97 protein-coding genes and 1 pseudogene (2 of these 98 running past the window's edge) are annotated in these 115,343 nt (G+C 54.3%); 67 read left to right on the top strand and 31 right to left on the bottom strand.

Annotation, left to right across the window (positions count from 1 at the left end):
• A protein-coding gene (locus tag NNL35_RS11045) for an AI-2E family transporter (protein ID WP_254553364.1) crosses the window boundary here: on the bottom strand, positions 1-852 show its 5' portion. It extends 297 nt beyond the left edge of the window; the window shows 852 of its 1,149 coding nt (coding positions 1-852); it begins with the start codon at positions 850-852; its stop codon lies off the left edge, out of view.
• Between the two features lie 146 nt (positions 853-998).
• Between NNL35_RS11045 and NNL35_RS11050 the strand changes: the two genes are divergently transcribed.
• From NNL35_RS11050 to NNL35_RS11075, 6 genes are all read left to right on the top strand, one after another.
• Positions 999-2,363, top strand: coding sequence for a polysaccharide deacetylase family protein (locus tag NNL35_RS11050; RefSeq protein ID WP_254553365.1), 1,365 nt, complete (start codon positions 999-1,001; stop codon positions 2,361-2,363).
• Between the two features lie 547 nt (positions 2,364-2,910).
• Positions 2,911-4,665: an ABC transporter substrate-binding protein gene (locus tag NNL35_RS11055; RefSeq protein ID WP_254553366.1), complete on the top strand. Its 1,755-nt coding sequence runs from the start codon at positions 2,911-2,913 to the stop codon at positions 4,663-4,665.
• Between the two features lie 80 nt (positions 4,666-4,745).
• Positions 4,746-5,702, top strand: coding sequence for an ABC transporter permease (locus tag NNL35_RS11060; RefSeq protein WP_111154810.1), 957 nt, complete (start codon positions 4,746-4,748; stop codon positions 5,700-5,702).
• 15 nt (positions 5,703-5,717) lie between these two features.
• Positions 5,718-6,641: an oligopeptide ABC transporter permease gene (gene opp4C / locus NNL35_RS11065; protein WP_111154811.1), complete on the top strand. Its 924-nt coding sequence runs from the start codon at positions 5,718-5,720 to the stop codon at positions 6,639-6,641.
• 10 nt (positions 6,642-6,651) lie between these two features.
• Entirely contained in the window at positions 6,652-7,635 is a 984-nt protein-coding gene (locus tag NNL35_RS11070) for an ABC transporter ATP-binding protein (RefSeq protein WP_006676968.1), read from the top strand.
• Positions 7,632-8,603 (top strand): ABC transporter ATP-binding protein, encoded by a 972-nt coding sequence (locus NNL35_RS11075; RefSeq protein ID WP_006676969.1) that lies wholly within the window; start codon positions 7,632-7,634, stop codon positions 8,601-8,603. Before NNL35_RS11070 ends, NNL35_RS11075 begins: the two co-directional genes overlap by 4 nt.
• Positions 8,604-8,687: 84 nt before the next feature.
• Here NNL35_RS11075 and NNL35_RS11080 read toward each other — a convergent pair whose 3' ends face one another.
• From NNL35_RS11080 to NNL35_RS11105, 6 genes are all read right to left on the bottom strand, one after another.
• Complete coding sequence (locus NNL35_RS11080) at positions 8,688-10,589, bottom strand: serine hydrolase domain-containing protein (protein WP_254553367.1); 1,902 nt, start codon at positions 10,587-10,589, stop codon at positions 8,688-8,690.
• Between the two features lie 175 nt (positions 10,590-10,764).
• Positions 10,765-13,011, bottom strand: a complete 2,247-nt coding sequence (locus NNL35_RS11085) for a hypothetical protein (RefSeq protein ID WP_006676971.1) — start codon at positions 13,009-13,011, stop codon at positions 10,765-10,767.
• A gap of 220 nt (positions 13,012-13,231) precedes the next feature.
• Entirely contained in the window at positions 13,232-14,251 is a 1,020-nt protein-coding gene (locus tag NNL35_RS11090) for a ferrochelatase (protein WP_006676972.1), read from the bottom strand.
• Positions 14,244-15,236: an ABC transporter substrate-binding protein gene (locus tag NNL35_RS11095; RefSeq protein ID WP_006676973.1), complete on the bottom strand. Its 993-nt coding sequence runs from the start codon at positions 15,234-15,236 to the stop codon at positions 14,244-14,246. Before NNL35_RS11095 ends, NNL35_RS11090 begins: the two co-directional genes overlap by 8 nt.
• On the bottom strand, positions 15,233-16,111 hold the full coding sequence (locus tag NNL35_RS11100; protein WP_006676974.1) for an ABC transporter ATP-binding protein: 879 nt from the start codon (positions 16,109-16,111) through the stop codon (positions 15,233-15,235). The genes NNL35_RS11095 and NNL35_RS11100 overlap by 4 nt, the downstream gene beginning before the upstream one ends.
• Positions 16,108-17,202: a FecCD family ABC transporter permease gene (locus tag NNL35_RS11105; protein ID WP_006676975.1), complete on the bottom strand. Its 1,095-nt coding sequence runs from the start codon at positions 17,200-17,202 to the stop codon at positions 16,108-16,110. The genes NNL35_RS11100 and NNL35_RS11105 overlap by 4 nt, the downstream gene beginning before the upstream one ends.
• Before the next feature lie 286 nt (positions 17,203-17,488).
• On the opposite strand from NNL35_RS11105, the gene NNL35_RS11110 reads away from it, so the two are divergent.
• Positions 17,489-17,686 (top strand): hypothetical protein, encoded by a 198-nt coding sequence (locus NNL35_RS11110; protein ID WP_254553368.1) that lies wholly within the window; start codon positions 17,489-17,491, stop codon positions 17,684-17,686.
• Between the two features lie 464 nt (positions 17,687-18,150).
• On the opposite strand, the gene ilvD is transcribed toward NNL35_RS11110, so the two are convergent.
• Positions 18,151-19,839, bottom strand: coding sequence for a dihydroxy-acid dehydratase (ilvD, locus tag NNL35_RS11115; protein ID WP_040731293.1), 1,689 nt, complete (start codon positions 19,837-19,839; stop codon positions 18,151-18,153).
• 292 nt (positions 19,840-20,131) lie between these two features.
• Here ilvD and NNL35_RS11120 point away from each other — a divergent pair, with 292 nt between their 5' ends.
• Positions 20,132-21,349 carry an alanine racemase gene (locus tag NNL35_RS11120; protein WP_006676978.1) on the top strand — a complete coding sequence of 406 codons (1,218 nt, stop codon included), beginning with the start codon at positions 20,132-20,134 and terminating at the stop codon, positions 21,347-21,349.
• Entirely contained in the window at positions 21,346-22,656 is a 1,311-nt protein-coding gene (locus NNL35_RS11125) for a D-arabinono-1,4-lactone oxidase (protein ID WP_006676979.1), read from the top strand. The genes NNL35_RS11120 and NNL35_RS11125 overlap by 4 nt, the downstream gene beginning before the upstream one ends.
• A gap of 47 nt (positions 22,657-22,703) precedes the next feature.
• Here NNL35_RS11125 and NNL35_RS11130 read toward each other — a convergent pair whose 3' ends face one another.
• A complete protein-coding gene (locus tag NNL35_RS11130) occupies positions 22,704-23,798 on the bottom strand; it encodes an acyltransferase family protein (protein ID WP_006676980.1) in 1,095 nt (364 codons plus the stop codon).
• A 259-nt stretch (positions 23,799-24,057) separates the two neighbouring features.
• On the opposite strand from NNL35_RS11130, the gene NNL35_RS11135 reads away from it, so the two are divergent.
• The 8 genes from NNL35_RS11135 to NNL35_RS11170 all read left to right on the top strand — a co-directional run bounded on the left by NNL35_RS11135 (position 24,058) and on the right by NNL35_RS11170 (position 33,323).
• Positions 24,058-24,813 (top strand): YwiC-like family protein, encoded by a 756-nt coding sequence (locus tag NNL35_RS11135; RefSeq protein ID WP_006676981.1) that lies wholly within the window; start codon positions 24,058-24,060, stop codon positions 24,811-24,813.
• A gap of 124 nt (positions 24,814-24,937) precedes the next feature.
• Positions 24,938-25,903, top strand: coding sequence for a sugar kinase (locus tag NNL35_RS11140; RefSeq protein WP_006676982.1), 966 nt, complete (start codon positions 24,938-24,940; stop codon positions 25,901-25,903).
• Positions 25,904-25,998: 95 nt separating this feature from the next.
• On the top strand, positions 25,999-26,676 hold the full coding sequence (locus NNL35_RS11145) for a bifunctional 2-keto-4-hydroxyglutarate aldolase/2-keto-3-deoxy-6-phosphogluconate aldolase (protein ID WP_006676983.1): 678 nt from the start codon (positions 25,999-26,001) through the stop codon (positions 26,674-26,676).
• A gap of 700 nt (positions 26,677-27,376) precedes the next feature.
• Positions 27,377-28,393, top strand: a complete 1,017-nt coding sequence (locus tag NNL35_RS11150) for a 2-oxoacid:acceptor oxidoreductase family protein (protein WP_006676985.1) — start codon at positions 27,377-27,379, stop codon at positions 28,391-28,393.
• The gene (locus NNL35_RS11155) at positions 28,377-28,517 is read left to right on the top strand and encodes a hypothetical protein (RefSeq protein WP_254553369.1); all 141 of its coding nucleotides are present in this window, start codon (positions 28,377-28,379) and stop codon (positions 28,515-28,517) included. Before NNL35_RS11150 ends, NNL35_RS11155 begins: the two co-directional genes overlap by 17 nt.
• A gap of 22 nt (positions 28,518-28,539) precedes the next feature.
• Positions 28,540-30,846: a thiamine pyrophosphate-dependent enzyme gene (locus tag NNL35_RS11160; RefSeq protein ID WP_006676986.1), complete on the top strand. Its 2,307-nt coding sequence runs from the start codon at positions 28,540-28,542 to the stop codon at positions 30,844-30,846.
• A 191-nt stretch (positions 30,847-31,037) separates the two neighbouring features.
• A complete protein-coding gene (locus NNL35_RS11165) occupies positions 31,038-31,826 on the top strand; it encodes an NAD-dependent protein deacylase (RefSeq protein WP_006676987.1) in 789 nt (262 codons plus the stop codon).
• A 6-nt stretch (positions 31,827-31,832) separates the two neighbouring features.
• A complete protein-coding gene (locus NNL35_RS11170) occupies positions 31,833-33,323 on the top strand; it encodes an FGGY-family carbohydrate kinase (protein ID WP_006676988.1) in 1,491 nt (496 codons plus the stop codon).
• A gap of 345 nt (positions 33,324-33,668) precedes the next feature.
• On the opposite strand, the gene NNL35_RS11175 is transcribed toward NNL35_RS11170, so the two are convergent.
• Positions 33,669-34,619 carry an AraC family transcriptional regulator gene (locus tag NNL35_RS11175; RefSeq protein WP_006676989.1) on the bottom strand — a complete coding sequence of 317 codons (951 nt, stop codon included), beginning with the start codon at positions 34,617-34,619 and terminating at the stop codon, positions 33,669-33,671.
• Between the two features lie 242 nt (positions 34,620-34,861).
• Between NNL35_RS11175 and NNL35_RS11180 the strand changes: the two genes are divergently transcribed.
• The 11 genes from NNL35_RS11180 to NNL35_RS11230 all read left to right on the top strand — a co-directional run bounded on the left by NNL35_RS11180 (position 34,862) and on the right by NNL35_RS11230 (position 48,605).
• Positions 34,862-36,055, top strand: a complete 1,194-nt coding sequence (locus NNL35_RS11180; protein ID WP_006676990.1) for a galactokinase — start codon at positions 34,862-34,864, stop codon at positions 36,053-36,055.
• Positions 36,056-36,058: 3 nt separating this feature from the next.
• Positions 36,059-37,048, top strand: coding sequence for a UDP-glucose 4-epimerase GalE (gene galE, locus NNL35_RS11185; protein ID WP_006676991.1), 990 nt, complete (start codon positions 36,059-36,061; stop codon positions 37,046-37,048).
• A 14-nt stretch (positions 37,049-37,062) separates the two neighbouring features.
• A complete protein-coding gene (locus NNL35_RS11190; RefSeq protein WP_006676992.1) occupies positions 37,063-38,712 on the top strand; it encodes a UDP-glucose--hexose-1-phosphate uridylyltransferase in 1,650 nt (549 codons plus the stop codon).
• Positions 38,713-38,819: 107 nt separating this feature from the next.
• The gene (locus tag NNL35_RS11195) at positions 38,820-39,731 is read left to right on the top strand and encodes a hypothetical protein (protein WP_006676993.1); all 912 of its coding nucleotides are present in this window, start codon (positions 38,820-38,822) and stop codon (positions 39,729-39,731) included.
• Between the two features lie 364 nt (positions 39,732-40,095).
• The gene (locus tag NNL35_RS11200; RefSeq protein ID WP_006676994.1) at positions 40,096-41,529 is read left to right on the top strand and encodes an NAD-dependent malic enzyme; all 1,434 of its coding nucleotides are present in this window, start codon (positions 40,096-40,098) and stop codon (positions 41,527-41,529) included.
• A gap of 472 nt (positions 41,530-42,001) precedes the next feature.
• Entirely contained in the window at positions 42,002-43,204 is a 1,203-nt protein-coding gene (locus NNL35_RS11205) for an IS256 family transposase (RefSeq protein ID WP_254553370.1), read from the top strand.
• A 552-nt stretch (positions 43,205-43,756) separates the two neighbouring features.
• Positions 43,757-44,791, top strand: a complete 1,035-nt coding sequence (locus NNL35_RS11210; protein WP_006679187.1) for an ABC transporter substrate-binding protein — start codon at positions 43,757-43,759, stop codon at positions 44,789-44,791.
• A 38-nt stretch (positions 44,792-44,829) separates the two neighbouring features.
• Positions 44,830-45,753 carry an ABC transporter permease gene (locus NNL35_RS11215; protein ID WP_006679186.1) on the top strand — a complete coding sequence of 308 codons (924 nt, stop codon included), beginning with the start codon at positions 44,830-44,832 and terminating at the stop codon, positions 45,751-45,753.
• A complete protein-coding gene (locus NNL35_RS11220) occupies positions 45,740-46,537 on the top strand; it encodes an ABC transporter ATP-binding protein (RefSeq protein WP_006679185.1) in 798 nt (265 codons plus the stop codon). Before NNL35_RS11215 ends, NNL35_RS11220 begins: the two co-directional genes overlap by 14 nt.
• A 102-nt stretch (positions 46,538-46,639) precedes the next feature.
• Positions 46,640-48,409 carry a methyl-accepting chemotaxis protein gene (locus NNL35_RS11225; RefSeq protein ID WP_006679184.1) on the top strand — a complete coding sequence of 590 codons (1,770 nt, stop codon included), beginning with the start codon at positions 46,640-46,642 and terminating at the stop codon, positions 48,407-48,409.
• Between the two features lie 16 nt (positions 48,410-48,425).
• Positions 48,426-48,605 carry a hypothetical protein gene (locus tag NNL35_RS11230; RefSeq protein ID WP_040733913.1) on the top strand — a complete coding sequence of 60 codons (180 nt, stop codon included), beginning with the start codon at positions 48,426-48,428 and terminating at the stop codon, positions 48,603-48,605.
• 254 nt (positions 48,606-48,859) lie between these two features.
• On the opposite strand, the gene NNL35_RS11235 is transcribed toward NNL35_RS11230, so the two are convergent.
• The 3 genes from NNL35_RS11235 to NNL35_RS11245 form a co-directional block, all read right to left on the bottom strand.
• Positions 48,860-50,974, bottom strand: a complete 2,115-nt coding sequence (locus tag NNL35_RS11235; protein ID WP_006679183.1) for an ABC transporter ATP-binding protein — start codon at positions 50,972-50,974, stop codon at positions 48,860-48,862.
• A 55-nt stretch (positions 50,975-51,029) separates the two neighbouring features.
• Positions 51,030-52,766 (bottom strand): ABC transporter ATP-binding protein, encoded by a 1,737-nt coding sequence (locus NNL35_RS11240; protein WP_006679182.1) that lies wholly within the window; start codon positions 52,764-52,766, stop codon positions 51,030-51,032.
• 632 nt (positions 52,767-53,398) lie between these two features.
• Positions 53,399-53,851 (bottom strand): DUF441 domain-containing protein, encoded by a 453-nt coding sequence (locus tag NNL35_RS11245; RefSeq protein WP_006679181.1) that lies wholly within the window; start codon positions 53,849-53,851, stop codon positions 53,399-53,401.
• A gap of 120 nt (positions 53,852-53,971) precedes the next feature.
• Here NNL35_RS11245 and pcp point away from each other — a divergent pair, with 120 nt between their 5' ends.
• On the top strand, positions 53,972-54,625 hold the full coding sequence (pcp, locus tag NNL35_RS11250; protein ID WP_040733915.1) for a pyroglutamyl-peptidase I: 654 nt from the start codon (positions 53,972-53,974) through the stop codon (positions 54,623-54,625).
• A 115-nt stretch (positions 54,626-54,740) separates the two neighbouring features.
• Here the strand turns inward: pcp and NNL35_RS11255 are convergent, their stop codons facing one another.
• From NNL35_RS11255 to NNL35_RS11265, 3 genes are read right to left on the bottom strand one after another with little or no spacing between them, the layout of a single operon-like run.
• Entirely contained in the window at positions 54,741-55,670 is a 930-nt protein-coding gene (locus NNL35_RS11255) for a glycine betaine ABC transporter substrate-binding protein (protein WP_006679179.1), read from the bottom strand.
• Positions 55,671-55,675: 5 nt separating this feature from the next.
• Positions 55,676-56,515, bottom strand: a complete 840-nt coding sequence (locus tag NNL35_RS11260) for an ABC transporter permease (protein ID WP_006679178.1) — start codon at positions 56,513-56,515, stop codon at positions 55,676-55,678.
• Complete coding sequence (locus tag NNL35_RS11265) at positions 56,496-57,767, bottom strand: quaternary amine ABC transporter ATP-binding protein (RefSeq protein ID WP_006679177.1); 1,272 nt, start codon at positions 57,765-57,767, stop codon at positions 56,496-56,498. The genes NNL35_RS11260 and NNL35_RS11265 overlap by 20 nt, the downstream gene beginning before the upstream one ends.
• 357 nt (positions 57,768-58,124) lie before the next feature.
• Between NNL35_RS11265 and NNL35_RS11270 the strand changes: the two genes are divergently transcribed.
• From NNL35_RS11270 to NNL35_RS11280, 3 genes are all read left to right on the top strand, one after another.
• Positions 58,125-58,691 carry a GbsR/MarR family transcriptional regulator gene (locus tag NNL35_RS11270; RefSeq protein ID WP_006679176.1) on the top strand — a complete coding sequence of 189 codons (567 nt, stop codon included), beginning with the start codon at positions 58,125-58,127 and terminating at the stop codon, positions 58,689-58,691.
• 224 nt (positions 58,692-58,915) lie between these two features.
• The gene (locus NNL35_RS11275) at positions 58,916-59,551 is read left to right on the top strand and encodes a hypothetical protein (RefSeq protein ID WP_040733911.1); all 636 of its coding nucleotides are present in this window, start codon (positions 58,916-58,918) and stop codon (positions 59,549-59,551) included.
• Between the two features lie 568 nt (positions 59,552-60,119).
• On the top strand, positions 60,120-60,806 hold the full coding sequence (locus NNL35_RS11280; RefSeq protein ID WP_006678833.1) for a CerR family C-terminal domain-containing protein: 687 nt from the start codon (positions 60,120-60,122) through the stop codon (positions 60,804-60,806).
• 42 nt (positions 60,807-60,848) lie between these two features.
• Here the strand turns inward: NNL35_RS11280 and NNL35_RS11285 are convergent, their stop codons facing one another.
• On the bottom strand, positions 60,849-62,030 hold the full coding sequence (locus tag NNL35_RS11285; protein ID WP_254553371.1) for a M24 family metallopeptidase: 1,182 nt from the start codon (positions 62,028-62,030) through the stop codon (positions 60,849-60,851).
• Between the two features lie 298 nt (positions 62,031-62,328).
• Here NNL35_RS11285 and NNL35_RS11290 point away from each other — a divergent pair, with 298 nt between their 5' ends.
• The 7 genes from NNL35_RS11290 to NNL35_RS11320 all read left to right on the top strand — a co-directional run bounded on the left by NNL35_RS11290 (position 62,329) and on the right by NNL35_RS11320 (position 70,991).
• Positions 62,329-64,599 (top strand): helix-turn-helix domain-containing protein, encoded by a 2,271-nt coding sequence (locus tag NNL35_RS11290; protein WP_006678835.1) that lies wholly within the window; start codon positions 62,329-62,331, stop codon positions 64,597-64,599.
• Positions 64,600-64,788: 189 nt separating this feature from the next.
• On the top strand, positions 64,789-65,709 hold the full coding sequence (locus NNL35_RS11295; RefSeq protein WP_006678836.1) for an ABC transporter permease: 921 nt from the start codon (positions 64,789-64,791) through the stop codon (positions 65,707-65,709).
• Between the two features lie 13 nt (positions 65,710-65,722).
• Entirely contained in the window at positions 65,723-66,583 is an 861-nt protein-coding gene (locus tag NNL35_RS11300) for a carbohydrate ABC transporter permease (RefSeq protein ID WP_006678837.1), read from the top strand.
• 64 nt (positions 66,584-66,647) lie between these two features.
• A complete protein-coding gene (locus NNL35_RS11305; RefSeq protein WP_006678838.1) occupies positions 66,648-68,210 on the top strand; it encodes an extracellular solute-binding protein in 1,563 nt (520 codons plus the stop codon).
• A gap of 40 nt (positions 68,211-68,250) precedes the next feature.
• Positions 68,251-69,315: an amidohydrolase family protein gene (locus NNL35_RS11310; RefSeq protein WP_006678839.1), complete on the top strand. Its 1,065-nt coding sequence runs from the start codon at positions 68,251-68,253 to the stop codon at positions 69,313-69,315.
• A 16-nt stretch (positions 69,316-69,331) separates the two neighbouring features.
• Positions 69,332-69,688 (top strand): Rieske (2Fe-2S) protein, encoded by a 357-nt coding sequence (locus NNL35_RS11315; protein ID WP_006678840.1) that lies wholly within the window; start codon positions 69,332-69,334, stop codon positions 69,686-69,688.
• A gap of 112 nt (positions 69,689-69,800) precedes the next feature.
• A complete protein-coding gene (locus tag NNL35_RS11320) occupies positions 69,801-70,991 on the top strand; it encodes a GntR family transcriptional regulator (protein ID WP_006678841.1) in 1,191 nt (396 codons plus the stop codon).
• Between the two features lie 75 nt (positions 70,992-71,066).
• Here the strand turns inward: NNL35_RS11320 and trhA are convergent, their stop codons facing one another.
• Positions 71,067-71,708 (bottom strand): PAQR family membrane homeostasis protein TrhA, encoded by a 642-nt coding sequence (trhA, locus tag NNL35_RS11325; protein WP_006678842.1) that lies wholly within the window; start codon positions 71,706-71,708, stop codon positions 71,067-71,069.
• Between the two features lie 177 nt (positions 71,709-71,885).
• Between trhA and NNL35_RS11330 the strand changes: the two genes are divergently transcribed.
• The 3 genes from NNL35_RS11330 (at position 71,886) to NNL35_RS11340 (ending at position 74,489) form a co-directional block, all read left to right on the top strand.
• Positions 71,886-72,128: a hypothetical protein gene (locus NNL35_RS11330; protein ID WP_006678843.1), complete on the top strand. Its 243-nt coding sequence runs from the start codon at positions 71,886-71,888 to the stop codon at positions 72,126-72,128.
• Positions 72,129-72,422: 294 nt separating this feature from the next.
• Entirely contained in the window at positions 72,423-73,187 is a 765-nt protein-coding gene (locus NNL35_RS11335) for a DUF3891 family protein (protein ID WP_006678845.1), read from the top strand.
• Between the two features lie 414 nt (positions 73,188-73,601).
• On the top strand, positions 73,602-74,489 hold the full coding sequence (locus tag NNL35_RS11340) for a fructose bisphosphate aldolase (protein WP_006678846.1): 888 nt from the start codon (positions 73,602-73,604) through the stop codon (positions 74,487-74,489).
• A 67-nt stretch (positions 74,490-74,556) separates the two neighbouring features.
• Here NNL35_RS11340 and NNL35_RS30645 read toward each other — a convergent pair.
• Positions 74,557-74,682, bottom strand: a pseudogene (locus tag NNL35_RS30645) (Arm DNA-binding domain-containing protein); the annotation flags it as partial.
• Positions 74,683-74,854: 172 nt separating this feature from the next.
• On the opposite strand from NNL35_RS30645, the gene NNL35_RS11345 reads away from it, so the two are divergent.
• The 4 genes from NNL35_RS11345 to NNL35_RS11360 all read left to right on the top strand — a co-directional run bounded on the left by NNL35_RS11345 (position 74,855) and on the right by NNL35_RS11360 (position 77,670).
• On the top strand, positions 74,855-75,808 hold the full coding sequence (locus NNL35_RS11345) for an ABC transporter ATP-binding protein (RefSeq protein WP_006678847.1): 954 nt from the start codon (positions 74,855-74,857) through the stop codon (positions 75,806-75,808).
• Positions 75,792-76,547: an ABC transporter permease subunit gene (locus NNL35_RS11350; protein WP_006678848.1), complete on the top strand. Its 756-nt coding sequence runs from the start codon at positions 75,792-75,794 to the stop codon at positions 76,545-76,547. The genes NNL35_RS11345 and NNL35_RS11350 overlap by 17 nt, the downstream gene beginning before the upstream one ends.
• Positions 76,548-76,735: 188 nt before the next feature.
• A complete protein-coding gene (locus NNL35_RS11355) occupies positions 76,736-77,335 on the top strand; it encodes an acyl-CoA-like ligand-binding transcription factor (RefSeq protein WP_006678849.1) in 600 nt (199 codons plus the stop codon).
• A gap of 92 nt (positions 77,336-77,427) precedes the next feature.
• On the top strand, positions 77,428-77,670 hold the full coding sequence (locus NNL35_RS11360; protein ID WP_006678850.1) for a DUF4318 domain-containing protein: 243 nt from the start codon (positions 77,428-77,430) through the stop codon (positions 77,668-77,670).
• A gap of 575 nt (positions 77,671-78,245) precedes the next feature.
• Here NNL35_RS11360 and NNL35_RS11365 read toward each other — a convergent pair.
• The 3 genes from NNL35_RS11365 to NNL35_RS11375 all read right to left on the bottom strand — a co-directional run bounded on the left by NNL35_RS11365 (position 78,246) and on the right by NNL35_RS11375 (position 79,186).
• Positions 78,246-78,473 (bottom strand): hypothetical protein, encoded by a 228-nt coding sequence (locus NNL35_RS11365; RefSeq protein WP_254553372.1) that lies wholly within the window; start codon positions 78,471-78,473, stop codon positions 78,246-78,248.
• Positions 78,474-78,577: 104 nt separating this feature from the next.
• The gene (locus NNL35_RS11370; RefSeq protein ID WP_138985646.1) at positions 78,578-78,796 is read right to left on the bottom strand and encodes a hypothetical protein; all 219 of its coding nucleotides are present in this window, start codon (positions 78,794-78,796) and stop codon (positions 78,578-78,580) included.
• A gap of 72 nt (positions 78,797-78,868) precedes the next feature.
• Positions 78,869-79,186, bottom strand: coding sequence for an alpha/beta fold hydrolase (locus NNL35_RS11375; RefSeq protein ID WP_050979445.1), 318 nt, complete (start codon positions 79,184-79,186; stop codon positions 78,869-78,871).
• A gap of 118 nt (positions 79,187-79,304) precedes the next feature.
• Between NNL35_RS11375 and NNL35_RS11380 the strand changes: the two genes are divergently transcribed.
• Together NNL35_RS11380 and NNL35_RS11385 are read left to right on the top strand one after the other, a co-directional pair.
• Positions 79,305-79,727 carry a VOC family protein gene (locus NNL35_RS11380; protein ID WP_006677771.1) on the top strand — a complete coding sequence of 141 codons (423 nt, stop codon included), beginning with the start codon at positions 79,305-79,307 and terminating at the stop codon, positions 79,725-79,727.
• Positions 79,728-79,797: 70 nt separating this feature from the next.
• Complete coding sequence (locus tag NNL35_RS11385) at positions 79,798-80,076, top strand: hypothetical protein (protein ID WP_006677772.1); 279 nt, start codon at positions 79,798-79,800, stop codon at positions 80,074-80,076.
• On the opposite strand, the gene NNL35_RS11390 is transcribed toward NNL35_RS11385, so the two are convergent.
• Positions 80,022-80,867 carry a LysR family transcriptional regulator gene (locus NNL35_RS11390; RefSeq protein WP_006677773.1) on the bottom strand — a complete coding sequence of 282 codons (846 nt, stop codon included), beginning with the start codon at positions 80,865-80,867 and terminating at the stop codon, positions 80,022-80,024. The genes NNL35_RS11385 and NNL35_RS11390 overlap by 55 nt on opposite strands.
• A 158-nt stretch (positions 80,868-81,025) precedes the next feature.
• Between NNL35_RS11390 and NNL35_RS11395 the strand changes: the two genes are divergently transcribed.
• From NNL35_RS11395 to NNL35_RS11415, 5 genes are all read left to right on the top strand, one after another.
• Positions 81,026-82,138, top strand: a complete 1,113-nt coding sequence (locus NNL35_RS11395; protein ID WP_006677774.1) for a Gfo/Idh/MocA family protein — start codon at positions 81,026-81,028, stop codon at positions 82,136-82,138.
• 250 nt (positions 82,139-82,388) lie between these two features.
• A complete protein-coding gene (gene pckA / locus NNL35_RS11400) occupies positions 82,389-83,984 on the top strand; it encodes a phosphoenolpyruvate carboxykinase (ATP) (RefSeq protein ID WP_083835577.1) in 1,596 nt (531 codons plus the stop codon).
• Positions 83,985-84,200: 216 nt separating this feature from the next.
• Positions 84,201-85,745 (top strand): hypothetical protein, encoded by a 1,545-nt coding sequence (locus tag NNL35_RS11405; RefSeq protein WP_006677776.1) that lies wholly within the window; start codon positions 84,201-84,203, stop codon positions 85,743-85,745.
• Entirely contained in the window at positions 85,742-87,679 is a 1,938-nt protein-coding gene (locus NNL35_RS11410; RefSeq protein ID WP_006677777.1) for a TOMM precursor leader peptide-binding protein, read from the top strand. Before NNL35_RS11405 ends, NNL35_RS11410 begins: the two co-directional genes overlap by 4 nt.
• 140 nt (positions 87,680-87,819) lie before the next feature.
• The gene (locus NNL35_RS11415) at positions 87,820-87,942 is read left to right on the top strand and encodes a YjcZ family sporulation protein (RefSeq protein WP_238535373.1); all 123 of its coding nucleotides are present in this window, start codon (positions 87,820-87,822) and stop codon (positions 87,940-87,942) included.
• A gap of 193 nt (positions 87,943-88,135) precedes the next feature.
• On the opposite strand, the gene pdxR is transcribed toward NNL35_RS11415, so the two are convergent.
• The gene (pdxR, locus tag NNL35_RS11420; RefSeq protein ID WP_006677778.1) at positions 88,136-89,626 is read right to left on the bottom strand and encodes a MocR-like pyridoxine biosynthesis transcription factor PdxR; all 1,491 of its coding nucleotides are present in this window, start codon (positions 89,624-89,626) and stop codon (positions 88,136-88,138) included.
• Positions 89,627-89,753: 127 nt separating this feature from the next.
• Between pdxR and NNL35_RS11425 the strand changes: the two genes are divergently transcribed.
• The 10 genes from NNL35_RS11425 to NNL35_RS11470 all read left to right on the top strand — a co-directional run bounded on the left by NNL35_RS11425 (position 89,754) and on the right by NNL35_RS11470 (position 102,091).
• Positions 89,754-90,389: a pyridoxamine 5'-phosphate oxidase family protein gene (locus NNL35_RS11425; protein ID WP_006677779.1), complete on the top strand. Its 636-nt coding sequence runs from the start codon at positions 89,754-89,756 to the stop codon at positions 90,387-90,389.
• Positions 90,390-90,622: 233 nt separating this feature from the next.
• Positions 90,623-91,735: a HAMP domain-containing sensor histidine kinase gene (locus tag NNL35_RS11430; RefSeq protein ID WP_040731967.1), complete on the top strand. Its 1,113-nt coding sequence runs from the start codon at positions 90,623-90,625 to the stop codon at positions 91,733-91,735.
• 142 nt (positions 91,736-91,877) lie between these two features.
• Positions 91,878-92,543: a TetR/AcrR family transcriptional regulator gene (locus NNL35_RS11435; protein WP_006677781.1), complete on the top strand. Its 666-nt coding sequence runs from the start codon at positions 91,878-91,880 to the stop codon at positions 92,541-92,543.
• A 136-nt stretch (positions 92,544-92,679) separates the two neighbouring features.
• Positions 92,680-93,426, top strand: a complete 747-nt coding sequence (locus NNL35_RS11440) for an SDR family NAD(P)-dependent oxidoreductase (protein ID WP_006677782.1) — start codon at positions 92,680-92,682, stop codon at positions 93,424-93,426.
• Positions 93,427-93,674: 248 nt separating this feature from the next.
• A complete protein-coding gene (locus NNL35_RS11445) occupies positions 93,675-95,741 on the top strand; it encodes a HelD family protein (RefSeq protein WP_006677783.1) in 2,067 nt (688 codons plus the stop codon).
• Between the two features lie 116 nt (positions 95,742-95,857).
• Positions 95,858-96,382, top strand: a complete 525-nt coding sequence (locus NNL35_RS11450; protein WP_006677784.1) for a hypothetical protein — start codon at positions 95,858-95,860, stop codon at positions 96,380-96,382.
• 112 nt (positions 96,383-96,494) lie between these two features.
• Positions 96,495-96,935, top strand: coding sequence for an Rrf2 family transcriptional regulator (locus tag NNL35_RS11455; RefSeq protein WP_006677785.1), 441 nt, complete (start codon positions 96,495-96,497; stop codon positions 96,933-96,935).
• Positions 96,936-97,215: 280 nt separating this feature from the next.
• Positions 97,216-98,961 (top strand): methyl-accepting chemotaxis protein, encoded by a 1,746-nt coding sequence (locus NNL35_RS11460; protein WP_040731970.1) that lies wholly within the window; start codon positions 97,216-97,218, stop codon positions 98,959-98,961.
• Positions 98,962-99,163: 202 nt separating this feature from the next.
• Positions 99,164-99,952 carry an alpha/beta hydrolase gene (locus tag NNL35_RS11465; RefSeq protein ID WP_006677788.1) on the top strand — a complete coding sequence of 263 codons (789 nt, stop codon included), beginning with the start codon at positions 99,164-99,166 and terminating at the stop codon, positions 99,950-99,952.
• Between the two features lie 243 nt (positions 99,953-100,195).
• On the top strand, positions 100,196-102,091 hold the full coding sequence (locus NNL35_RS11470; RefSeq protein ID WP_083835578.1) for a putative bifunctional diguanylate cyclase/phosphodiesterase: 1,896 nt from the start codon (positions 100,196-100,198) through the stop codon (positions 102,089-102,091).
• Between the two features lie 96 nt (positions 102,092-102,187).
• On the opposite strand, the gene NNL35_RS11475 is transcribed toward NNL35_RS11470, so the two are convergent.
• Both NNL35_RS11475 and NNL35_RS11480 read right to left on the bottom strand, forming a co-directional pair.
• A complete protein-coding gene (locus NNL35_RS11475; RefSeq protein WP_040731975.1) occupies positions 102,188-103,435 on the bottom strand; it encodes a hypothetical protein in 1,248 nt (415 codons plus the stop codon).
• Entirely contained in the window at positions 103,384-105,099 is a 1,716-nt protein-coding gene (locus NNL35_RS11480) for a TPM domain-containing protein (protein WP_040731977.1), read from the bottom strand. The genes NNL35_RS11475 and NNL35_RS11480 overlap by 52 nt, the downstream gene beginning before the upstream one ends.
• 196 nt (positions 105,100-105,295) lie before the next feature.
• Between NNL35_RS11480 and NNL35_RS11485 the strand changes: the two genes are divergently transcribed.
• The 3 genes from NNL35_RS11485 (at position 105,296) to NNL35_RS11495 (ending at position 108,710) form a co-directional block, all read left to right on the top strand.
• Positions 105,296-106,399, top strand: a complete 1,104-nt coding sequence (locus NNL35_RS11485) for a C45 family autoproteolytic acyltransferase/hydrolase (protein WP_006677791.1) — start codon at positions 105,296-105,298, stop codon at positions 106,397-106,399.
• A 164-nt stretch (positions 106,400-106,563) separates the two neighbouring features.
• On the top strand, positions 106,564-107,460 hold the full coding sequence (locus NNL35_RS11490; RefSeq protein ID WP_006677792.1) for a helix-turn-helix domain-containing protein: 897 nt from the start codon (positions 106,564-106,566) through the stop codon (positions 107,458-107,460).
• Between the two features lie 293 nt (positions 107,461-107,753).
• Positions 107,754-108,710 carry a 3'-5' exoribonuclease YhaM family protein gene (locus tag NNL35_RS11495; protein WP_006677793.1) on the top strand — a complete coding sequence of 319 codons (957 nt, stop codon included), beginning with the start codon at positions 107,754-107,756 and terminating at the stop codon, positions 108,708-108,710.
• A gap of 258 nt (positions 108,711-108,968) precedes the next feature.
• On the opposite strand, the gene tnpB is transcribed toward NNL35_RS11495, so the two are convergent.
• The 5 genes from tnpB to NNL35_RS11515 form a co-directional block, all read right to left on the bottom strand.
• Positions 108,969-109,319: an IS66 family insertion sequence element accessory protein TnpB gene (gene tnpB / locus NNL35_RS30650; RefSeq protein WP_420798536.1), complete on the bottom strand. Its 351-nt coding sequence runs from the start codon at positions 109,317-109,319 to the stop codon at positions 108,969-108,971.
• Positions 109,320-110,104: 785 nt separating this feature from the next.
• The gene (locus NNL35_RS11500; RefSeq protein ID WP_006677794.1) at positions 110,105-110,809 is read right to left on the bottom strand and encodes an ABC transporter ATP-binding protein; all 705 of its coding nucleotides are present in this window, start codon (positions 110,807-110,809) and stop codon (positions 110,105-110,107) included.
• Between the two features lie 6 nt (positions 110,810-110,815).
• Positions 110,816-112,042 (bottom strand): ABC transporter ATP-binding protein, encoded by a 1,227-nt coding sequence (locus tag NNL35_RS11505; protein ID WP_254553374.1) that lies wholly within the window; start codon positions 112,040-112,042, stop codon positions 110,816-110,818.
• Between the two features lie 41 nt (positions 112,043-112,083).
• A complete protein-coding gene (locus NNL35_RS11510) occupies positions 112,084-113,028 on the bottom strand; it encodes a hypothetical protein (protein ID WP_100226378.1) in 945 nt (314 codons plus the stop codon).
• 56 nt (positions 113,029-113,084) lie between these two features.
• Positions 113,085-113,528: a hypothetical protein gene (locus NNL35_RS11515; protein ID WP_006677797.1), complete on the bottom strand. Its 444-nt coding sequence runs from the start codon at positions 113,526-113,528 to the stop codon at positions 113,085-113,087.
• A 579-nt stretch (positions 113,529-114,107) separates the two neighbouring features.
• On the opposite strand from NNL35_RS11515, the gene NNL35_RS11520 reads away from it, so the two are divergent.
• Positions 114,108-115,343, top strand: partial view of an NRAMP family divalent metal transporter gene (locus tag NNL35_RS11520; protein ID WP_420798535.1) — the 5' portion only. It continues 15 nt past the right edge of the window; only the first 1,236 of its 1,251 coding nucleotides appear in the window; its start codon is at positions 114,108-114,110; its stop codon lies beyond the right edge, outside the window.

Below are 115,343 nucleotides of genomic sequence, written 5' to 3' on the forward strand. Positions count from 1 at the left end.
GAGCCAAATGGCGAGCCAGCTATTCCCCGCGATGAACAGGTATACGATCCACGGAATAAAAATGACCGGAACGCCGAGCAGCGGCAGCAGATCGAACAAAGCGGACAAGAGGCCGATAAGAAACGCATTGCTCACGCCAAGGAGCAGCAGCGAGATGAAAATGATGCCGAACGTAATCGAGATCAGCTTCAGCTGCGCTTTCAAATAGGCGGCGATCCCTTTAATGACATTTTCCTTCAGGAACGTATATGCATGTCGAAATGTTTTGGGCGTATGAGTGCGCGCGGCTCTTCTCCACGTATCGATCTCGATGCTGAGGAAGTAAGCCAGTATAATCGCGATGCCAAAATTGACGGTGAACGCCGAGAAGGAGGAAATATTATTGATAATCCAGCTTAAAAAATCGAGCGCTATTTGCGAGCCTTTCTTCGCGATCGTTCCGACATACTCATTCAGGCGCGTGGTCACGTCTTCAGGGAGCGTCTCATATTTCTGATGAAGGAACGCGGTAATGTTCGCAAATTCCTTCTGAAGTACTTCAATATATTTGGGCATTCTCTGTTGAAGCTCTATGGCCTGCTTCATCACAATGAAGCCAAGACCAAAAATAGCGCCCAGAATAAGCAGAATAAACAGCCCTACCGACAGGGCGGAAGCGATCGCCTTGTTGACGCCGCGTCGATGGAGAAATCCGGCTAGCGGTTCAATGAGCATGAACACAATGAAGGCAAGGAAAATAGGCTTGGCGATGGAGTACAGATAACTGAAGCTATACATGATAAGGTAGATCGTCAGTATGAGTAGTCCAATGTCAAAAGCCGTTCTCCAATATTTGCGGTAAAACGCGATCATGAAAAATAACTCCTTTGCTCCCTATTCTATTCTTGGATCCCATTGTACACGAAAATGAATTCCAGTGCCTATTCTTTCATGATATGTTACAATAAACTTATCGCCTCGCAGGGGTATAGATATAAGAATGAAACGGGGAAATTAGGATGGAAATCATTTTATTATGGTGCTTTTACATCCTGACGTTTTATGCGTTTCTACCAGGTATCATCAGCCGATTATTCGGTTTCCGCGTGTTCCAAAAAGGCAGATCGGATTCGAAGCTGGCGCTGACGTTCGATGACGGGCCAGATCCGGAATATACGCCGCAGCTGCTGGATCTATTGAAGAAATACAACGCCAAGGCAACCTTCTTTGTCGTTGGCATCCATGCGGAGAAGCACCCCGAATTGCTGAAGCGAATGAGCGATGAGGGGCATTTGATCGGCATCCACAACTACGTCCATAAATCCAACTGGCTGATGCGTCCGAAAACGGTGAAACAACAAATTCGCAAAACGTCGGATATTATTATGTCCGCTACCGGACAACGCTCACACTATTATCGTCCTCCGTGGGGGATTGTTAATTTATTTGATTATGGCAATCTCGGTCATCTTCAAATTATTCTCTGGTCCGGCATGTTCAACGATTGGCGGAAGAAGGTCGGCGAGGAACGGCTGTTCCGGCGCATGATGAAGCGGTGCCGGGGCGGAGAGGTTCTGCTCCTGCATGACTGTGGCCATACGCTTGGCGCCGACGAGGAAGCTCCGGGCATCATGCTGAGGGCATTGGAACGGTTTTTGAAGGAAGCGGCGGAGCGCGAGCTGTCCTGCGTTCGCGTAGATGAGCTGATCAAGGAGACCGAGAAGGAGAAGATCAGCAAACCTTCCTGGTTGAAGCGCAGCATTATTAGCGGCTGGCTTCTATATGAGAAGGCGTTCCATGTGCTCTATGGCCTCCAGACGACCAATCGGCAAGATCCCGTGTTTCATTTCCGGGTCCGCCCGTATCATGGGCAGACGCTTCAATTGGATGACGGCATCGAATTGAAGCGGGACGATGAGATACTGGAGCTTCATTTCGATAACAAGCGGCTGTACGAGATTGGCCGGCGTTCGCGGTCGCCCGTCCAGCTTGCAATACAGATGATACGCGCCGTAGAGAAATCGCTGCCGGAGCTTGCGGATTATATTATGGATCATCCGGAGCTGAAGGCGAACGTGAAGGCGTTGTACGGCGTAAGCATGATCCATCGGGGGCCGGAGCAATTCGGGTTCACCGTGCGGGAATTGCCGCGAGGCCTATTTTCCTGGTGTACGCGCCGATATTTGCGCCTGCTGATGAGCGTCATTCATCCTCAAGGGAAGATGAGACTGAGAGAACACTCGGAACAGATGGTTCCCAAAGTGATGGTCATGTCCGTCCAGACACTGCTTACCCGCTATGGCAAATCACGCAAGCCGGTGATGGAGCCGCAGCCGATGATCATCTTAGATAAAGGAATGGAAAAAGCGACGCACTATTTGTAAATTTTTTTAAAAATAAGATAGCAACAATGCCGCCCCAGTTTATTGGAATTACATAACAATAATGGGGCTGCTTTTTTTATTTCTTTTTTTGCCCCGGGGAATGCGAGGTTTATGCAAAAAAGTGAAAGAACATGCAAATGCACACCAGTGGTGGATTTTCGGAAATTTTGTCTCTTATATCATGGACATTTTGACGAAAAATGCGACTATCCTCCGTATTCGCCATTCAGAAAACCGTGCTTTTCCCGGACTTTTCTACTACAGTTGATAAAAAAAAGTTATCGTCATAAAACCACAAACTTTCAAATTAAAAAGCATAAAGGGATTTACAAAACCGAAATTATAAAGTAGTATTATGAAAAAATATTCGTTTCCTGCTTATGAAATGGGGGTTTTTCGCAAACTTATTTGACCAATGTTCTATAAAGCGTTAACGAACGTTTTTTACTCATCGCGATGATTTTTTTATCCTATACAACTTTATAACTACTTCAAGTTACAAAGGTTACAAAAAACATCAGAAATTGAACATCAGGGGGAGAATGTTGTGAAGAAAAGATTCAGCATCATCATGTGCCTGCTCCTGTCCTTGACGCTCGTGCTGTCCGCTTGCGGCGGAAGCGATAGCGGCAACGGCGATTCCGCAGGACAAGCTAATCAAGAGTCATCCAACAATGGCGGCGCAGATAACGGTACAGACGGCGAGTTGGTCTCTGACGGCTTGATTCCGGCAACGGACAAGAGCAATTCTCCAGCAACGGCTACAAACCGGACAGATACGGCTATCATTGGTATCACGGCACCTAGCGGTATCTTCAATCCGATCTTTGCTGAATCTGCATACGATGTATTCGTGACAGAATCTTTGTTCAACGGCTTGCTTCAAATTAACAAAGACGGTACTTATTCCACAGACTTGGCGGAGGATTACACCATCTCCGACGATAAGCTTACTTACACATTCAAGCTGAAGGACGGCTTGAAGTTCAGCGACGGTTCCGCATTGACGGCGGAAGACGTGGCATTTACATTGACCCTGCTGCATGACAAGTCTTACGACGGACCAAGCGACATCATCAAAGACGCAGCGATCAAGGGCGGCCAAGAATACAAAGACGGCAAAGCGACTTCCATCGAGGGCATCAAGGTCATCGATCCGAAAACAATCGAAGTCACTACGCTGAAGCCGCGCGCGCTCGCGCTGGGCGCTATCGGTGACACACGCATCATGTCCAAGGCATATTATGGCAAGGACTACAAGCAAGGCGACCTGTCTTATATGAAAGACTTGTTCACGAAGCCGCTCGGCAACGGCGCTTACAAGCTGGACAAGTTCGTTCCGGGACAGGAAGCGGTATTGTCCGCGAACGAGAACTTCCATCTCGGCGCGCCGAAGATTCCGCACCTGATCTACAAATTTACTACGGATGAGACGAACGTGCAGTTGCTGCAAACCGGTGAAACCGATATGGACATGGTTACCGTATCGAAAGACCAAGTAGAACAGCTGCAGGAGCTGGGCTTCCTGGACATCAACCTGTTCCGCACGAACGGTTACGGCTATATCGCCTTCAACCATAACAAAGAAATGTTCAAAGACAAGCGCGTTCGCCAGGCATTGGCTTACGGCCTGGATCGCCAGCAAATCGTAGACGCGGTATACCAAGGCTATGCGGAGGTTATCGACATTCCGCAATCGAAGGACTCCTGGTCTTACACGGATGAAGTAACGAAGTACGATTTCAATCTGGAAAAAGCGAAGCAGCTTCTCGATGAAGCGGGCTGGACGGTAGGAGCCGACGGTATCCGCGAGAAGGACGGACAGAAGTTCAAGATTACGTTCACCGCTTCTTCTCCGAATCCGGTCAACGACGCGATCATTCCGGTCGCTCAAGCGAACTGGAAAGAGCTCGGCATCGAGCTTACCGCCGAGCAAATGGACTTCAATGCCGTTGTCGAAAAACGTAAAAAAGGCGACTTCGACATGATGTTCCTGGCTTGGTCCTTGACTCCGGATCCGCAATCGAGCGAGAATGTGTTCAAGACGGGCGGTTCCCAGAACGACATCGGATATTCGAATCCGAAGCTGGACGAGCTGTTCGAAAAGTCCGGCAGCGAAGTCGACGTAGAGAAGCGCAAGCCAATCTTCAAAGAAATCTACCAAGAGCTGAATGAAGACTTGCCTTACATCTACCTGTATCAACGCCGCGACATGTGGGCAACGAACGCGCGGATTCAAGGCTTCGATATGTCGCCATACCGCAAGTTTACGACAGATTTGAGCACTATCCAAATTCAATAACGACTTCAAAAGTGCTGCATACCGAATGCTCAGCCATCAGGCTGGGCATTCGGGTTTATTTCATGCTAGGAGGAATAATTATGAAACAATACGCCTTGCGGCGGCTGTTGCAGCTGATTCCGACCATTATCGGCGTGTCGATTCTGCTGTTCGCGGTCTTCGCGATGGCGCCGGGGAACTTCATCGATTCCAACCCGACGCTGTCGAAGGAGCGCGCAGCCGAGCTCAAAGCGATCCATGGCTTGGATAAGCCGCTCGTTGAACGTTATTTCACTTGGGCTGAAAATACGCTCAAAGGTGATCTCGGATTGTCATTGCAGCACAAACAGCCAGTCACCACGGTCCTTAACCGTTATATGTGGAACTCCTTTTTGATTGCCGCTATCGTGCTTGTGCTCAGTTGGGCCATTGCGATTGTAGTCGGCGTTTTTGCCGCGATCAAGCAGCATTCTTTCTTTGACGGCATGGTTACGCTGGTCGTCTTTGCGCTGATGTCGCTTCCGTCGTTCTTTGTCGGGTTATATGCCATCAAAGTGTTTGCCGTCGATTTGGCATGGGCGCCGGTCGGCGGGATGTACACGTCAGGCAGCAATGCGACAGGATTCGCGCGCTTCTGGGATCTGCTGCAGCACTTAGCGTTGCCTGTTGCCGTGCTGACGGCATTGAGCGTCGGCAGCTTGACCCGTTATTTCCGGACGAGCATGCTGGACGTTATCCGTCAGGACTTCATTCGGACAGCCCGCGCCAAAGGGCTGAAAGAACGCACCGTCATCTTCAAGCACGCGCTGCGGAACGCTCTGCTTCCTGCAATTACGCTGCTTGGGATCGAATTGCCAGGATTGTTCTCCGGCGCCATTATTACGGAGAAAATCTTCAACTGGCCTGGTATCGGCCGCATTAACTTGGACGCAATCAGTGCCCGTGACTACTTCCTGTTGATGGGCTTCACGATGTTCCTGGCTCTGCTGACGATGCTGGGGAATTTCTTAGCAGATTTACTTTACAGAGTCGCCGACCCTCGTGTCCGGATGAAGTAGAAAGGGGAGTTATTTGTGTCTCAAACGGTAGCTGAATCCGTTAAAGGAGCTAATGTGCGCCAGGCCAAACCGGCTTCCCCGTGGAAGCTGGCTTTTAAACAACTGCTGAAAAACAAATTCGCGGTCACGGGAGCAATCGTCGTTATACTTATGTTTATCATCTGCTTCCTTGGACCGGTTGTGTCTCCTTATTCGCTGGAGACGATGAATATCAAGAACGGCAACAAGCCGCCCAATGCCGCGCATTGGCTCGGCACGGACAATCTGGGCCGCGACATTCTGCTGCGCGTCATGCTGGCGGGCCGGGTCTCTCTGCTCGTAGGCCTCGTCGCCATGGCTATCTCCGTGACGCTGGGCAGCTTGATGGGCGCGCTTGCCGGTTACTATCGCGGATGGGTAGATACAGTTATTATGCGTCTTGCCGACATTATGATGTCGATTCCAAGCTTGCCATTGCTGATTATTCTCGGCGCGATCTTGTCCGATATGAAGGTTCCGCCGGACCAGCGGATTTATCTCGTCATGTTTTTGCTCGGATTTATGGCGTGGCCGAACTTATCGCGTCTCGTACGCGGGCAAATCTTGATGCTGCGCGAGCAAGAGTTTATGCAGGCGGCCGAAGTGCTTGGCCTGCGCGACCGACGTAAAATATTCCGCCACTTGCTGCCAAATACGGTGCCAATCATTATCGTCGTGGCGACCTTGCTGGTAGGCAGCTCCATCTTGTATGAATCGGTATTGAGTTATTTGGGTCTCGGGGTTGTTCCGCCGACACCTTCATGGGGAAATATGATTTCGGCAGCGAACAATATGATAGAATTTAAGAAGCGGCCGTGGTTGTGGATACCGCCAGGGGTATGTATTTTCTTGACGGTTATTGCCATCAACATCATCGGGGATGCCCTGCGTGACGTGCTCGATCCGAAAATGAAGAGGTAGGAGATACGATATGGCAAACAATTTGATCGAATTTCGCAATCTGCGGACGAATTTCTATACCAGTGGTGGGGTCGTGAAAGCGGTCAATGATGTCAGCTTCTCGATCAGAGAAGGCGAGACGCTGTGCGTTGTAGGCGAATCCGGCTGCGGCAAGAGCGTCACAGCCATGTCATTGATGCGTCTCGTCGCGCCTCCGGGGAAAATCGAAGGCGGAGAGATTATTTATAAAGGGCAAGACCTGTTGAAGCTTAAAGAGCGTGAAATGCGTCAGATTCGGGGAAATGAAATCTCGATGATTTTCCAGGAACCGATGACGTCGCTCAATCCGGTATTGAAAATCGGGGAACAGCTGGTTGAGCCGATTTTGCTGCACCGGGGCGGAACGAAGAAGGAAGCGCGCAAGCGGGCGATCGATCTGATCGAGCTCGTGGGCATTCCGCGCGCAGAGCAAATTTTCGATGCGTATCCGCATGAGCTGAGCGGCGGCATGCGGCAGCGGATTATGATCGCGATGGCCTTGACCTGCGATCCGAAGCTGCTCATCGCCGACGAACCGACGACGGCGCTGGACGTTACGATCCAGGCGCAGATTCTCGACCTGATGCGCAACATTAAGAGCGAGTTCAAGACGGCGATTATGCTGATTACCCACGATCTCGGCGTCGTGGCCGAGATGGCCGATCATGTTGTCGTCATGTATGCCGGCAAAGTCATTGAAGAAGCGCCGGTCATCGAATTGTTCCAAAATCCGAAGCATCCGTATACCCAAGGGTTGCTGAAGGCGAAGCCGATTATCAATGAGCGCCGGGAACGGCTCTATACGATTCCTGGACAAGTTCCGAACCCGGTTGAACTGGGCGAAAATTGCTATTTCAATGACCGTTGCGAGCATTGCATGGCGGTGTGCACGGAGAAGCAGCCGACGCTGAAGACCTATGAGAAAGGACATAAGGCATCATGCTGGCTGTATGAGAAGGAGGGGAAAGCACAATGAGCCAACAAGCGTTACTTGAAGTTGAAGATCTAAAAAAATATTTCCCCATCCAGGGCGGTCTCTTCTCGCGGACGGTCGGACATGTGCGTGCGGTTGACGGAGTCAGCTTCACCCTGCAAAAAGGGGAAGCGCTCGGCTTGGTAGGCGAGTCCGGCTGCGGCAAGTCGACCACGGGACGGACGATTCTTCGCCTGCTGGACAAGACGGAAGGGAAAGTCATTTTCAAAGGCACTGATATTCATTCATTAAATAAAAAGCAACTGCGCGGCATGAGACCGCAAATGCAGCTTGTATTCCAGGACCCATACAGTTCCTTGAATCCCCGCATCAAGATCGGGGATGCGATTGGCGAACCGCTGCTCGATCACGGTCTCGCAAGCAAGAGCGATATTCGCGACCGCGTCAAAGAAATTTTGACGATTTGCGGCTTGGCTCCTTACCATATCGATCGCTATCCGCATGAATTTTCCGGCGGTCAGCGCCAGCGCATCGGAATTGCGCGCGCGCTTATCATGAATCCGGATTTCATCGTGGCGGACGAACCGGTATCTGCCCTCGACGTATCGATTCAGGCGCAAATCATTAACCTGCTGAGCGATTTGCAGGAACAAAAAGACTTGACTTATTTATTCATTTCGCATGATTTGTCCGTTGTCGAACATTTGTGCAACCGAATTGGCGTTATGTACTTGGGCTCGCTTGTTGAATTGGCTCCGCGTGACGAGCTGTTCAAGCGCCCGCTGCATCCGTACACGCAAGCGCTGCTGTCGGCCATCCCGATTCCGGATCCGACGCGCAAGTCGGAGCGGATCGTGCTGCAGGGCGACATTCCAAGCCCGGCGAACCCGCCAGCCGGATGCAAGTTCCATACCCGCTGTCCGTTTGCAAAGGATATTTGCAAGCAAGCCATACCGGAATTCCGGGAAGTTGCCAGCGGACACCATGTGGCATGTCATCTGGTAGAGTAGTCAAGTTCCAGTCATCATGGCATACACCCAACTTGGAAAGCAAAAGCGCGGAAGCAACCTCCGCGCTTTTATTGCGTTATTCGGTTATGGAACGAGGCTCCATTTCGACGCTAAATAAAGCAGTGCGGCAGCCTCTTGGCGGGTCATCGCTTGCCTGGATTTATAATCTGCCGCTCCTTCGGCCAATAGTGTTACCTCCGGGCCGTAAAGTTTCATGCCCACAATAAATTTGACCGCCTCATCCGCCCAGGCATCTGTCTTCCCGGTTGTTGTGCCTTCGACCGACTTGGCCCCCATGGACAGCATCACCCTGAAGAGGATGGCCGCTGCCTCCTGCCGGGTTATCTTCTCCTTCGGCCTGAATAATTGATCCGCAGGCGCTGCAATAAAGCCGTATTCCACAGCGCTTTGAATCCATCCCGCTTCCGGGAGCGCGTCGATATCTTTGAACAGCGCGGCATTTTTGGAAGCAGGAATCCCGATCCATCTCATCACCTGCTCCACAAATTCCGCTCTGGTCAACGGCTCTTCCGGGCCGAAGGCTCCATCCGCTTTGCTCTTGACGATGCCGAGCTGATGCAAGCCATGTATATATTCTATATAAGGGTGCGCATCACCGATATCGTTAAAGCGTTCAGGCGTGCCGAGCTTTTCTGCCCAGGCGGTCGGGTCGGCATTGGAGTACATATACGCAATCGACCCGTCCGGATTTGCTTTGAAGGCAATCTTACTGCCATGCTCATCTTCGAATAAGAGAGGATCGATGGGTTTGGCCGTTTGCTTGCCCATTATATTTTCAAGGACAAGCTGCCCATCCGGGGCCGCATGAATGCGGGTAATCAGGTAGCTTATCCGCACATCGCGATAGACCCCTTCGAACCGTCTCAATTGGTCTCGAGTTAGCGCAAGATAGGCTTGTTTCTCGTTCTCTTGCTTTGGATAATACCGATCCATAAAAGCCTTGAATATCATGTCACGCAAATTTTCAGACTTGTTGTACACGATAAATGCGCCCGCGTTTTGCTCCGGCAGCAGCCACATCCATGAGGTGAAGCCGCCAGGCGCCGCACCGCCCTTGCCAATCACGTATTGTCCGTTGTAGTGGTCCTGAAGCGCATATTCAAAACCGTATGCCATATTCGGCATCTTCGGATGAATCGCAAGATGGGTCTTGCCCATCTCGTTGACGGTGTCTTCCTGCAGAATGCGGCGGTCGCCCAATTTCCCCTTATTCAAATAAGCCAGCATAAATTTGGCCATATCGCTTCCGGTCGTTAACATGCCGCCATGTGGCATATCATTCGGGACAAAATTATAAAGCGGCGTTGCTTTGTTGTCAGGCCCGTAACCGACAGCCAGCCGCGGGACAAGATCCTGCGTCAACAGAAAATGGCTGTCGTTCATGCCGAGCGGCTTGAAAATATGTTCCTTCATATACTGATTGAACGGCACTCCCGCCACCTGTTGAACGATGTAGCCTTGGAGCATGGACGCCATATTATCGTATTTATACACTTCCCCCGGTGTTCGGGTAACGGCAGGCATCCACTTTTTCACATAATCTTCGAGCTTCACTTCTGCAGCCAGATCATACGATATCGAATCTCCGACAGGGGGATCGACGATATCGAATCCGGTCGTATGCGTCAATAAATGCTCCATCGTGACGGGGGAACTCGTATTGTTCTTCATTTTGATATCTCCCAAATAATGCTGAACATCACGGTTTAACTCGATTTTCCCCTGTTCGACAAGCTGCATTACCGCCGCTGCCGTAAATACTTTGGACACCGATGCGATGCGGAACAAGGTTTTCTCGGGATCGACAGGAATTTTTTTCTCTACGTTCGCATACCCATACCCTTTCTGCAGCAGTACCTTTCCGTCTTTTACCACCACAAATACCGCTCCCGGCACACCTAGTGCCTTGACATCCTGTCTCGCAAAAAATTCGTCCGCGAATGCCTCCACGTCTTGGGCGTTCATCGAGCCCTGTGACTTGCTCGTTGGGCTTGCTGCTGAGGACGATGCTTGAACCGAGGCAACGCTTGGCGAAACCGAGGAAACCATTAACAGCCCGGCCAATAGGGCTATTATTTTTTTCCGATAACATACACTTTTCAAGATAACTCTCCTCCTTTACTTCATTAGCTGTTCCCGCTTACTTTCTGATGCCGATGTCCGTAATGAGAACCGCGCCGGCTTCGGTTTTATCGAATTCAAAGCTTACCTTGCTTAAGAGCTGCGGGTTAAACTGAGCGTTAACCTGTGTAAAGTCGCTTAATGGAAAGCCGTAATTTTGAAAGACAGGCTCTTTGATATCACCGGAATTGGCAAAGGGCGCTTTCAGCAGCTTGCCTTCAATCATCGGCACCAGCTTTGCAATATGGCTTAACGGAAGGCTGGCTTGGTTCCCGTTCATATCTTCCACTTTGATCGTGAAATCAAGTAAGCCTTCCTGATAGGAGGCGTTGTTTCTTTCGCTCTTGTCAGCGATCGAGAATACGAAGGAATCATGTTCTGCCAGGTCTAACCCCTTCTCGGGCAGGACGAGCGAATAGGAAGCGGCCTTTGAATTGTTGCTTCGATCCCACCTTACCTGGACAGCGCTGTACAAATCCTCGCCGAACTTCATTTTGACTCTTTCTTCCTTCCACTCCTGCAAATTATCGCCAATGAGCTTGCCTCCGGGAAGCGTCGTGCTCCGTACATCGATATCTTCATCGAACGAAGCAATCAGCGTGGTCCGGGAATCGTTATAGTCGCTAATATACATCGTATCGGGAAGCCATTGTTTGGCATAGCCGAGATCCTGGAACACGGCTTGATATTCCTTCTTATTTTTCAAGGTGGCGTCCAAAAAAGAAGAAATCAGCACTTTGGCTGCCGTTTCCTGCTCTTCCCTCGGCATCAACTGCTTCAAATTGAAGAGTTGGTTCCCCAATCCAACGCCATCGCCTCGGCTCCAGACGCGATTGAACTGGCCATGATTGGCCCCGTAGATGTATACGGCTGCCTTCATGAAATCGTCCTGGCCGCTAAAATGGGTCCGATGATACTGGCTCGCTCCGCGGAAGCTGTTCACATCCATATCATGCGATCCCTGCAAGGCCAGGTAATTGACATCGTCTACCGGCATCGGCTTGCCGGAAGGCCGATATTGCAAATCGGTGCCTGCGATCGAGATAATGGACCGAATATGAAAGTTATAATCGAATGTGATGTTGCCGTTATCCGGATGCGCGCCTAATTTGTTATAAGCTGCGGCAATCGTAATCGCTTCTCCGCCTCTGGAGTGGCCAATCAGCGCAATATGATCCATATCGACCTTTTGATAAAAAGGATGGGTCCTGTCCTGATTCCATGCCTTCCACGTCTTGAGATGTTCCAGCATCAGCATACCTCGCGCAGGATTCTCCTTCTCCAAAGCACTGAACATGAACATGTCATCCCACGGCGAGGCGTTCAAAAAATTCTCGTCAATCGATACGAAGATGTAGCCGCGGCTGGCCAGCAGTTGGCCAAGATAGTCGTAGCCGGGATCGGAATATTCTGTCATGAGATGATTGCCGTGCACGATCACCACGAGCGGAAACGGCCCATCCCCTTCGGGATACCATACCAGCCCGTTTAACGGCATCGCATCCGGGCCGAAGCCTACGGTTTTCGTTCTCAGGGACGACCACTTCTCGACGAAAGCAGACCCGTCCACCGGTTGCGTCACAAGCGAATCGGGTTGATTAAATTGTGTACGGTAGCTGTTTTTACTGCCATAAGTTAATGTTTTAACTTTGTAGGTTCCTTCCTCCGCCGGATTGGCCAACAGCTTGTTCTGATAACGGGCTGCCGTCTTAAGTTCTTTCAAATGGACCCCGCGAACCTGCGCTTCACCGTCATGGAGAGTCCAATATCCGGCTAATCCGATCACGGCGGTTGTCGACATCAACAGGACCAGTGCCGAAATCATTTTTGTCCTGGTTGCATATTTGTACCCGCCCTTGAGCAGCTTGTACAGAGTCGCGCCCCACAGCGAGAGCAGAACGATTAACCCGAGAATAAAAACGAGCGTCATTTGCATCGGTCCTATAAAACAGATAAATAGCAGCATAAAGGCACTGAAGAACAACCATAAATAACGGGTTGGGATTTTCTTGACCAGATGCAGCATCAATGCAATGATGCCGCCCACGAGCGCGACAAAAATCAAGGATATGGCCGTGCCTGCAGCCAGATCGAAAAAACCGCGCGCCCCCAACATATAATTGGCTTGTAAAAGCACGAAAAACAACGTGATGGCTCCCAGAGCGATCGATGCTCCCATCCATCCGGCCGATAAGGGCTTTACTTTCATTCGATGCCCTTTCACTCTGCCGGCCCACTGCCTGGCTCTCTCTATCATCCGCTCCATACCAAGAATCCTCCTAATGACATGTATAGTTATCCAACCACTATCGTTCATGTTACAAGGGTATTCTTTCTCGGCGCTTTCATCATTCTTTCAGTAATCTTACAAATGATATTGCAAACGAAAACACTTGACTTGAAAAGAAAAAGCGCGGAATGAATCCGCGCTTGAATGGTGTTATGGGGTTCCTGCAGGCAAGGAAGAGTCCGGCAGGAACGGCGTGTCAGGCCGAATATTGCCCGGCGAGCAGATGGCGGGAGACAATGTCTGATATGAATTCGATGAAGTCCCAGGCATCATTGACAGGCTCCGTCCGGACGAACTGTATGCCGCATGCTTCGGCCTGCCGCTTCGCGTCCTCGCCGAGATCATGATAGACCTCAACATTGTCGGTCAGCGAGGTCAGCTCGCACAGCACGACCGCTTGGCAGCCATGGCCGGCCGCTTGCCGGATGACGTCCTTCACATCCGGGCCGAGCCAGCGCTGGGGCGCGGGCATGCCGCTCCGGTAGGCGATGTCCCAGCGTCCGATCTCCGCTTCCTCCGCGATGAGACGGGCGAGGCGGCAATATTGGGCGATAAACGCAGTATGCGCCGAAGGCAGGCCGGGCTTGCTATGCACGGTGAAGATGACCCGTGCCGAAGGCAAGCTGGCGGCAGGGAGCCAGCGGTAAGCATCGCGCAGGCGGCGGGCTAGCAGCCGGATGAAGGCGGGATGCTCCTGCCAGTTCGCCACGGCGGTTACCCGGATAGGCGCGTCCGCTCCATCTGCCGCCCGCGCGGCTTCGTGCATATACATTCCGGTTCCGGCGCTGAAGGGGGACAGATGCAGCAGCGCCAGCCGGGAGATGCCGTCGGCTGCCGCTTGCCGCACCGCTTCGGAGACGAAGGAAGGCGAGTGCTTATAGCCGATATAGACGGGGACCGGAGCGCTGCATAGCTGCCCGAGCCGCTGCGACATCGCTTCCGCCTGTCTCGCGGTAACCGCATAGAGCGGATCGCATGCCGCCGTCTGCCGGTAACGGCTCACGCCTTGGGCCAAGGCGTCCGGGGAACAGCGGCCCCGCATAATATGCTCGTACAGCTGCGGCACATCATCGATCGAGCGGCAGGCGCCATAGGCGGCCAACAGGACGGCCTGCGCCGGCTCGCCCGCATCCGGTGCTGTTGGCGCTGCAACCTTCGCCCCCGCCAATGCCGCCTGGGGCGAATCTGCCTGACGGCCGGGCTCCAGTTCACTCATGATCGGCCTCACCGTCCTTCCACAAGTCCGGGTGAAGCCATGCCGACATATGCAGCATGCCGTCGACGGTATAACGATTCGGCGCGAGCAAATCCTTCGCCTTCATCGTCGTGATGCGCCCTTGCTGTACCGCGGTCAGTGTATTCCACTGCGGATCGGACTTCAAGCCGGACAGCCATTCTTCTCCGGTACCGTCCCAGTCGCCGAGAACGATATAATCGGGATCGATCTTGATCAGATCTTCGATCGACGCTTTGATCGATTTGGCGATGCCGAGCGCATCCGCCGCAGGCTCCGCTCCGGCAAGGCGTATCATATCGTAAGCGATGTTGCCCGGCCCGATGACATAAGGGCCCGTGTTCGGGCCGACGGGGGAGAGCACCAGCACGGTCGGCTTGGCCGTCAGCTTCGCGGTGCGCGCCGCGGCCTGCTGCAATTTTGCCTCGATTTCCTCTGCGATAAGCACTCCCTTGTCGGCATCTCCCACCGCTTCGCCAATTTTCCGATAGTTGCCCATCACCGCTTCAAATGTCCCCCACTGATCAAAGGTAATGACGTTGACGCCGGCTTGGCTGAGCAATTCTTCGGCATCGCTCTCGGTATGATGAACCTTCGTCAGCAGCACGAGATCCGGCTGGAAGGACAGGATCGCCTCGGGATCCAATCCGGTCGCCCCGCTAATCGGGTTGGCGACCTGCTTCCCCATCTCTGCGTTGACAGCAAGATAGGGGTTGGAGATGCTCTTCGGAATCGCGACCACCTGTGCCGGAACGATAAATTCCAAGACCGCGTCCGCCGTATCCAGCGATACGGGCGCGACCTTCAGCTTGTCATTCGCTTCTGGAGCAGAAGCGGGGACGGATTCCGGCACCGTGGTCGAAGCGCCGGACATTCGGTTGGCCAGGATCGCCGCCAAGCCGATGACGACAATGACCGCCGCCAGCCCGATGATCATGTTCCGCTTCGCTTTGTCATGTTGTCTCATCTAATGAATTCCTCCTGGTTAGCTAATGATGTGTACATCGATGGTTCGAACTCGGCGTCCGCCTGATCGAAGGCGAGAATCGATAAGCCTCTCGCAGCGTGTTCGCGGCGGATGACGGCACGAATGCCGTATACCGCATAAAGATGCTCCGCGGTCAGTACTTCCTCCGGCGGGCCGAACGCCCGGATGCGCCCCTCGTGAAGCATCAGCAGCCGGTCGCAATAGCGGGAAGCCAGCGATAGATCGTGCAGGGAGGCAGCTACCGCCAAGCCTTCGCGGGCCAATCCGCGCAGCAGCGACAGCGTGCGAAGCTGATGGCGGATATCGAGCGCGGAGATCGGCTCATCCAGCAGCAGCAGCTGCGGCTCCTGTGCCAGCGCCTTGGCGATGAAGGCGAGCTGGCGCTGGCCGCCGGAGCAGGCATGGATATAACGATCGCGCAGCGGCTCGATCCCGCATTGGCGCATTGCCTGCTCGGCGCAGCCGATATCCGCAGCGGACAGGCTGCGGAAGAGCGAACGATGGGGATGGCGCCCCATCGCGACAATCTGTCCGACGGTGAAGTCGGCGTCAAGCGAGCAATCCTGCGGAACATAGCCGATGAGCCGGGCCCGCGCCGAGGCGGAGTAGGCGGCATGCGGCCGGCCGTCGAGCAGCAGGCGCCCCCGCGCCGGGCGCAGCAGTCCGCACACCATGCGGAGCAGAGTGGATTTCCCGCTGCCGTTGGGGCCGATAATGCCGACAAATGAACCGCGCCGAAGCTCGAACGAGATATCATTGATAATGGCTCTGCCCTCAATGGAGCAGGACAGCCGCTCTGCTTGCAGCAGCTTGTCCGTGCCGGAATCCGTATCCGTTGATCGCTTTTCCTTCATGCGAGATTCCCCTTTCTTCTGCGCAGCAGCATCATGATGAACAGAGGGGCGCCGATGCAGGCGCAGACGACGCCGACCTGAAGCGTAACCGGCTGCAGGATCATTCGCGAGGCGAGATCCGCCAGCACGAGGAAGGACGCCCCGAACAGCGCGCTGAGCGGAAGCAGGTGCCTGTGGTCCGCTCCGGCCAGCAGCCGGATCAGATGCGGAATCACCAATCCGACGAAGCCGATGATGCCGCTGACGGAGACGGCGGTTCCCGTCAGGAAGGAGGCGAGCAGAAGGATGGTGTAACGCGTGCCTTGCACGGGAACGCCGGATGCCTGCGCATGCTCGTCTCCCAACAGCAGCAGATTCAGCGTGCGGCTGAACAACGCGATCAGGATAGCCGCAATGGTAACCGGAAGCGCGATCAATTGCACATGCTCCCACGTTCTCGCCTCCAGCCCGCCCTGGAGCCAGAAGACAATGCTTCGCAGCTGCTGCTCATGGGGCGCGCTCGCAATCACGACATTGATGACCGCAGACAGGAGCGCATTGATGCCGATGCCAAGCAGCAGCAGTGTCGTCACATTCGGCTTGCCGCTGGCGCGCCAGATGGCGAGGATAAGGATGACGGCAGCCAAGGCGCCGGCGAAGGCCGCCAGCGGCAGCGCGTAGGAAGCGTGCTGCGCGAAGCCGGAAGCAATCACGATGACGGCCCCGGCCGCCGCTCCCGAGGAGACGCCGAGATAGCCCGGCTCAACCAGCGGGTTGCGGAACACGCCCTGCATGGCGGTGCCCGCTACGGAGAGAGCGGCGCCGACAAAGACGCCGACCAAGACGCGGGGAAGGCGGATCGCCGTGACAATCATCAGATCGCGCTCCGGAATGCCGGCATGGTCCAGCCATCCGATGGCGTGCAGGATAGCCTGCAGCGTATCCGCGAACCGGATGGAGACGGGGCCGATGGAGCAGCCGGCGATGACGGACAAGAGCAATGCCGCCAAGCCTGCGGCGCCGAGCAGCGCGACGCGCGCATGTCCGCGGGCCGGATGGCGGCGAAGGACGGGGGGATGGCTTGGGCTGCTTGCTTCAGTCTTGGAGTACATAGTTACCACCTTTCCCGTTCACAACAAAAATAGTCCAATACAAATAAGTTGGGTTAGGTAAACATTTATTACTATAGCGCATGCCTGGAAAGCCGTCAATGGAGGAATAGAATCGGGCCGAGGGGAGATAGAAAGGGCGAAAGCGCCAAAGGTCGAGAGTGCTAAAGGTCGAGAGCGGAGAAGTAAGCATAGAAATAGGGCGGATACGGCAAAAAGGGGCGTTCTCATAAGTCTCATAGGCATTGCAAAAGGATTGGGGTCGGCGGTTGGGGGCGACGGGCCGACAGTGAATGTGGAAGTGAGAAAAGGAGAGAAAAGGCGAGGAAAGTCGGAGAAATACAGGGCATACGGCGAGAAAAACGGGAAAAGGCGAGGAGAGGAAAGGAGAGGAAAGGAGAGAAAAGGCGAGGAAAGTCGGAGAAATACAGGGCATACGGCGAGAAAAACGGGAAAAGGCGAGGAGAGGAAAGGAGAGGAAAGGTGAGAAAAGGCGAGGAAAGTCGGAGAAAGACGGGAAATACGGCGAGAAAAGCAGGAAAAGGCGAGAAAAGCGAGAAAAGCGGGCAAAGCGGGAAAATGCGAGGAAAGGAGAGGGAAGTCGGAGAAAGACGGGAAGTACGGCGAGGAAAAAATGGCGGCGGGCAAAGCGGGGGATGATGGCTGAGGCAGCGAAATCCTGCCTGAATGCAGCAATTTTCGCTATTTGAGCTACTATTTGATGAAATTCCTGCAAAAGTACATTAATTCCATCGATTTGTGTCTTTGATCTATTGGATAGTCTGAAATTAATGCAGCTGTGCAGCAATTCCTATTACGGAATACATGTCATCAAAGAAAACTGTATTTTTACAGTTTTTCAGCAGGCTGAGGCGTGATGAGAAGCAGGGAAGGGGCTGTCTCGCTGCAGCTAGAAAACTGCTTATCGGACAGCCCCTCGATTTCTGTGGATTAAATTTTGAGAATGCCGCCTTGGCTGGCATTCGTCACGAGCTTGGAATAGCGGGCCAGATAGCCGGTCTTGACCTTCGGCTCGAACGGCTTCCACGCCGCGCGCCGCTGCTCAAGAACCTCGTCCGGCACCTGCAGCTCGATTTTGCGGTTCGTCAGATCGAGCTCAATGATATCGCCGTCTTCCACGAACGCAATCGGTCCGCCTTCGGCCGCTTCCGGCGAGATATGGCCGATGCTGATTCCGCGGGACGCTCCGGAGAAGCGCCCGTCGGTAATGAGGCCCACCTTGGCGCCGAGACCCATGCCGACGATCTGCGACGTCGGGGCGAGCATCTCCGGCATGCCGGGACCGCCCTTCGGCCCTTCGTAGCGGATGACGACGACATGGCCTTCCTTCACCTTGCCGTTCGCGATTCCGGCCAAGGCCTCGTCCTGGGAATCGAAGCAGATCGCCGGGCCGACATGGCGTCCGCCGACCGACGGATCGACGGCGCCGACCTTGACGATAGCGCCTTCCGGCGCCAGGTTGCCGAACAATACGGCCAATCCGCCTTGTTCGCTGTGAGGATTGGACAAGGTGTGGATGACATCGGTATCCACGATGTCGCAGCCGGCGACATTCTCGCGCAGCGTCTGACCGGTCACGGTGATGCACTCGCCGTGAAGGGCCCCTTCCTTCTTGAACAGTTCATTCAAAACGGCGCTGACGCCGCCTGCATTGTGCACATCTTCAATATGATAATCGGAAGCCGGCGCTACCTTGGCCAGATGAGGCACGCGGGCCGCCACTTCGTTAATCCGCTCGATCGGGTATTCGAATCCGGCTTCGCGCGCGATAGCGAGCGTATGCAGGACCGTATTGGTCGATCCGCCCATCGCCATGTCGAGCGCAAAGGCGTTATCGATAGCTTCCATCGTGACGATATCACGCGGCTTGATGTCCTGCTCGATTATGCTCATGAGCTGGCGGGCCGACTGACGGACGAATTCCCGGCGTTCCGGAGATACGGCAAGAATGGTGCCGTTGCCCGGCAAGGCGATGCCAAGCGCTTCCGCCAGGCAGTTCATCGAGTTCGCGGTGAACATGCCCGAACAGGAGCCGCAGGTAGGGCAGCCGTACTGTTCCAGCTCCATCAATCCCTTGTCGTCAATCTTGCCTGCTTGATAGGCGCCGACACCCTCGAACACGCTGGACAAGGAGATCGAACGTCCGGAAGAGTCTTTGCCCGCCTTCATCGGACCGCCGCTGACGAAGATCGTCGGAATGTTGACGCGCAGCGCACCCATAATCATGCCCGGCGTAATCTTGTCGCAGTTCGGAATGCAGACCATTCCGTCGAACCAGTGGGCGGAGACGACCGTCTCTACCGAATCGGCGATAATCTCGCGGCTTGGCAGCGAGTACCGCATGCCGATATGGCCCATCGCAATCCCGTCGTCGACCCCGATTGTATTGAATTCGAACGGCACGCCGCCCGCTTCCCGGATCGCTTCCTTGACAATCTTGCCGAATTCCTGCAAATGGACGTGTCCGGGAATGATGTCGATATACGAGTTGCATACCGCAATGAACGGCTTGTCAAAATCCTCTTCCTTCACGCCCGCTGCACGCAGCAGACTGCGGTGAGGCGCACGATCGAAGCCCTTCTTAATCATGTCTGAACGCATTTTCTTTTTGGCTGTCATTCTGTGTGAACCTCCATCTCTTGCTACCCGACTGCCGGGATTGGAATGATACCTCTCATAAGTGCTTGAGTATTTCTATAGAGTCTATCACAACTGACTTTCTTTTTCTAGCGGTTTAAAGCGTCACTGAGCGCTTGCGGCCAAGCCGGAGCGGGTTCGGGTGAAGCGCGGCCGCCCTGGGGTGCCTCCTAAAAAGAGAGAAAATAAGAGAGAATCGTTCGCCCTCCCCCGGAATATATTAGCGGTAACTTGAGCAGGCCCGGCGGCAAGCTGACGAAAAGGGGGAGAGAGCATGGACAGTTCCGAGCGCAACGGGAGCTACCGGGACGAGAACCGGGAAGCGGCACGAGCGGCCGCCGCCGGCACGCCGTTCGCCTGCCTCGATCTGGATGCGCTGGAGCATAATGCGGGCCAGGTGCTTAGGCTGAGCGGACAGAAGCCGGTGCGTCTGGCGACCAAATCGCTGCGCTGCGTCCAGGCGGTCAAGCATCTGCTGACGCTGCATCCCCGCTTCCAGGGCGTCATGTGCTACCATCCACAGGAAGCGGCCGCCCTCCTGGAGGCGGGCGTCTCCGACGTGCTGATGGGCTATCCGACGCTGGACCGGCCGGCCTTGGCCCGCTTGGCCGGATTGCGCCGCCAAGGGAAGGAGATCGTCCTGATGGCGGATGACGGCAGCCAGCTGCGGGCCGCCGAGCAAGCCGCCCGCGAGCAGCAGATCTGCTTCGATATCTGTCTCGATATCGACATGTCCTCCGCGTTCGGCGGCCTCCACTTCGGCGTGCGCCGTTCGCCGCTGCGCAGCGAAGCTTCCGTGCTGGAGCTGGCGGACGCGATCCGCCGCTCCCCGCATCTGCGGCTGGCCGGCGTGATGGGCTATGAAGCGCAGCTGGCGGGCGTTCCCGACGCGAAGCCCGGGCAGAAGCTGATGAGTGCCGCCATCCGCTATGTGAAGCGGCGCTCTGAGGCGGAGGTGGCGGCGCGCCGGGCGGCGATCGTCCGCGCGCTTCGCTGCGAAGGCCACGAGCTCCGCTTCGTGAACGGGGGCGGCAGCGGCAGCCTGCGCTTCACGGCGTCCGACGAGTCGGTGACGGAGCTGACGGCCGGATCGGCGTTCTATGCGCCGGCGCTGTTCGACGGGTACGCGGATCTGACGCTGCGGCCGGCGGCCGTCTTCGCCCTGCCGGTGGTGCGGGTGGCCGCACCCGGCATCTATACCTGCTTCGGCGGAGGGTATATCGCGTCCGGCGAAGCGGGGGCGGACCGATTGCCGCAGCCGATCTGGCCCCCCGGCGGGCATCTGCTGCCGCGGGAAGGAGCGGGGGAGGTGCAGACGCCCGTCCGTTACCCGGACGGTGCAGATCCGCTGCGGCCGGGCGATCTGATCTGGTTCCGGCATGCGAAGGCCGGAGAGCTGGCGGAGCGGTTCCGCGAGTTCGTCGCCGTCAAGCAGGGAGCCTGCATCGGGACATGGGCTACGTATCGCGGAGAAGGGTGGTGCTTCGGATGAAGCAGTGGCGCAATTGGGCGGGCAATGTCCGCTGCGAGCCGGAACGGTGGTGGGAGCCGGAGGGTGAAGCGGACGTGGCGGAGCTGCTGCGGGAAGCGCAGCGGCAAGGCCGCAAGGTGCGCATCGTGGGGTCCGGGCATTCGTTCACTCCGCTCGGGGAGGCGGAGGAATGGCTCGTGCGGCTGCCGCGGATGACCGGTCTGGTGCAGCTGGACGAGAGCGCCCGCACGGTGACGGTGCGGGCCGGCACGACGCTGCGCGAATTAGGCGGGCGGCTGCTTGAACGGGGCTGGGCGATGGAGAATCTGGGCGACATCGACCGGCAGACGATCGGGGGCGCGGTCGGGACGGGAACCCATGGCACGGGGAGCGGCTTCGGCAGTCTGTCCACCCAGGTGACCGCGATCCGCGCCGTCCTGGGGAACGGCCGCATCGCCGAAGTGAGCGAAGGAGATACGGGAGAGAAGCAGGAGATGTTCAAGGCGCTGCAGGTCTCCTTCGGGACGATCGGCATCATGACCGAGCTGACGCTGCGGATCGTTCCCGCGGAGAGGATGCGGCTTGCCAGCTTCCGCTCCACCTTGGAAGAGACGCTGGAGAGGCTGGAGGAATATCGGAGCGGGAACCGCCATTTTGAATTTTTCTGGTTTCCTTATTCCGGCGGGACGCAGGTGAAGACGATTAACCCGACCGACGCGCCGGTATCGAAGCGCGGAAGATGGAAGGAGTGGAGCGCCTACGCGGTGGAGAACGGCTTGTTCTGGGGGATGTCGGAAGCATGCCGCATCGCTCCGCGGCTCAGCGCCGGAATCAGCCGCCTGTCGGCGCGCTTCGTGCCGGTAAGCGACGAGGTCGGCCGGGGGCCTCGCCTGTTCGTTACGCCAAGGCATGTCAAGTTCATGGAAATGGAGTACAGCGTGCCGGCCGCCGCGATGCGCCCCGTCCTCCTGGAGATGAAGCGGCTGTTGGAGCGGCGGCGGTATTCCGTCCATTTCCCAATCGAATGCCGGTATGTCAAGGGGGATGATATGTGGCTGTCGCCCGCCTACGGCCGGGACTCGGCTTACATCGCGCTTCATATGTATAAAGGGATGCCTTACGAGCCGTATTTCCGCGACATGGAGCAGATTCTGCTCGCCTATGATGGTCGGCCGCATTGGGGTAAATGGCATTCCCGGACCGCTGCGCAGTTGGCTGGCATGTATCCGAAATGGAAGGACGCCGCCCGCATCAGGGAAGCGGCGGATCCGCGAGGCGTGCTGATGAACCGGTATGTGGCGCGTCTAATCTCGCCAACCGCCCGGTAAATGAGAACAGCGCCCCGCTTCAAGCGTACGGGGCGCTGTTGGTAAGGTTAACCCTGCTTCATGCCGCGATGGAATACCGACATGCGGTGCCAGCCTCCGATACCGTTCCAATGCGGTTCGATAATCGGGCGGCATAGCGACCGTACGGCCGGCTGCGCGAGCAGCACGGTGCAGGCAAGCGAAGCCAGAATCAGCAGAACGGCTTGCGGGCCGGTCGTAATATAATGGTACAGTCCGGAGACGACAAGCATCCGGATGATGAGGCCATGGAGCAAGAACACGTACAGCGTCCGCCGCCCCAATCCGGTAATCCAACCGGCATGAAGGGGCACCCAGGCCAAGAACGCGACGGATGCGACAATCTCCAGCGCGTATATGAACAGGCGCATCCCGATGGCGTACCATGGGGATTGCTCCAGCCAGCCGAGCTCGCGGAACGTCATATGGTTCATCAGCCATTCCGGATGGAGCGCGTTCGGCCACAGAAGAAGCACAAGCAGCAATCCGGCGGACAAGCCTGCGGCCAACGGCCGGAAGCGGGAAGCGGCGAACCGCTGGAAAGCATCGTCGCGGAAGAGGTATCCAACCGCGAAGAAGGGTAAATAGACCAACGTCCGGGACAGACCGAGCCAGGCTCCGTCTATCGGGAGAAATCCCGCGGCAATGCCGATGATGGCCGCCAGGATGACCGGATGGCGAACCTGCCAACGGGTGAACAGCATCAGGATGGCACGCCAGATCAAATGTCCGATCAGGAACCACAACAACAGGTACGGAATGAAGAACGAGTGCTTCATTCCCGGGACGTGGAACAGCGTGACATCAAGCAGCGAATATAGCGATTGAAAAATGACATACTGGATGCCGATTTGCTTCATCACGGCCCAGCCCGCACGGCCGTTCAGATTGCTGCGGGCGAAATAGCCCGTGACGAAGACGAACAACGGCATATGAAACGTAAAAATCCAAACGAACAAACCTTTTAGCTCGGGCATGGTGCCGATGAGCGGCTCAATCGCATTGGCGACAAACACGCATACAATGAGCATGAACCGCAAATTCAATCCGAAGGTCTCTCCACTCCTTAAGGACACGGCCGACTTCAACCCGGAGGAGGCTTGATTCCACCTTCGCTCCTGCATTGTCCTTCCCTCCTACAACTCCTGCCGCGCATCGATTTGTCTATGTTGGCTGCGGCTTTATGTTTACGATGTAAACGTACCATAGGGCCGATTCCGGGATTGTGATTTACATCACATAAAACGGGATGAAAGCGTCGTCCACTTTTGACAGAATGGCGAAAGTTCCTGCGCAAGCTTAGACAGCGCCCGGCAATTCAAGTAACATACAGGAGAGATGCCAGATTGAAGCAATATTTCATTCAAAGGGGAGACAGGAACGATGTCGAAGGAACATCCCAACCGCAGATCGAAGCTTCTGCGGGCCTATATTCCGAATCAGCACGGAGCGTGGGCGATGCTCATCATTCCGTTCGCTGCGGGCATGTTCGCCAGCAAGCCGCAAGCCATTCACGCCTGGATCGGAATCGCCTGGCTGGCCGCCTATTGCGGATCGTTCGCCGGCCTGCAGTGGATCAAGACCGGACGGGCCATCGTATATCGAGGCCCGGTGATTGTATATGGCGCCGCGTGCGCGCTCGCCGGGAGCGCCGTATTGGTGATGCGGCCGGATATTTGGTGGATGGGCGCCGTCATGCTGCCGTTGCTGCTGCTGAACGCGGCGTTCGCCAAGCGGAATCGGGAACGCCATCTCGTCAACGATTTTTTGGCCGTCCTCCAATTTTGCTGGATGCTCCCGATTGCTTTCGAAGCAGGCGGGGGAACGGATTGGAGCCTGGCGTGGCGGGCCTTTGCCGCTTGCTTGCTTTATTTTGCCGGAACGATATTTTATGTGAAGACGATGATTCGCGAGAAAGGGAGCCGGCTGTACTATGGCTTGTCCGTCGGCGTCCATATCGTGGCCGCGGCAGCCGTGGGCCTCATGCTTCCCCTGTGGGCCGCTCTTCCGTTCGTGGCGCTGTTCCTGCGCGCGGTCTGGATGCCTGGCCAGAAGGTAACGATCAAGCAGGTCGGCATTGCGGAGATCGTCTTCAGCATCGTGATGGCGATCCCGTTAATCGCTGTGATCACTCCGTAGTCTGTCGTATCCGTTCCTTAATAAATGACAGGTTGGCCATACCGTCGGCCGTTGACGGTATGGCAAAAAACGGATTATGATAGAGGACAAAGCCTCATGTTATACAGAAGGAGGACACGGCATTATGAAAGCGCTGTCAATAAATGTCCCGGAGGTCGTCACGTTCGGCGAAGCGATGGCCTTGCTCAGCTCCGCGGACACGAGGGGCTTGGAATATGCGCAGACGGTGATGAAATCGTTCGGGGGAGCGGAGAGCAATGTGGCCATCGGGCTGGCCCGCCTCGGACACCGGGCAGGCTGGTGCGGCCGTCTGGGCCGGGATCCGCTCGGCCGGCACATCGTCAAGGCGATTCGCGGCGAAGGAGTGGATGTGTCCCGCGTCGAGATGGCGCCGGATGCGCCGACCGGACTGATGATGAGGGAACTGGTCGCCCAGAAATCATCCGTTTATTATTACCGCGCGGGCTCTGCGGCAAGCCGCATGACGCCGGGGCATCTGGACAAGGACTATATCCGCTCGGCCCGGCTGCTTCATGTAACCGGGATTACTTGCGCCTTGAGCGAGAGCTGTGCCGAGACGGTCTATGAAGCGGTCGCCGTCGCGAAGGCCGCCGGCGTGAAGGTGAGCTTCGATCCGAATCTGCGGCTGAAGCTGTGGACGATGGAAGCCGCCCGGGAGAAGCTGCTGCCGCTGGCGCGCGAGGCGGACTACTTCCTGCCGGGACTGGACGAATTGAAGCTGCTGTACGGCACCGAGGATGAGCAAGGCATCTTCCGGCGCCTGTCCGAGCTGCCCGGCATCAGCATTGTCAAAGGCGGACCGGGCATGAACTATGTCGTTCAGGGGAGCCGCATCGACGAGGTTCCGTACGAGCTGGTGGAGCATGTCGTCGATACGGTCGGCGCCGGCGATGCCTTCTGCGCCGGATTTCTGTCCGGCATACTGCAGGGGGCCGATGCCGTGGAGGCGGTTCGTCTCGGCAATATCACCGGCGCGATGGTCGTGCAGGCATTCGGAGATTGGGAGGCCTTGCCGACGGCCGAGCAGTTGCAGGCGGTATTGAACCGGGCGGTGCATATCGAACGGTAGGCGGCCGCCGCAGGGCCGCGGCCCGTGATCGCCATGCGGGCTCATAGCCCGGAAGCATAGACGCCGTAGAGGGCGCAGAAGGGAGAATCATCACGATGGATAAGATTAGAGTGATTCAGCAAATTCAAGAGCATGGCGTTGTCGCCGTACTGCGGGGAGACTCTCCGGATGAAGTGGTGGAGATGGCGGGACAAGCCATCGAGGGCGGCATCCGCATTATTGAGGTGACGATGACCGTTCCCCATGCGCTCCATGCGATAGAGCAGCTGCGGAGAATGTATTCCTCGAAGTCCTCCAGCAGCGATCGCTTCGCGGTCATCGGCGCTGGCACCGTGTTGGAGCCGGTTACGGCCCGCTCCAGCATTTTGGCGGGGGCTGAGTTCGTCGTCGGTCCATCGCTCAACCCCGAGACGATCACGATGTGCAATCTGTACCGCGTGCCCGTTCTGCCGGGTGTCATGACGATTGCGGAAGTGCAGCGCGCACTCGAGCTGGGGGTTGATGTGGTGAAGCTGTTCCCGGGCAACCTGTATGATCCGTCCATCATCAAGACGATCAAAGGCCCGCTGCCGCAGGCGAACCTGATGCCGACCGGCGGCGTCGATGTCCACAATCTGGGCGATTGGATTCGGTCCGGCGCGTTTGCCGTCGGGATCGGCTCGGATTTGACCAAGGAAGCGAAAGCGTCCGGCGATCTTGCTCTCGTCCGCCGCAAGGCAGAACAGTATATGGAGGCATTCCGCCGTGCGAAGGAGCAGATCGCCCGCGGATAAGCGAATCCCCTGTCTGTCCGGTACCGTTGGAATCCGGGCGGAGAGGGGGTTTTGTTTATTGGCGCCAGAGACAGAAGGCGGCCTGCGGAAGCAAGGGAAGAGTGGCCGCGTCTCGAGCCGGGCGGAATCTGAAGTTCCTAAATTGCTTCGCCTAATTTGGATAGCGCTCTCATCAGACTCACTACGATTTCGCATCCTGTGGACAAATTCATTGCAACCCTTAGACGCTGCCGAGAGGTGATGAGGTCATGCCCCCTCCAGACACCGTCATAACGGAAGCCGGCTTCGGCTTCCCATCCCCCCTCTTGGCGAGGCCCCTCTTCCGGCGCGGTCATAGAACGTTCATCCCCTGGAGGCATATGACGTCCGCCTGCCGCATACAATATGACACCCGCGATATATAAGTCTGCATGTACATACGGAAGAGGCATCGCTGTGCCGGATGCGCCTCCCTCCTGAGTGTACTTTTTTCCTGTCACAAGATGTCCATTCGGCTTTCGGCCGCCTGTGATCAATGTCATACCTGCCGGCCGGCTTCCCATATAACCTGTATTCAACCACGTCATATTCAGACCGGTTACGAGACTAGCCAGCAGGAGGTCTGTCCCGCGAGACAGGCCGTCCTCATCCGAATCTGGCCCCGTCCCCTGGCGTGCTTCGCCTAGCAGCGGGAGCGGGGGAAAGGAGATGAAGCATTTCAATGGTCAACCTGCCCAAAGTCAATGAACTCGGATTTTATGAAATTCGCTTGGAATCGATTGGAGGCCTGGGCGCGAATCTGGCCGGCAAAATGCTGGCCGAAGCCGGCGTCACGGGAAGCGGATTGAATGGCGTCAGCTTTTCCTCCTACGGCTCCGAGAAGAAAGGATCTCCCGTTAAAGCGCATATCCGCTTCTGCCAGCCCGAGACCCGCATCCGGGATACGACTCCGGTCGAACGGCCCCATATTGTCGGCATCTTCCATGAAGCGCTGGCCAAAACGGTCCATGTCACGAACGGAATCTACCCCGATAGCCTGGTGCTGGTCAATTCCTCGTCCGATCCGGCGCGTCTGAAGGATAAACTTCGCCTTCCCTGCGGCACGATAGCGGTAGTCGACGCGATCGGGATTGCCTTGGAGGAAGGGAACCGGGTTAACATGGCGATGCTGGGCGCTCTGTTCCGCCTGTGCGACTTCCTGGATGCGGAGCATATGAAGGGCGTCATCCGCAAGTCGCTGGAATCGAAATACCCGCAAGCCGTCCAGCCTGCGCTGAACACGTTCCAGCGCGGGTACGACGAGGTTGTCTTCCAGACGTTCGCGCTGCCGGAGGGAGAGACTCTCCCCGGGCCGGTCCGCTGGGATACGCCGACGCTGGGATATGAGACCCAGCCGATCGGCGGGACGGTTATCAATCCGGGCAACTCCGTGCTGAAGGATCTGAGCATTTCCCGAGCGGGCATGATGCCGCACTTCTTCGAAGATAAATGCATTCATTGCGCGGCCTGTGACAATGTATGCCCCGACTTCTGCTTCGTCTGGGAGGAGAAGCCGGACAAAAAAGGCCGGCTCCATATGTTCCTGCAAGGAATCGATTATCAATATTGCAAAGGCTGTCTAAAGTGCGTGTATGCCTGTCCGACCGAAGCGCTGTCGAGCGAACGGGAAGAGGAAGGGTATGCGGATGCCCATCGAATGCCGCACCGGTTCGCATTCGCGAATGCAGCGCAGCAGTAACCGGCGGGAAAGCGCGCAGGCAGACAATGCGCATCGGCGCACGCTTGCTTCCGCCGTAGCGGGCGGCATCCGGAACGGCATGTCCGATGGAATGCATGTGAAGGGACCGCCCATGACAGTATGAATGGTAAGGGGGAAGAGAATCCGTGGCAATCGAGTATGATAAGGAAGCCATGCCATCCCGCGTGGAGCAGCGCATGGTATACGAATCGGGCAATGAGATGGCCGCCTATGCCGCCCATCAGATCAACTATCACATTATGGGCTATTATCCGATCTCGCCGTCTACGGAGGTCGCCCAATTCCTGGACTTGATGAAGGCGAGCGGGAAGCATGACATTAAGCTGATTCCGGCCGATGGCGAGCATGGCTCCGCCGGAATCTGCTATGGCGCCTCGACGGCCGGCGGACGGGTGTTCAATGCGACGAGCGCCAACGGCTACCTGTACATGCTAGAGCAGATGCCCGTCCAATCGGGGACGCGCTTCCCGATGGTATTGAATCTGGTCTGCCGCTCAGTCTCGGGGCCGCTCAACATTCACGGCGACCATTCCGATCTGTATTTCGCTCTCAATACGGGCTGGCCGATCCTGCTCTGCCGGGATCCGCAGGCCGTGTATGATATGAACATGATGGCGATTAAGCTGGCCGAGGATCCGGAGGTTCGGCTGCCGGTGATGGTCGCGTTCGACGGCTATTTCACTTCGCATCAGAAGCGGCGTGTTCAGACCTTCGCCCGCCGCGAGGACGTGCAGCGATTCATCGGCGAGCAGCCGGTGAGGGGGTTCGCGGATACGCTCGATCGGAACAATCCGATCACCGTCGGCCCGTATATGAATGAACCGGATTACATCAACAACTGCTATCAGCAGTCGATGGCGATGTACAAGGCCGGAGAGGTGTTCGATCGCATCCGCCGGGAATATGCGGAGCTGACCGGACGCGATTATCCGGTGCTCGATCTGTACCGGATGGAAGACGCGGAGGTCGCCGTCTTCCTGCTCAATTCCGCGGCCGAGATTATTAAGGATGTCGTCGATCAGCTGCGGGAGCAGGGCATCAAGGCGGGCGCCGTCTCGCCGAATATGATTCGCCCGTTCCCGGCGAAGGAGATCGCCGCCGCGCTGGCCGGCGTCAAGGCGGTGACCGTCGGTGACCGCGCTGATTCGTACGGCGGCCATGGCGGCAATATGGTGAACGAGGTGAAGGCGGCGCTCTTCACGCACGGCAACCGCGATACGCTCGTCATCAGCCGCATCTACGGCCTGGGGGGCAAAGACTTCTATGCCGAGGACGGCCATGCGATGTTCCGGTGCGCGCTGGAGGCGGCTGCGGCCGGCGCTGTCGCGCAGCCGTTCGACTATATCGGCCATACGCCGGGCGACCCGGCCGCCGCGCCGAAGCGCGTGCTGGAGCCGATGAAGTATGAGGAGCTGAATACCGGCCTTATTACGGTGAAGCAGGTTGAGGAGACGGGCAAGCTGAACGTGCGGATTCCGCCGCTGCGGCAGCTGACCAAGAAGCCGAAGCGGATCGCGCCGGGTCACGGGGCATGTCCGGGCTGCGGCATCTTTTCGGGACTGGAGCTCTTTTTCAAAGGGATCGAAGGGGACATCGTCGCTCTCTTCCATACCGGCTGCGCGATGGTCGTGACGACGGGATATCCGTATTCCTCGCATAAAGCGACCTATATTCATAATCTGTTCCAGAACGGGGCCGCCACGCTGTCCGGCGTCGTCGAGATGTTCTGGGAGCGCAAGCGCCGCGGCGAGCTGGACGCGCTGAATCTGCCGGACGACTTCACGTTCGTCATGATTACCGGGGACGGCGGCATGGATATCGGCATGGGGCCGGCCATCGGGGCCGCGCTGCGCAATCATAAAATGATCATTCTCGAATATGACAATGAAGGCTACATGAATACGGGAGCCCAGCTGTCCTATTCGACGCCGATCGGGCATCGGACCTCTACCTCCAATGTCGGCAAGGCGCAGACGGGGAAGATGTTCCACCACAAAGATACGGCGCAAATTATGGCCGCGACCCATATTCCGTATGTATTTACGGGAAGTGAGGCATTTCCTCAGGACCTGCTGAAGAAAGCGGCGAAGGCCCAGTGGTACGCCCGCAACGAGGGGCTCGTCTACGGGAAGATTCTCATTACGTGCCCGCTCAACTGGCTGTCCGAGGATCGGGCGGGCACCCAGATCGTCCAGGCGGCCGTCGACTCCTGCTTCTTCCCGCTGTATGAAGTGGAGCGCGGCGTCACGACGATAACGTACGACCCGGAGGAGAAGAACAAAAAAATTCCGCTCCTCGACTGGCTTACGATGATGGGCAAGACGAAGCATCTGGCGAAGCCGGAGAACGCGGAGCTGCTGGGCGTATTCGAGCGGGAGGTCGAACGGCGCTGGAGCGTGCTGCGGGCGAAGCATGCGCATCCTGATTTGTAAGCGAAATATAGAGATAAGAAGACAGGGCGGGCTTCCGTAAGGAGGCTTCGCCCTGTTCCGGTTTATTCGCATTTCTCGTTCGGAAGGGCGGAGGCCTCTCTGGGGTGGGGGAGGCTCGTTTCCTTTTCCTCCCGTCCTCGTTCGGCTATACTGGTAAGGATGAAGAATTGTTAAGGGGGGCCGATGCGAAAATGAAGATCGACATGTTGGATGCGGACGGCCAAGCCCATGCCGCCGAGCTGGCAGACCGGCTGGGCCGGAGCCGTTACACTGTATTTTTTGGCGGGGCCGGGACATCGACGGAGAGCGGAATCCCTGATTTTCGCTCTGACCGGGGACTGTTCTCGGCCGGAGAAGCGGAAGCGTTCGCGTATCCGCCCGAAATGATATTGAGCCGATCCTTCTTCGAGCGGGATCCGGTGACCTTTTACCGCTATTACCGGGCGAAGATGCTGCACCCCGGCGCAGAGCCGAACGGAGCGCACCGGACGCTGGCCAAGCTGGAAGAGGACGGGATCGTGAAGGCGGTCGTCACGCAAAATATTGACGGGCTTCACCAAGCGGCAGGCAGCCGCGAGGTGTGCGAGCTGCACGGCTCGGTGCACCGCAACCGCTGCATGGCATGCGGGGCGGAGCATGATCTCGGCATCGTCGCGGAGAACAAGGATCCGATTCCGCACTGTCCGGGCTGCGGGGGCATGGTGAAGCCGGATGTGGTGCTGTATGAGGAGGCGCTGGATGAGGAGGTTATCAACCGCGCCGTGGAGCATATCCGGCGGGCCGACCTGCTGATCGTGGGGGGCACCTCGCTGAATGTCATGCCGGCGGCCAGCTTCGTCCGGCTTGCCGCCGGGGCGGATATCGTCATTGCGAACCGGACGCCGACGAGTATGGACTACCGCGCGGCTGCCGTCTACCGGGAACCGATGGGCGCGCTGTTCGAGGCTGCATACGAGATTATGGCTCATCGAAAGGGGTAAGGCATCATGTGGATGATGGGAATCGACCTGGGCACGACGAACCGCAAGGTCGGCCTGTATGAAGATAACGGGCGGCTTGTCGCCAAGACGAGCCGTCCGACCCTGACGGAGGATAGCGGGGAAGGCTATGTCATCTATCAGCCGGAGGCGATGTGGAACGATGTCGCCGAGATGATTCGCGAGCTGACGGACGCGCATGCGGACAAGCCGGTGTCCTGCATCGGCATCACGAGCATGGCGGAGAGCGGCCTGCTCGTCAACCGCAGCACCGGGGAGGTGCAATCCCCGCTGCTGCCTTGGTTCGAGACATGCTCGGCGCCGCATGCGGAGCGCATCCGGAAGGAGGGCACCCCATTGGAGCTGTTCCAGCGGACCGGGCTGCATCTGTCGTTCAAGCACGGTCTCGCGAAGCTGCTCTGGCTCCAGGACCGCGACCCGGCGATGCTGCGGGACGCGGGCTGGCTGTCCGTCTCCGGCTATATCGCTTACCGGCTGACCGGGGCGATGGCCTTCGATCCGTCGCTCGCCACGCGCACCTTCGCCTACGATATGCGGCAGAACGGCTGGGATGAGCCCTGGATTCGCGGCTTCGGCCTCGATCCGGCCATCTTCCCCGACGTGCTGCCGAGCGGCACGACGCTCGGGACAGTCCATCCGGAGCTGGCTGCCCGGCTCGGGCTGAGCGGCGGCACGAAGGTCGCCATCGGCGGGCACGACCATGTCTGCGCGGCGCTGGCGGTAGGAGCCATCGAACCGGGGGATGTGTATGTCTCGATGGGGACGGCCGAGACGCTGGTCGGTACGATGGCGATGCAGCCGCTTGGGCAGGCCGAGTTCGAGACCGGCCTCTCGTACGGCTACCACGTCGTGCCGGGCTGCGGCTTCTGGATGGGAGGCAACGCCTCCTCCGGCGGGGCGGTCGAATGGATTCGCCGCCTGCTGGCCGATGAGGCGCTTGCCTATGAGCAGATACAGGAGATGACCGCAGGCATCAACGACGGGCCGGGCGAAGTGATGTTCTTCCCGTATTTGTCGGGCAGCGGAGCGCCCCATCCAAATTCGAAGACACGGGCCGCCTTCGTCGGCCTGGAGAAATCGCACGGCAAGGCGGAGCTGCTGCGGGCCGTGCTCGAAGGGACGGCTTACCAGCTCGAAATGATCCGGCAGAGCGCCGAGCGCACGTCCGCCCATCCGATTCGGCGGATGAATGCGGTCGGCGGCGGCACGCAGCTGGCAGCCTGGCTGCAGATGAAGGCGGACATCGCGAACAGCACGCTGCTCGTGCCGCCGATTGAGGAAGCGACGATGCTGGGAGCGGCCTGCGCGGCTGCGCTCGGCGGGGGTCACTTCGGGAGCGCGGCTGAGGTGCGCCAGGCGCTGCAGAGCCGCGGCGTGAAGGCGTATGAGCCGGACGCTGAGCGGCATGGGCAGTACCGCCAGGCATATGAAGGGCTGTATGTGCCGATGGCGGCGCATTTGCGCAGCCTGAACAGATAATGCGATGTGGAACGAGAGCCGCAGCTGCGGGCGTTGTTTTTGCCGCGGGCTGCGGCGTTTTTGCGCGTGGAATGGCGCTGGGGAGCAGGTTAGGCTCGGGAGAAGGTTAGATGCGAGAGGCGAATGGAGAACGGGAGGCACGGGATTGGGGAAGAGGTGTGGGGCAAAGGTAAGCAGACAAGGGTTGCTGCTCTTTGCTCTTTACATGACTCCCCCCTCTGGTCAGGGAGCGCGAGTTAAGGGGCGGCAGCTTGCGGGAGGTCTGAGCTTCGGGAGCATGCAGTACGGTGGCAGGGACAAGCGGAGCTGCCGGGCTTACGGCTTGTCCCTGGCCACTGAAGGAGCCTATCCCCGCGAGCTGTTGCCGGAGTCTCCCGGCGGGGAGAACTTGGACCGGTACGCTGTCGGGGATTGGTCATAGAAGCGGCGGAATTGCCGGGAGAAATAAAGCGCATCCGGGATGCCGACGGAGGCGGCAATCTGTTCAATGGTCAGATCCGCGCGCTCGCGCAGGAGCTGGCGGCCTTTGTCGATCCGCAGCTTCAGCAGGTAGGTGACCGGCGTCATCTCAGTCACGCGCTTGAAGATGCGGGACAGATACGCCCGGCTGTAGCCGAGACTGTCCGCGATCTGCTCGATGGACAGCGGATAGGCGTATTGGGTGGACATCATGTGAATCATCTGCCGCACGGTATGCTCGATCTCGGACTCGGGCTTCAGCCGCTGCCCGGCTTCCGGTCCGGCCTGGCGGTCCGCATAATCGGACAGGATGAGATGGAGGCAGCCGAGGGCTGTCAGATGGGCGGAGGAGCGCCGCAGCTGGAAAGAGGCGCGGATGCGCTCCATCCATTCCGGCGCCTCCGAGTCGGGTCCGGCATGGACGACCGGACTCCCGGAGGCGAAGCCGGCGGCGCTCACCAGATCGGCCGCCCCTTCTCCCTGGAACGCAATCCAGCGGTAGTGCCAGGGCCTGTCCGCATCGGAAGCATAGCTGACAAGGCGGTTCGGCGTGATGAGGAAGGCATCGCCCGGTCCCAGCTCGTACGTGACGCCTTCGCTCGTGAACGTTCCGCATCCGCCCATCACGTGATGAAGCAAATAGTAATCGACCAGCTTCGGGCCGAGCTTATGAGACGGCCGGGTCTGGCTCTCGCCGGAAAACAAGACATGAAGGCCCCGGCAGCCGGCTAGCATCGGATTGGAGGCGACGGTGTATGTCTCTGGCGCGGCCGCTCCAGTCAACTCCGCGGCTGAGACCGGTTGGGCCGACTGGCCTGGGTCAGCATGGTCTGTCATGACATGTCCTCCTTCTTCTAGTTCACGCAATCTTCTCGGTGTTGAAAACCGGCCTTCTTGAACACGTATTATAAGCATTATATCATAGTCCATGATGGAGGTCATATTTATCCATATCATGCGCACATCACTGTATTACATACCCGGCTCGGATTGAGTATGCTTGTAACAGAACGGTATATTGCGTAAAAGCAAAGCAACATGCAAATAAAAATGCAAACAAAATGGAGGAGGTCATCGTCATGGATGCTCGGCAATTGGCGGCTCATTTTGAGGAACAATATGGGAGCGGTGAGGGCGAGGTCCGTTTTTTCCATGCTCCAGGTCGTGTGAACCTTATCGGCGAGCATATTGATTATAACGGAGGGTATGTGCTTCCGGCAGCGCTGGAGTTCGGCACGACGCTATTGATTCGTCCGCGATCCGACCGCATGCTCCGGCTGTCTTCGACGAATTTTCCTTATCAGTTGACGATCGACGAGACGGCAGATGCTAAGACCGGGGAATGGACCGATTATCCCGTCGGGGTGATCGTGGAGCTGGCGAAGTCGGGACGGGCGTTGAGCCGGGGCTACGATATTTTGGTGCACGGCGACATTCCGAACGGAGCGGGGTTGTCTTCCTCGGCATCGCTCGAGGTCGCTGTGGCCTATGCGCTGCTGACGCTGGAAGGCCATCCGATCGATCGGACGGATATCGCGCAGCTGTCCCAACGGGCGGAGAACCGGTTCGTCGGCGTCAACTGCGGCATTATGGACCAGTTCGCCGTCGCAAACGGCAAGCAGGATCATGCCATTCTGCTTATGTGCGACACGCTTGAATTCAAGCATGTTCCGTTCCGGACGGAAGGCTACAAGCTCGTTATCGGCAATACGAACAAGCGGCGCGGGCTTGTCGATTCCAAGTATAATGAACGCCGGGCTCAATGCGATGAGGCTGTGCAGGAGCTGCGGCAGGGGTTCCCTGATCTGGAGCTGCTCGCTCAACTGGACGCTGCGGGCTATGAAGCGAAGAAGCATCTCATTCAGGATGAGGTGGTGCGCAAGCGGGCCGCGCATGTCATCGCGGAGAACGAGCGAGTGCTGCAGTCGGTCGAGGCGCTGCAGCAGCATGATCTGGAACGGTTCGGCCAGCTCATGATCGCATCGCATGAATCATTGCGCGATCTGTACGAGGTCAGCTGCGAAGAGCTGGATGTAATGGTCGAGGAGGCGCTCCGCATCGAAGGCACGGCCGGCTCGCGGATGACGGGCGCCGGGTTCGGCGGCTGCACCGTCTCGCTCGTGAAGGAGAGCGCCGTCTCGCGCTTCATTGAGCGTGTCGGGGAGGCGTATCAGCGGCGCACCGGCTTGCCGGCGGAATTCTATGTATGCAGCGTCGGCGACGGCGTGAAGGAACAGGACAGCGGCAACAAGCTTGCAGCGAAGGGGGAATAAGTGATGGCAGTACTGGTTACAGGCGGGGCAGGGTATATCGGCTCCCATACAGTGGCGGAATTGCTGGATCGCGGCGAAGAGGTCGTCGTCGTCGATTCGTTGGAGACGGGGCATGCGGACGCGGTTCTCGGCGGCACGCTTCATGTCGGGGATATTCGCGACAAGGCGTTCCTGGAAGGCGTGTTCAAGCAGCATACATTCGATGCGGTCATTCATTTCGCCGCGTACTCGCTCGTCGGAGAGAGCATGAGCAATCCGGCCAAATATTATGACAACAATGTGCACGGCACGCAGGTGCTGCTGGAGGTCATGCAGCAGTTCGGCGTGAAGCGGATTGTTTTTTCTTCCACGGCCGCCACGTATGGCGAGCCGGAACGGACGCCGATCGAGGAGACGTTCGCGACGAATCCGACGAATGTGTACGGAGAGACGAAGCTGACGATGGAGCGAATGATGCGCTGGTTCGACCAGGTGCATGGCATCCGCTACGTCTCGCTGCGCTACTTCAATGCCGCCGGCGCGCATGAGAGCGGCCGGATCGGGGAAGACCACCAGCCGGAGACGCATCTCGTGCCGATTGTGCTGGAGACGGCGCTGGGCAAGCGAAGCGAGATCTCCGTCTTCGGCAGCGACTATCCGACGAATGACGGCACATGCATCCGTGATTATATTCACGTCAGCGACTTGGCGGACGCGCATTTGCTTGCAGTCGACTATTTGCGCAAGGACGGGGCGAGCGAGATTTTCAATCTGGGCAGCGGCAACGGCTTCTCGGTTCTCGAGGTGATCCGGACGGCGGAGCGCGTGACTGGTCTGACGATTCCGACGGCAATTCACGAACGCCGGGCAGGCGATCCGGCTGTCTTGATCGCTTCTGCCGACAAGGCGAAGGCCGTGCTCGGCTGGCAGCCGAAGCGGGACAATATGGAGAAGATTATCGAGAGCGCCTGGCGCTGGCATCAAGCCCATCCGGACGGATACGCCAACAAATAGAGGGGGAGGACATCATGGCGAACGAGCAACGAGCAGGGACGGCGGCATCGGAGCAGCCAGATGCAGTGCGGACGGAAGCGGCGGCGCGGCCGGATGCGGCGCGCACGGCGGAGCTGATCGAGAAGCTGATTCGCTACGCGCGGAACCGGAATATGATCGGAACGCTGGACATGCCGTATGCCCGCAATCAGTTGCTGGAGCTGTTCCGGTTAGACGAGCCATGTGAAGGGTATTTGGCCCCGGAGTGGAGCGATGTTCCGGATGAACCGCAGAAGCTGCTGGAGGCGCTGCTGGATGAGGCCGCCGCGAGCGGGCTGCTGCCGGACAATACGACGACCTGGCGGGATCTGCTGGACGCCAAGGTGATGGGCCTGCTTATGCCGCGCCCGTCGGAGACGGAGGCCCGCTTCCGGACGCTGTGGGCGGAGCAGGGGATTGCCGCCGCGACGGACGATTTCTATGCCTTGAACAAGGACAGCAATTATATACGGATGGATCGCATTCGGAAAAATGAGTATTGGCTGCATCCGAGCGAATTCGGCGAGATGGAGATGACGATCAATCTGTCCAAGCCGGAGAAGACCCCCCAGGAGATCGCCCAAGCCGGCCAGGCCGCGGCGGCCGATTATCCGCAATGTCTGCTGTGCGCGGACAATGTCGGCTATGCGGGCCGGGTCAATCATCCGGCGCGCCAAAATTTACGGATTATTCCGCTGGAATTGAACGGGGAAGCGTGGTTTTTCCAATACTCTCCTTATGTTTATTATAATGAGCACAGCATCGTATTCCGGAGAGAGCATGTGCCGATGAAGCTGACCCGGGACACGTTCGCACGGCTGCTGGCGTTCACCGAGCAGTTCCCGCATTATTTCATCGGGTCGAACGCCGACCTTCCGATCGTGGGCGGATCGATTCTGAGCCATGATCATTTCCAGGCGGGGCGGCATACGTTCCCGATCGAGAAGGCGCCGACAGGGCAAGCGCATGTTCATGCGGCGCATCCAGGCGTCCGCGTCGGGGTTGTCGACTGGCCGATGTCCGTTCTCCGCCTGACGGCCGACGAGCGGGAAGCGCTGCTGAATGCGGCCGACGATCTATATCGGTTCTGGCAAGGTTACAGCGATGAGCAAGCCGGGATCCTCGCCAGCACGGAAGGTCCCGGCGGGCAGACGCGGCATAATACGGTTACGCCGATCGTTCGCCGCCGGGGGGGCCGGTATGAGATGGATCTCGTGCTGCGCAATAACCGGACGGATGAGGCGCATCCGGAAGGCATTTTCCATCCGCATCGTCATCTTCACCATATTAAGAAAGAAAATATCGGCCTGATTGAAGTAATGGGACTGGCCATTCTTCCAGGACGGCTGCTGGCGGAGACCGGAGCGATTGCAAGGCTGCTGGCCGGGCAAAAAGATTGGGAGGCGGCGCGCGCGAGCTTGACGGAGCAGGATCCGCTGAAGCCGCATGCCGTATGGATTGACGAGCTGGTCGAACGGTATGGAACCCGGCTGGACGAAGCGGAAGCGAACCGGGTCATCCGCCATGATATCGGCTGCAAGTTCGTAGAAATTCTCGGCCATGCCGGCGTCTTCAAGCGAGATCGCGAGGGGCGGGAAGCTTGTGCCCGCTTCTTGGCGCAGGCCGGGTTCAAGGCGCAGGGCTGAGCCGGCTCTGCTGGCTGGCCAGATCGGAGCGCTTCCGCGTGTGCCGGAATAAGTGCGGATATGCGAGATATGTGCGGGATATGTGAAACAGGACAGGAGGTCCATCTATGACACAAGTGCAGATCGACGTCATTTCCCATGAGCGGTGGGGAGAGAGCTTGAAGCTGGAGAACGGGATGTATACCATTATCGTTCCGCTCGGCTTCGGCATCCGGATTATGCATCTGAGCCTCAAGGGCGGCGAGAACGTCTTTTTCGAGGATACGGAAGGAGCGGTTAAGCAACAAGGCGAGGAATTCGCGGCGCTGGGCGGGGAAGGCTGGAAGCTGCGCGGCGGGCATCGGCTGTGGGCGAGCCCGGAGGTATACCCGCGCACGTATGGCCCGGATGACAAGCCGGTTCAATATGTCCTTACCGGGCACGGAGTGAAGCTGCTCGCTCCCGTGGAGCCGTGGACGCAGACGGCCAAGGAGATCGAGCTTCACTTCCAGGGAGATCGGATTGAAGTCATTCACCGGATCGCCAATCATGGACCATGGCCGATTGAACTGGCGCCGTGGGCGCTGTCCGTCATGGCTCCGGGCGGAATCGCTATCGTACCGCAGACGAAGAGGGAGACCGGATTTCTTCCGAACCGGACCTTCGCGCTGTGGCCGTACACGAAGATGAATGACGAGCGTGTCGATTGGGGCGATGATTTCATTCAGGTCCGCCAATGCGCCGCTATCGAGCGGGCGTTCAAGTTCGGCATGCATAACGAGGAAGGCTGGGCGGCTTATGCCGTGAATGGCACCTTGTTCGAAAAAAGCTACGAACCGCAGCAGGAGGCCGTCTATCCCGACTTCGGATGCTCCTTCGAGCTGTATACGAACGACAAAATATTGGAGCTGGAGACGCTGGGGCCGCTGGCAGCGTTGGCGCCTGGCGGAGAGGCGGTTCACAAGGAGATATGGAAGCTTGCTCCTTGCGCCGATATCTTACCCTATCTGACTAGTAAATTGGTAGAATCGAAATCTTAATATTTTCATAATCTTCACGGTCTCTGCCAAAAGAAAACCCTGTCCTGCACGACTCAAAGCCGCTGCGGGGCAGGGTTTTTGCCTGATTATGAATGGCTACGGCTATTTCACGTCTGACGATGAAAAGGGTTTCACAAGTGAGCGGGTTTATGTTATTAATAGAGAGGGACGAAAAAAATGGAAAACCCTCTCAATGCGGCGGAATGCCGACGGGGTCCAATTTTGGACGTTCCGACGTTCCGGGGGATGTGCGCTGTCCGGCGGAGCCGGGCGGAATAAGGGCATTGCCTTGGCCGGGCGCCCGTAGGGACAGGCTGCATACATAACCCGCCAATAACGCAGCACTTTCAGGGAGTGTGGATGAATGGCTAAATCGTTAGGATCCAGTACGAACATTATTATTCGCTTGGAAATTGACAAAAATGTGTGCACCTTCGCGCAAATCGCAGCCGCCATCGGCGAGAGCGGGGGCGATATCGTCGCCATCGACGTCATTCGCGGCACGCCGGTATCCACAGTCCGAGATATTACAGTCAATGTATATGACGGCAGTGTCGGCGATCGGGTCGTGAAGCGCCTGAAGCAGCTTCAAGGCGTGAAGGTCGTGAACGTGTCCGATCAGACGTTCCTGCTCCACCTCGGGGGCAAGATCGAGATGCAGCCCAAGGTTCCGATCCGGAACCGCGACGACTTGTCCCGGGTCTATACGCCGGGCGTGGCACGGGTATGCATGGCCATCCATGAAGATCCGTCCAGCGCGTTCACGCTGACAATCAAGCGGGATACCGTGGCGGTCGTCTCCGATGGCACCGCAGTGCTCGGCCTGGGCGATATCGGCCCGATGGCGGCGATGCCGGTCATGGAAGGGAAGGCGATGCTGTTCAAGCAACTAGCGAACGTCGACGCGTTCCCGATCTGTCTGGACACGCAGGATACGGATGAGATCGTGCGGACGATTCAGGCGATTGCCCCGGCCTTCGGCGGCATTAATCTGGAGGACATCTCGGCGCCGCGCTGCTTCGAGATTGAGCAGCGGCTGAAGGAGAATCTCGATATTCCGGTGTTCCATGATGATCAGCATGGCACCGCGGTGGTACTGCTGGCCGGTCTGCTTAATGCGCTGAAGATTGTGGGCAAGAGGCTGGAGGATTGCAAAATCGTCCTGTGCGGCATCGGCGCGGCGGGCATGGCCTGCACTGATATATTGCTCGCGGCGGGCGCGAACAATATTATCGGCGTCGATCGCCATGGAGCGCTGGTCCGCGGCGTGCAGTACGAGAACGAGGCATGGAACGGCTACGCAGCCAAGACGAATCCGAACGGTGAGCAGGGCGGCATTCAGGACGTCATCCAGGGGGCGGATGTGTTCATCGGCGTCTCCGGCCCTGGCGTGCTGAAGCGGGAGCATGTGGAGACGATGAACGAGGATCCCATCATCTTCGCGATGGCGAACCCGATGCCGGAGATCGATCCGGACGAGATCGAGGATATTGCCCGCATCATTGCAACGGGCCGTTCCGATTATCCGAACCAGATTAACAACGTGCTCTGCTTCCCGGGCCTGTTCCGCGGCCTGCTGGATTGCCGCGCATCCAAAGTGACTTATAACATGAAGCTGGCGGCCGCTCAGGCGATTGCCGAGGTCGTCTCCGAAGAAGAACTGAATGAAATGTATATTATCCCGAGCGTATTCAATCCGCTTGTCGTGACGAAGGTGCGGGACGCCGTTGTCAATGCGGCCTATGAGGACGGCGTGGCGCGCCGCCGTGATTATCGGGAAAATACAGGCAAGCTGTAGCCGCTGACAGACGATGCTGGACTGGGGCGCCAGCTCCATCGCCCAACCGTCTGCGCTCGTAAGCTTGGCAGACAGCCATCTTCTCTTCATTTCCGGGGAAGGTGGCTTTTTTGAACTCTAATTAGTGAAAAGGTTTCCAAACGCAGGCTGTTTAGAAAGTCCAAAGGATTTTTGGGCACTTCATCAGGACCTGTCTCTCAGTAGAAAAATTTTATCTGATCGAAGTGCCTGAAAACTGCACAATGAAATGTCTATCCGATAGGCGAAGTCCTCAAAACTGCACGGTTTCTCAAGACACGTTGATTCAGTAGGCAAAATCCTGCACAAATACAGCAATTCGGTAGGGACGACTTCACCAGAAGCTAAGTCCATATAATTGTGTAAAAAGAAAATGGCAAAAAAGTAGAGCCATAGCAAGGATCCTCGTATAGAATGAGGTTGTCGAGACAACATTCCAAAGGAGGATCTAGCTATGACTCAATACCAGATTACCCTAGATTCACAACTTTTGCATCAACTGTTTTTATCCGAATCAAGAGATGAGGGGATAGCGACCTTATTAGAATCTATCTTGAATCAAGTTTTGCAGGCGCAGGCAACGGAACAGTTGAAGGCAGGACACTACGAGCGCTCAGAAGAGCGTGCAGGTTACCGTAATGGAACGTACCCTCATCGGCTGACAACACGGGTGGGTCAATTAACCCTGCAAGTACCGCGTTTCCGCAGCGGTCAGTTCTCTACGGAACTCTTTGCTCGTTACCAACGAAGCGAGCAGGCCCTTGTCTTAGCCATGATGGAGATGGTACTTAATGGTGTGTCAACGCGAAAAGTAAGCAATATCACCGAAGAACTATGCGGGACAGAGTTCTCCAAATCAACAGTTAGTGAGCTCTGCAAACAGCTGGATCCCCTCATAGAAGAGTGGAATAACCGAAAACTGGACAAGGCCTACCCTTTTCTTATTGTCGACGCCCTGTACGTCAAAGTCCGGGAAGACGGCCGTGTGCGCTCACGTGGCGTGATGATTGCCACAGGGATTAATGCGGAGGGCTATCGGGAACTGCTTGGACTTACCGTAGATGATACCGAGTCAGCAGCAACGTGGGGGGCTTTCTTTACGCACCTCAAAAGTCGCGGGTTGCACGGTATTGATGTCATTACAAGCGACCATCACGGTGGTTTGGTTAGTGCGATTCGGCAACATTTCCAAGGCGTAACCTGGCAACGGTGTCAAACCCACTTTATTCGTAATATTCTGGACGCTGCTCCTAAATCATGCCGTGATGAATTGAAGGCCCATGTAAGGGCCATCTACGAAGCTGCGGACGAGACCAGTGCCCGTACACTGCTGAAACGGACACAAGAAGCATTTGAAGATAAAGCTCCAAAAGCCATGAGGGTCTTGGAAGAGGGCTTTGACGATGCGACAGCGATCTTGGCACTTCCGGCTGCCTGTCGGATACGTACGCGCACCACAAATGCCGTAGAACGTCTAAATGGCGAGTTGCGGCGGCGAGAACGCGTCATTCGCATTTTTCCCAACCGAGCCTCTGTCCTTCGTCTTTTTGGAGCCTTGTTGATTGAGCAGGACGAAAAGTGGTCTGCTGGGAAAAAGTATATCGAGATGAAAGAGTACCATGAGTGGAGGAAGAAGCTAAACAAGCCTGCAGCTTAGGCATCTTTTTGCTCTGGCAATCTCATTGAGGAATTTACACATAAATTTGGACTTGACTTCACCAGAAAGGGAATCCTGTAAAACTGCAGCAATTTCACCCGTTTCTCTTCGACTTAGCTCAAAAGGTCCAAAAATGATGTAGCTGTGCAGCAATTCCTCGAAATGTGGACTCATTGAGCCGAAAATCCTGTAAAATAGCAGCAATTCCCTCCACACGTTAAAACCCCAAGAGATTATGATGTCTCCAGAAGGCGATGACGCCCTGAATGCCAAGTTTCGATTAGGTAATCACCCCTCCGAAAAAACAGGGGTTTTCCAACCGCCTGAAACGGCGTTTTATTTTCGAAAAGTATTGACGTCGGCGAATAACCAGTTAAAATATGCCTAAGGCACTTTGCTGTTTTCTCGCTTTTATGCAGTAAACAGTCTATGCACTAATTAGTTTATACGGTAATGAAATAGTAGACAAGCGCATAAACGCATTCCATGAGTAAATTTATTGGTCTGAGCAAAGCGAAGAAGGATCAAGAAAAATGAGAGGGGATCGAACAGATGAGAGCAAAACGTCATGTCGTGCTGGCAGGTGCGCTGGCATTGGTGCTGCTGATGTTGAACGCATGCGGAAGCCAGGCGCCAGGGGAAGGTACAGCGGAGCAAGGGGACACGGGCAACGCGGGGAAGAAGGTTAAAATCGGGGTGACGCAGGTTGTGAACCACGCCTCGCTCGATGAAGCGTACAAAGGCTTCGTGCAAGCGTTGAAGGACAATGGCTATACGGAAGGGGACAACCTGGTCATCGATTATCAGAATGCCCAGGGTGATCCTACGAACGCGGCGACCATCGGGCAGAAGTTCGCCACGGGCGGGGTCGATCTCGTGCTGGGCATCGGGACGTCCGTCTCTCAGGCGGCAGCGAAGGAAGTGAAGGACGTGCCCGTCCTCTTTACAGCGGTGACTGATCCGGTCGGAGCGGGTCTGGTGCAGAGCATGGAGAAGCCGGGCGCGAATGTGACCGGAACGACGGATCTGCATCCCGAGGCCGTCTCACGCTTGATGGAATTCATTAAGGAGCAGGTGAATGGCGTCACGGCGGTCGGCATTTTGGCGAATGAAGGCGAACAGAATACGGTCGTGAACGTGCAGAAGGCGGAAGAAGCGTTGACCGCTCTCGGCTTGAAGGCCGTCAAGGCGCCGGTGACGAACAGCTCGGAAGTGAAGCAGGCGGCCGAATCGCTTATCGGGAAGGTACAGGCTATCTATGTCCCGTCCGATAACACGGTCGTAAGCGGCCTCGGGGCCGTCGTCAGCGTGGCGAATGAGAATAAGATTCCGCTGTTCGTCGCGGAGAAGGATTCGGTCAAGAACGGCGGTGTCGCTTCCTTCGGCTTCGAATATTACGATCTTGGCTACACGACCGGCAAAATGGCCGTCGATATGCTGAAGAACGGCAAGAAACCGGCAGACACGCCGGTGCAAATTCCGGAAGCTCTTGATCTGGCGCTGAATGTGAAGGCGGCAGAAGCGCAAGGCTTCGCCGTAACCGATGATCTGAAGAAGCAAGTGAAGCCGGAAAACCTCTTCGAATAGAGAACTGAACGTATAAAAATAACAGAGGAGGAGTCACGGTGAGCGGATTTATGCTAGCGATGCAAAAATCGGTGGAAATCGGCGTGCTGTACGCATTGATGGCGCTCGGCGTCTACCTGACGTTTCGCATTTTGGATTTCCCTGACTTGACGGTAGACGGGAGCTTCACGACCGGCGCAGCGATCGGGGCCCTGTGCATTACGTCGGATATCTCGCCTTGGATAGGAACCGCGCTTGCCTTCATTGGCGGCGGGCTCGCCGGCATGATGACCGGCATCATTCATACGAAGGGGAAGATCAATCCGCTGTTGTCGGGCATTCTGATGATGATCGCGCTGCACTCTATTAATTTGCGGATTATGGGCAAGGCGAATATCGGCTTGATGAACAGCGATACGCTGCTAACGCCGATTACCGGAGGCTTCCTATTCCTGATCGTCATGGGGCTGTTCGCGGTGCTGGTGAAGCTGGCCTTGGACTGGTTCCTGCGGACGGAGGTTGGCCTGTCGCTCCGCGCGACCGGCAACAATCCGCGCATGATTCGCAGCTTCGGCGTGCATACCGATTCGACGATTATCGTCGGCGTCAGCCTCTCGAACGCGCTCGTCGCGTTATCCGGCGCGCTGGTCGCCCAGTATCAGGGCTTCGCCGATATTCAATCGGGCGTCGGGATGATTGTCGTCGGACTGGCGTCAGTTATTATCGGGGAGGCCATTTTCGGCCACTGCACCATCGCCCGCACGACGTTGGCGGTGCTGCTGGGCGCCGTACTGTACCGGGTTATCGTCGCCATCGCGCTGCAGCTGCAAATGAATGCGACGGATCTGAAGCTGTTTACCGCTCTGATTGTCATTGTGGCGCTAACCTTGCCGAAGATGCGGCGCTCCGCGAATCAGCGCAAAATGAGCCGCCAGCGGGCGATGCAATTGGCGAAGGGAGGCCAGCGCGATGCTGCAAGTTAATCACGTCAGTAAATATTTCAATCTGAGTACGCCTGACGAGAAAGCGGCGCTTACCGATATCCGGCTGCATCTGAATCCCGGAGACTTCGTGACCGTCATCGGAAGCAACGGGGCGGGCAAATCGACGCTGATGAACATCATCTCCGGCGTGCTGATTCCGGATGCCGGCACGGTTCATATCGAAGAGCATGATGTCACGCTGATGCCCGAGCATCGCCGCAGCCGCTGGATTGGCCGCGTATTCCAGGATCCGATGGCCGGCACAGCTCCGGATATGACGATTGAGGAGAATCTGGCCATTGCGGCGAAGCGGACGGGAGGCCGCGGGGTGAGACCCGGGGTGAACCGGAAGCGCAAGGCGTGGTTCGCAGAAGAGCTGTCCCGGTTGGGTATCGGGCTGGAGAACCGGCTGAATGCGAAGGTGGGCCTGCTCTCGGGCGGCGAGCGGCAAGCATTGAGCCTGCTGATGGCGACCTTCACGAAGCCGAGCATCCTGCTGCTGGATGAGCACACTGCGGCGCTCGATCCGTCCCGGGCGGAATGGATTACCCGTTTGACGGACGAGATCGTGCGGGAGAATTCGCTAACCACCCTGATGGTGACCCACAATATGGAGCAGGCGATCCGGCTGGGAAACCGGCTCATCATGATGGACAAAGGCAGAATCGTGCTGGATGTGCCGGCTTCGTCCAAGCAATCGCTTACGGTAGATAAGCTGCTGCGGGAGTTCGAACGGATTCGCGGGGAGAAATTTGTCGATGATCGCGTTGTTTTGGGGGGATAATTTCCTGTAATTCCATCACGAAATGCCAAAAATATGATACAATCCATGAGGGTTACTTAGAAACGACAACAGGAACAAATTGTCGAAAAGAGGGGGACGCTCATGAATTGGTTCAATCGCAGTATGATTCCGAGAATGATCGCTGTATTGTTCGTATTTATTATGACAATCAGCGGCTTTTTCATTTTCCGCGAGTATGACAGCGAGAAGTCGCTCTATATGGAGTTCCTGCATGAACGGCAGGTGCTCATCGCGGAAATGAAGCTCGATGACATGATGGGCGCGATCAAACAGGCATCGAGCATGGTCCAAAACAAACCGATCAACGAGGAAATGACAGACTCACTTTTCCGCATGCTGCGCGGCCGCATGAATAAGATTGCGGGCGACGACGTAGTTAATGCTTTTCTCATCGTGAAGGAGAACGAGGCGAAGGACGGAACGCCAGCCTTCCGTATTCTTCAAGCGAGCGACAACCTGGAGTCGCTGGGGTACAAGCCGAACACGGCATACGACATGCCTGCGCCCATGCAGGACGCCTTCCTTAAGCTGACCAAAGAAGACAACACGATAATGACCGATGAATTCGATATGGGCGATGCGGTCTATATTAGCGGCTTAACGGAGATTAGAGACGATCTCGGCCATAGCATGGCTTACCTGGTTACCGATTATGATTATTCCATCGTCAAAGGAACGTTGATGCGCTTCTTGACAGAAGCTATTCTCATCGGGGCGATCATCGGATTGGTTGGCGTTATTCTGGTGGCCGTGTATGTGCGGCACCGATTGAAGCCGCTGAACGATATCCACAAGCTGGCGGAACAAGCGGCTAACGGAGACTTGACCGTGAAGCTCGCTTCGAAGCGGCAGGATGAGATCGGGCGGCTGGCCGACGTGTTCAACCGGATGACGGAGCGGCTGAGCGGGCTGCTCGCGGAAGTGCAGCGGGCAGCGAAGGACGTATCCTCCTCGTCGCTTGAGCTGCAGCGGGGCGCCGAGGAGACGGCGATTGCCGCCCAGGAAGTGGCGAGCGCGATGTCCGAGGTGGCGAACGGAGCGCTGGAGCAGCAGCAAAGCGCCGAGCAGACCAAGTCGGCCATGAGCGAGATTACGGCTGGCGCGGAGCAGATCGCCAGCACGTCGGAGCAGGTTGCCGAATGGATGCGGGAAGCGGCTGCCCAGGCCGGAGAAGGCCGTGTCATTGTCGATGAGACGGTCGTGCAGATGGAGCGCATCGAAACGGCTTCGGCAGACACCAATCAGGCAATCGCGGATTGGACGGAGGCGGTGCAGCAGATTTCGGGTGCGGTCGTGTTCATCCAGAATACGGTGAAGCAGACGGAATTGCTGGCGCTGAACGCCTCGATTGAAGCATCACGCGCGGGAGAGCATGGACGCGGCTTCCAGGTCGTCGCGACGGAAATCCGCAAATTGGCCGAGCATTCGAGACAATCGCTACAGTCTATTATGCAACTGATTGACGTCATTCATACGAAGCGCGAACTGACCGAACGGGCAACCTCGCATCAGCAGGAAGCCGTTCAGAAAGGGATGGCAACGGTAAAGACAGCGGACGAGACGTTCACGGTAATTGCCGGCGCGATCGGACAAGCGAGTTCCCGCATGGAGGAATACCGCAGCATCGCTCAGCAGATGTCGGCCTCCTGCGAAGAAGTATTCGAGCGGATTCGGCATTTGAACGATATTGCGGAGAAATCCAATGATCATACGGCACGTGTCGCGGCGACGACGGAGCAGCAATCGGCATTGACCGAAGAGATTGCGGCTTCCGTCGACAGTCTGCTCGCGTTAAGCCGGGATTTGCAGACGATGCTGGAGCAATTCAAGGTGAACGTGAAGGAGCAGTAATTACCTGCTGCCGGGTATGATGGAAGGGAAGGTGCCGGGGCAAGCTAACGATCGGGAGGTGAGCGGCATGCCGCATAACAAAGCAGAGCGTATTCACCAACAGCAGAACCGTTCCCGTATCATGGAAAAGATTACGCCGCTGCGGCCGGATAAACAAGCCGGGCGCGCGCCGAGTCTGAATCGGATTCCGAAGTAGAACGGCTAACCCCAACGAACCGGACTTATCTCTACTCATATCTTGAACAGGAAGGAAGTGTTCATTATGGCACACAAGCAGCAGGGACATTCCAGACAAAATACGACCACCCGGACGTCCGACGCTAACAACGCAAAAGGCAAAAAGAAATAACAGCTTCATTTCATCAAAAACAAATACTCTCTTCGTTAAAAATATGCACAACGAAGCGCCGCTTCCCATTCAGGGACAGCGGCGCTTGCTGTTGAATCCGACTACGGCATCGACGGGATGGCGGCAGCCGTCCGGTTCTGCGGCGCTTCCGCCTGGACTTCGGATGGAGCCTGGCCCAGCGCGCCGGAGCCTTGCTGCAGCTGGTACATCTTATAGTAGCGGCCCTTCAGCCGCATCAATTCGTCATGCGTGCCTTGCTCGACGATCTCGCCGCGATGCAGCACGAGAATCAGATCGGCGCTTCGAATCGTCGACAGCCGGTGCGCGATAATGAAGGTCGTTCGTCCCCGCTTCAGCACTTCCAGCGCTTCTTGAATGAGGGCTTCCGTCTCCGTATCGATATTGGCCGTCGCTTCATCGAGAATGAGGATGGCCGGCTCGAAGGCGAGCGCCCGCGCGAAAGAAATCAACTGTCTCTGTCCGGCCGACAAGGTGCTTCCTTTTTCAATCACCGGTTCGTCGATTCCTTGCGGCAAATGCTTGAGCACCCGATCGGCGCCCACCGCGTTCAGCGCTTGCTCTACCTTCTGTCGCGTGATGCGCGGATCGTTCAGGCTGACGTTGCTCGCAATGGTTCCGGTGAACAGATAAGGATCCTGCAGCACGATGCCCATATGTTCCCGAATCCATTGCTTCGGCACCGAGGTCGTCGGCGTGCCGTCGATTCGAATCTCGCCGCGCTGCGGGTCATAGAACCGGAACAGCAGGTTCATAATCGAGCTCTTCCCGGAACCGGTATGGCCGACGAGAGCAACCGTCTGGCCCGGCTTCGCTTCGAAGGAGATGTCGCGCAGCACATAATCTTCCTTGTAGGCGAAGGAGACCCGATCGAACTCGACATGTCCCTTGTACCGGGGCATCGAGCCTTCGTCCAGCGGCTCGCCCGGTTCGTCCATCAGCTCGAATACGCGTCCTGCGGATACGAGGGAGGAGTCGAGATTCGCCAATTGGTTCACCATGCCGGTTATCGGCTGGAAGAGGCGGTTCAGCAGGTCGGCGAAAGCATACAGCACGCCGAGCGTGATGACGCCGCTGGCGCTCAGCGACGCTCCGCCAAAAAACCAGAGCACGACCGCGAATGCGATATTCCGCAGCACATTCACCAGGTTATGGGACGTGAACGCGTTCAAATTAAGCATTTTGTTCTGATAGGATAAGTACTCCTCGTTCAGCTCCTCGAATTCATTCATCGTATCCTTCTGGCGGCGGAAGGAGCGAATGACCGGAATCCCTTGGATGGATTCGTTAATCATGGCATTGATGGAGCTGAGGCGCGAACGTATCACTTTGTTGTATTTCGTCGCAAATTTGCGGTACAGCACAATCCACAGATAGATAAGCGGCAAAATGAACATGCAGATAAGTGCAAGCTTCATGTCCAAAATGAATAAGGCGACATAAATGCCGGTAATCGTAATGATCCCGGACGTGAAGCTCTCCAGCACGGACAAGAACAGATCTTTGACCGATTCGGTGTCATTGGTGACCCGAGAGACGACTTTGCCGGCAGGCAAATTATCGAAGTACGGAATCGGCAAACGCTGCACATGGGCATACACATCGCCCCGCAGCTTGCGGATGACCCGGTTCGCCGCCGTCTGCAGCCCCATAATCTGGCCATAGCTCGCTACCACGCTGACCAGCAGCAGGCCGACATAGAGCGCCATATTTTGAATAATGCTGACGATCTCCGGCTTGTAGAACGTGAGCAGTTGGCTCAGGCTCATTGGCGACGCCGGAACGGACCAGGTATCCGTCCCGTCACGAATGGTCAGCATGCCGCCCTCGAACTGGCGATCTCCCATCTCGGAAGGGATCGGTCCATCCACGAAGACGAACTGCGTCCCGATCTGGAGAATGCGGACCTGGTCTCCCTTCGCTTCTCCCTCCTTGAAGCGATCCTCCCGCTTGAAGTGGCGTCCTTCATACAGAATGGCGCCATTCGCTTCCGCGGATGTCTCGTAGTACGGCTTCTCGATCCCGAGAATATGCTTATCTATTATATTTTTTGCAATGAACGGCCCGGACAGCTCGGCGGCGACGGCCACCGTGAGCATGAGCAGACCGATGATAAAGCTCGTTTTGAACTGCAGGGCGTATTGCCACAGGCGCTTGCCGACATGTCTCGGATTCGACGGCTGTTGTTCTGCTTCCATATATGAAATCCTCCCGTAATCGTAATGCCAGTGCGCAGGGACGGACTAGCCGGTCCTACAGCCCGGATTCCAGCTGCTGGCGCTCGTACTGTTCCTTGTACCAGCCGTCCTGCTTCAGCAAGTCGTCATGAGTGCCTTCTTCGATGATCTTGCCGTCATCGAGCACGATGATCCAGTCGGCATGCTCCACGGCGGACAACCGGTGCGTCGTAATCAGGGTCGTCTTGCCCGAGCGCTGCTCGCGAATGTTGCTGATAATATTCGCTTCCGTGCGCGCGTCGACGGCGGAGAGCGCATCATCGAGAATCAATATTTCCGGATCCTTGATGAAGGCCCGCGCCAGCGAGACCCGCTGCTTCTGGCCTCCGGACAGGGCGACGCCCCGCTCGCCGACCAATGTCTCCACCCCGTGCACCAGCGTAGGCACATCATGGGTGAAGGAGGCGGTCTCGATCGCGTTCATCACGTCGTCGTCGCCAGCGCCGGAACGGCCGAATAAGATGTTCTGCTTGACCGTCTTGGAGAACAAAATCTGTTCCTGCGGCACATATCCGATCCAGCTGTGCAGCCGATCAATCGGAATCTGCTCCGCCGGGATGCCGTTAATGCGGAAGCCGCCTTCCCCGACCGGATATTCCCGCAGCAGCTGCTTGACGAAGGTCGACTTGCCGCTTCCGGTCCGGCCGACGATGCCGAGCGTCTGTCCCTTGCGAAGCGTCAGGGCGCCGAGATCCAGGTTATCTGTCGTCGAAGTCGGGTAGCGGAACTTGTAGTTGCTCCACGTCATCGTCTCCGGCACAGAGACATCCTTCGTATGCTCGCCGTCCTGCACGTCCGGCGTATAATTCAGCACCTCGTTGACCCGATCGAGCGAGGCGTTGCCCCGCTGCATCACGTTAATCAGATTGCCGATAGCGAACATCGGCCAGATCATCATGCCAAGGTACATATTGAATGCGAGCAGCTGCCCGAGCGACAGCTCGTTATGAATAATGAGGTAGGCGCCGTAACCGAGCCCGATCACGTAGCTCAGACCGATGAACAGCCGGATCGTCGGATCGAACAGGGCGTCGACCCGGGCAACGGCCAGGTTCTTGTTATAGACGTCCTGGGTAATGTCGCGGAAGCGGCCTTCATCGGAGGTCTCCTGCACGTAGGCGCGGATGACCCGCACGCCGCCGACCGACTCCAACACTTGATCGTTCATATCTCCGAACGCATCTTGAGCGATCATGTAGCGTTCATGAATCTTTTGGCCGAACACATTCATGGCGATGGCGATGAACGGGAGCGGCAGCAAGGCGGCCAGCGTCAGCTTCCATTGAATCATGAACATGGCGAACAGCACGATGACGAGGAACGCAGTCGAGTCCGTCAAGGTGAGCATGCCGAATCCGGTCGTCTGCGACACGGATCGAAGATCATTGGTCGCCCGGGCCATCAGGTCCCCGGTGCGGTTTTTCTCGAAGAACGGCGGCGTCATTTTGAGGAAATGACGCATCAGCTTGGAGCGAAGCTTGCGCTCTACCAGGTTCGCTCCGCCGAAAATCTGATACATCCACACATACGTAATGGCGTAAATGACGACCATCGTACCCAGTATGAGGAGAAGATAGTACGTCAATCTGTCCCATGTAATGGCCCCGCGTACGATGTCATCGATGGCTTGCCCCAGGATGCGAGGGGGGACGAGCTCGATGATGCCGACTACGATCAGCATCACGACACCTACAATGTATCTCGTCTTATGTTCTTTGAAGAACCAGCCGAGCTTGAATAAAACCGATAGCATCATGTCACTTCCTTGTCTCTTTTGCAAAATGGGAAAACAAAAAAGGTATATCGTTCGTGAACGATATACCTTGGGTTGCGTAAGGCGATATGTACGAGCGACGTGGCGCCCGCATGACAGGGAAGCGGAATCGGCTTGCACATTATCGGCAAGTTCGAAGGACAGCGAGTGATCGGATCACTTCGCCGCGCTTCCCGCTTCAGAATTGCGCTCTTCTCCTCAACAAGGAGGGGAGCAGCTTCCGGCAGGGCTCCTGCGATATGAAGTTCGAGTCCGCGCCGCATGCGCCGCGTGCGCCATAACAATTGCATTACGCATTGGATTTACCTGCCTTTCTGAAGTAGTATGGATAGGCCGAGCGTATCACGCTCTACCGTATCTGATTGTAGATTCTAGCATCGAGCTTCCGGCATTGTCAACCATTTTCTTGAAATGAACGGCCGCGTGCCGTGTTTGCGCACGTCCCGGAGCTATCTCCATTGCCGGATCGTCCGCTTTCGTCGTATGATGGAAAGTGGCAAACAAGCGGACGGTGTCTCAGCTGGGCAAGGAGGGACAGACCTTTCCGGTAGTGCGGCCGGGCGTCCGAACGGTCATCCCGGGAACGGGTGGATCGGCCGTGCCAGGTCACTTCAGGAGCGGCCCAGCAGCAGCGACAAAATGCCCGCCGCGATCAGCGGCCCGACCGGAACGCCGCGGAACAGCGCGACGCCGAGCACGGTCCCGATGAGCAATCCGGCGACGATGGTTGGCGATTGCGTCATCAGATGCGCGCCCCGGCCGCCCAGGTAGGCCACCAGCATCCCGATCGCGACGGCCAGGAGCGACTTCCAATGCAGGAACGATTGCAGAATCGTCTCCATGGACATGGAGCCGCTGGCGATCGGGGACATGACCCCGACGGTAAGTATGATAATCCCGATCGTGAGGCCGTATTTCTCTATCCAGGGGAACAGGCTCTGCAAATGGGTGACGCGCAGCAGCAGCAGGATGACCATCGCGATCGTGACGGTCGAGTTGCCGCTGATGATGCCGAGTCCGGCCAACCCCAATAAAATAAGCGAAGAAATATCTAATTGCGCCATTCGAATCGAAGCTCCTTTCAGTTCGTGTTCAAAAAGGCCGGTTTTCAGCACAGACAGCACAAGGATAGCATATTTAACCAAACTTGAAAATGAAGCAAGCCATCGGAGGTGGAGGTTATGATTAACACATTATTGCTGACCGGCTTCGATCCGTTCGGGGGCGAAGCGATCAATCCGTCCTGGGAGGCGGTGCGCGCGCTCGACGGCTCGACGCTGGGACGATACCGGGTGCAGGCGGCGCAGCTGCCGACTTCATTCGCGCGGGCCGGTGTGACGCTGCGCGAAGCGATGGCCGTCTGCAATCCCGCGGCCGTCATCTGTGTCGGACAAGCCGGCGGCCGCCCGGACATCACGCTGGAGCGCGTAGCGATCAATTTGGCGGATGCCCGCATTGCGGACAATGACGGCGATCAGCCGACGGATGATGAGGTCGTGCCGGGCGGCCCTGCCGCGTATTGGACGACACTGCCGGTGAAGGCGCTGCGGCGCGCCGTGCTGGAAGCGGGCATCCCGTGCTCGGTGTCGTATACGGCCGGGACGTTCGTCTGCAACGCCATTTTCTATACGCTGATGCATGAGTTGGCCCGCCGGCAGGAAGCCGAGCGCATCCCGGCTGGATTTATCCATATCCCATTCTTGCCACGACAGGCCGCGGCTTATCCCGGCAAGCCAAGCATGTCGCTGGATGCGATCGTGGAAGGGCTGCGCACCGTCATCCTTCACGCGGATGCGGAGGAGGAGCGGGGCAGCAGCGCGGGGACTTTGCACGGCTGAGCCCATAAGGGAAGCGGAGCGTCACGCCCTGCATCCCCGCACGTTGACCGAATAGGCACGCATGCATCGTTGGCTGAACAGGCAAGCCAAAAGGGGCCCAAGCGGGCCCCTTGCTTTATTTCAGATCTTCGATAGAGTTGATGTCCATATAAGCCGGAACGACGAGACCGATTTTGGTGCCGTCCAGGTTCGGACCGAGATCATCGATTTGATCTTTGAATTTGTCATAATAGTCTTTGTGCGTCGTTGGAAGCCATGCAGCGACAATCGCATCGACATCCCCGTTGGCGACGCCCGTCCACATCGGACCGGCTTCGACCTGGAGCAGATCGACCTTGTAGCCGAGCTTCTCCTGCAGCACGTATGCGATGACGTTCGTGCTGGCAATCTCCGAATCCCAGGCTACATAGCCCAGCTTCAGCTTCTTGCCGTCAACAGGCTGTGCGCCCTCGATCCACTTGTCAGCCTTGTCCGCATTCGCTTCGACCCATTCTTTGGCGGCTTCTTCCGGGTTCTTGCCGTCGTGAACGGCAACCATCACCTGCGCCATATCGTCTGCCGTCCATTCGAACTGATCGAGCACCTTATGCGCGTTCGGATCGTCTTCCTTCAATCCTTTCCGGGCAATCGTGTGGATCTGCTCATCTCCGCCGTAGACGCCTTTCGGATCCTCCAAATATTTCAGGTCGTATTTGGCGAATTTCCAATGCGGCGTCCAGCCCGTAATAATAATCGGCTCCTGCTTCTTGATAGCTTTGTCCAGGGCAGCGGTCATCGCGGCGCCGGAGCCCTCGATGAGCTTCCATTTGTCGAGGCCGTATTCCTGGAGCGCTTGCTCTGTCGCCTGCATAATCCCGGCACCGGCGTCGATGCCGACGATTTTGTAATCGACGGACTCGCCTACGCTTGCCGACTGGCTGTCGCCAGAGGAAGCCCCGTCCGTGCCTCCGGATGGGCTGGAGGAACCGGAACAGCCTGCCAGCGTCCATCCGATCATCGCGATAAGTCCCAACAACATCCAACGTCTCGTTCGATTATGCTTCATGCACATCACGCTCCTTGTTTTTTTGATTTATTTTTTTTGAAACTATGCTGAGAGAACCGGTCCAAAATAATGGCGAGAAGCACGACAGCGAGGCCTGCCTCGAAGCCTTGGCCGATCTTCAGCTGGGTAACGGAACGATAGACTTCGGCCCCAATCCCTTGGGCGCCAATCATGGAGGCGATGACGACCATGGACAGCGACAGCATAATCGTCTGGTTCACGCCGGCCATCAAGGTCGGCATGGCAACCGGAAGCTGCACCTTCCACAAGGTCTGCATCGGCGTGGAGCCGAAGGCGGAAGCGGCCTCCATCATGTCTTCAGGCACTTGGCGAATGCCAAGCTCGGTCAGCCGGATCGTCGGCGGCACGGCGAAGATAACGGAAGCAATGACGCCAGGCACGATGCCGAGTCCGAACAGAAATACGGCCGGAAGCAAATAGACAAAGGCGGGCATCGTCTGCATGAAATCGAGCACCGGCCGCACAATCCGGGATACGCTGTCCGAACGTCCGCAGGCAATGCCAAGCGGAATGCCGATAACGATAGACAATATTGTCGATACGATGACGAGGGCCAGCGTGCTCATCGTCGGCTCCCAATAGCCGAGCGCTTCAATGATGAACAGTCCGATCAAGGTCAATAAGGACAAGGACCAGCGTCCGATCAGGAAGGCGAGCACAGTGAAGATCGCAATTAAAATGTAGGCAGACGGCCAGGTGAGCAGATCGGTAATGCTTTCGACACTGCGTTCGATTATTTTGGATAGAAATTGGAAGAACCCTTCGGCATTCGTTCCGAGCCAGTTCACTCCCTCTTCGACCCAATTACCTATCGGCAGTCGCATGCGACATCACCATCCCTTCCGTGTCTGTAGCGGCTGCATCCGTTCCAGTCGTTCCGTCCGCTCCGTTCGTTCCATTCGGCACATTGCCGGCCAGCGCGCCGAGAACCGCTCCACGCACGATCGCGCCCATCAGCTTGCCGTCCGGCTGGACGACCGCGATTGGAAGCTTGGCTTCGCCCGACAACGCGAACAGATCGTTCAGGAGCACATCCGGCGATACGGTAGGGACGTCGGTGAACATGACTTCCTGCAATGACTGGCCGCCGCGTGCCGCCTCACTGGCCTGCTCGGCTGTAACGACCCCTTGAAGAGACTTATCTTTGCCCACGACGAACAGGGTTGAGATGCCGATATCCCGCATGAGCTGCAGGGCGACGCGAGGTCCCCGATCAAGGGATACCGTCTCCGGCCGGCGCATGATGTGCGCTGCCGTCAGCACTTTCGATAAGTCCACTCCTTCAACGAATCGCTCCACGTATTCGTCTGCCGGATCCATCAGCATTTGTTCCGGGGTGCCGATTTGAATCAGCTTCCCGTCTTTTAATAACGCGATTCGATCTCCGATGCGGAGAGCTTCGTCCAAATCATGGGTAATAAAAATGATGGTTTTATGCATTTTTTGCTGCAATGCGAGGAGTTCGTCCTGCATATCTCGCCGGATAAGCGGATCGAGAGCACTGAATGCTTCATCCATCAGCAGAACATCTGGATCATTGGCGAGCGCTCTGGCCAATCCGACCCGCTGCTGCATGCCGCCGCTCAATTCGTCGGGATATTTCTGCTCCCAGCCGTCGAGTCCGACCAATCCGAGAGCTTCCCGCGCTTTGCGGTAGCGTTCTTCCTTCGCCATTCCTTGAATTTCGAGGCCGTATGCGGCGTTGTCGAGGACGGTGCGATGAGGGAAGAGTGCGAACTTCTGGAACACCATGCCGATCGTCTTGCGGCGAACTTCCCGCAGTTCGGACTCGTTCAGCTTGGAGATGTTCCGATCTTTTAACCAGATGTCTCCGTCCGTCGGTTCGATAAGACGATTCAGCATCCGCACCAGCGTGGACTTCCCGCTGCCGGAGAGGCCCATGATAACGAAGATTTCGCCTGGCTCGACGGAGAAAGAGACCTGATTGACGGCAACAGTCGCTTGTTTTTCTGTGGCGAGCCGTTCCCGGGACCACCCTTGCTTCAGCAGAGTGAGCGAGCGTTGCGCTTGCGGACCGAAGATTTTGGTCACTCCGTTGACTTTAATGATAGACAATCGTTTCACCTCTCTTGTCTTGCCCGAATTCGTTTTTCCAACGCTTTCTATTGTAACCTTTGAAAATTTTCAATAACAACCTTCAAAACCGTTTGTAAATTACGTTCAGTAAAAACTGTACAAACTTATGCTGTCATATGCTCATCTTTCCTAAAGAATGCTGACCTATCCGGTGCTTTACTTTTGAATCTATCTCTCATACAATGTTCGATGACGCCTTGTACCGTTAGGAGATGCGGGATTGCCGAGCCGTCCCGAGTCGACCTCATCTTCCTCTATTAATCAATGACTACGGTATCGTTCATAAGGAGTCGAATAACTAGCAGCAGCCAGGTTCGGCACAGGAGGAATTAGCACATGGCAACGTTCGCGCAGTTGACGCAGGAACAACAAGGGGCGGTGGAAAAAGCTCGCAATCGTGTCATAGAAGCGATCGGTCAAAATATGGACCTATACGGAATGACTCAATCCACAGGCCATTTGTACGGTTTGTTATTTTTCAGCGATCATCCGATGACGCTGGATGAGATGGGCAAGGAAATGGAAATGAGCAAGACGAGCATGAGCACAGGGGTCCGTACACTGGTGGATATGAAGATGGTGCACAAGGTATGGGGCAAAGGCACGCGGAAAGACTTGTACGAAGTGGAGCCGGACTGGTACCAGACATTCGCCGATTACTTCGGCATCAAGTGGCGCAAGGCCATCGAAGTGAACTTATCCGCCATCCGGCGTTCCAAGCGAGAACTGGAGAACCTGCTCGCGGCCCATAGCGAGGACGAGATGCTATGCGGCATCGTTCAGGCGGATATTGCCAAGATGCAGGAAGCGGAACAGTATTACCACTGGCTGGATCAATTAATAGACGCATTGGAGAGCGGCGAGATCTTTCGCTTCATCCCGAAGCCGGGAACTCCTGAATAAACATAATGTTCGCTGACAAGACGGCCGAAAGCCGTCTTTTTTTTATGAATGGGTACCTCTTTGTCTCTTATGATCGCTATCCCCGTGGCGCAGGAGAGTTGAGTTATCCCCGTTCGTGCTTATGCTCGCTATCCCCGTGGCGCAGGAGAGTTGGGTATCCTCGTTAATGCTTATGATCGCTATCCCCGTGGCGCAGGAGAGTTGAGTTATCCCCGTTCGTGCTTATGCTCGCTATCCCCGTGGCGCAGGAGAGTTGGGTATCCTCGTTAATGCTTATGGTCGCTATCCCCGTGGCGCAGGAGAGTTGGGTATCTTCGTTAGCTCTTATGGTCGCTATCCCCGTGGCGCAGGAGAGTTGTGTATCCTTGTTCGCTCTTATGGTCGCTATCCCCGTAGCGCAGGAGAGGTTGTTATCCTCGCTCGCTCTTATGGTCGCTATCCCCGTCGCACAGGAGAGGTTTGTATCCTCATTCGCCCTTATGATCGTTATGCCCGTGGCGCAGGAGAGTTGGGTATCCTCGTTCGCTCTTATGGTCGTTATCCCCGTCGCACAGGAGAGTTGTGTATCCTCGTTCGTGCTTATGGTCGCTATCCCCGTGGCGCAGGAGAGTTGTGTATCCTCGTTTGTGCTTATGGTCGCTATCCCCGTCGGACAGGAGAGGTTGTTATCCTCGCTCGCTCTTATGGTCGCTATCCCCGTCGGACAGGAGAGGTTGTTGTCCTCGTTCGCGCTTATGGTCGCTATCCCCGTGGCGCAGGAGAGTTGTATATCCTCGTTCGCCCTTATGCTCGCTATCCCCGCGGCGCAGGCGAGTTGTGTATCCTCGTTTGTGCTTATTGTCGGTATCCCCGTCGCATAGGAGAGTTGGGTATCTTCGTTCGCTCTTATGGTCGCTATCCCCGTGGCGCAGGAGAGTTGTGTATCCTCGGTTCGTGCTTATGGCCGTTATCCCCGTAGCACAGGTAAGCCGAAGCATTCTTCATTCGCGCTTAGGATCGCTATTCCTATGGAGCGGGGAGGAAAGAGAGCGAGTTGGCCGTCCTGACCTGACGGGATACTGAACATAAGCCACGCTAGTGGATGGTCCGTCCTGAACAGACGGGATACTAAACATAAGCCACGCTAGTGGAGTGGTCCGTCCTGAACAGACGGGATACTGAACATAAGCCACGCTAGTGGAATGGTCCGTCCTGAACAGAGGGGATATTGAACATAAGGAACAACAGATAAGGAACAATAGTGGAGCTGGTCGCCCTGAGGGAACGGGAGATTGAGCATAAGGCACACGACAGGGTACAGGATATGCAGGAAGTCCTGAGCGGTTGGGAGAAAGTCTATAAGAGTACGAATGGAGCTTCGAGCTGCATGACGTTTGATTGATTAAGTCATTTGAATGAATTATACTCATTTTTATGGAGGAGTAGAAATTGAATTCTAAATTAAGCAGCGATAAGAATAAACTGAATGAAGACACAACAAAATCTCGCTTATTAGACGCTGGGCTTCGTATTTTCGGATTGCACGGCTATGAAGGCGTGCGTACGCGCACGCTGGCGGATGAAGCGGGTGTAAACCAATCGGCGATTCCTTATTATTTCGGCGGCAAAAAAGGGTTGTATCTAGCGGTGGCTCATCGTTTGGCAGACACAGTCAATGATGATTTTTTAAAAAAGGCTTTACAAGAGACGGAAGGAAGCGAGAAGCTGTCAAAAGAAGAAGCCGCGAAATCGCTTAAATCGGTCATGTCGCAATTTTCGAAAGCGATGATTGGGAATGCGGAAAACAATATAAGAAGCGTTTTTATTGCAAGGGAGCAGCTCCAACCTACAGAAGCTTACGACATCTTGTACGATAAATTTTTCCAGCCGCTGCACCATATCATTTCCGTGTTGGTCGGGAAATTAATAGATTTGGACGAAAAAGCTCAAAAAACAATTTTAATCGCTCATGCCATCGTCGGACAATCGGTTGCCTTCTCGGTAGCCAAGGAAACCTATCTTCGGCGCCAAGGGATTACCGATTTGGACGAAGCCCATGTTGCATTAATCGCCAAGGAGCTTGGCGAGATGTCGATTCGCACATGCAGCGGGTATCTTAATGAAAAGGGTACGTAAAAGAAGAAACTTCATTTCTTCTTACGTACCCTTCATTCCTTTTTACCAGGTCGCTCTCATGAGATGCGTAGAAATTGTATTGAGTTCAATTCCCCTGTTTGGACCTACAATCACGGTTCCGCCAAGATTGATCACCTTCTTGCCAATCGCGCAATTGGGTTCAAATGCAAATACCATCCCCGCCTGCAGCTCAGTATCTAATCCGATAGAAGGGATTGGCAGTACTTGACCATATTCTGTCGCTTCAGGCAGGCGGGCAATCTCATCACCAACTCCGATAAGACCAAAAGGACTAATGGAATGAATAAGAGGGTGAACATGCCAGCCGCCTGCCTCGCGCATCGGTTCCTTCATTGCTTGGACAACATCTCCGAAGGTAGTGCCGTGCCGCAGCGCCTTCACTCCGTTTTCATAAGATTGTCTTGCTGCCGCAGCTGCCCTCTCGAAATCCGGATGCACTCTTCCTACGGCTATCGATGGTTGATGCTGCGTTTCCAGCATTCCAAATGATGAAAACACTTCCGCCAAAATAATATCTCCTTCTTGAATCACCCGGGGTTCCTCTGGACGGTAGGTCCACGCTGGGAGTCCCCACCCTACAAACTCTGGTCCTGAGCCCATTAAGATCGCTGTCGTAAATCCGGCATGGGAAGCACAAGCGTTCATGGCCGCCGCATAGATCTCATTTTCCCTCACCCCGGGCCTGGCAGCTTCCAGCATGGCTTGACACATTTTTTCTCCAACGTTTGCAGACCATTTCAATACTTCGATTTCCTCTGCACTTTTCACGGAAGTCAGTTCGAAAAATTTGTTGCCGACCGGCTTAAAAGTCGTATTCGGCAATTGTTGCAAGATGGTTTGCCAAGTATTATAGGGGATTGCGCCATCGAAGTAATAGGGAGGATAGGGTTCCAGGCCAATGACGCCAATCGAATGATTATTAAGCCCTCTCTCTTCTATAATCCTGACAATATTTGTCCCCATTTTTCCGACATACATATTTTCTGGCCGTATCCAGCCTTGAGTGTTCGTATATCGAGCTTGAATATGATCTTCCACGGCGGTTGCTAAAAATACGACAGCGATAGGTTCTTCATTTTTCGGAAAAATGACAATGGACCCCGGACGTTCGTTCGTGAAATAGGTATCCGGGTTAAATACAGCCGGAAAGGCGCCTTCCCTGTCGCCATAGACAATCAAAGCATCCACATGCTCTTCTTCCATAAGTCGATTAGCAATGCTCCATCTGCGATCTCTTTCGGCAAGCGAGTAAGCAGGAATGGTCATATTAGACTCCCTTCACATTGATTTTGTTGCTGGAATCTTACAAGCTAAGTATATTTCATTCAACTGAATAATTCAATCAAATGAATTAATTATTGCTCCCATGCACCCAAAAGAACGGATAGGTTGGTTGAAAGGTGATGTATAATACATCTAACGAAGGGGTTCCTGCTTAGTCTTGACCTTCCTCCCGTGTTGTTCCCTTCGTATAACGATGAAGACAAGGGGGTAGGCGGACATGAACCCGATTCGAAAGCCTCGTTCTTTTCAAATCGCCTTGTTTTGGCGGCATTTTGCCAACTACTTCGTCATCATTCTCATTCCTGTCATTGTCGCCTGCGCGTTGGCCCACTTCCTGGTCGTCTCTCTGATTGAGAAGGATGCGCAGAAGCTGAACAATGTCGTCTTGAGCCATTTCTCCGAACAGACGGACACCGCCTTGAATGCCTTGAAAACGAATATGATCAATATGCTCAGCGCCTCCAATATCCGGAGTCTGTTGAAAGAGGCGGGGGATGATTCCCGTGACAACCAGCGGCGCATGGAGCTGATTCACTCTTTGCGGGAACAGTTAATCAAGCTTCAGTCTGATGAGCTGGTGACGAGAGCATATCTGTTTTTTGTTCATCATGATTTGGTCATTGACGCAGATACGTACACGGATAAGGCGTATTATTTCGATTTCCGCTATCCGATGAATGAGGCGGAGAAGACGGCTTACTTGGCCCAATTTTCAAACAAAAAAATGATGGAATTTACGAAAACGGACCGTACTAGCTTGTCGGCCTTGATGAGCTATCCGTTCAATACCCCGCTTCCCGATGTGTATCTGGTCGTGGAGGTGAACAGGGATAAACTGAAAAATCTGATTCATATCCGCGAGAACTGGGTTGCCGGTACAGCGATCCTGGAGAGCGGGGGAGACATTCTCAGCGAGAACGGGCTTGTTGCGGACGGGATCCGCCACCTCTCGCTGCCGCTGACGACCGGAACATCCAAGTTCCTGATTGCGGAAGATAAGGCCATTTCCTTGGTAAAATCCCGGTTCGACGATTCTTCCTTTTATTTGAGTCTCGTGGATCTGCCTACGCTGATGAAGCCTGCTCAGGTGACGCGCCTCATTAGCTGGATCTTCCTTGCCTTTTTCGTTGTCGTGGGAAGCTTCGTCTCGTACTATTTAAGCCGGCGGATTTACCAGCCTATTGCGGAGATCAAGGAAGGTCTGAAATCCCACCGGGCGACGGAACCGCTGCAGCTGGGCGAGGGGAACGATTATGATGTGATCAAGCGCTATTCCCGGCTCATTATCTCGGAAAATAAAGAGCTGTCCCAAAGGGTGACCGGGATGCTGCCGGTTGTGCAGGAGCATTTTGTCACGAAAATTGTGCAAGGCGAGTACAGAGACGCTCTGTCCATCGAGACGTATGCCAAGGAAATTGATTTCGCCTATGCGAAAAAAGCGGCGCGGACCGTGCTCGGCATTGCCTTGCATTTCGATCCGAAGGTGTACGGACCGCTGTCGGAGACATCCAAATCATTCCTGATGGCGGAGCTGAAGGAGCGCATGATGCAGCTCGTCCCTTCAACGACGTGGATCTGTCAGATGAAGCCCGATCTGTTGGCCTGCGTCATTCATAAGGATCCTCTCCTGAACCTGAGTCCGGAGGAGGATGCGAACATTATTAAGGTGGCTCTCCAGCTGTATGGCAGCTATTTCAAAGCGACGATCGGCATCGGGAGCACGGTGCACGGGATGGAGGAGCTGCATCTGTCTTATGAGCATGCGGTCTCGATGCTGCAGCGGCGGGGGCTGTATGCCGATGTGGAAATTTGCAGCGGACAAAGCGGCTGGGATGCGCCTCCGTTCGAGACGTTTTTGAGCGTGCAGGATGTGAACCGGATTCTGAACCAGTACAAAACACGGGAATACGACAAGCTGCTGCAATCGGCCTATGAGATGGTGGAGGAAGGCGTCCGCCAACACGCCACGGCCAGCCAGATCAAATATTTGTGCACCGATATTTTGAACACCTGGGTGCGCGCCGTAGAGACAGAGCGCAAAGATTTCAATGTGCCTTTTTACGCCGGATGGTTCGAGAGAGTGAATGCTTGCATGACGGTGGAAGAAGTCAAGCACTGCTTCCGGGAGTTCCACGGACTGCTGTTCCAATCTGCCCGGCCGGATGAACGCTCCCGCAAGATGACCGATATTTTGGCCTATATTCATGATCACTATGATGAAGAATTGTCGATCGAGCAGTTTGCCGGGACGATGAACATGTCGGTCGGCCATTTTAGCCGCATATTTAAGGAGGAGGTCGGGGAGAAGTATGTGGAATATATCGCCAAATACCGGTTGGCCAAAGCGAAAGAGCTGCTCCTGCAGACGGATTTGAAAATGGACGATATCGCTGCCAAAGTCGGCTATTGGGGCCGAAACTCGTTCATTCGCATGTTCCGCAAATACGAAGGCATCACCCCGGCGAAGTACCGGGCGCTCCATCAGTAAACCGCAAGCGGGACTCCTTATTTTCCGGAGTCTCTTTTTTTTCGCAAAAGGACGTGGAAAGCCCGGCTGGCGCGGCATCCGGGAAAATGAACCCCGATACAAATACGGGCGCTTTACGGGAGCGGGTTTGGTTCCTTATAGTTAGGCCATCGCTTTTTTTGCAAGCGCTTACTTGAAAGGGGGAAGGCCATGGCGAAGAGTGCCCGATTCTGGTATCTCGTCAAAAAACATAAAGTGCTCTACCTGCTGATGCTTCCGGGAATTTTATACTACATTATCTTCAAGTATGTACCCATGTACGGCATCATTATCGCTTTTCAGGATTTCTCCATTGGCAAGGGGATTCTCGGCAGCAAGTTCGTGGGGCTGAAGCATTTCATTGAATTTTTCTACGTCACGCCGGATTCCTGGAAGCTGATTCGGAACACGATCATGCTGAATGTGTACGATCTGCTGTTTCATTTTCCGTCTCCGATTATTTTGGCTATTTTGTTCCATGAGCTGCGCAACAAATGGTTCAAGGGATTTGTCCAAAGCGTCAGCTATATGCCTCACTTCCTCTCTACGGTCGTTATCGCGGGGATTCTCGTTACCTTTTTGTCGCCTACGACCGGGGTGATCAATCACCTGCTGGTGAAGGCGTTCGGGATGGAGCCGATTATGTTCCTTGGTCTCCCCGAATGGTTCCGGTCGATCTATGTCGGCTCCGAGATCTGGCAGAAGATCGGCTGGGGCACGATTCTGTATTTGGCTGCCATCGCCGGCATTGATCCGACGCTGTATGAAGCGGCCAAAATGGACGGAGCGAACCGGTTCCAGCAAATCCGGCATATTACGCTGGTCGGCATGCTGCCGGTCATGATCGTCCTGTTCGTGCTGACGCTCGGCCATTTTATGGAGACGGGATTCCAGAAAATTCTGCTGCTGTACAACTCCATGAACTATGAGACATCGGATGTGATCAACACCTTTGTCTACCGCCGGGGAATTCTCGATGCCGATTTCAGCTTCGCGACGGCCGTCGGGCTGTTCCAGTCCGTGATCGGGCTCATTCTGGTCGTGACGGCGAACCGGATCGTTCGCAAATATTCCGAGACGAGTCTGTGGTAGGAGGGGGGATTTCGTGAAAATCAAAGCCAGTCTTGGTTCCCGGATCTTCGACGCCATCAATATCATGCTCATGATTCTGCTCGTCCTGATTATGATGTATCCGATGGTCTATGTATTCTCGGCTTCGATCTCCGACAACGCGCTGGTGGCCAGCGGAGAGGTGCTCCTGTTCCCGAAGCAGGTGACGCTGGTCGCGTATGAGCGGCTGATCACCAATCCCGATCTGTGGATCAGCTACTGGAACACGTTCCGCTACACCGTGCTGCATGTGGCGCTTACGCTTATCGTGACGGCGGCCATGGCCTATCCGCTATCGAAAAAATGGTTGCCGGGCCGGCGGACGATTCTCCTGTTGGCCGCCTTCACGCTCTTGTTCAGCGGAGGGATGATTCCGACGTTCCTGGTCGTGCAAAAGCTGGGCATGCTCGATACGATCTGGGCGATCGTGCTTCCGTCCCTCATCTCGACGTGGTACTTGTTCATTATGCGGACGTTCTTCGAAGCGCTGCCCGAAGAACTGGAGGATGCCGCCACGATTGACGGCTGCAATTCCCTTCAGGTGCTGCTGCGGATCGTGCTGCCGCTGTCGATGCCGGTTATGGTTACCATTGGCCTGTTCACCGCGGTGAACCAGTGGAACGCGTTCTTCGACGCGTTGATCTATCTGAATGACAGGAGCATGTACCCGCTGCAGATTATGCTCCGGAATATTCTCATCGCCGGAACGACCGTGCAAGGGGAAGGGGATATGAATCATCTGGAGACGCTCAAGTACGCGATGATCATCATCGCTACGCTACCGATTCTGTGCGTCTATCCGTTTATCCAGAAGTATTTTGTGCAGGGCAGCATGATTGGCGGCATTAAGGGCTAGACAGAGCTGGCCGTTCCGAAGGTAATGAGAAATCTGAAGCGATGAAGATGAAGGAGGTTCGGACATGAAGAAGAGACCGTTCGCAATGATGTTGACTGTCGCTCTGCTTGTTATCGTGGCTGCGGCAGGATGCTCCGCCAAGGACAAAGGAGCTTCGCCGGGCGAAACCGGCGAATCGGATGGCAAGAGCCCGATCCAATTTTCCTGGCTGGCGTATGACCGGGTGGAGGGGAAGGTGCGGCAGGATTGGGAGATCTTCAAGGAGATCGAGGCAAAGACCGGCGTCAGTGTCGATTTTCAAATCGTCAGCCAGGAGGGACTCACCGAAAAAAGACAGATTATGATCGCGACGAACTCGGTCACCGATTTCATACAGGTCACCACCCAGGAGGGCCGGGATCATGGGCCTGACAACGTATTCCTGAATTTGAAGAACTATCTGGATCAAGCTCCGAATTTGAAAGCGTTTTATGAGAAGTATCCGGAAGCCGCGGCTGTCGCCACCGGCGCGGACGGGGGCATCTATACAGTGCCTGTCATTGAAGGGGATGCGGAAGGCAAAGGATTCAACTTCATCTGGTATGCCCGCAAAGACGTGATGGATCAGTACGGGCTGAAGGCGCCGGAGACGATGGATGAATTTTACCAGTTCCTGAAGGTGCTTAAAGAAAAAGAACCAGACTCCTACCCGCTTATTTCGAACGGGATCGTCGGCGACACGGGATTGTATACGGTATTCGGCCGGGCGTTTACCGGCATTCAGGGCTTCTTCAACATCGATCCGGCCACCGATAAATATGCCTTTGCGCCGTACCGCGACGGCTATAAAGAGTCACTTATCTTTTTGAATAAGCTGTATGCGGAAAAGCTGCTTGACCCGGAATATTCCTTGCTGACGCAGGCGCAGTGGGAGGAGCGCATGCTGAAGGGCAGGTCGTTCGTGACGTATTTCTGGAAAGCGGATCTGGAATCTCTGACGGAAAAGGGACGCAAGGCAAGTACCGCCTCATTCGAACTGGACGCGATTCCGCAGGTCGCTGCAGACGGCATCAAGAACTACCAGTTCTCCCGTCCGGTCATCGGGGCCATGGGGCGCGCGATATCCGCCAAGGTCAAGGACAAGGACAGGGCGGTCCAGTTCCTGGATTATCTCGTTAGCGAGGAAGGATCGAATTATTTGTCGCTTGGCATTGAAGGCAAGACGTACACGATCGAGAACGGGAAGCCGGTATATATGAAGGAATTCGGCACGTCCCCGTTCAATACGCTGCGCAAGGAGTGGGGCGTATGGTACGACCTGATTACGCTGGACAATGCGAAGTCGCGCGAGGTGTGGGAACGCGGGTTGAGCGACAAGAGCAAAGAGATCAACAACAAGTATGAGCCGTACATCGTGCCGGCGCCGAAGCAAATCGTGAAGACGGAGGAAGAGCTGGAGCTCGAAAAATCAAAGCTGAACAATCTCAATAAATATTTGGAGCAAAAATTGACGGAGTTCGTCACCGGCAAAACGCCAATCAATGACGAGACGTACCAGCAATTCCTCGATCAGGCGAAGAAGCTCGGCGCCGATGAGCTGCTCCATATGTACGATGCCGCGTATACCCGGACATACGGCAAGAAATAAGCTCGCGTCTGGAGAGCGCGGAGATAAAGGAGGAAGCGCTGTGGGAGCAGGAGAAGCATTCAAGGTCATTGATACGGATGTTCACAATGAGCAGGACGATTCGGCCCTGGTGCCGTATTTGGCGGAGCCGTGGAAGTCGAGGGTCGCGTCATCAGGCATCGGGTATGCGGGCTCCGGTTATTATTCGCCGATCGGCGTCATGAAGAAGGACTCGATCCCGCCGGGGGGCGGCAAGGCCGGCTCTGATCCCGACCTCCTGATCAAGCAGTTGATCGAGGGATACAATATCGAGTATGCCATTTTGACGGGAGTCGTCTACAATATCTCGACGACGCATGACCCGGATTATGCGGCGGCCATCTGCTCCGCCTATAACGACTTCCTGATTGCCGAATGGCTGGGCAAGCATCGGGCGTTCAAAGGCGCGATTGCGGTATCCACGCTGGACCCGCATCTCGCCGCCAAGGAAATCGACCGTGTCGGGGATCATCCCGACATCGTCGAAGTGATTATTTCCAGCGCCGCGCGCTGGCCGCTGGGGCACCGCTTCTATCATCCGATCTACGAAGCGGCCGAACGCCACGGGCTGCCCGTCGCGATTCATCCGGGGGCGGAAGGCGGGGGAAGCTCCACCGCTCCGACGGCAGCCGGCTACCCGGCGAGATACATCGAGTGGCACACCTGTCTCTCCCAAATGTTCATGGCCCACCTGGTCAGCCTCGTATGCGAGGGGGTGTTCGTCAAGTTCCCCCGGCTGAAGGTGGTGCTCGTCGAGGGCGGCATTGCCTGGCTGCCGCCGCTGATGTGGCGGCTCGACAAAAATTATAAGGCGCTCCGCTCCACCGTGCCGTGGCTGACGAAGATGCCGAGCCAGTATATCGCGGAGCATTGCTTCCTGACGACGCAGCCGATCGAGGAGCCGGACAACCCGCAGCATCTGGTTGACCTGTTCAATATGTTCGATGCGGAGAACATGATTCTCTACTCCAGCGATTATCCGCATTGGGATTTCGATGCGCCGGATATGATTCTGCGCAAGCTGAAGCCGGAAGCCCGGCGCAAAATCTTTTACGAGAACGCAAAAAAGCTCTATAACTTACCGTAAACGGAGGCAACGTGGTATGGGGATACATTATGTGCTGGATACGGCGGATGTTTCCGAAGGCGGTCATGTCGTCGTCCAGGTGGAAGGCCGCGAAATCGGAATTTTCCGGGTCAACGGGGAGTTCTATGCGCTCCATAATTATTGTCCGCATCAGGGCGCGCCGATGTGCGCCGGTCTTGTCTCCGGCACGAATCTTCCATCGGGCGTATATGAGTACGAATACAGCCGGAAGGGCGAGATTTTGCGGTGTCCGTGGCACGGGTGGGAGTTCGATATCAAGACCGGGAAGTCGCTGTTCAGCGACCGGACGCGGGTGAAGAAGTATGAGCTGGAGATTGCGAATGGAAAAATCGGCGTCGTGCTGGGGAAGTAAGCAGGTATTCACGACGTCTCGCTTGGAGCCTGCTGCTATGGGGCGGTCATTGCCAGACAGCTACAAATGATATAACATATATGTTATATCAAACAAGTAAGGATGGATTGGAATGAGCTATGACTCTCGTTCACCATTGTATGTGCAGGTACACCGCTACATCGAGGATCGAATTCGTCGAGGCGATTTGAAGCCGAATGACCGGATTCCGACGGAAAAGGAACTGATGGAGCACTTCAAGGTCAGCCGGATCACGGTGGTGAATGCGCTTTCGGCCCTGGTGAAGGAAGGCTGGATCTACCGCGTCCCCGGCAGAGGAAGCTTTGTCGCCAATGAACTGCCGGCCGAGCTGAACGGGGAAGCGTCCGAACCGGCGGCCTTTGCCGTTCCGGCGGCGGGTCCGGGTCAGTCGAACCGGACTGAGCCTGTACCGGGCCGGACGATCGGCTTTGTGATGCCGACGTTGGAGGATTATTTCGCGATGCGTCTCATCAATGCGATTCAGGATACGCTGCGCACGCATGGTTATTCGCTCGTGATAGCGTTCAGCGGCGGCTCCAAGGAGCGGGAGGAGCAGCAAATCCGCGATTTTATCGCGATGGGCGTTAGAGGCCTGCTGCTGTTCCCGGCCGATGAGGAGACTTATAATGAAGAAATTTTGTCGTTGAAGGTCAACGGATTTCCGTTTGTGCTTATCGATCGGTATTTACGGGGCGTCGAGACTCATTTTGTCTGCTCGGACAATCGGGCCGGAGCCCGGATGGCGGTCGATCATCTGTGGGAGAACGGCCACCGCCATATTGCGCTCTGCACAAATGCGTATCGGGAATGCGTCAGCGTGCATGATCGGATCTCCGGATATATGAGTGCCTTCGAGCAGCATGGCGGCATGATCAATCCGTCGCTCATCGTCACGGGCTTCTCGCTCCCTGCCGGAGATGAAGCGGATGATTCGGAGCTGGCGCGCCATATGAAGAGCGGGATCGCGAGCGCGTATATCGCGCTGGACGGGAAGCTGGGCATGCGAATGGTGCAGATGGCGAAGCGGTTCGGCTTGCGGGTGCCTGAAGATATTTCGATCCTTACCTTCGACAATCCGGAGAATGACGAGGGCGAGGAGAGCTTTTTCACTTATATTTATCAAAATGAGATGGAAATCGGGCGGCGGGCAGCGATGATTCTGACCGAGATTATCGAGCGGCAGGAGACGGACAGCGAGTACCGCAAAGTCATTCTCGAGCCTGAGCTGATCATCGGCCGTTCGACCGGGCCCTGCCTGCATTCGAACCCTACGCACGCCTAAAAAAATCGCCAATCCCGTGAACGGAGATTGGCGAATCTTGCTTTGGCCATCGTATCCATGGCATTCAAGCCGTCTTCATATTTGCACCAAGGTCAGCACGGCGAAGAAATGAGCGACAGATCCGGCAAGCACGAATAAATGCCAGATCATATGATGAAACGGAAATCCCCGCCACACATAAAATACGGTGCCCACGGTATAGAGCAGCCCTCCCGTAACGAGCAAGATTAACCCGGTTCCGGGCATCGCCGCCGACAACGGGTTCCAGGCCCATACGATGAGCCAGCCCATGGCGATATAGAGGATGGTCGACAGGAAGAGAAAGCGCTTCGTGAAGAAGGCCTTGAATACGATCCCGGCCACAGCCAGCGTCCAGACGACCGCGAACAGGCTCCAGCCCAGCATCTTCGGCAAGGCGATAAGGACAAACGGTGTATATGTTCCGGCGATAAAGACATAGATCGAGGCGTGATCGAACGTCTCGAACAGATCCTTCACCCTGCCTTCGGGAAAGCTGTGCACCAAGGTCGACGATGTATAGAGCAGCAGCATGGAAATGCCGTAAATCGTAAAGCTGACGACGTGAATCGGTTCGCCATACAATGCGGCGAAGACGATAAGCAGGGTCAAAGCGGCAACGCTGAGAATGGCGCCGATGCCGTGGGTAATGGCGTTGGCGATCTCTTCACCCCGCGTATAGGTATGGGTATTGGCCATGGCGAATCTTCCTCTCTGCCCGCTGGTATTCAATACCTTCATTGTATAAGACGATGGGGGCGTCTGCAAATCCTTGCGAACGTCTTTACCTATTTTTTAACGATCCAAAGATGGATATGTATGTTGTTAGCGGAAACAAAAGCGTTCAGGCTGGATACTCTGGAGAGGAGGACAGGGATGAGCAGAATGGTTATAGGAACGGCAATCGGCTGTGCTGCGGCGATGGCGCTAATAATCATGTATTCGTACATCGGAGAGCTCGCCTATTTCATTGGAATCGGAGCGATGATCGGAATGATTAGCGTTGTGCTGATGAATCAGCGAGGGGAGGTCAATGCGGAGCAGCGTCAAGCGATGCGGCGGCAGGAGTGGATGGAACGGAACCGGAGCCGTGTGGAGCAAGAAGCGGCAGAAAAATAAGGAACAGCGCCCCCGCCTTTCCGGCAGGCCATCCGGCGCTGTTCGGCTTTCTTATTCGGCACAATCTGGGTGTGCGGCTTGCGTGTCCAGGTGTTGCGGACGATGTCGGGGTTGATGCCGCCGGAGCGCTCGATTTTGCGGCGTTGGCGTTTGGCTTTGCTCATTGGAGCAGCCTCCTTTACAATATACATAGAATAGGAAGAGCGATAAAGATCCTCCATACATCAGAGTAACTCACCTTGGACGGCAATTCAAGCGAAATGGCATTCAGATTCGCAAAAGGAGCGTTAGGCCATGATTATGCGTACACGGAATGGGGAACGGGTTCTTATTCAACAGCATGACCACGGATTTATTTCCGGAGAAGCGGCAAAGCATTTCGATCCTGCCCGAGTCGGGGGAACGGAGCGCTGGGAGGAGGCCGTATTGGCCGCCTACGAGCATGACCGCAGTTGGATCGGTCTCGATCATACACCGATATGGAATGATGCGGATGCGGAGCCGTTTACTTTTATGGATTACCCGATTGTGCCGAAGCTGGCCTTTTATCGTATTGGGCTGGATGAGATCGAACAGATGAATGCGTATGCGGCGCTGCTGTGCAGTCTGCATTTTGTATCCTTCTTCCGAACGGAGGAGCAGCCCGAGATCATTCAATTTTTGCGGCATGAACGGGCGCGTCAGGCCCGGATTCGCAAGCAGCTGGGCGGTCTTGACGATCAAGCGGTGACGGAGCATTTTCGCCTGCTGCAGTTCTGCGACGATCTCTCCTTATATGTCTGCCTGAATGAACCCGGGACGGCCAAGGAAGACGAATTTCCGTGGTATCAGGACGGGTTCGAACGGACAGAGGCGTTCAATCCGGAGACGGGCACCCAGCTTGTCGCAGAGTGGGTCAGCGAGACGGAGGTCCGGGTTAGGCCCTTCCCATTCATCGCGCCGTTCACGACGAAGCTGCGTTCCAAGGTGGTGCCGAACTCGCTGGTTGAAGCGATAGGCATTGGCAAGGCTTACCGTCAGACTGAATGGACCGAGCAGACGTTGAGTTTTGTGAGGTAAGAGGGAAGTGGCTTAAGAATGGGAAGAACCCGCTGCTATGGGAGGACGGCAGAGGGTTCTTTGTGTAGAAGAGTCTCAACCAGCGGCTTTAGTATAGATGGATGAGTTAAAGATAAGCATAGATGAATATGGAAGCTTTAGCAGTTTAGACGGCGACGTAGTCGTCTGCCGGCGACTTCTCCCGATCACCGTGCTTCGATCGTGAATTTATTGTACAATAAAGGAAACTCTACCTGACGCGCGGACATGCTCGACCCGATCGCCGGGTATTCTTGTCTTCGGCCCGATACAGGGAGAGCGTCCGAGGCTAGTGTGAAGCGTCAAGTTCTGTTTCTATTGTGACCCGACCGGTGTGGTGAATCAGCTTACCGGGTTCGAGGTCATCCATTCCACGGAAAGGAAGGAGAAACACCGATGAACAAAGAACAATTGGAGCGAATTCATACGGGAAAGGGTTTTATTGCAGCGTTGGACCAGAGCGGCGGAAGCACGCCAAAGGCGCTGCTCCAATATGGCATTAAGGAAGACAGCTACTCGAATGACGAAGAAATGTTCGAGCTGGTTCATGCCATGAGAACGCGGATTATTAAAAGTCCGGCATTTGATTCGAAGTATATTTTGGGCGCTATTTTGTTCGAGAATACGATGGATCGCAAGATTGATGATCAATTTACCGCCGACTATCTATGGGAAAAGAAAGGCATTGTCCCCTTTTTGAAGGTCGATAAGGGACTGGCCGAGCTGGAGAATGGCGTTCAGCTGATGAAGCCGATCCCGGATTTGAACGACCTGTTGAAGCGGGCGGTGGATAAGCATATTTTTGGGACAAAAATGCGTTCGGTGATTAAAGAGGCCAACGCGGATGGAATTCGCAACGTCGTCGAGCAGCAGTTCGACATCGGCAAACAAATCTTGTCGATGGGGCTCGTTCCGATTATTGAGCCTGAGGTCGATATTTACAGCAAAGATAAGCAGCAATCGGAGCAAATCCTGAAAGATGAGCTGCTCAAGCAACTATCCGCTCTCGATAAGGATGTGCGCGTGATGCTGAAGCTGTCCATACCGACCGAAGATAATTTTTATCGCGAGCTGATCGAGGAGCCGCATGTGCTTCGGGTTGTCGCTTTGTCGGGCGGTTACGATCAAACAGAAGCGAATGAGAAACTGGCCCAAAATCACGGCTTGATCGCCAGCTTCTCGCGCGCCTTGTCGGAGGGCTTGACAGCCCAGCAGACCGACGAAGAATTTAACGCGATGCTGTCCCGCTCCATTCAAGCCATTTACCAAGCATCCGTCCGTTGATGCTTGCCGAATGGTTATCCTGTGAAGTGTAAACACGCTATCAAGGCGTCAGCCTGTTGAGAAACCCTCAACAGGCTATTTTTGTTTTCTTGGTATTCTTGATATAAGTATGGTCATCCACTTGTTGCCAAAGCTTTCGCATCTCTCTGGCAGCTTCCTTCTCCGTTCGAAAGCCACGACGCTTGATTTGTCTTCGCTTACCTGTTCATGCTTCCCAGCGCCTGGGAATGACGACATGCGTTTGCTTCGCTTCGGTTCGTCCTTCGATAAATAAATTATTGACAGTGAGACTAAAAAGATATAAATTGTTAAATGAAAGTTAGTGTCAAAATTGTCTCATCAATTGCGAAAAGGAAGTGATCGCGTTGGAGCGCCAAAAGACGTTAGCCATTCATATGAACAAGGTAAATAAATCTTATGGTTTGAAACCCGGGGTGACAGATTTAAATCTAGCCGTAAAAAAAGGTGAAATCGTAGGATTTATTGGGCCAAATGGCGCAGGGAAGTCGACCACGATCCGTTTGCTCATGCAGCTGATCAGCCCTACGTCCGGCGATATCTCGGTTCTTGGCGAACGAATCAAGAAGGATAATCCAATGATACGCAGCCGAGTCGGCTATCTGCCTTCCGAGATTAGACTTTACCCGGATGTAACCGGACAACAGATGCTGGAGCTTGCAGCAGGCATTCATGGGATTGATTTGAAAAAAACCAGGATTCCCGAATATGCGCAGAGACTGCAATGGGAGATGAAACCCCGGATCCGAACCTACTCATTAGGAAATCGCAAGAAACTAGGCATACTGCTAGCACTTGTGCATGAGCCTGAATTGCTTATCCTGGATGAACCTACCTCCGGGCTTGATCCCCTCGCTCAGCAAAGCTTCTTTGAAATTGTTCGGGAATTAAATGAGGCAAACGGTACAACGGTATTCTTGTCCACTCACATATTAACCGAGGTGGATAAGCTCTGCCACAGGGTCGCGTTTATACAAGACGGGAAGATCATTCAAGATTCTTCTGTTCCCGATCTAACCAGAGGAGGGGCTCATCTTTACGAGGTGATCTTTAAAGAATCAGGTGATCTAAGGCAAACATATGGACTGCTAAATATTGATCCCACTTCGAAATACATAGATGGGGTTTGTAGCGGAAGGGTAGAGGATCATTGCCTAAATAAATTGCTTTCTATTCTTGCTGATAAGCCCATTAAAGATTTGAACCTTAGAAAATTATCTCTTGAGGAGAGATTTATGGAAAAGTACAGTCGAAACCAAGAAAAGAAAGTTGAGGGGCCCAATGATGAGCAAGTTGTTTGAGTTGGAGTGGCGTCAAAATAAGCGGAGTTTTTGGATCGCTCTTTGTGTTACTGCAGCGCTTCAAGCAATCCCGGCCGCCGCATCCAAGGCTTATTTAGCTAGCCAAATCTCCAGCGGAACAGATCATACGGGTTCCACTGCACTTTCAACTTTTGAAGGATGGATGGCCGGTCAACCGTTTATGTTTTTCGTGCTTCTTCTAGGATGCTTCGCAATCAACTGGTCAATCGGATCCATTGTAAAGGAGCGGGATCGTCATACTGCCGAATTTCTTTTCGCAACCCCCCGCAGCAGAACGGATATCTATCTGGCAAAATGTTCGGCGCATGTTGTAAAAGTTGTGATTATCGCAGGTGTATCCACTGGTATTGTGCTGCTGATTGGCAAAGGTTTAGGCGTGATGAATGACGTTGCAGCTGTAAGCAGCGTCATGGCGGCGGGTCTGTTGATCATTCTCGGATTTATGGGAATAGGTTATGCGCTAACGTCTTGGCTTAATTCCGAACGCAGTGCGTTATCGCTTGGAATCGGAATTGTGTTTCTCATGTTCTTGCTCTACATGCTTTCTGATTTGACAGCATTAGAATGGCTGGGGGCCGTGTCGCTCTTTACCCTGTTTGATGTGTACGCAATAAGCCAGGGTGCCGGGCTTGCAGGGGGCTCTGTGATTGGAGCGTTCGCCGTATTTGTGATCGGCGGTTGCGTGGGCTGGAGGAGGTTAATTCATAGAGATTTGTAAACAATTTAGTTTTGCATCAGCCTATCCATAAAGCATAAAGGAGGGCTTTTCTTTTTTGGTCGGTGATCAGCGAAAGTTGATGGTTTATGAACTTGAGTGTAAGTTGACATTGACTCTAGTTTAAGTGACAATATGCTTGAAGTCACAGTTTCGAGGTTTGATTTGAACTTGGTTAGGAGTGCAAAAGGATGTCTGAAGGTACGAAACCAAAAGTCGGATTGCGTGAGCGAAAAAAAGCGAAAACGATGGCCAATGTTCAGATGCATGCATTAAGGCTTTTTCGAGAAAATGGTTATCATGCGACAACCGTTGAACAAATTGCGGAAGCTGCAGAAATCTCCCCGAGTACATTTTTTCGTTATTTTGGAACCAAAGAGGACGTAGTATTAACCGATAATTATGATCCTCTTCTCGTCGCCGCATTTGAAAATCAACCGTCCGAGTTGAGTCCCTTACAAGCCGTTCGAAATGCAATGATTTCGGGAATTGCCGAGATGAGTGACGATGAGTGGGAGACAACACGTCAGCGAAATGAACTGATCTTGATGGTCCCGGAGCTGCGCGCGGCAGCGATGAATAACTTAACTCAGATGATGCAGCTGTTAACACAGATTGTCGCCAAACGAACAGGCAGAAATTCTGATGATCTGGCAGTACGAACCTTTGCCGGGGTGGTCGTTGGGGTAAATATATCGTTAATGGATTATAATGCCGAGGCTACAAAATCAGAGTTTGCCAAATTATTGGATGAAGCTTTAGAAGTAGTGGAAAAAGGTCTGCTGCTATGATCGACAAACTGAGGTAAGGCAGACTATCTCGGTTGACTGTGGATTTTGGTAGTTTGAGATATTACGTCAATTTTGAAGGCGGGGAAGGAATCATGTCCGAACGTTTCTGGAAGAAGCTGTTGAAAAAGGGGTTCTCGGTTGAATTAGATCAACTCCCCAAAAATAAGCAAGCGTTTTTAGATGAAATTGAGCGCTATTGCATCAAAGAAAAGGTGACTTACGAATTTATCGAACGCGATAGACCGGCGATTATTTCGATAGATAATGTCGTGTATCAATGTCAGGTGGAAAACGCAGGGCGCCCCGGTTTTGTGCTCCATTTCAAAGAAATGTAAAATAGAGCGCAGCCTAATACGGCTGCTCCAGACTGTCGACAGAGTCTCGTCGATAGTTATTTTCTTAGGAAGGGCGGGGCCGGGGAAGGCAGAACAGGTTAGGTTAGGGAAGTTGGTCCGCGCATGAAGCAAGCTGTTCCCCGCATGAAATTGCTGCACAGGCGCAGCATTTTTAACCTCAAGAGGCTAAGTTTTGAGAAAATCCTGCAAAATTACATTATTTCGCCATTTTGAATGCTATTTATGCCTTGCCGTAGGGTAATTGCTGTATTTTTGCAGCAATCCTATTTTCACATCCTCGTCTCAATGAAATTGCTGCATTCTTGCAGTATTCGTGGAGCAATATGACTAGAGTGGCGGGAGATACTGCAGTTTTAGGGGAGTGGATGACCGGAGCTGCGGACGTTCTGGCCGGGAACGATGAAAGAATATATAGAGATGGATTTGCGAACCTATCGGACCTTGAAGGGAGTTTCGGAGCGGCTGCGCGCCCGAGCGGATCATCACCATCCGCTCGCCGCGGCTGAATGATGAATTTTTTGCGTTCTGCTGCAGCAATCCGTGTTTGCCGGACTTCATCCCGCTTCATTTCTATCCGCATCACCATATCGAGGAGGGTGCTTCACGCCGAACCGCGCTCCGCTGCGGGCTCCCGTTGCATCCGTAGCGCTAATGTCTGCAAAATAGTTCTCGGCTATGACAAATGGAGCCTGCCAATCGCGGCCGCCCAATAAATAGTAAACGGGCACCTGATACTCTGCGGATTCCGCGGTCAGATCAAAGTCGGCTAAATAAGCCAACACTTGTTGATTGGCCTGAAAGGCCTTTTTAAATGAAGAGATATCAGACAGCTTAAAAATCGGGCTTGTAACAGCGGCTAGCCAGATCGCGAAATCGATTTTGAGCGCTAAATTATACTGGCCCTGAAGCTTGCGTCCGCTTCACATTTTTGCAGAAAAGCACGGTCAAAAACGATCTTGATGCCGGGATATTCCCCTATTTTCTCCAGCTTCTTCAGAGATTTTTTGTCACCCGCCTGTTCGATCAATTCTTTCACCTTGTTGTAGCCGACCTGCTCATTTTGAAGCATATTGGCAACCTGCGCAGCGCCAATATAATAGGCCACGTCTTCGGGATGCAGCTTAATATATACGGACCCCAACTTCCCCAGGAGTGGCCGAATACAACGATTTTTTCCTTATTGTATTTTCCCTTTAAATAGCGGATAACCTCGCATACATCCTGAAGCATCAAATCTATGGTAGGAAGTTTTATCGGGATTTCGAGTCAAGGTCTTTCCCGTTCCGCGTTGATCCCAATGGACTACCGTATAGATTTCCTCCCATTTTTCCTTAAAGACCCTCGTGAACAACGATTTCGCTGCTCCGGGCCCCCCGTGCAAAAACAGCATGACCGGGTTCTCGCAGCTTGTTCCCGAGTGAAACAAAAATTGATCGATTCCATTGATCGATACATATTCAGTGAAAAAAATCTCCCTGTTCAACCTGTTTTTCATCGCTTCAGCCCCCTATTAGACATTATAATGTCTATTATGCAGGGAAATTTTGGAGTGGTCAAGTAGAATAAGCTATGATATACCTTTAGAAAAAAATGACTGGAGGCAGATCCCGATGATGAAGCCACGGATTACGGTACTGACTTTAGGTGTGGATGATTTGGAAAGAGCGGTGACATTCTATCGCGATGGGCTCGGTTTGCCGACACAAGGAATTATAGGCCAAGAATTTGAGCATGGAGCGGTGGCCTTTTTCGACTTGCAGGCAGGTCTGAAGCTGGCTGTCTGGAATCGCAAGGATCTCTCCCATGAGGCCAAGGTTCCATTGTCACCGCCGAGCTCGACCGAAATGACCATTGGCCATAATGTCAGCAGCAAAGAAGAAGTGGACATAATTATGGAGTTGGCCCGGAAGGCCGGGGCTACCATAACCGATCCTGCCCATGAAGCGTTTTGGGGAGGATACTCAGGGCATTTCATGGATCCAGATGGTCATCTGTGGGAAGTCGTCTGGAATCCCGCGTGGGAAATCGAAGATTGAGCGTCATTCATCAAGGCGGCAGAAATGCCGTCTTTTTGTTTCCCAACGGGGGATTACGATGTCATTTTCCATGGAAATAACAAGTCCGGAAGAGATTCAAGCGGCGATTGAACAGGAGGTAAAGCCTGTCCCCGAGGAAGTGGCGAAGCTCAAAGAAATGGCGGATGCCAATGTCGCCATGATTATGACGCTCGATATCGAGTCGCTGGAGAACCGCAAAGAGATTTTGCAATCGATTGAAGCCTTCGGTATGAACACGATGCGATCGTCCTCCATGCCTCTATCTCTTTCCGTCTATAAAAAATGGCTGCTCTCAACAAATTGCTTTTCCAGCGGCGACATCTTGTAGTTGTGCCGGGTGACAAGATATTTCTCGATATAGCGGTGCTCCTTGGGAAGTTCCATATAATCCGTCACGCCGAACTGCCGAGCCAATGTTTTCGAGATAAGGGCAACTCCCATGCCCAGGGAAGCAAGCTGAAGCAGCGTGTCAAAGATGCCGACTTCCGTCCGCGGGCCTTGTTGAATGCCCAGATGGGAACAAATGCGATCCAAGATTGAGGCATATAAGCAATCTTTCGAGAGTATCAGTAGCGTTTCATTCTGCAGGCAATAGGCCAAATTTGCGTAGGATGCGGCCTTTTTTCCAACCAGGATCACTTCTTCGGTGCCGATCGGCCTGTAATGAAGCTGGGCCCGATCCGATTTGCCAATCGTATAGGCGAGGTCGATATTGCCGTGCATGACTTCGTCTTCTATGCTCTCGGTCGTTCCGGTCTTCAGCGTGACCGACAAGGCAGGATATTTCTGATAGAGCTTCGCAAGCGCCGCTGTAATGTCTGCGCCAATGGCAGATTGCATCGTGCCGAAGCGAAGCTTCAACTCCCTCTGATTCATCTCCTGCTCGGTTTCTTCCCACAGAAGCAGCATTTTCTTATACTGCTTGTACAGCTTTTCCCCTTCCGACGTTAATTCCATACCCCGGGTGCTTCGGATAAACAACTGCTGCCGGTAATGACTCTCTATTTTTTTGATTTTGGCCGTCATATTCGACTGCAGATGATTCATGCTGGAAGCTGCGGCGGAAATGCTTTTTAACTCGGCCACGGTGACGAATGCAAGCATGTTTTCAATATCCACGATCCTTCCCCCTATCAAAAAAAATGATGCCTATATTGAAAATATACATTATTCATGATAGGACGTCATCGGTATACTTTGCTTACGCAAGTATGTCTTACGCAGTGGGACGGCGCCTTCAACTGCTCTTTAACTTTACAGATACGGGAGGAACAGACATGAGCAATACAGTGATTCGAACCGGAATTATCGGCGGATCCTTAAATAATCAATGGGCAAGTCAAACGCATATTCCAGCGCTCCGACAAAGCACGCAGCACCAGATCACGGCGATTGCGACTTCCCGAATGGAAAGCGCCTTGCACAGCGCAGCCGCAGTGGGCGCTCCGCACGCGTTTACGGACCACGAGGCATTGAGCGGCTGTCCGGAAGTCGATTTGGTGGTCGTTAGCGTAAAGGTGCCTTTTCATTATGAGGCCGTCAAAGCAGCCATCGCTGCCGGGAAACATGTATATTGTGAATGGCCGTTGGCCGTAACATCGAGTCAGGCGGAAGAGCTGGCCGAGCTTGCCGATCAAGCCGGAATTCATCATGCGATTGGCCTGCAGGCCCGACATTCGGCAGCGATTCAAGATGTCAAGCAGCGGCTCGAACGGGATGAGATCGGCCGCATTCTGTCATGCACGATGCAAGTATCGACGCAGGGCAAGGGCAAGTTCACGGACCGGAACGGAGCTTATTTGTTGCAGGAGGAGAATGGAGCGACGTTGTTGACCATTAACGGGGGACATTCTCTCGATCTGCTGCGCTATCTGCTCGGGGATGTTAAGGAGCTGTCCGCGATGATGAATTGCAATGACACCGAGGCGACTCTGCTTGAAACGGGAGAAAAAGTGGCCAAGGATACGGCCGATCAGATCATGGTTCAGGGCACGCTGCTTAATGGGGCCTCCGTGTCGGTGCATATTCAGGGCGGGGCGTATCCTGCATTTCTCATGGAGATTCAAGGGGAAAAGGGCATCATCCGGCTGAAGCAGCATCACTCCTTCGGACATGTACAGTTCGGGAACCTGGAGGTGCAGCAGGCGTTATATGGTTCCAGCATGTCATTGGGAGCGGCGGATGAGGGCCATTTTAAGACGCTTCACAGGGGAAGGGAACAACCGGAATTACCGATGCGGAATGTAAGCAAGGCGCATGAACTGCTCGCCGGGGACATTCAATACGGCACATTTCATTCGCCTGATTTCCATGATGCAGTCCGCTTGCATCAACTGCTGGAATCGATTCGTCGCGCGGCCGTCACAGGCAACAGACAGAAGCAAGTCTGACACGGGTAAAGGGCGTTACGCTTCATCCCATATAGAGAGAGTTCATCTCTCAGGGAGGCGTTAACGCCCTTTTTATATGTGACAATTATGAAAACAATTTCAAAATGACGTCATAAATAAATAGATACCGCCAATATGCTTTTATATATTGCGTATTATATGTTTATATTATACATTAATTCGTAAGGATAAAATATACAACTTTGTTTTTGGGGGAGTCGAGATGAATCAAGAGCTTGGTAGTAGCGGAATGGGGAGGATAACCGTGATCACGAAAAACAAGGAAACAACGCAATTGGCCAGTTTGCATGTGGATGAATCTCACCGAAATATGGCGGTTGCCAAGCTGGTGGAGTCCGCTCTCCTGAACGGAGAAGGACATCTCACTTCGACAGGTGCGCTGCAAGTTACGACAGGCAAATATACGGGACGTTCTCCGAAGGATAAGTTTATCGTCAGGGAGCCGAGCACGGCTGACCATGTTGCCTGGGGGGATGTGAATCAGGCTCTTACCCCCGAGCAATTCGATTCGCTGTATAGCAAGACGATCAACTATATGAAGAGCCGCAAGCTCTTCGTGTTCGATGGCTATGCAGGAGCAGACCGGGCCTATCGCCTGCCTGTCCGCTTTATTAATGAATACGCATGGCAGAATTTATTCGTTCACCAGTTGTTCATCCGCCCTGCGGCAGATGAATTGTTGTCCTATGAACCTGAATTTACTGTGATTGCGATGCCTGGCATGAAGGCGGATCCGGCTGTGGACGGCACGAATTCCGAGACGTTCATTGCGATTTCCTTCGAGAGAAAGACCGTTCTGATCGGCGGAACCCACTATGCGGGCGAGATGAAAAAATCGATCTTCAGCGTGCTGAACTATTTGCTCCCCTTCCGCGGCGTCATGCCGATGCACTGTTCGGCGAATGTAGGGGAGGCTGGAGATACGGCGTTGTTCTTCGGATTATCGGGAACAGGCAAGACGACGCTGTCGGCCGACCCGGACCGCCGCTTAATCGGCGATGACGAGCATGGCTGGTCCGCTACGGGCGTATTCAATTTCGAAGGCGGCTGCTATGCCAAATGCATCGGGCTGACCCAGGAGAAGGAGCCGCAAATCTGGAATGCGATCCGATTCGGATCCGTCCTGGAAAACGTGTGGATTGACGCCGGAACCGGCGAGGCGGATTACAAGAATAATGCATTGACGGAGAATACGCGGGCCGCTTATCCGATCGATTATATTCAAGACTCGATCATTCCCGGAACCGCCGGCCATCCGAATGTCATTATCTTTTTGACCGCGGATGCCTTTGGGGTGCTGCCTCCGGTGTCCAAGCTGACGAAGGAGCAGGCGATGTATCACTTCCTGTCGGGCTATACGTCGAAGCTGGCAGGTACGGAACGCGGCGTAGCCGAACCGGAAGCGACATTCTCGACCTGCTTTGGAGGTCCCTTCCTTCCGTTGAGACCGAATGTATATGCGGAGATGCTCGGCGATAACATCACGAAGCACGGCGTGAAGGTTTATCTGGTCAATACAGGGTGGAGCGGCGGCCCTTACGGGATTGGCGAGCGGATGAATCTGTCGTACACCAGAGCGATGGTCAAGGCGATTATGAATGGAAGCATCGAGAAGGCGTCCTTCACTTCTCATCCTGTATTCGGCATGCTTATTCCTGATGCGGTGCCGTTCGTTCCCCATGAACTGCTCGATCCGAGGAACGTATGGGCAGATAAATCGGCCTATGATCGAAAGGCGAAGCAGCTGGCGCAGCTCTTTGCTCACAATTTCGAAAAATTCAGCGGTATAGCGGACGCAATCAAGTATGCCGGCCCGCGGCTGTAGCTGCCGTAAGAAGGGGCTGTCTCCGACGTCATGACAATGACGCAGAGACAGCCCCGATTCATTTCTATGCGAAGAGACGAAGGCAGGTGGATATTGTCATACGGAAAAGGACGGCGACATATCTTGAAGATGATGTTTACCGGTCGGGAAAACGATGAATTTGACGGCTTGAACAGTTGCATCGCGGTACAACTGTCGAGGAAGGAGGTTGTCAGGATGTCTTGTCAGGAAGAAGGTGTGCTCGCCGTCGGTTCCGGTCTGTTTCTGCGCTCCCTTGCTGAAGCATGGTATGAATCCGGCTTATCCAAGCTCACCGTATTCGTAACCAACTCGGAGCCTGCTGATACGGCCGAACTCGAGAAGCTGCGGGAACATGCGCTTCGCAGCAATCCGAACGCTTCACTGCATATTCTGTCCGCAACAGGAGACGAAGAGTTGGAGTGGAGGGCGATCATTGAGCCGTTTTCATTTATTTTGTATGTGTCGCAGCATGGCGGTGTCGAGGAGCTTCGGAACCTTCAGCAGGCTTGTATAGCAGAGCGGAAACCGATGATTCCTGCCGTGGCCTTACAAGGAAGGGGGATGGCAGGCCCGCTGCTTCATCCTGACGGGGACGGGCGGTGGGAGTCGGCATGGCGGGGCATCCATTCGTCCATGTTCCCCGAGGAGCGGGAGCCGCAGAGCTTCTCCGCTGCGGCTGCAGCCGTATTATCGAATCTTATCGTGCATGAATGGCAGAAAGCAGTCACGGAAGAGAAAGAAACGAACTGCCGAAATCAATGTTATATTCTGGACCCGGACACGTTAACGGGAATCTGGCATCCCATCCGCCCGCATCCTCTTGTCTCCGGGGTTGGGACGGCCCGCCTGGTGGAAAATATCGAACTTAGTCTGGAAACGAGTCATGAACCTGCGGATCCGGAGGAATGGTTTTCTTGTCTCAGCCGCTTGACTTCCGCGGCAACAGGCATTTTGCATGCATGGGAAGAGGCGGAGTTAATCCAGCTTCCGCTGGCGCAGTGTCTTGTTCAACCGGTTGACCCGCTGTCGGAAGGGCCTGCACGGCTGTTGCCGGCTATCATCCGCAGCGGACTGACGCATGAAGAGGCGCGGCGGGAGGCGGGACTGGCGGGACTGGAAGCCTATGCCGCCCGCCTGATGCCGCTGCTGTTCCCCGGCTTGCTCTCCTCGCAGCGGGAGGACATCGGCATCGGGGCAGGGTGTTCCATCGCCGAAGCGGTGGAACGGGGGTTCAGAGCGTGTCTAACCACAGCATGGGGCAAGCGGATGCGAATGCTTCCTGATAAGCTGGCTGTCACGCGCATCGAATGCGGGCAGATCGAAGATGTCCGATGCCGATATTATTTACAAGCGCTGCGCATGACAGAGGGGGAACCAGAGCTTGCTCTTGGCGAGCCGCTGCTCGGCTGTCCGGTCGTGTGGATCCATTCCGGTTGCTCGTGGTATGGCAGCGCCGACCTTGACCTCATCCTTGCTCTCCGCCAATCCTTGCAGAAGGCGTTGACGAAGACGGAGGGCGCAGCCTCTTCTTCTGTCATGTGGAAGGAGGATAAGGCGCAAGACATCACAGTGTCCAATAGTGATCCGCTCGAGCATGCGTCATGGGTGTTAGCGGCCATTCAGAGATTGAACCAGCGCCATCAACGTGTTGAGGTGTTCGATATGCGGAGTGAATCTTTTCTGGGAACGGGACCGTTCGTCATATATGGAGTGCGACTCGGAGAGGAGGAATCCCCTTGAGTACTGTCGTTATCATAGGGGAGGGGATGCTTGCGGACATGGTGTGCCGGCGTTTGTCCGGCTGCTCCGCAGCCCGCAGATCGGATTTCAGTGAAGGTATTCCCGAGGACGCAAAGCTGGTGTTGGTGGTGCAGGAACAAGACAGCTCCGACTTGCATCTTGAAGCGGATGCGGCGCTGCGGCCGCTCGGCATTCCTTGGTTATGCGCTTATGTATTTTTGGGTGAAGGGGTGGTCGGGCCGCTCATGCGCCCGGGAACGACCGGATGCTTCCAATGTGCAGAGACGCGGCTATCCTTGGCGGGAAGCAACCGCAAAGAGGCAGAGGAAGTGCTGATGAAGCTGGTCACGCCGGATTATGTTCCTGATTTTACGGCCGAGATCTCCCCGGCGGGATTTCGTTATATGGCGCATATTATCGCGGCGGAAACGGCTAACGTGCTGAAGGGCGGCAGTGCGAATTCGGAAGGGCACATCTACTTAATCAACTTCAGCAATTTGAGCAGCAGCCTCCATTATATCCTGCCCAATGGGACTTGTCCGGTCTGCGGCAACTTGCCGGATGATTCGCCGGAAGCGGCAGAAATAACGCTAAGGCCGTCCCTTAAGCTTCATAACAGCTACCGCTGCCGGCCGATGAGCGAGTTGCGGGAGATCTTGTTCCCGAATTATTGGGACAGCCGCACCGGAATCTTGAATGACAAGAAGTTCGATCTCGTGTCCAGCTTTGCCGGCGCGGTCGTCAATCTTCCTTTAGGCTATTATGATGAGGTGACGGGAGGCCGTTCGCATTCGTATGCGGATAGCCAGCTCGCAGCGATACTGGAGGGGTTGGAGCGATTTTGCGGCACGACGCCCCGCGGCAAGCGAACGGTTGTGTTCGACAGCTATTCCCGTCTCAAGGATAAGGCGATGGATCCGTCCAAGGCGGGGTTTCATGCGATGGAGCAATTCGAACTTCCGGATTTTGCGTTCACGCCGTTCGATCCCGAAGCTCCGATGGAATGGGTGTGGGGATACTCGTTCCTGCAGGAACGTCCCATCCTCGTTCCCCATCTGTTGGCTTATTACAGCTTGGGCTACGGAGGGGGCTTTGTATATGAAACCTCGAACGGGTGCGCGGTAGGAGGAAGCCTGGAAGAGGCGATTTTGTACGGGATTTTCGAGGTGGTCGAGCGAGATTCCTTCCTGATGACCTGGTATGCGAGACTGCCCGTTCCGCGGCTCGATCCTGACTCGTCGGGAGACCGGGAACTGTCGATGATGATCCATCGTTTGCGGGCGGTCACGGGATATGAAGTCTTGTTATACAATACGACGATGGAGAACGGAATTCCGAGCCTATGGGCGATAGCGAAGGGAGGGACGGAGCACCGCGTGAACCTGGTCTGTGCCGCAGGAGCTCATCTCGACCCGGTTCGGGCGGCCAAGAGCGCCATACACGAGCTCGCTGGCATGATCCCGATGACGGAAGAGCGATGGAGAAAGCGAAAGCTCGAAGCGGAATCCATGTTCGAGGATTCGTTCCAGGTGCAGCACATGGAGGATCATGCCTTGCTGTACAGCCTGCCGCAGGCGGAGGAGAGACTTCAATTTTTGCTGGACGAACGGCGCCCTGTCCGCACCTTCGCCGAGGAGTTCCCTTCCGTGCCTGCGCATAAAGATTTGACGGATGATTTACAGCAGGTTCTTCAGATGTTCCGCAGCCTTCAGATGGATGTCATTGTCGTCGACCAGTCGTCAAGCGAGACGCTCCGCAACGGGCTGCGCTGCGTGAAAGTACTGATTCCGGGAATGCTGCCTATGACGTTCGGACATCATCTGCGCCGCTTGGAGGGCCTTGACAGGGTCCTGGAAGTGCCGATGAAGCTCGGGTATGCCGATCGCCGGCTGACGCCGCAGGAGCTTAATCCATATCCGCATCCGTTCCCGTAAGCAATGGTGGAAGCACCCCTGTATATCGAGCAATGTGCTTCGTGCATCTTCCTTATATTGGCACATTTCGTAGAGGTGTCCAATCCCTGGACCACTTCCATTCATACAATTAAGCATGTTCTGGGAGGGAGGATGTTACTATGGGATGCTTAGGTGGAGTAGAAAGCGGTAGCTGCAGCTGTGCGGGTTTGTTTACAAGCGTTGGCGTCATTCTCGTCCTGTTCATTCTGTTGGTCATTGTTTCTCGCGCATGTATCTACTAATTCTATGATGATATGGCACGTACTCTCTTGACTCCTCCGTTGACAAGCAATTGAGCTATGGAAAACGGTAGGGATGCCGCTTCCCTGGCCCCGGTCAGGGAAGCGCTCACCCCCAATTTGCGTAACGATATGAACATGCCGGCATTGGCATGTTTTTGGTGTGCGGCGAAGCCGCTTACGCTGATGCTGAAGTTCAGCGCTCCGTCGCTTCTATCGTCTGGCCAATGTCCTGCATCTGATTGACGCCATGCACCATCTCATCCTCCGACAGGCGAGGGAAATAAAAGTATGCGCCGTAACGGATGGAGCCAGAGGCCATATCCTGCACACTCGTGTCCGACCAACGAATCCCGGCTTCCAGGCAGCGGGAGCGGAAGCGGGTGTATTGTTCACCCGGACCGCGCCACCATCCGAACAGACTCAGCCCGGCATCGCTCTCGATCCAGTCAAACATGGACGAGAGGCGATCGGTCAGCAGCTCGCGCAGCAGCTTGAACTTCCGGCCGTACACTCTTTTCATTCTCCGCAGATGCCGTTCATATTGTCCGCTGTTCATCCAAGAAGCCAGCGTGCGCTGCTCCAGCAAGTTGCTTGGCTTCGGCTCGTACAATCTCTTGGCTCTGGCGAACAACGGAGTCAAGGTCGGAGGCAGCACGGCGTAGCCGATGCGCACATGAGGAAGCAGCGTGCTGCTGAAGCTCCCGACGTAGATGACGCGTCCCTCTCGATCCAACACTTTGAGCGGCTCGAGCGATTTGCCCCGATGGCGGAATACGCTGTCGTAATCATCTTCCAGGATAAGCGAATTGCGCTCGGAAGCCCAGGCCAGCAGTTGCTGCCGCCGATCCAGTGTCAGTACGGCCCCTGTCGGAAACTGGCGGTTCGGCGTAACCATAAGCAGCTTGGCTTCCCAGTCCTCCGGAATCATCCCCTGCCCATCGACGGGAGCATGGATACAGATTCCGCCTATGGCCTGAAATGCCCTGGCCGCTCCCGCATATCCCGGATTCTCCATGACAACCCGGTCTCCGGGATTGATCAGCAGTTGGGCGGCAAGGGCGATCGCCTGCATGGATCCATTGAAGACCGCGATCTGGCTTGCATCGGCCGCGATTCCCCGGGCCCGCCTAATATAGTGGGCAATGCTTTCTTGGAGACTGGGATCCCCGAGGGTTGATATGCCGGCCTGCGGATGCTCGCTGCTGGCGAGCAGTCTGGCCTGTGCATATAAGCAGCGGTTCCATTCTTGTACCGGGAACCATTGCGAATCGGGGCCGAATGCCTGGAAATCAACCATCCTTCTTGCTTCCCCATGACGGTCCTTCAGGTTGTCATTGTCTGTACTCCGGGTCTGCTGCTCGTTCAACCGCTTCCCCCAGTCGGACAGCAAATAGACGTCCTGGCGGGATAATTCAGGCAGCCTCGGCTTCGGCGGCTGGAACGTGACAAAGGTTCCGCGCCCCACTCCGCTCGTCACATATCCCTCCGAGGATAACATATCGTACACTTCGTTGACGGTCCCGCGGGACAAGCCATACAATGCCGCCATTTCCCGGCTCGACGGCAGTCTCGTGTCTATCCCGAGCACTCCCGAGGCAATATAATCGCGAATGGCATAATAGAGCGCGAGGCGCTTGGAGGGATACTTTTGGGTGTACATATCGTAAGGGATATGAAATTGCATAACGGGATCCTTCCTTGAATGGTCTAATAAAATGAATGTAAATTGGATCTTTTTCCTTGTCAATATGTGCAGTAAGCTGGATCCTAAATGAAGAGATGTGATAGCGAAGCCGGAGGGAGAAGAGCGTATGCGCAGACAAGAATTTGAAGTGATGGACAGGGCGGAGACGGAACAATTTCTACAGGAGATGAGCTTCGGTATCCTGGGAACGATCAATCCGGATGGCTGGCCGGAGCTTACCCCGCTTAATTTTGTCTACCATAAGGAGTGCCTGTATTTCCACGGCAGCGTGGCCGGACAAAAAATGAAAAATATAAAAACCGACCAGCGAGTGACGTTTGCCGTAGCCAAAGAATACGCTATCGTCCCGTCCTATTTTACGAATCCGGAGCTGGCCTGCCCGGCGACCGCTTTTTTTAAGTCCGTGCTTATTAAGGGGCATGCGGAAATATTGACGGATCTTACGGAAAAAGCGGAGGCGCTCTCGGCGTTTATGCGCAAGCTTCAGCCGGAAGGGGGCTATAATCCGATTGATCCGGAGGATCCGGCTTATACCGGACAGATCAAAAGCACCTCCGTTGTCCGGATTACGGTTCACGAGCTGTCAGCAAAGTACAAGTTCGGCCAAAATATGAAACCGTCCGCTTACGAAAAAGTCACCGCCGGCTTGCTTGAGCGGGATAAGGGGCTGGACCGGGACACCGTGGCCATGATGGAAGCCTTGTGTCCGCATCATCGGAAAAATGGCGGCGTTGAAGCCTAAGCAAGGCGGAGGAAAACGGATAGCGCGATAGAAGGACGTATAGGACCCGGCAGATAATCCGATTCGGACGGATTGCTCATGCCGGGTGCGTGTGTTGCAGAGGAATCCGAATCCGAGTCCGCAGAAGCACATATAACAAATCTTAAATATGCAGTCCGTCGAACCAGAAAGAGGTTCAATCTGATACAATAATAGTAGTGTTAAAGTTATGCAGGGAGTGGGATACATATTCAATGACGAATACAGTCCGAAGTTTTCGATTTAAAATGGTTTTATTTTTTGGGTTGAGCATGCTTTTATCGGGCGTGCTTTCCTTTATGCTCTATAAGATCCTCCAGATCTATTATCTTTCGATCAAATATGAATATCCGCGAATCGCACGAATTCGATACTATATGAGAGAGATTGGGGATATGAACTGCTTTCTGCTTGTTTTTATTCCGCTCTCGTTTTTGTTGTTCTATCTCCTGACCCGACGCTATGCAGCTTATTTTCGCGTCATTTCCAACGGAATCAATCAGCTTGCGGATGGCGAATTCAACAGCCGCATCGAGATTCGATCCAAGGATGAGCTCGGGGACCTTGCGAGAGACGTCAATCTGGCAAGCGAAAAGCTGCAGCAAGCTTTGGTAAGGGGAGATTTCGCGGAAAACGGCAAGGAGCAAGCGATGTTGAATTTGATCAATAGTTTGCGTACGCCGCTGACCTCCGCGATGAGTCATTTGAACTTGATTCTTCAGGACGAACAGATGTCTGCCGCACAAATGAGACTTTATGCGAGCAATGCGATGACGAAATCTCAACGGCTGGAAACGCTGATTGATGAACTGGACGAAATTATGCGAGTGACTTACGGCAAGGTTACAATCGACAAAAAAACACTCGATCTGAGCGAGCTTCTCATCCGGTTGAATGAACAATTATCTCCCTTGTTCAAGAAAAACCGGCTCAAATTGCGCATGAATGTGACTCCGCATGTCACGGTGCAGGGCGATGGAGAGCTGTTGGCGCGCGTTTTTGAAAATTTGCTGACGAATGCCACCCACTTTGGCAAAAAGGGCGTGTTCATCGATATTCATTGCGGTATCGATGCAAGCGAGGCTGTCGTGCAAGTGGTCTCTTATGGAGACGGCATTCCCCCGGAGGATCTGCCGCATATTTTCGATATCTCTTACAACCGCGATAAAGCACGGCCGGATGAGGAGGAGGATCCCGGTCTTGGCTTGTTCATTGCCCAAAATATTGTGACGCAGCATCATGGCACCATTACGGCCCAAAGCAATGTCATTCGCACGCTCCTTGAAGTCCGTCTGCCGCTGACAGACGCGCCTGAGGGCCATCAGTAATGTTTGTTTTTTACGAGACGTTCTGCATGCTGTCCATCGAAGCCTATCGCAGTTGGGTTTCGTGTGGCGGCTTGACAAGAACGCCGCTCCTTTTTATAATCTAACCAGTTAGTTACTTTTGGCTGAATGGAGTTTTTTCGTCATGACGGAAAGAAAGAAAAGGACGTATGATGCGGCAAGAACGAAGGAGATCATTCTTGACGCGGCAGAACAAATCTTTGCCGAGCTCGGATATTCTGCGGCGCGAATCGACGCGATCGCAAGTGCCGCTGGATATAATAAGAGCCTTATTTATCAATATTTTCAGGATAAGCTGGGGCTTTATACCGAAGTCGTCAAACGGGCCGATCGGCTGGGAAATCAAATGTTCCAAGAGGCAGCGGGTGATTTGCTGTCGGATGAGACTACGCTCTCGGATCCTGCCAAGTTCAAGCGGCTGCTTGAAGAAGTGATCACCATTTCGTATCAGTTCATGTCCGAGCACCCCAGTTACTTAAAAATCTACTCCTGGGAAGCCGCGGAGGAGTGGAAGACATGGAAAAAAATTTCGTACTCCCCGGACGATATTTTTCAATTCTATAAGCTGGCGCAAAGGGCAAAAGAGAACGGCATCATTCGTCAGGATATGGATGCGATGATGGTTCCGATCGTGATGATGAATGCGGTCATTCCATTTGTGCAGTCATTTCGGCGAGTCAACAATATGCTGAAGAATGATGACCTGGAATGGACGATGTCGCAGGAACGCTTCCGAGAACAGATTGTAAAATTCGTGACGCATGGGGTAATGGAGCCGTCCCTCATATAGGGGCGTCCTTTTATCTCTATTTCTAACCAACTAGTTAGTTAAAAATACTGCGAAAGGAGTGATGCTTGGCATCTGGTCGCGTACATTCATGTCAAAAACAGAAGGATCATTAAAACATTGATCAAAGGAGATTAACATGAAGAGATTTGAGCAGAAAGTTGTCATCGTCACCGGCGGAGCCAGCGGGATTGGGGAAGCGGCAGTCAGACTATTCGCTGAAGAGGGAGCGAAGGTTGTCATCGCCGATTTTTCCGAACAAGGGCAAGTATTGTCCAATGAATTACATGCACACGGCTTTGATACCTATTATATTCATACGGACGTATCCAAAGAAGATGAAGTGATCCGAATGGTCGATGAGACCGTTCAGAGATATGGCAGGCTGGACGTATTATTTGCCAACGCCGGCATCGCAAGTGATGGACCCACGGATCAGGTCGATTATGAGGATTGGCGGCGTACGATTGATATTAACTTGTCCGGCGTGTTTCTCTGCAACAAGCATGCCATCAAGCAAATGTTGAAGCAGGACAGTAAAGGCGTTATCGTCAATTGCGGATCTGTCAACAGTCATGTCGGCAAAGCGAGAGTCTCTGCCTATGCTTCGGCGAAAGGCGGGGTCAAGCTGTTGACCAAATCGACGGCCGTCGCTTATGCAGCGAGAGGCATTCGCGTAAATGCGGTATGTCCCGGATATATCGATACGCCTATGATGCGGGGGCTTGGCGAGGAGGTGACCAATTATTTGATCGGGCTGCATCCGATGGGAAGACCGGGCAGGCCGGAAGAGGTGGCGAAAGCGGTTCTGTTCTTAGCCAGCGACGACGCCTCCTTCATTACGGGCACCACCTTGCTGGTGGATGGAGGATACACAGCGGTGTAGGGTAAAAGCACCCCAGGAGGGTGCTTTTTACATAGTTAATGCTTGAAGACCGGAGGCAAAACAGAAAAAAACCAGGCTCTGAGGTCAGCAGCCTGGTTGGTTCGTTGAAAGGAAAAAATTAGGTCATTCGTATGGCCTTTTTTGGACCCACGATAAAAATATAATACTACAAAGAAAAGGTTAAGTCTATATTTTTTTGGAGTTTTCTCTATACTTATCGGTATTCTCAGTAGAAAAGAGGGACCCAAATGATCACGAATAGTACGGAAGCGGAAGAAAGAGAGCATTTAGGCAGGACGTTGTCACAGCTCCGGACGGCGTTGCAGGCGATCGAAGACAAGATAAGCGCTGCCCGCCAAGACATCATCGAAGCGAAAAAATATGTGTGGACCAACCTGTCTCAACTTGATCCGGCCGAGAGAGCGGCGAACCGAGTGGACATATCGCTAACGATTGATCACGGGGAAAAGGCGGTTGAAAAACAAAGAAGACTCCGCAAATTGCTGGATGCGCCTTATTTCGGAAGAGTTGATTTCGTTGCTGACGACTCCGCAGAAGGCGAGGCGTATTATATCGGGGTCCATTCTTTCAGTGAGGAAGACAGCCAACAGAATCTCATTTATGATTGGCGTTCCCCGATAGCGGGGATGTTTTATGATTTTCAGATCGGCAGGGCCGCTTATTCCGCTCCCACAGGAGAAATCGCGGGGAAAATTCACGTTAAGAGACAGTATAAAATTAAAGACGGCGTAATGGAGTATATGCTCGAAAGCGATATGAACATCCGTGATGAGGTGCTGCAACTAGAACTCAGCCGGACTTCGGATGAGAGAATGAAACATATTGCGGCCACCATTCAGAAGGAGCAAAATGCAATCATCCGCAATGAGCATTCCCATGTGCTGATCATTCAAGGCGTTGCCGGTTCGGGGAAGACCTCTGTCGCACTGCATCGGATTGCCTTCCTTTTGTATCGATATAAGGGAACGTTAACGTCGCAAAATATATTGATTCTCTCTCCGAACAAAGTGTTTTCCGACTATATTTCCAATGTGCTGCCGGAGCTGGGGGAAGAAAACATCATGGAGATGGGCTATGATGAGCTGGCAGCCAGGGAGCTGAAGGGGATATGTAATTTCCAGACCTTCAACGAGCAGGTGGCGGAGCTTGCGGCATCGGCTGAGGAAGCGGTGATTACGCGCATCCGATCCAAAGCCGGCATCGGCTTTGTGCATGAGCTGGAACGGTTTGCAGCGCATGTGGGCGAGACCTATTTCACCCCCGGCGATCTATCGTTCGACAGTGTGCGAGTAGCCAAAGAGGAGATACAAAGCGCTTATCGCACGGCCGGCAAGCTGCCATTCACGCAAAGAGTGGCAAAAACCGCGGCGATGATTGCAGGAAGCGTCCGGGATGAATATGGACAGAAGCTAAAGCCCTCCGCTGCCACTAAAATCAAAACGGCGATAAAAAGGATGTGCAGAACGCAAAATTTGTTTGCCATTTATAAAGATTTTTATCATTATATTGGCAAGCCGGAATTGTTGAAGCTAAAAAAACCGAAAATGCTTGAGTTTTCGGATGTGTTTCCACTCGTTTATTTGAAGATCCTGTTGGAAGGGGCGACCGGTTATCATGATATCAAGCATGTAGTCGTAGATGAAATGCAGGACTACACCGCTGTACAGTATGCCGTGCTATCGCGCCTGTTCCCCTGCAAGAAGACGATTCTGGGAGACAGCAGCCAATCGGTTAATCCATACTCGTCGTCATCGATAACCGGGATCAGGCAGGTTTTTCCCGAAGCCGATACGGTCGAACTGTTAAAAAGCTACCGCTCGACGCTGGAGATCATCAGCTTCGCCCAGCGCATAAACCCTAACAGTAAGATCATGCCGATTGAGCGTCATGGCGCCTTCCCTCAGATCCACAAATCCGAGAGCCGGGATGGTGAATGGGCGCATATGAAACAAACGATAATCGATTTCCTGGAATCGGAGCATCGAACTTTGGGCATTGTGTGCAAGACGCAGGCACAGGCGGAGATTCTCTATGCAGAGATAAGGGATGTTCACAAAGATATCTATCTCCTCGATTTCAGCAGCGACACATTCCATGAAGGGATTATCGTGACTTCCTCGCATATGGCCAAAGGACTGGAGTTCGATCGCGTTCTCGTGCCCTTCAGCGATGCGGCGAATTACAGGACAGAGATGGATCGGGGCCTGCTGTATATCGCCTGCACAAGAGCGATGCATATGCTTACGCTTACTTATTCCGGAGAAGCTTCTCCGTTTTTGCCGGAAATGGCGTAGACAAATAGTAATGAGAGAATGAAGGAATGTCCCCGGGGGCCATCGTCTAATCGGGCGTATAGCTGCGATGCATTATTGAATATATAATAATAGATGAAGGAAAGTAGGGGAGCGCATTGCAAAAACAAAGCTTCGGCGGCATACTGCTCATTGCCGCAGGTTCACTGATCATTCTGATGCATATGCTGCAGAGCGGCGAGATGAGGCTGAGTGATCCGGGGTATGTGTTCGGGTACTTCTGGCCCGCCATTTTTGTCATTCCGCTTGGCATTTTATTTCATGTTATGTATTTCAGCATGACCCGGGGAAGGGCTCCGGGACTGCTTATACCCGGCGGAATTCTGTGCATGGCTGGAGTCGTCTGCCAGATCTCGATGCTGTTCGACGCCTGGTCCTGGATGTGGCCGGGCTTCCCGTTAGCCGTAGCCTTCGGCCTGTTCGAATTCTATCTGTTCGGCGGGCGCAATAAATGGCTGCTTGTACCGGTTTATATTTTGGGCAGCATGTCTGTCATCTTCTTCCTTCTATTCAGCATCGGAACGGTACTAGGGGCTGCCGGCGGCAGTTCTCTCGCTGCGCTGCTGCTTATCGGAGCGGGATTATATGTCATTTTGCGCCGCAATAACAGCGTAGTCGGATAACGGCAATCCGAAGGGCCGCCTCACGAGGCGGCCACTGGCATGCCTGCAGAGCGGCTGCATTGACAATGGACATCAGTTGTAACTATAATGGTTGCATGAAAGGGTGAGCCAGATGAAGATAAGCAGCCGGTTTAGTGTGGCCGTTCATATATTGTCCTTGCTGACGTTGGAGCCGCAAGCTCATCACACCTCTGAATGGCTGGCCGGTAGCGTGAACACGAATCCGGTAGTTATTCGCAGGGTGACCTCCCAGCTGAAGAAGGCCGGTCTCGTGGCGGTCCGCACCGGTACGGGAGGGGCTTCCTTGGTGCATCCGGCGAGCGAGATTACGCTCCTCGATGTGTACCGTGCCGTTGAAGCGGTAGAGGAAGGGGAATTGTTCGGCATGCATGAGCATCCGAATCCGCAGTGTCCGGTCGGCGCCAATATCGAAGCGGTGCTGCAGCTCATCACGGCCCAGGCGCAGTCCGCGATGGAGCGCGTGCTGGAAGAGATTACACTGGAGCAGGTCGCCCTGAATCTGAAAATGCACATCAATGCGGAAGAAAAATAAAGCGGGAGCCATGGATTGGCAGCGGACATGCATGGGGGCATCGGATGGCCTCATGCATGTTTTTTTTGGTTTATTTTGCAATGGTAAATTATAGGTCTAAATACCCATTTGTTTGTATCGTAAGCAGAATGATATAAATTTTTTGTCGAATCATCACGATATATATTTATGGATTTTCACGAGGCAGAAATACGGAATTATCAAAATGGTTCTAAACCGCCGGTTCGAAATGGATGAAGACGCCCGTATTTTTCCTGCTTACATCTAAGGGGTGAACGAAATGAGAAACAAAAGTTTAGTGTTTAAATCGGTGTTGGTGCTGTCCGTGCTGATTACGGTCATGTCGGTTGTGTTTACCAGCTTTTCTTATATGTCCGAACGAGGCATCTATTACGATGAGCTGTTAAATGTACATACTTCGCTTGATCAGCAAATTACCTTGGAAATCGAAGGCATTGCCAAGGCACAGGAAAAAATGAAAACGATGAGCTATGACCAGTATATGGAAGATCAAGAAATGGACTGGATCCAGACGAATTTGGAAGGGATGACGCGCGAGGGCTACATTTCCAACAGCTACCTGATTAAGCCAGAGCTGATCGAGAAAGACGGGAAAGTGTTTATGTCGGTCATTCAGGCTAACAATAATATGATTGAGCATGACAACAAGCCGCTTAGCGACGTGGAGATGACGGAAGAGTTCCGTCAGGCTTACTATGACATGAAACAGGATGGTATCGGTATCTCCGCGGTCTATGCCGATTCCATGGGCGAGTGGATTACAATACTATCTCCGATTCAAGACAAACAAAATAAAACGATTGCGCTCTTGGGCATCGATTTTAATTATTCGAAAATAAGCAACGATCTGAATCAGATGATGTGGAGAAATATCGCCGTCGGCGCCGTGACCGGCATTGCTTTTATCCTTCTTATTATGTGGCTCATCCGCAAGACAATCCGTCCGTTGAATGAGCTGGCGCAGCTGGCCAAGCGCGCGGCCAAGGGGGATTTGACGGTCCAGATTCCGGTCAATTCGCGGGATGAGATCGGCGCGCTGTCATCGAGCTTCAATGAAATGATAACCGATATCCGCGAGCTGATCGGAAGCATGAAGGAGACGACGAGCCACGTCACAGAGGCTTCGAACCATTTGACCGTCATCTCGCAGCAGACGGCGCAATCGACGCACGAGATCTCGAGCGCCATTCAAGAGGTAGCTTCCGGTTCGGAGACGCAGCTGACGGGAACGGAAGAAAGCAAGATCGCGATGGGCGAGATGGCCGTCGGCATCCAGCGGATTGCGGAATCCGCATCGAATGTGTCCGAGTACAGCGTAGCGGCCGCTCAAGCCGCGAAGCAAGGGAATGAGGTCGTTCAGCAGACGATCACGCAGATGAACAGCATTCACTCCTCCGTGAACGAATCGGTCACGATGGTGCGGAAGCTGGCCCAGCAATCGAATGAGATCGAGCAAATCGTATCGGTCATCGGCAGCATTGCCACCCAGACGAACCTGCTGGCATTGAACGCCTCCATCGAAGCAGCCCGCGCCGGCGAGCATGGCCGGGGCTTCGGGGTCGTCGCGAAGGAAGTGCGTTCGCTTGCCGAGCAAGCGAAGGTATCGACGGAGCAGATCGCGGAGCTGCTGCAATCCGTCGTAGCCAGCACAAGACATATGGCCGGCGCGATGGAGTCGACGGCAGAGGAAGTGCAGGAAGGGACGCAGATCGTACAGGTGGCCGGAGAGACTTTCCAGAAGGTATGGAATTCCATCCAGGAGGTATCCGATCAGATTCAAGAGGTGTCCGCGGCTTCGGAAGAAATGTCTGCCGGCAGCGAGCAGGTTGCGGCTGTGCTTGATAACTTGGCCGATATCGCCAAGAACGCCTCCGAGAGCTCGCAGAGCGTGGCAGCCTCCTCCGAGGAGCAGCTGGCCATTGTTGAGGAGATTGCCGATTCCGCATCGGTGATGAGCGGCAAAATGAAAGAGCTGGATCAGGAAATGAAGAAATTTATCATCTAATTCACAATTCGAATCAAGAAGCAAAAAACATAAACCTCCGCAAAAGAAGAAATGTACCTTGCGGAGGTTTGTGTTGTATTGGCGAATTAGGATCACAGCCGCTTGCCAAGAACGGCGCCTCGTGACATGCTCATACTAGCGCATCGCGCGCCATCCTTGGCGCAGGATGCGAATCCGACAGGCTGCATAAGGAGGACGAACGATGAATCGGATGTTGCTATGGCCGCAAGGCGCGCCATTATCTATGGGGGACCCGGTGGAAGCGGGACCGGCGCTATACCTCTTTCCGGCGGGCGGCACGGAGCCTGCCGGGGCCGTTATTATCTGCCCCGGCGGAGGATACGGCTTCAAGGCGGAGCATGAGGGGGCCCCGGTCGCGGAATGGCTGAACTCGCTGGGGATACACGCCTTCGTGCTCGACTACCGGGTGCACCCCTACCGCCATCCGGCGCCGCTGCTCGACGCCCAGCGCGCCATTCGACTTGTACGCAGCCAAGCCCGGGCGTGGAACGTCCGGCCGGACCGTGTCGGCATCCTCGGCTTCTCGGCAGGGGGGCATCTTGCCTCTACGGCGGGAACCCGGTATGACCTCGGAGTGCCGCATGCCGCTGACCCCATCGACCGGGAGAGCTGCCGTCCCGATGCGATGGTGCTCTGCTATCCGGTCATCACGATGGGAGAGACCGGACACCCCGGCTCCCGGGAGAATCTGCTCGGCCCCGATGCGGATCCGCAGCTGATCGAGGCGCTGTCCAACGAGCGTCATGTGACGGAGGATACGCCGCCGGCCTTCTTGTGGCATACGGCCGAGGATGATGTGAAGGTGGAGAACAGCCTCCAGTTCGCCTTGTCGCTCAGCCGGAAGGCGATCCCCTTTGATCTGCATGTCTACGATAAGGGGCCGCATGGATTAGGCTTGGCTTTGTCCGACCCGTACGTCGGCGGGTGGACAGCCCAATGCGGCAAATGGCTGAAGAAGCTCGGCTTCTAACCGGCAGAGAAGCGAGGCAAGGAAGTGGAAGGGAGCGGCAGGAAGAGGCAGGAAGACCTCAAGCGCGGCGCGGACGAGCTGGCTGGAGGCACGGATTGGACAGGGGATGGAGCGGCCGCTTTTTCCGTGCTGCTATGACAAGTTGCGATGTATGCGACAAAACGATGGACAAGGGAGCCGGTAAAGGGTATAAAGAGAAAAAGAAACAATGCAAGCAGATCGGACTTACGTTGACAACATGGGATGACCCGCCTGTCCGTTACCTACAGAAGGAGGCACGCCGTCTTGCAGAATCGCTCCTGTCCCGTTTCCCACGCCAGCGGGCCCTGGCTTGATCCACCTTGGAAGGATTCAGATGACGCCCATTTACAAATAAATGAGAAAATAACCGCGCAAATGAGCATGATCGAATTGAGCGAGAAGGATCTGGAGATTGTGCGATCGATTCGCCCGCTCGTGCTGGAGCATATCGACGAGATCGTGGATTCCTTCTATGATTCGGTGCTGCGCGTAGATATATTGAAAAAGCTGATCCTGGAACATAGCCAAATCGAAAAGCTTCGCAAAACGCTGAAGAAGCATTTGATCGAAATGTTCAGCGGCCGGATCGACCCGGAATTTATCGAGAAGCGGATGCGGATCGCGATCGTCCATGAACGAATCGGCTTGAAAACCCGCTGGTACATGGGCGCGTTCCAAAATCTGCAAAATGCGTTCATCCATATGCTGAACCTTCATATGCCCGACAAGGAGCGGATGCTGACCGTCTGCTTGTCGATAACGAAGCTGTTGAACCTGGAGCAGCAGCTCGTGCTGGAAGCCTATGAGAAGCGGTCCAATGAGAAAATTCAGCATCAGGCGTTCCATGATGAGCTGACCGGGCTGCCGAACCGCCGCATGCTGCAGAAGCGGCTGCAGGAGCGGATCGAGCCCGGAGCGGAGGCGCAGGGCCGGTTCGCTGTCATGGTGCTGGATATCGACCGGTTCAAAATGATCAATGATTCGCTCGGGCACGCCTATGGCGATCAATTTTTGAAGATGGTCAGCTCCCGGCTGCTGGAGGCGGCCGGCGAGGCTAGCAGCTTCATCGCCCGAATGGGCGGAGATGAATTCGCTGTGCTGAGTCCGGCGGATGCGGAGCATGATCCCGCCGATTTGGCCATGCGTATCATCGAGCAGATCCGGCTGCCGTACCAGTTGAACCGCACGGAATTTTTTGTGACGACGAGCATCGGCATCGCCATCTATCCGGAGCATGGCGTGACCGCTTCCGAATTGCTGCGCAATGCGGATAAGGCGATGTATGAAGTGAAGAAGGACGGCAAGAACGACTACCAGTTCTATTCCGCGGCATTCGACGCCCATCTGCAGGAGAAGATCGAGCTGGAGAATGATCTGCGCAAAGCGGTGGCTCGCCAAGAGCTGGTCGTTCACTACCAGCCGCAATATACACTCAAGGAGAATCAATTGATTGGCGTCGAAGCGCTGATGCGCTGGAACCATCCGCGCAAGGGCCTTCTCGATCCGTCCGTCTTCATTCCGATCGCGGAAGAGACGGGAATGATATACGAGATGGGCGCCTGGATTTTGCGGGAGGCCTGCCGCCAGATGCAGGCATGGCATGATGCCGGCGGGCCTCAAATCCGCGTGTCGGTCAATCTGTCGACCCAGCAATTCCATCAATCCAATCTATGCGAGACGATTCGCGGCATTTTGGAAGAGACCGGTCTCCCGGCGGAATATTTGGAGCTGGAGATTACGGAAAGCATGATGATGGACGTCACCCGCTCGACGCAAATTTTGCAGGAGCTGACGGCTCTCGGCGTATATATCAGCATGGACGATTTCGGCACCGGGTACAGCTCTCTCAGCTATTTGAAGCTGTTTCCGATTCGCAAGCTGAAGATTGACCGTTCGTTCATGAAGGATGTGATGAGCAATCCGAATGACAAGGCGATCGTGGCGACGATTATCTCGATGGCCCATCATTTGAACATGCGCGTGATCGCCGAAGGCGTCGAGACAGAGGACCAGCTCCAATATTTAAGCGAGAACGGCTGCGATGACATTCAGGGCTTCTTTTTCAGCCCGCCGGTGACCGCCGAGCAATTGCAGAGTACCATTCTGAGTGGAAAATAGACCTGGGGGAACGCGCCTCCCCGCATTAAAGAGGCTGTGCATCCGGACCTTGCTGCCGGTGCACAGCCTTGCTTATTCGTCGGACTGCTCCGATCTCTACCAGTTCGAGCCGCCGGAGGAATTATTGTTCTTGCTCCAGCTGGAACCGCCGGAGGAGGAACTGCCGCTTCCCCAGCTGGATCCGCCCGACGAATTCGGCGTCCTGCGCTCCTGGGCCCGCTTGGCTTCCTCTCTGCGGCGCTCCTCCGCCCGTCTTGCTTCTTCTCTGCGGCGTGCTTCTGCCCGCCTCGCTTCTTCCGCTCGCCGCTCCTCCCGCACCACATCGTTATACGCCGATTCCATGGCCGCAATAATCCCGGTCATGGCGGCTGTGGTGCGCGCAGCTTCGTCATAGGCCCCGCGCCGCATCAGATCGCTGGCCTCGCGATGGATCGTGGCGAAGCGGGAATCGAATGGCGAGACGTTGATTTTGCTTCTCGCCCGGGAATACGCGCGCCGGTATTGGCTGGCCGCCCGATCGATCTCCCGTTCCGCATTGCGCTTCTGTACGGCCGCCCGTTCGATGACGCCCAAGTATTGATTGGCTTCGTCAACGAATTCCCCGCTCACCTCGTTCATCAGCTCGACATCATAGGGCGGATCGGCGACGAGGTTGCGCAGCCCGGACTGCAGCCGCTCCAGACGATGCTCCTGCTCCCCCCACAGCTGGGCGAGATGGTGGCGGGCGAGGATGCGCTGGGCTTTGGCGAAGGCGGATTCGCCCGCCGCCTGCTTCCGCAGCGCCTCCTTGTGCGCGCTGTCCAGCTCTCTTACCTGGCGCTCATACCGCTCGATGGCATGATCCAGACCGGCCAGCTCGAGAAGCATCCGATCCAGCTCTTCCCGCGCCAAGTCGTATTCCTGCACATCGATGCCGGACCAATACTCGGCCTGGCCCAGCGCCGGCGCGATATCGGACAGGTACTGGTATTTCTCGCGATACAGATGCCATAGCTGCTCCCAATGCTTCGTCCGGTAGGTAGACTGGACGCGCACGGTCACCTCGGACAGCTCCTGATCCCGGCGGCGGTATCCGTCCAGTCTCGACTTGATCTGGGCGATGTCCTTGGCATTCTTGACCTGCAAATCCGCCTGCCGCTGCGTCATGTTCACCGCGTCGGCCAGCAGTTGCCTCATCAGCTCAACGCGCTGGATCGCCGCCGGGATATCCCCATGCCGCAGCAGTTCCTGCATCTGCTCGTTGACCTGCCCCGTCTGCTCGATATTGCCGTACGGATCGATGCGCACGAGCTTCAGACGGAATTCCTGCGCGATGGTTTGAACGCGCTCCCGGCTCTCCGCCATCTGCTGCGGAGTTCGGCGCCCAGCGGGTCGAAAATCTCCAGCTGCTTGCTCTCCGCCAGCTCGGCCTTGACCGCGTGGTGGCGCCGCTGCAGTTCATCGAGCGGCCAGTTACGCGCCTGAATGTCCGCCGCGATGTCGCGGTCGGCGGCCTGGAGCCGTTCCTCCGCATCCGCAATGGTCTGCTTCAACGTCCGGTCAAGCTCTTCGATATGGCCGATCGCGGCGACATGCCGTTCCGCATCCGCCGTGCGCTCCTTCAGCTCGGCGGCCGCGGCTGCAACCTGCTTCCGCAGGGCGGGCATGAGCCATTGCCGCTTCGGAATGGCCTCGAGCTCCTGCTGTCTGTTGTTCAGCCAGATGAGAATGTCCGCCAATTCCCGATCCGCCGTCCTGGCCGCATGCTGCGTCTCGCCCTGGGACAGATCGAGATAGGTCTTGTTCTTCTCCAGCGCCTGGTTCACCCGCACCATCAACCCGGGCTGGCGCCGCCGGAGCCGCCGCAGCCGGAACCACAGCTCCCCGCGCTCGCCGGCGACGGCGAGTACGAGCAGCCCGCCGGCCGACAGCAGCACAAGCTGCCAGTCGATCGCGAGCGGCATCGCGGAAGTTTTCCCCCTCCTGGCGGGGTCCGGTTCCTGCTGCGGCCTATCTTGCTTCGCCGCGTGCGGCTCCGTCTTGGCGGCGGCGGGCGCCAGCGGCTTCAAGGCATGCGTCGCCTTCATCAACGCGATGGACGCCGCGGCGAAATCGCCTTCCTTCGCCTTCGGGATGAAGTGAGTGTCCAGCCATGCCTTCAGGCTTCCCGGGACGTCGCCGTGGATGCCGGTCTCGGCATCGATTTTGTCCTGGAGGGCGGGGTTGTTGAAATTCATCTCGACCCGCCGCTCCTTCTTCGAGAGGAGAAGCAGAATATCATCGGCCCCTAATCCGAGTTCCTGGTAGAGCTTGTTCTCGTACTCTTCCGGCGCCGCTCCCTTGAAGCTGTCGACGGTCACCAGGCGGAATGTGTACAGCTTCCCCTGCGCCCCCTTCTTCACGGCGGGCAGTGCCTCCTTCGAGATCATGCGCGCCTTGTCCTGGACAAGGGCGGGCTTCGCGGCGTTGCCTCCTGCCTGAGTGGCTCCACCCGGCTTTGCTCCCGGCTTCGCGTCCGGCTTGCTGCCGGCGGTTGTCTGCGGCTTCAAGGCATGCGTCGCCTTCATTACCGAGACCGAAGCCGCCGCGAAATCGCCCTCCTTCGCCTTCGGAATGAAATGCGTATCCAGCCACGACGTCAGACTGCCCGCCGCGTCGCCGCGAATGCCGACCTTGGCGTCGATTGCGGCCTGGAGGGAAGGATTGTTGAAGTTCATCTCGATCCGCCGCTCCTGCTTGGAGATGAGGAGGAGGATATCATCTGTTCCCAGTTCCCATTGATCGTACACGTCGTTGGCGTAGTCGGCAGGCGCCGTTCCATTCAAGCTGTCCACGGTCAGCAGGTAGAAGGTGTACAGCTTCCCTTTGGCCGCCTTCTCGATGGAGGCGATCGAGTTCTTCGACAGCATCTGCGCCGTATCCTGAACCCGTCCATCCTTGGCCGGAATCCCCTCCGCCCTCGCCGTTCCCGGGGCGGCGGACATCATAATGACAAGCAAAAGCATAATTATGCGCAGCGCATATTGCACGTTGAACCCTCCCGTTGTATCGCACCGATAGTCTATTTCCAGTATAACGGAATTACGGCGGACTTGGGGAAAAGTTCCTGCATAGTTCGGTAGCGGGTCTGTGCGGTGAAAAACGCAATAAGTATCAAATGTGTCCCGTTGCCGCTTGATATGATGGATGGGAACGAGTCAGGATACGTAAAGGAGAGGGTAGTTGATGCAAGAGAAAACGGGGTATTTTGCGCACTTGGAGGGCACAAGCCGGGAGGTGGGCCGGCAGCAGGGGCAATTCGCGGCGGAGCATCCGGCATGGATGCCGATGCTCGTCCTTCCGGAGCCGCTGCCGGAAGCGCGGCTGCGGGAGACGATGCGGCTGCTGGACGATTACTGCCCCGGCATCAATGATGAACTGCTCGGGGCGGCCGAGCAGTTGGGCGTCGAGCCGGGCCGGATGGTCTACTACGCGGGGACCGACATTCAGGCGGGCTGCAGCCACTGCGCCGTCCTGCCCGGGAAGACGGCAGACGGGCGGACTTATGTGCTGCGCAATTATGATCTGTCCCCGGAGCTTGCCGACATGCGGCTCTGCGATACCGCGATTCACGGGCGGTACCGGCATATCGGGTTCTCGACCGTCCTGTTCGGACGAACGGAAGGAATGAACGAGCACGGGCTGTGCGTCACCTTCTCGGCCTGCGGCCAGCCGGTCGGGAATATGGAGGGCATGCGGGCGGCGAAGGTGAGCGGCCTGCAGTTCTGGGCGGTCGTGCGCACGGTGCTGGAACGCTGCCGGACGGCCGCGGAGGCGGTCGCCGCCATACGCGAGATGCCAATCGCCTCGAACATGAATCTGATTATCGCGGACGCGTCCGGACATGCCGCGCTCCTGGAGACGTTCGACGGCGAGATTGCGGTCAAGGAGGCGGACGGAACGGCAGAGTCTTATGTTACGGCGACGAACCATCCGCTGTTCCCGGAAGTCGCCCGGCTGGAGCCGCGCCGGCTGCATCACTCCGTCGTGCGCCACGAGCTGTTGAATGAGGCGCTCGGAGGAAGCGCGCCGGTCGGCAAAGACGAATTGCGCGGGCTGGTCCAGCAGGAATATCCGCATGGCTTGACCGTGCACAATTACCGGCAATGGTTCGGGACGCTCTACTCGATGCTGTTCGATCTGAACGAACGCACGCTGGATGTCTGCTTCGGCTCGCCGCTCCAGAATCCATGGTACACTGTCCGTATCGGAGAACCGTTCCCGCAGGAGCAGGTGAAGGTGCGAATGCAGCATCGCGATCCCGAGCCCGGCTTCTGGCAGCTGGTCTGATGCGATGCAGATTCGGCAGCTTACGGCATCTTCGGCAGCCTTTGGCAGCGAGGGCGGGCTCGGCCCGGATGTCCGGCACGGCCTTTCCGGCGGGAGCGGCGTTGGATAAGATGCAGTTGGATAAGATACAAAGAGCCAATGAACGGCATGACGGGGGATAGGAAATGAGACGTTCCATCATCGAAAGCGCGGTCCAATATATCGAGACCCATCTGAAGGAACCGCTGCATGCGGACGAGGTGGCCCGCCATGTGCATGTCTCCTACTATCACTTCCACCGCTTGTTCCATGCGATGACGGGGGAGACGATCGGAGACTATATCCGCAAGCGGAGACTGACGGAAGCGTCGCTGGAGCTGATGGGAACGCGGCGGCCGATATTGGACATCGCCATCGATTATCAGTTCGAGTCGCATGAAGCCTTCAGCCGCGCATTCAAAAAAGTGTTCGGCCTGTCCCCGCACGCCTTCCGCCGCAAGGGGATCCGGCCGGTCGTCAACAGCAAAGGGGCGCTGGTCGGCCCGCGGCTGCGGCATCGCGTCAGGAGCATCACCATCGAACCGGAGATCGTCGAGCTGGAGCGGAGCATTACGGTCTTCGGATTGCAGGGCCACAGCAACCTGCGCGACAATCTTATCCCGGACATGTGGTCCGAATTGCTCCGGCAGCGCCGGGAGGCCCCGCCCGGGAGCTTGGTATCGACGGCTTACGGCATCTGTCAGGCGATGGGGGCGATGCCCGTGCATGATCTGAGCGAGGATACAATGTTCGGGCAATTCGTCGGCTTCGAGGCAGCAGGGGACGGGCCGCCTCCGCCAGGGATGGGGGCTTATGTGATTCGCCCGGGCAAGTACGCGGTCTTCCGCCACCGGGGCCCAACCTCCTTGCTCCGCAGCAGCTATGAGTACATTTGGGGCACATGGCTGCAAGGCGCCTCCTGGGAACTGGACGATCGCGACGATTTCGAGCAGTATGGAGAAGACTTTTACGGAACGGAGCATGAGGACTCCATCATTCGGATCTACATCCCGGTCAAGCCGGAGGCCGGCGCATCCGGTTGAGGGCAAGGGCCAAGAGTCATAACGCAGAACACTGAATGAAATAACACAGAATGCACAACAGCTGAATGCGGAACGCAGAAGGCAGAACATAGAATACAGAATGTCGAACGCTGAATGCATAAAGCACACGCTCCAAGCAGAGAACGATCTTTTCCGCCACGCGCGGAAGAGGTCGTTTTTGTGCTGGGGACGCCCTTGCCGTACCGAGAAGAGAAGCGTGTTCCATTTGATCCCGCCCGCCGCCGTGAACTCGTTGTATAATATAGGTATCATGGCAAGGAGGAACTTATCACGTGACATTAATCAAGCAACTGACGAATCAGGACGAGTTTATCGGCTTTTATTTATTGAAGGAGCTGGAGGTCAAGCAGACGAACGGCAATCCGCCGAAGGATTATTTGGACATCGTCCTGTGCGATGCGACCGGACAGCTTCCCGCTAAATATTGGGATGCTTCCTCGACCGATAAGGAGACGTTTTTCCCGATGGGGCTCGTGAAGGTGCGAGGCATCGTGCAGACCTACCGGGAGAGGCTGCAGGTGAAAATACTGCAAATCCGGCCGGCCAAGGAGGAGGACGGGGTGACGCTGACCGATTTCATTCGTTCGGCTCCCATCCGCCCCATCGACCTGATTCATACGATCAAGCAAGCCATCGCCAGCATTTCCGATACGGAGATTCGCGCGCTTGTCTCCTTCTGCGTAGGGAAGGTGGAGGAGAAGCTGATGCACTACCCGGCGGCGAAAACTCATCACCATGCCTATTTCGCGGGGTTGGCCTACCATATGGTGCGCATGCTGGAGATCGGTGACTTTTTGTGCCGGCAGCGGCCGTTCCTGAATCCGGATCTGTTGAGGGCGGGCATCATTCTTCACGATATTGCGAAGCCGGAGGAGATGGTGGCCCAACTCGGCATCGTATCGGAATACAGCGTTCAGGGCAAGCTGGTCGGCCATATTTCGATGGCATCGAACTGGATTACGGAGGCGGCCCTGCGGCTCGACATCGATCTTGATTCGCCGAAGGTGCTCGGCCTGCAGCATCTCGTGCTGTCGCATCATAATCTGGGCGAATGGGGCAGCCCGGTGCAACCGCAGACGCCGGAGGCGGTGGCGCTCCATCATATCGACGCGCTCGATGCGAAGCTCCAGATGGTCGAGGATGCGCTGGACACGACGCCGGAGACGGAGGAGTGGACGCCGTTCATCCGCGGCTTGGAGAACAAGGCGATCTATCGAATGAAGCTGTAGTACATAAGCATAAGCAGCGCCAAGAGGCCGGAAGGCAGTCGGGTTCATGTTCAGTCATGGACCGGCTGCTTTTTTTGGCGTGTGCCCAGCGAACACGCACCATCTAGCCGGTGAAAGGCCGGTCTCAGGAGGAAGCTAGTCCCCGTGTAGAGAGGATACCTCCGTACGACGAAATCCGTTCGTAGAAGTGTATCGACGAAAGTACCTGTCGGAGACGGGGCGAGTAACAGGCCAGACCGAAGTGAATCCTACACGTCGTCAAAGGCCTCGCAAGAGGGAAAAGAGGAAGCCGAAACTGGAGTTTGGCCGACAACTCGGCATTTTGCCGTTTGAGTTAAGCCTTTTGCTGCTGCCAGCACCCAGCGAAGTTCCCCTGGGTGAGCAAAGCGGAGCCGGACCGCCTGCCGGTCGTTGAAAGGAGCTACGCTCCAACCTGCGATAGTACAGCCAAAAACCGGCATGATCCCAATGGAGGATTTTGAGCTCGCCCCGTCTGTGGTTGCAATACACGAATAGCGTCGAGGAGAACGGATCGAGCAAAAATTGTTCATGCACAATAGCGGGCAGTCCATCGATCATTTTGCGAATTAATTTCGGTTGCGTCGCCAGTCAGATAAAGGGGTGAAGCACGGTGAAATTTAGCATAACGGCGTAAGGGCAGGGCAGCCATTACATCGCAGGCGGGAGGGCTGGACAGTTACAAGTAAGAAAATATTGTTGTGGCAGTTCGGTTTGCAATCAGTTCCAAGTCTTATGAAACGTGTTCTACTATCTTAGAAATCGATTTTTATATTCCTAAAACGATTCGAGGGTATCTATGACTTGGATACAGGATCGATGGAGTAGCATCTATGCGCCGAAGGTTGAATTTCAAGTATTGGAAGATGGGTTAGACGATCAAGAGGAAAACTGGCCGAAATAAGGATATGCTACTCGGCCTAGAATAAGACAGATTACACTCAATCTTATGATTGGTATAACATCCGTACCAACCACATCCTTATATTATCATGCGGTGCATGTAGCGTTTAATATCAAAAGATATCAAGCGATCGAACAAGGTGTGCCCGACTTCTTCTAGAGTCTGGACAAATAGCCCACAGCGCGCCTAGCTTATTTAGGCGCGCTAAAAGAAGTTGACGCGTTTATCACCGAGTAAAATCGAGTAGTCACTAAGTAAAAGAACTTAAGTCTTTAGAAACGACTTCAGTAGTCGACATTTAGTGTCAAAAGCTACCTACTTTGAGCAGGAGGTGTTTAAGTTTTATAAAGTGAACATTTTTCTATATGAAAGCAATGCGGATGGGATTAAAGCTATTTTTTCAAAGGTTCTTTTGATGCTTCGGAAGTCTAATTGAATAGATTGATCATTAGCTAAATCGAAATATTACATGTCAATAAGTGTCGCTAACATTTACGGGAAGAGAAGAAACGGTTTCGGGAATTAATCCTTCCTTCGTTAATTGATATACCTCATCGCAATGCTGGGCTACCATCTGATTATGGGTTGCAACTATGATCGAGACTCCATTTTTCTTCAAGTCATTCAGACATGTTAATATGATAAACGCAGTCTCATCATCTAATGCTCCAGTCGGCTCATCTGCGACAATGAGTTGGGGTTCCTTTATTAAGGAACGAATTATGCCTACACGTTGGATTTCTCCGCCTGACAATTTTTCAATTTTGTAGTTAAGTAGGTGGTTAATCTCAAACAACTGACTGATCTTTTCAATTCGCCTTGTAATAACATTCTTATCTCCACGAGCCTTTTCAAACCATAATGGAACAACGATGTTTTCTAGAACAGTCAATTTAGGGATCATAGGGCTATACTGTGAAATGTAACCTATTTTACGTCGTCGAACATCACTTAAACCAGATAAATCCATTTGGCTCAAATCTTCACCGTCAAAAAAATACTGTCCAGAAGTGGGTTTCTCCAAACCAGCAAAAATATTAAGTAAAGTACTTTTTCCAACACCACTTTTTCCTTTTATGGCTACACTTTTTCCCTTACCTACAATCAAATTTATATCCTTAAATATCGTTGAATTTTTGAATTGTTTAGATATATTTTTTAATACAACTTGCTGCATTGGCTTTCATCCTTTCAACTTCTGGACAATATCTAAATTATTGAAACATTTCCGAGCATAGCGATTTATCATAATCGATAAGATTAAGACAAAAATTCCTGCAATGAAAACATAACTAATGATTATAAATAATGGATCTTTTAGGAATAAAGTAAGAAATAGTAAAGGTGGAATACATGCAATTAATTTTAATGAAATATATTGGTATTTTACCATCTTAACAATTTGCTCCGTACTAATGCCGCTAATAAGAAGCACTTTATAGAAATCCATATTCTTGTTAATCGTTATTCTAGTAATCATAATAAAGAGAACAATTAGCACTACAAATAATATTAAAGAGGACAGAATCAACATACTTCTGTTCATCTCAGTGAACCTAATAATAGAGTCGATAACTGTACCACTTGCTCCGATTATACTAAATTCATGAAAATTGGTTTGGATTGCAATATCATCAAGTATATTTTTAACCTGTATCGGTGTTAATTCCGTAACGATTTTCCCATTCACCTTACTTAAGAGTAATGCTTTCAAAAATATTCCTTTTATCTTCGGGGGAGATTTATCAAATTGAAACATTGGCAAAATAACATAGCGATTCAATAATAGTTCGGGCTCTGGCCCGACATCTATAACTTTCTGAGAAGGATCGAGAATGCCAACAACTACACCTGTAAATTCCTTTCTATATAGTAAAATATCTAGTGAATCTCCAAGTTTATAAGTTCCGTTATAATCCGATCCCAGAATTATTGGAATTGTATCTTTGTTTTCATAAAAAATATAGTCATTTTCGCTGAAACCTTTTCCCGAACTTAACTGTAGATTGTTTAAATCAAATACAGTTTGATTTAACTGTAAAGATTTTATGGCTCGATATGATTTATTGTTCACATTGTAAGCTGGCTGATTGTTTCCTGTTTCATAATAAGCATCAAAGATCGTATCACCTTTGAAGTTTGCAATTTCAATAGGTTGCCTAACCCCGTTGTAATATTTAAAAGTTGGAACAGCATTTACTTGATTACTAAAATCGTTTAGTATTTTAATACTATTAGGGTTAGAGAAAAACTCCACTTCTTTTTCGTTATATAGGTTATCTGAAATTTTATATAAATTACTATCCTTGAAGTTATTCGTTACGTCTACTTCAACATTTGTTTGGTTTATATTTACCGTTAGAACAAGAAGTAAATTGCAAAAAATGAACGAAGCAACAATCAGCATCATGTTTAGAAACTTATTTTGTTTGAATAATTGTGTAATAATCCTCAATATTTTTGCCCACCTTTTCTGACTGTATAAATATATGTAACATACAAGCTAAGCAGCGTTATCACTGTTATATAGAAAATAATGAGATAAAAGGAAGAAATCATCCATGCAATGTCCCATAATGGAAGGATAAAATTTATTAGAATTGAAAATGCTATTAATACAGATGATAAAAAGACGTAGGGCAGTATTTTGGTTTTCAAGACGATAATGCAGATGGCACCAAATGAAAATCCAGATATATATAATATTGAAAGGAAATGACTCTCCTTGTTTAGCCAGATAGTTGCTGTTATCAACAACATGATAGACAACAAAAAGATCGTGACAAATTGAATAGTTGCTATCACCTGATTAGATTTCAAACTATAAGATCCATTACTCTCTGAATTGATTATTTCAATGTTGTTCATATTAATCATTTTATTAAAAACTGTCATCACATCTAAACTGGGTGTCATAAACACAAATCTTGTCCCATTTGCAACATCTATATCTATATATTGTGGTATTAACCAAATATCAGACTGTAATTGATATGAATTGGGTGCATTAAAATAACCAATCAATTTGTAGTCATTAGGGATAATTTTTGGATCTACATGTTCTCCAATAATAGCTATATTTTCATCGTCAATATAGTCATCTATTTGCTTAATTGGCGGAAACTTGACTTTTCCGTTTATCCAGACATATTTTAGTTGCGGAGATGCCTCATTGTACTGGAGAAGAATATAATTTCCTTCATTAGTTTTAAATGGGTGGTTAATTTCTTCTATTTTGAATGTAATGGATTTATTATTTATATATCCATTATTCAGCATATTTATATAGTCAAAATAAGATGAAAACCAAAAAATCACAAAACATATACCTGTAAATAACAACATTATAGAGTAATAAAACAAATCTGAAACAGGGCGAATGTATGTTGTCTTCATAATGTTTATACAGAGAGAGATAATCGTATACGATTATCTCTCTCGTAAACTCCTTATTACTCGTTACCGTAGTATGTTTTTGCTGCCCAATCCGTAAGAAATCTATCTATCCAATCGCTGTAAGCCTCAGTCTCGCTTGTTCCCCATACGCGGTCACTATCGGCCGTGATTTTACCCGTTAAACGCCCCTCGAACCTAGCTCTAGAATAATGGTAAACACCTTCCCATGTTGTCTTACCGACTGCTCGTTCTAGTAACACATTTTTGCCACCATACGCACTCTCCACCGATCCTTCATGCTTTGGGCTAGATGCGGCAAGAGATAAAGAAGTTGGAGTGTTGTTACTTATCGTAAAATATCCATTTTTCTCATCCCAACCACCGGCTACTGTCTTTGAAGCAATTGATTGTGCTATAAGAGTGTTTGGCGTAATACTTGCAATAACAAGTCCAGTTGCTAATGCCACTATAGGAAGCCCTCTTTTGATACTCATCTTCATTGTCACTTACCCCTTCCATTAATTATTTATTTGATAGCTGGATGGCTATTCAAATTAAACAAATATAATCCATAAGTGTTCATATTTACACCATATCATATATTCCAAATTTTTCAAAGTCCTCTCGCTAACTATTATGGGTATGAAAAGTAGAAACTCGATCATGGTAGGAATAGTCTATGAAAATGCCTGTACAGGGGTACGGTCGGGATGGAATACTTAGAATAAAAAGTGGATATATCCCTTACATTAGGAATGGAGGAGCCGTGGTATGTAAGTATCTTTGCCTCTGAGCTTTGTATAGTCCATATTTTAATTGGTGAACGGTCAAGCCATGTTCTTCGCCAGGCTTTCATCAGTTGACCGCTATATTATGAGTTTCACACGCATGAAGGACGAACACCTGGAAGCCGTAAGAGGGAAAACCTCACGTACGATTTGATGAGGAGGGGCTAATTTTATTTCAGTCTTTCACTTTAGTGTTATCCTGTGAAGAGGACATAATTAGAGACATTTTAAAGTCGGCTGATCGGAAAATCTCCCGAGTATAATTCATGTAAGCGCTTTATATTTTGGGAGGTGGACCTGTTGAGCAACTTCGACACGGAGCTGAATCCAGCCCGCAATCAGAGCAGACTATGGAGGAAATGCTTGCTCCTTCTCGGCCCGGGCTTCATTACCGCCGCAACCGTCCTCGGTCCGGGGAGCATTACGGTCAGCAGCAGCGCCGGGGCGCTTATGCAGTACTCGGTGCTGTGGGTGCTTGTCATCGCTGCCGTATTTATGTCCGCGTTCACCGTCATTGCCGGCAAGATCGGCTGCCTGAACCGGGACTCGCTGCTCTTCATCGTTCAGCAGCAATACGGGCGCTGGCTGGCCATCCTTATCGGGTTAAGCGTGTTCCTGATCACGGCCGGCTTCCAGACCGGCAACAACATTGGCGTCGGCCTGGCCTTCGACACCGCATTTGGCGGAGGCATCGCCTTGTGGGCGGGGGTCTTTCTCGTCATCGCCCTCATCTTTATATGGACTTCCAGCAACTTCTACAAGCTATTGGAAAAGGTGATGATGCTAATGGTCATTCTGATGATCATCGCCTTCATTGGGAACCTTTTCCGCATCTCGCCGGATCTGGGCACCCTGGCCGCCGGCTTCGTGCCTTCGCCGCCCGCGATCTGGGGGTTGGTCATCGCCATCTCGGCGACAAGCTTCAGCATTGCCGGAGCGGCCGGTCAAGCCTATATGGTTCAGGGCAAGGGATGGCAGCCGCAAGATCTGCGCAAGAGCAACGCCAGCGCCGTCGTCGGGATCGCGGTCCTGTGCGGTCTGACCATCATCATTATGATTACATCGGCTGCCGTGCTCGCTCCCCAAGGCATTCAGGTGCAGAGCGCCCTTGACATGGCCATTCAGCTGGAGCCGCTGCTTGGTCCGCTTGCGAAATGGCTGTTCCTCCTCGGGCTGTTCGCGGCCTCCTTCTCTTCCTTCGTCGCCAACGCCGTCTTAGGGGGAATGCTGCTGTCGGACGGCTTCGGCTGGGGGCGGACATTGAACGACAAGAGCGTCAAAATCTTCACTTCCCTGCTCCTGGCGGGGAGCACGCTGATCGCGATATTGGCCGAGGCCAATCCGATTCAATTGATTATTATGGCACAGGCGACGACGGTTCTCGGAGCGCCGCTCATCGCCATCGTGCTGCTCTTGCTCGGCAATAACAAAAAGGTGCTCGGCAGCCGCACGAACGGCTGGTTCACGAATATCATTGCGGGACTCGCCTTTCTCTGGTTGCTCTATTTATCTGTAAATCAGTTACTG

Origin of the sequence: Paenibacillus dendritiformis (assembly GCF_945605565.1) — a bacterium.
GTDB classification, from domain to species: domain Bacteria; phylum Bacillota; class Bacilli; order Paenibacillales; family Paenibacillaceae; genus Paenibacillus_B; species Paenibacillus_B dendritiformis_A.

Bases quoted from the DNA above. Each gene is read 5' to 3' on its own strand.
- NNL35_RS11050 (WP_254553365.1), top strand. From the start codon at position 999: ATGGAAATCATTTTATTATGGTGCTTTTACATCCTGACGTTTTATGCG.
- NNL35_RS11060 (WP_111154810.1), top strand. From the start codon at position 4,746: ATGAAACAATACGCCTTGCGGCGGCTGTTGCAGCTGATTCCGACCATT.
- NNL35_RS11070 (WP_006676968.1), top strand. From the start codon at position 6,652: ATGGCAAACAATTTGATCGAATTTCGCAATCTGCGGACGAATTTCTAT.
- NNL35_RS11075 (WP_006676969.1), top strand. From the start codon at position 7,632: ATGAGCCAACAAGCGTTACTTGAAGTTGAAGATCTAAAAAAATATTTC.
- NNL35_RS11080 (WP_254553367.1), bottom strand. From the start codon at position 10,589: ATGAACGCCCAAGACGTGGAGGCATTCGCGGACGAATTTTTTGCGAGA.
- NNL35_RS11085 (WP_006676971.1), bottom strand. From the start codon at position 13,011: ATGGAGCGGATGATAGAGAGAGCCAGGCAGTGGGCCGGCAGAGTGAAA.
- NNL35_RS11090 (WP_006676972.1), bottom strand. From the start codon at position 14,251: ATGAGTGAACTGGAGCCCGGCCGTCAGGCAGATTCGCCCCAGGCGGCA.
- NNL35_RS11095 (WP_006676973.1), bottom strand. From the start codon at position 15,236: ATGAGACAACATGACAAAGCGAAGCGGAACATGATCATCGGGCTGGCG.
- NNL35_RS11100 (WP_006676974.1), bottom strand. From the start codon at position 16,111: ATGAAGGAAAAGCGATCAACGGATACGGATTCCGGCACGGACAAGCTG.
- NNL35_RS11105 (WP_006676975.1), bottom strand. From the start codon at position 17,202: ATGTACTCCAAGACTGAAGCAAGCAGCCCAAGCCATCCCCCCGTCCTT.
- ilvD (WP_040731293.1), bottom strand. From the start codon at position 19,839: ATGACAGCCAAAAAGAAAATGCGTTCAGACATGATTAAGAAGGGCTTC.
- NNL35_RS11120 (WP_006676978.1), top strand. From the start codon at position 20,132: ATGGACAGTTCCGAGCGCAACGGGAGCTACCGGGACGAGAACCGGGAA.
- NNL35_RS11125 (WP_006676979.1), top strand. From the start codon at position 21,346: ATGAAGCAGTGGCGCAATTGGGCGGGCAATGTCCGCTGCGAGCCGGAA.
- NNL35_RS11130 (WP_006676980.1), bottom strand. From the start codon at position 23,798: ATGCAGGAGCGAAGGTGGAATCAAGCCTCCTCCGGGTTGAAGTCGGCC.
- NNL35_RS11135 (WP_006676981.1), top strand. From the start codon at position 24,058: ATGTCGAAGGAACATCCCAACCGCAGATCGAAGCTTCTGCGGGCCTAT.
- NNL35_RS11140 (WP_006676982.1), top strand. From the start codon at position 24,938: ATGAAAGCGCTGTCAATAAATGTCCCGGAGGTCGTCACGTTCGGCGAA.
- NNL35_RS11145 (WP_006676983.1), top strand. From the start codon at position 25,999: ATGGATAAGATTAGAGTGATTCAGCAAATTCAAGAGCATGGCGTTGTC.
- NNL35_RS11150 (WP_006676985.1), top strand. From the start codon at position 27,377: ATGGTCAACCTGCCCAAAGTCAATGAACTCGGATTTTATGAAATTCGC.
- NNL35_RS11155 (WP_254553369.1), top strand. From the start codon at position 28,377: ATGCAGCGCAGCAGTAACCGGCGGGAAAGCGCGCAGGCAGACAATGCG.
- NNL35_RS11165 (WP_006676987.1), top strand. From the start codon at position 31,038: ATGAAGATCGACATGTTGGATGCGGACGGCCAAGCCCATGCCGCCGAG.
- NNL35_RS11170 (WP_006676988.1), top strand. From the start codon at position 31,833: ATGTGGATGATGGGAATCGACCTGGGCACGACGAACCGCAAGGTCGGC.
- NNL35_RS11175 (WP_006676989.1), bottom strand. From the start codon at position 34,619: ATGACAGACCATGCTGACCCAGGCCAGTCGGCCCAACCGGTCTCAGCC.
- NNL35_RS11180 (WP_006676990.1), top strand. From the start codon at position 34,862: ATGGATGCTCGGCAATTGGCGGCTCATTTTGAGGAACAATATGGGAGC.
- galE (WP_006676991.1), top strand. From the start codon at position 36,059: ATGGCAGTACTGGTTACAGGCGGGGCAGGGTATATCGGCTCCCATACA.
- NNL35_RS11190 (WP_006676992.1), top strand. From the start codon at position 37,063: ATGGCGAACGAGCAACGAGCAGGGACGGCGGCATCGGAGCAGCCAGAT.
- NNL35_RS11195 (WP_006676993.1), top strand. From the start codon at position 38,820: ATGACACAAGTGCAGATCGACGTCATTTCCCATGAGCGGTGGGGAGAG.
- NNL35_RS11200 (WP_006676994.1), top strand. From the start codon at position 40,096: ATGGCTAAATCGTTAGGATCCAGTACGAACATTATTATTCGCTTGGAA.
- NNL35_RS11205 (WP_254553370.1), top strand. From the start codon at position 42,002: ATGACTCAATACCAGATTACCCTAGATTCACAACTTTTGCATCAACTG.
- NNL35_RS11210 (WP_006679187.1), top strand. From the start codon at position 43,757: ATGAGAGCAAAACGTCATGTCGTGCTGGCAGGTGCGCTGGCATTGGTG.
- NNL35_RS11220 (WP_006679185.1), top strand. From the start codon at position 45,740: ATGCTGCAAGTTAATCACGTCAGTAAATATTTCAATCTGAGTACGCCT.
- NNL35_RS11225 (WP_006679184.1), top strand. From the start codon at position 46,640: ATGAATTGGTTCAATCGCAGTATGATTCCGAGAATGATCGCTGTATTG.
- NNL35_RS11230 (WP_040733913.1), top strand. From the start codon at position 48,426: ATGATGGAAGGGAAGGTGCCGGGGCAAGCTAACGATCGGGAGGTGAGC.
- NNL35_RS11235 (WP_006679183.1), bottom strand. From the start codon at position 50,974: ATGGAAGCAGAACAACAGCCGTCGAATCCGAGACATGTCGGCAAGCGC.
- NNL35_RS11240 (WP_006679182.1), bottom strand. From the start codon at position 52,766: ATGCTATCGGTTTTATTCAAGCTCGGCTGGTTCTTCAAAGAACATAAG.
- NNL35_RS11245 (WP_006679181.1), bottom strand. From the start codon at position 53,851: ATGGCGCAATTAGATATTTCTTCGCTTATTTTATTGGGGTTGGCCGGA.
- NNL35_RS11255 (WP_006679179.1), bottom strand. From the start codon at position 55,670: ATGAAGCATAATCGAACGAGACGTTGGATGTTGTTGGGACTTATCGCG.
- NNL35_RS11260 (WP_006679178.1), bottom strand. From the start codon at position 56,515: ATGCGACTGCCGATAGGTAATTGGGTCGAAGAGGGAGTGAACTGGCTC.
- NNL35_RS11270 (WP_006679176.1), top strand. From the start codon at position 58,125: ATGGCAACGTTCGCGCAGTTGACGCAGGAACAACAAGGGGCGGTGGAA.
- NNL35_RS11275 (WP_040733911.1), top strand. From the start codon at position 58,916: ATGCTCGCTATCCCCGTGGCGCAGGAGAGTTGGGTATCCTCGTTAATG.
- NNL35_RS11285 (WP_254553371.1), bottom strand. From the start codon at position 62,030: ATGGAAGAAGAGCATGTGGATGCTTTGATTGTCTATGGCGACAGGGAA.
- NNL35_RS11290 (WP_006678835.1), top strand. From the start codon at position 62,329: ATGAACCCGATTCGAAAGCCTCGTTCTTTTCAAATCGCCTTGTTTTGG.
- NNL35_RS11295 (WP_006678836.1), top strand. From the start codon at position 64,789: ATGGCGAAGAGTGCCCGATTCTGGTATCTCGTCAAAAAACATAAAGTG.
- NNL35_RS11305 (WP_006678838.1), top strand. From the start codon at position 66,648: ATGAAGAAGAGACCGTTCGCAATGATGTTGACTGTCGCTCTGCTTGTT.
- NNL35_RS11315 (WP_006678840.1), top strand. From the start codon at position 69,332: ATGGGGATACATTATGTGCTGGATACGGCGGATGTTTCCGAAGGCGGT.
- NNL35_RS11320 (WP_006678841.1), top strand. From the start codon at position 69,801: ATGAGCTATGACTCTCGTTCACCATTGTATGTGCAGGTACACCGCTAC.
- trhA (WP_006678842.1), bottom strand. From the start codon at position 71,708: ATGGCCAATACCCATACCTATACGCGGGGTGAAGAGATCGCCAACGCC.
- NNL35_RS11330 (WP_006678843.1), top strand. From the start codon at position 71,886: ATGAGCAGAATGGTTATAGGAACGGCAATCGGCTGTGCTGCGGCGATG.
- NNL35_RS11335 (WP_006678845.1), top strand. From the start codon at position 72,423: ATGATTATGCGTACACGGAATGGGGAACGGGTTCTTATTCAACAGCAT.
- NNL35_RS11340 (WP_006678846.1), top strand. From the start codon at position 73,602: ATGAACAAAGAACAATTGGAGCGAATTCATACGGGAAAGGGTTTTATT.
- NNL35_RS11350 (WP_006678848.1), top strand. From the start codon at position 75,792: ATGAGCAAGTTGTTTGAGTTGGAGTGGCGTCAAAATAAGCGGAGTTTT.
- NNL35_RS11355 (WP_006678849.1), top strand. From the start codon at position 76,736: ATGTCTGAAGGTACGAAACCAAAAGTCGGATTGCGTGAGCGAAAAAAA.
- NNL35_RS11360 (WP_006678850.1), top strand. From the start codon at position 77,428: ATGTCCGAACGTTTCTGGAAGAAGCTGTTGAAAAAGGGGTTCTCGGTT.
- NNL35_RS11375 (WP_050979445.1), bottom strand. From the start codon at position 79,186: ATGAAAAACAGGTTGAACAGGGAGATTTTTTTCACTGAATATGTATCG.
- NNL35_RS11380 (WP_006677771.1), top strand. From the start codon at position 79,305: ATGAAGCCACGGATTACGGTACTGACTTTAGGTGTGGATGATTTGGAA.
- NNL35_RS11385 (WP_006677772.1), top strand. From the start codon at position 79,798: ATGGAAATAACAAGTCCGGAAGAGATTCAAGCGGCGATTGAACAGGAG.
- NNL35_RS11395 (WP_006677774.1), top strand. From the start codon at position 81,026: ATGAGCAATACAGTGATTCGAACCGGAATTATCGGCGGATCCTTAAAT.
- pckA (WP_083835577.1), top strand. From the start codon at position 82,389: ATGGGGAGGATAACCGTGATCACGAAAAACAAGGAAACAACGCAATTG.
- NNL35_RS11405 (WP_006677776.1), top strand. From the start codon at position 84,201: ATGTCTTGTCAGGAAGAAGGTGTGCTCGCCGTCGGTTCCGGTCTGTTT.
- NNL35_RS11415 (WP_238535373.1), top strand. From the start codon at position 87,820: ATGGGATGCTTAGGTGGAGTAGAAAGCGGTAGCTGCAGCTGTGCGGGT.
- pdxR (WP_006677778.1), bottom strand. From the start codon at position 89,626: ATGCAATTTCATATCCCTTACGATATGTACACCCAAAAGTATCCCTCC.
- NNL35_RS11425 (WP_006677779.1), top strand. From the start codon at position 89,754: ATGCGCAGACAAGAATTTGAAGTGATGGACAGGGCGGAGACGGAACAA.
- NNL35_RS11430 (WP_040731967.1), top strand. From the start codon at position 90,623: ATGACGAATACAGTCCGAAGTTTTCGATTTAAAATGGTTTTATTTTTT.
- NNL35_RS11435 (WP_006677781.1), top strand. From the start codon at position 91,878: ATGACGGAAAGAAAGAAAAGGACGTATGATGCGGCAAGAACGAAGGAG.
- NNL35_RS11440 (WP_006677782.1), top strand. From the start codon at position 92,680: ATGAAGAGATTTGAGCAGAAAGTTGTCATCGTCACCGGCGGAGCCAGC.
- NNL35_RS11445 (WP_006677783.1), top strand. From the start codon at position 93,675: ATGATCACGAATAGTACGGAAGCGGAAGAAAGAGAGCATTTAGGCAGG.
- NNL35_RS11455 (WP_006677785.1), top strand. From the start codon at position 96,495: ATGAAGATAAGCAGCCGGTTTAGTGTGGCCGTTCATATATTGTCCTTG.
- NNL35_RS11460 (WP_040731970.1), top strand. From the start codon at position 97,216: ATGAGAAACAAAAGTTTAGTGTTTAAATCGGTGTTGGTGCTGTCCGTG.
- NNL35_RS11465 (WP_006677788.1), top strand. From the start codon at position 99,164: ATGAATCGGATGTTGCTATGGCCGCAAGGCGCGCCATTATCTATGGGG.
- NNL35_RS11470 (WP_083835578.1), top strand. From the start codon at position 100,196: ATGACCCGCCTGTCCGTTACCTACAGAAGGAGGCACGCCGTCTTGCAG.
- NNL35_RS11475 (WP_040731975.1), bottom strand. From the start codon at position 103,435: ATGGCGGAGAGCCGGGAGCGCGTTCAAACCATCGCGCAGGAATTCCGT.
- NNL35_RS11485 (WP_006677791.1), top strand. From the start codon at position 105,296: ATGCAAGAGAAAACGGGGTATTTTGCGCACTTGGAGGGCACAAGCCGG.
- NNL35_RS11490 (WP_006677792.1), top strand. From the start codon at position 106,564: ATGAGACGTTCCATCATCGAAAGCGCGGTCCAATATATCGAGACCCAT.
- NNL35_RS11500 (WP_006677794.1), bottom strand. From the start codon at position 110,809: ATGCAGCAAGTTGTATTAAAAAATATATCTAAACAATTCAAAAATTCA.
- NNL35_RS11505 (WP_254553374.1), bottom strand. From the start codon at position 112,042: ATGATGCTGATTGTTGCTTCGTTCATTTTTTGCAATTTACTTCTTGTT.
- NNL35_RS11510 (WP_100226378.1), bottom strand. From the start codon at position 113,028: ATGAAGACAACATACATTCGCCCTGTTTCAGATTTGTTTTATTACTCT.
- NNL35_RS11515 (WP_006677797.1), bottom strand. From the start codon at position 113,528: ATGAAGATGAGTATCAAAAGAGGGCTTCCTATAGTGGCATTAGCAACT.